Raw genomic sequence first — 115343 nt, forward strand, 5'->3', positions numbered from 1 at the left:
TGGTGGGCGCTGACGGGATCGAACCGCCGACATTCTGCTTGTAAGGCAGACGCTCTACCAACTGAGCTAAGCGCCCTTAACGTCTTCATCGTTTGTGAGGTGCATTATAGAGAATCTTCACAGCCTGTCAAACGCTTTTCATGCTCTTTTCGGAAAAAACCGTGTGAATGATTAAAAAATAGGTCATTCTTGATAAAACACAGGATTTTCGTATTTTATTTAGGCACTTATTTACAATCTGGCTGCTTATTTTCCAATGTCTGTTCTGAAATATAGACCAGTGCATGTTCAGGAACAAGCCCGAAAAGCTCGATAATTTCATCATTCTTCATTCGGATACAGCCATGAGACATCGGAATGCCCATCGGTTCCGTATCAGGTGTCCCATGGATGTAGATATATCGTTTAAAGGTATCACAACCCTCCCCCTGATTAAAACCAGCCTCCAAACCATCCAGCCACAAAATTCGCGATAAAATCCAGTCCCTTTGTGGAAACTGTTGTGCAAGCTGTTGATTGTAAATTTCGCCTGTAGGCTGGCGCGCAATAAAGACTGAATATTTTGCAGCGTCATGACCGATCTTTTGGGCAACACGATGCCAGCCTCTTGGGGTTTTACCACTGTTTTCCTGTTCACCAATTCCATTCTTGCCAGAGGAAATCAGATAAAACTTGTTATGTTTCGGCAATCGTAAAGTTTGTTGCGCCAAATCAATCAATATGTCTGCCTGTTCCAATGTATAGGACATTTTCTATCTCTAAATATTTCGGTCTTGCTGATTTATTTGAACATAAAAATGCTGTGCTTTGTGTAATTTTGATTTTTAGAACTTATAGGAGGCTGACCCAATGATTTAGGAAAATGGTGTTCTTTTTGAATCTGCTTTATATATACAAAATATATTCTGCAAGAGCTTCGCTTTTTTAACTTGCCACTCGCAGCATAACTGCTCGCCTTGTTGCGGAGCTTTAATCGCCCCTCAGGGCAAAGCGCTGCTTGGCTTACCCCGCCACTCAAGCGTAGCTCTCGTCTTGCGCCGCTAAAAAAGCTTTGCTTTTTTTAACTTGCCACTTGCAGCATAGCTGCTCGTCTTCTTGCGGAGCTTTAATCGCCCCTCAGGGCAAAGCGATGCTTTGCTTATCCTCGCCACTTGAGCGTAGCTCTCGTCTTGCGCAGCTAAAAAGCTTCGCTTTTTTTAACGCTGCTCAGGTTCAGGACGTAGCCATAACCAGATCGCCACAATCAACATGGTAACATCAGTAAATATCTTGACCCAGAACGGCGCATTGGTAAACAGCATTAAAATCCCACTGAACAGCATCATGATACTGGCAATCCACTTGGCCTTGCGTGGTACAGTCCCATTTTCACGCCAGTTACGCAGTGTGGGACCATATTTGGGATGGTTCAGTAACCATGCATCCATTTGCGGCCAGCCTTTTGATGCCGCCCATGCTGCCAGAATCAGGAAAACTGTTGTTGGCATACCAGGTAGAATTGCTCCAATAATTCCCAATGTGATAAAAATCACCACCAAGCTACGCCAGAACAATGTTTTCATTTAGTAATTAACCGACACGTCAATACAACCGTGCTAGTATAAAGTGTTTTTATTGTTGTTTATCAAACTGAACTTATTATTTCTCGATGATGGGTGACTATGCCTGAGAAGATTGATTCACCCAGCTTTTTTGAACCGTGGTTACAGTTTAAGCAGCCTATTGTTCGGCAGTTGGCCTTTTGCATTGCCAGTCCCAATATCCTGACCAAAATACCCGATGATTTAAAAATTGAAAATTATTTTGAACTTCATTCCAATACCGTTTGGCAAGAGCACTATCAAGCTTATGAGGTGCGGTTGCAACAGTTGGATCAGCAACCTCAACCCTTAATTGAATTTATGGCACGCCTGAAAAGTACCCGTTTAGGTTTGCGTTTTGAATATCTGCTCTGGTTCTGGCTACAGGATGATGATTATCACCCCTACCAGTTATTAGGCCACAGCATCCAGAAAATTGCGGGGGCAGTCACCCTGGGTGAGCTTGATTTCCTGTTACTCAACAAACAGACCCAGGAAATCGAGCATTGGGAAGTCGCATTGAAATATTATTTGGGTGAGAACGAACTCAATTTATCTGAATGGTTCGGTCTAAATCGGCAAGATACCCTACAGCGAAAACTACGGCACTTTACCCAACGCCAGTTTCAGTTTTCCGAGACCAGCCAGTACACAATTCAGCGTAAATTTGCAGTCATGAAAGGACAACTGTATTTACCAGAACATCATTACGCATCATCTATTCCAGAATGGATCAACACATCCAGACGTTTAGGTCAATGGGGAACGATAATCCCTGTACTACCCTACTATCGCCTACAACGGCATGAATGGATTTGCCCTGATCAACATCCATCTACACAAACTGCTGAATGGTGGACCAATGGACTTTATCACAATGCAGACACTGAACCCATGTTTTATATGTTTCGTCAATCCGCCCTGTTATTTAGCTCAACCGCAAGTAAATAACATTTTATAACAGATCTACAATCAAACCATCATGTTCATTTTCCATTTATTTTTTTAGACTCTAATGACATCATAATTAAATTCACACGGAGAAGATGATGAAAAAAATTTTAGTTGCTTCTATCATGGCCGCTTTTGTATTAACTGGTTGTAACACCTTTAAGGGTTTTGGGCAGGATGTTTCCAAAGCAGGCGACAAAGTGACCCAAACTGCTGAAAAAACCCAGAATAAACTGTAGTTCCATAGAACAACGCTCACAAAACCTTATCTACAAACTAGATAAGGTTTATTTTTACATACCTTTCTCAGCAATATTCCCCTATTATATCGGTTCAGATTTCACCAGATTTAGCCACATCTCGCATGAACCATTCCGATACACTTGAACTCAGTTTACAACTCCTACGCCAACCCTCAGTCACGCCTATTGATCATGACTGCCAGAACATCATGGCTGAACGATTGGCCAAGGTGGGTTTTAAGATCGAAAACATGCGTTTTGAAGATGTTGATAATTTATGGGCCCGTCGTGGTACAGAAAGCCCTGTGTTCTGTTTTGCGGGGCATACTGATGTTGTTCCGACTGGACAATTGGATGCATGGAATTCAGACCCGTTTTTGCCTAGCATCCGTGATGGTAAATTATATGGCCGTGGTTCTGCCGACATGAAGACCGCCCTGGCCGCAATGGTGGTCGCCTCGGAGCGTTTTGTCACCAAGCATCCTAACCATAAGGGTTCGATTGCCTTTTTGATTACTTCCGATGAGGAAGGTCCATCCATCAATGGCACGGTTAAAGTTGTTGAAACCCTGGAAGAACGTAATGAGAAAATGACATGGTGTCTGGTTGGCGAGCCTTCAAGTACCCATCAACTTGGTGATATTGTCAAAAATGGCCGCCGTGGCTCTTTAAATGGGGTATTGACCGTACAAGGCAAGCAAGGCCATGTCGCCTACCCTCATCTTGCACAGAATCCAATTCATTTGGCAACCAAAGCACTGGATGAACTGTGTGCAACCACATGGGACAATGGTAACGAATATTTCCCCGCAACCTCATTCCAGATTTCAAATATCCATGCGGGAACAGGTGCAACCAATGTCATTCCAGGCACACTGGAGGTGACCTTTAATTTCCGTTACTCCACTGAAGTAACGGCCGAAATTCTCAAACAACGCGTCATTGAAACACTGGATAAACATCAACTGAATTACAGCATTGACTGGACATTGTCAGGTTTACCATTCCTCACCCCAGTGGGCGAATTGGTGAATGCGGCAAGAACAGCGATTAAAAATGTGACAGGCGTTGAAACTGAACTTTCAACCAGTGGTGGTACCTCTGATGGACGCTTCATTGCACCTACAGGCGCCCAGGTTCTGGAACTTGGGGTGTTAAATGCCACCATCCACCAAATCAATGAGCATGTCAATGTTGATGATCTGGAGCCTCTGGCTGAAATTTATGAACAAATTCTGGAAGAGCTTTTGACTTAATAAATTTTATAGTCATAAAAAAAGGAACTCTGATGAGTTCCTTTTTTATTAGAGACCAAGCTGGGTCTGGATATTTTGCAAATGGGGAACAAAAAATTGCTTTTCGCCCATCTTCACATACTTAAAGACCTTATTGTCATCCACGTCTCGCTCTTCATCTACAATTTCCGAAATACGTACACGGATGGATTCAGGCATTTCATTACAGACCAAGGCAAACCGCTCGGAGACATCATCACCCTCAATAACCAAGGCCACGCCCTGCTTCTCGTTCGGGTCATTCACCGCATAAACGGGAAGCTTTAGGTCATGCCATTCGATGTGGTCAACGTTGGTTTGGGTATCCATTGCTGACAACACGATATTTTGTGGCAACAGCATGGGAACCTTTTGATGGCACTGAATAATATAGGCATCAATGAATCCTGTTGATACCGTAATTAAGTGTTGTAACTCTTGCTGATCAATTTGCCCCAATGCCGAGTTTTCGCCTTTTTTAACCATTATTCATTACCCCTTAGCGCACTGTAAGTAAACTTTCAATATTTTCCAGAAGCGTTTCTTCCTGGAATGGTTTACCCATATATTGATTTACCCCCAGTGACAATGCACGTTCACGGTGCTTCTCGCCTGTACGTGATGTAATCATGATGATTGGCAAGTCGCGATGTATTTCATGGTGTCGAACAAGGTTGGTCACTTCGAAACCATCCATTCGTGGCATCTCAATATCAAGCAGCATCAAGTCTGGCTTGACTGTATCAAGCTGCTCAATTGCATCGACACCATCTTTGGCTGTCACCACATCATAGCCTTGACGTTCCAACAGACGTGACGTCACCTTACGTACAGTCACCGAGTCATCCACAATCATGATCAGGCGGCGCTCATCATAACGCTGTTTGGTATAGGTCTCATCCGCCTGCTTGCTACGTGCTGTTGACTGTGCCTGACGGGCAATATTCTGGCCATCCAGAATCAGACAGACCTGACCATCACCAAGGATGGTAGCACCCGCAATCACACCAATACTTGAGAATTGCTGACCAATCGGTTTTACCACAATCTGGCCACGCGAACCAATCAACTGGTCGACCAGTAATGCAGTGGTCTGCCCTTGAGCACCCTTAATCAGCAACACAGGTAAAGAGTGAACCACACCATTCAAACGTGGAATTGGTTGCCTCGCAACAAACTCGGACAGGTAACGCAGGCGATAGCGTTCCTGATCAATCTTGAAGTAGTCTTCCTGACTGTCAAAGTATTGCTCCAACGCCATTGGCGAGATACGCACAATACGGTCAATCTGTGCAAGTGGGAATGCGAATTGCTGATCACCCGCTTTCACCATCAAGGCGTCACTTACCGCCACGGTTGTTGGTACGCGGATGGTAAATGTGGTTCCCTTACCCAGAACGGAGCTGACACTCACGTGACCACCCAAGGCCTTGATATCGCTCTGTACAACGTCCAGACCGACACCACGGCCAGAAATCTGGGTCACCTGTGCAGCGGTACTGAAACCTGGATGGAAGATAAACTGTAAAACTTCTTCCTGATCAAGTTTTTGATCCGTGGTCATCAAACCTGTCTGAATCGCCTTGTCCTTGATTCGGTTGACATCAATCCCTTTACCATCATCACTGAATGTGACCACGATATCGGTACCCTGACGGCCAATGTCCAGAACAATATGCCCTGTTTCTGGTTTTTTAGCCTGTAAACGCTGCTCACGGTCTTCAATACCGTGGTCAATCGCGTTACGCAGCATGTGTTCAAATGGTGCAACCAGCCTTTCAAGAATACTGCGGTCCAATTCACCTTCGGTATTGTTCACCACCAATTGAGTTGGACGGTTCAGGGTGGAAGCCGTTTGGCGAACAATACGTTGTAAACGTGGTAACAAGCGTGAGAATGGCACCAGACGGGTACGCATCAGGCTTTCCTGAATTTCTGCCTGAATACGCGACTGCTGCAACAGTAGACCTTCAGTATCACGAATCTTCTCAGAAAGTGTGGTTTTAAAGTCAACCAAGTCCGAAGCGGATTCTGCAAGCGATTTTGACAACTGGTTCAACGATGAGTACTGGTCCATCTCCAACGGGTCAAAATCGGCATAACGGGAATTTTCTCCGCCATGTCGTGCAATGATCTGACTTTCCAGCTCACCTTCCATTCGGCGTAGCTGATCAGCCAGACGCTTGATTGCAAGTTCCATTTCCGTCAACGTACCACCCAGCTGGCCCAGGTCCATTTCAATACGTGAACGGTTGATCGCATTTTCCCCTGACAAGTCAATCATCTTCTCGATAACGTCAGCAGAAACACGAATCATTTCATTGTTCTGTTCAATGCGCTCTGTGGTTTCCCACTCACCCAACATGGATGGTGGTTCAGTACCATCACCCTGAACAAACTCCATAGTATATTCAGGCGTAAAGATGTCTGTTGCAGAGAATTTTTGAGGAAGCTGTGCCGCAACATCCACAAATTCCATCTTCTCCAGACTTTGTTTTAAACCATCAAAGTTGGCATATTGACGCTTAAAGATCGCATCATTGAGCCATGCCAGCGCAGTATTAAGCAGATTGTCATAAACGTTTGAGCTGAAATGATGCACACCAAACTGTTCAAAGGCGTTTTCCAGATGGTAGGCAATGATTGCAATCGCATCCATTTCCACCATGCGTGCGCCACCTTTCAAGCTGTGGGCATTACGCTGGAGCTGTAACAGCAAACTACGGTTACCGCGCTGGTCAAACCACTGTTTCAACAAGCCCTGAGCCTGTTCAAGCAGTTCTTCAGCTTCCTCAAGGAATGTCTGTTCCACTAGTGAACGAACATCATCTTCGAGAGAGTGTTCAGAATTTTCCACAGTTTGAAGAGAGGAGGTATCTTCAACCTGTTCTTCTATATCATTGCCACTCAGCTCATCTGCCGCAAGACTTGGTTCTTCAGAAACTTCTTCTTCAACAAGTTGCAACACTTCCAGTCCACTGCTCTCATCTTGATCAGAAAGTGCGGTGATTTCAGTTGCAGGCTCGCTTACAACCAGATCAGCCGAGTGATCCGCTTGTTGAAGTAGCTGTACCACATGCGTTGATGGATAATCGATTTGCTGGTCGCGAATGGTTTGAATACGATCCGCAATATCATCCTGTACCAGACGAATCAAGGCAATCAGCTGTGGTGTTACCTGAATCTGCTGGTTAATCAGCTTCTCGTAAATTGTTTCCAGCTCATGTGCAATCAGGCCGATATGACGCGCCTGAATCATATTTGAACCACCTTTTAGGGTGTGCAAATAACGCATCAGGTTTTTCAGGGCACCCACATTCTGATAGTCTGCTGCCCAAGTACTGAGGTCAGCATCAATTCCCACCAGCAACTCATCTGCCTCTTCAAGGAAGATATCCAACAGGTCAGGATCAAAGTCACTGTTTGATTCGGCTGACTGCAATTGCTTCTTATCGAGTCCAAGCTGGGCTGCCAATACCGTAACATCAACTGCGGTATGTGGAGATTCTGTCTGAACAGGGAGATTAGAAACAGCTTTCTCTTCTTCCACACCAACTGAATCAATCTCTTCATCTGTCTCTTCAAGCTGTTTAACCGCCACAGGTTTGGCTTCGAATGTACCCGTCATCTGATCAAGGTTTGCCAGAACCTGCAAGACATGAGCCGATGGGTAGTCAACCTGCTGGTCGCGAATCGTTTGAATACGATCTGCAATATCATCCTGAACTGAACGAATCACGGTGATAAGCTGTGGTGTTGCCTGTATCTGCTGGTTAATCAGCTTCTCGTAAATTGTTTCCAGCTCATGTGCAATCAGGCCGATATGACGCGCCTGAATCATATTTGAACCACCTTTTAGGGTGTGCAAATAACGCATCAGGTTTTTCAGGGCACCCACATTCTGATAGTCTGCTGCCCAAGTACTGAGGTCAGCATCAATTCCCACCAGTAACTCATCTGCCTCTTCAAGGAAGATATCCAACAGGTCAGGATCGAAGTCACTATTTGCCTCATCTGACTGTAACTGTTGCTTGTCCAGCGCAAACTGTGCTGACAGGTCTGCAATATCAAGACCAGACGCAGAATCTTGGACTGTTTCAGGTACAGTATCCATAACGTCTGTGGATGTTTGTTCCAAGAAGTCAATATTCTGCTGGGTAAATAAACTTAATTCATTCAGGACACTTTCATGTGTCTTGGTTAAGGTGACACGCTGTCCAGCAGCCAAGGTATCGAACAACTGAATAAACTGTTGATGCACCTGATGATACAGCTCAAACGCATAATCAAGATTCAACAGACTCGGTTTAAAAATCAGGTCCTGATAGCTTGAACGCAATAGGCTGGTATATTGATACATCCCAATCGTGGCATGATGATGCGTATGCTGTAACAGAATTTCCGCCTGATGACTTAACAGCTGGATATATTGAGGAAATTCATTTCGGGCACGTTTTTCAAAATCAAATTCCACATCCAGTAAATCATTAATATTTAATTCTAGTAATTCAGAAACCAGCCCCTGTGGTCGTATTGCCTCACCATGTTTTTCTTCTAGCTGGAAGTCATAGCTATCCCATGCCACATTGAATGTGTCATAAATCTCATCCAGTTTCTGTTTCGCGCCCTGCTGCCTTAAGGTATGCAGGTAATCGCGGACAAACTGGGCGTAATGGGTGAGCAATGCGGTTTCATCAGAACTGGAATCCAGTTCATCCTGCAACAAGGTCTTAAACAGGTTTTCAACTTTAGCACTTGCTTCAAATACCTGATCCACATGCGCCATTGAGGAACTACCACGAAGGGTATGTAAAGCCCTGATCAAGGTATTGTAGTGATCATTATTTGGACGTTCGTTCAACAGGAACTGATCAATGGCCCTAAGATGATCTTCTGACTCCTCCAGGAAGATGGCCAAGGTTTCCTTGGCAAGCACTTCATCCTGCTCAGTTTCAATAGTCGCCAAGACAGGCTCAATATCCTGTTGCACCTGATCAGCCGCAATTGTGTCATCAATGGCATCCTCAACACCATCAATCAGCTCAAGACCCGTCTGAACATCATCATGTGTTAAAGTATTTGCAAGGTTTAATAGCTCATAAAGTGCAGGCTCTGGGCTTTGCTGTTGTTGTAATTGCTGCCCCAATAAAACCAGTGGTTTTAGATCAATCAAATGTTTTTGAACCACTTTAAAATCATGTACAAGCCTAAAACGGTAAATATTGAAAACCGCCTGAACATAGCGTTGAATTTCCGTGTTCAGGGAAACCGTTCCTGAAATAACACGGTTTAAAGTGTCTTCAACCGTCCAGGCCAACTCACCAGAGGATTTCGCACCCACCATTCTCCCTGAACCCTTGAGGGTATGGAAGTGGCGGCGCACATCTGTAAGTACATCCTGTTGATGAGGTTGTTCCATCCATTTAACCAATAAAGGTTCTAATTCAGCAAAGATTTCATCCAATTCTTCAATAAAAATCTCAAGAATCTCGGCATCTTGTTCAAGATAGCTATCTTCAGGAAGCGTCATCGTTTCAACTAACGTTTTTAATATTTGTTTCATAGCTGCTTCTTTCGTTTTTATCCACCAGTTGTGGGTAAAAATTACGTGTATCTATCACACAAGATGTCGTTGCATTCCACCACCACCTTGTTGAGATATTCTACATCTCTAAATAGGAAAGACAGCGCCCCACTCTGTCTTTCCTATGCTGCTTACTCAGGTAACTTAAAGTCAGTTACTGATTCACGTAATGATTCAGCCATGTTCGCCAGTTCAGAAACCGAACGTGCTGCATCAAACGTTGCTGTGGTGGTTTGTGAGGTAATTTCCTGTACAACATTCATCGTGGTTGCAATATGACTTGCTGATGCAGACTGAAGTTTCGCTGCATCAGAAATGCTCGCAATCAGTTTTGCCAAGTCACCTGATACCGTTTGAATCTCATCCAGTGCAATACCCGCATCTTTTGCCAGGTTGGCACCACGCACGACCTCGGAAGTCGTTTGTTCCATTGAAATAACGGCTTCGTTGGTATCAGTTTGAATGGTTTTTACCAGTCCTTCAATCTGTTTGGTCGCTGACGCTGAACGTTCCGCTAGACGCTGTACCTCATCGGCTACAACCGCGAAACCACGGCCCGCTTCACCAGCCATAGATGCCTGAATTGCAGCGTTTAAAGCCAGAATGTTCGTCTGGTCGGCAATATCGTTGATCAGAGAAACGATGTTACCAATTTCCTGAGAAGACTCACCCAAACGTTTAATACGTTTTGATGTTTCCTGAATCTGCTCACGAATGTGGTCCATCCCCTCAATCGAACGGTTTACAACTTCCGCACCATTTGATGCAATTTGTACAGAACGCTGTGCCACCTCAGCAGACTCAGATGCGTTTGCAGATACCTGATCAATGGACAATGCCATTTCATTCATCGCCGCTGACGCACCTGCAATTTCTTGCGCCTGATGTTCAGATGCTTCTGCCAACTGGTTAGTAATATCCTGGGTCTTCTGGGTATAGCGTGCAACCTCCTGTGAAGTATCCGTGATTCGGGATACAAGGTCACGCAACTGGTCAATCGCGAAGTTAATCGAATCCGCAATTGCGCCTGTGAAGTCTTCCGATACCGTTGCATAAGAACGCAAGTCACCGTCCGCCAAATCGGCGATTTCATCCAGTAAACGTAAAATCGCGTTTTGGTTACGGTCATATTCATCTTGCAGACGCATTACACGCTCTTTATCCGTATTACTACGTAGAGCAAGTAATTGCAGTGCAGAGAACACCAGTAAGCCCAATGCGGCAATTAACACGATACCTGCAATAACATTACCCCAGCCACTCTCAGCTTTTTTCGACAAGTCATTCAATGAAGTCAATAAGGCATCAGATTGAGAGAAGATTTGTGAAGATGCCTGACGTACACGAACAATCTGGTTCGCGTTTTGTAGAACCGTTGCCGCCGCTGATTTCAAGACAGCGTCATAGTCAGACTTAATACTTTCTAGAGACTCACGTAGATCTGGTGAGGTGATACGGTCAACGCCCAGCTCAGAGCTACCATTGAGCTGTGCATTGAGGTAAACACCAAAGGTTTCAATATCCGCCCCAAAGTCATTCGCAGAAACATTCGAATTATCTGTACCCACCAATACCGAGTTGATTGAGCGTAAAATACGCTCTGCGATGAACACCTGGTTTTTCGTGATAATTACCTGGCTACTTGGCATGTTTTCACGAACCATCTGGTCAACCATCAGGTTATATTCAGCCTGAATTTCGGGAATCGTTTCACTGATCGAGATGTTAGTATCATAAAGCTGGTTAATGATTTTTTGTTGAGATGCGATTAGATCAATGTTCTTGGAAACATTCTCCCAAAGCTCGTTAACCTTTTTATACTCATCAGAACCTTTACCATAGACACTTTCAACGGTTTCAAGGTTTTCAGCAAACTGCTTCTTCGACTCAACCAGACTTTTCATCGCTTCTGGTGTACCAGATGCGGTTGCTTCCGTTGCCTGACGCGAGATCATTTGCGACAACAGACGCAATTCACCCAGACTACGAGTCAATTGGTTGGAACGTGGTACGCTCACAAATAGGTAAATTAAGAGGATGACTGCAAGGGCCAAAGCAATTAAAGCACGATAGATAATCGGTTTGGATTTTTCTGTTTCACCGAACAAACGGGAAAATTGATCCAGTTGCGTTCGGATATTTTCCAGAAACGCTCCGCCTTTCTTCAAACCAGCGCTATCGCCACCATTTTTCTTTTTGAGTTTAAAGCCCATATCAGCTTCTCCCCTGAATACGCGTTTATCTTCCGTAGCGTACAAATTAGTTTATAAATTTTATTGATGCATTCATGTATTGAGGATTTTTCAACAACCGACTCAGTAAAAACACATGCCACTGCTGATTATGCTGGTGAAAGTAACCCTGACAGTAGTCTTTTAACTTACTGTCGAGTTCAGCATTTTGAGAAAAGAAACTTTTCTTGTTAAAGTGCTGAATCCCCAGAACCTGGTCAACAACCAGTCCTACATAATGATCTTGATGGCTAATACATATCACTTTTTGTGTTGGTGAAAACTGACTCCGTTGTCCTGAAATAAACTGACTTAAATCAGAAACTGAAAGCAATCGCCCACGAATATTTGCCAAGCCACGTACCCATGCCTGAGTATTTGGAACAGGGGTATATTTCGGTGGATAGATCACCTCCGAAATTTCCCCCAATGGTGCAACAAAATATTGCCCTAACATCTCAAAAGCGATACCAGACCATCGGCTGACTTCATTCTGAGTTGAAGCATATTGTTTATTGCCCCGCTTGGATAAGCGAAGCAATTCGATAAATCCATTTGCTGCCATACCCTATCCCGTATTGAGTAATGAAAAGGCTCGTATTGGTTAACTTAACAGTTGTTTAATCACATCGATAAGTTGCTGTTCATCAATCGGCTTGGTCAAATAGTCGCAAGCCCCCTGACGTTTACCCCATACGCGGTCTGTCGCCTGGTCTTTCGTACTTACGATCACAACAGGGATATGCTGTGTATCTTTACCCTTGCTAATCTGGCGTGTTGCCTGAAATCCATTCATTCCAGGCATCACCACATCCATAAGGACCAAATCTGGCAACTCTGCCTGCGCCATGGTAACACCATCCGCCCCATTGGTCGCTTCTAAAACTTCATAACCGTGCTTAGTTAAAATTTCTCTAAAACGAAATGTTTCAGTAGGTGAATCATCTACTATAAGAATACGAGCCATTTTTTCCTCAATCTAATTTTATGCGCTAACGTGGTTACGAATCGCAGTTAACAGCTCATCTTTACTGAATGGCTTAGTTAAATATTCATCCGACCCCACAACACGCCCTTTAGCCTGATCAAACAAACCGTCTTTGCTTGACAACATAATCACTGGAATATTTTGGTAGTTTAAAGAGTTCTTAATCAATGCACAGGTCTGATAACCATCCAGGCGTGGCATCATGATATCAACGAAAATGATATCTGGATTTGCTTCCGCAATTTTTGATAATGCTTCAAAACCATCTACCGCCGTAATGACCTCACAGCCTTCACGTTGCAACAAAGTCTCCGCTGTACGGCGAATCGTTTTTGAATCGTCAATCACCATTACTTTCAAATTTTGAAATTTATCTTCCATATAATTGTCCTGCCCCATCACTCAATACAAATTATGTTTGGTTTAATTTGTTTTATACAGATTATTTGATATTTTTAACATATCTTTACTTGCATTATCAACGAAGCTTTTTGAACCAACTTATCAGTTTTCCCTAATAATAACAAATAGCGCACACTTTTGAACAAATTCCTAAATTTTTTGTATACTAACTATTTTTAATTGTATAAATAGCTACTAATATACAAGTGATTATTATTTAAGAATAAGTGATTTAATTAACTTTTTACGGGGAATGTAATGACTGGTTCGTTAAAGTGCGGTTTCCGCATTGGTCACTTTACAACGATAACTCGTAATTGCATTTGTGCATTGGTTTTAATGTTTCTTTTTTATGGCTCAAGTTTTGCGGCCACAGAGCAACCTCGGGCAGTCTGGTATCGCTACTATGACAAGAATGGCATTGCCAATGTAAGCAGCTCGGTCACTCCAGAACATATCCGTTATGGCTATGAGGCGCTTGACCGCAACATGCAGGTGATCAAGCGCAACCAGCCCTATAATGCCACCCAGGATATTCAACAGTCCACACGCCGCGAATCATTGGCACGTCAGCGCGAACAGGACTTAAAACTTAAACGCGCTTATGGCAACAGCAAGATCGCGACTGCAAAAAGGGACCTGATTCTGGCCAACCTGAAGAAACAGTTGAATTATCAACAACAGCAATTGCAACAACTACAACAGGACAAGATCAGCTTTAAACGTCAGGAAATGGAATATTACCGTAAAGGTGAACCCCTCCCCCCCCAGCTCAAAAACAATTTAGAAAATAACATTAAGAATATTGAGCGCGTGAAAAAAACGGTGGAAAGCTTAAGGAATGCCTACAGCAGAACAGAGATAGAATATGCTGACATTATTAATCGCCTTAGTAAATTTGAACAGAATAACCCCTCCAATATCCCATAACCCCCCTATTCAGCACTTTTTTATTTTCAGATCCTTAATTTTCTTTTTATCATCCTGATCGAATTGCCTCACTTTACTTTTCCCGAAATTCCATGATTCATGGCATAATGCCAAAACTTACAAGTGGAGAGATCTTTTCCGCCACTGTTGCAGCTTTTTCCAATCACACTTAACTTTAGGATTGTTTCCATGCGCGCAAGCCGCTTTTTATTTGCAACGTTAAGAGAAACCCCAAATGATGCTGAAGTCATTTCACACCAGCTCATGTTACGTGCGGGGATGATTCGTAAACTCGCTTCTGGCTTATACTCTTGGTTGCCCATGGGAACGCGTGTTTTAAAGAAAGTGGATGCTATTGTCCGTGAGGAAATGAATCGTTCGGGCGCTTTAGAAGTGTTTATGCCAGTGACCCAGCCTGCGGCGTTGTGGGAGGAGTCTGGACGCTTTGAACAGTATGGCCCAGAACTGTTACGCTTTAAAGATCGTCATGACAATCCTTTTGTACTGGGTCCAACGCACGAAGAAGTCATTACCGATTTGGCACGCAATGAGCTAAAAAGCTATAAGCAGTTGCCTGTCAATTTTTATCAGATTCAAACCAAGTTCCGTGATGAAATTCGCCCACGTTTTGGTGTGATGCGTTCCCGTGAATTCATCATGAAAGATGCTTATTCATTCCATGCAGATCAAGCTTCATTACAACAAACCTATGACGTGATGTACGACACTTACTGCCGTATCTTTACTCGTCTTGGTCTGGATTTCCGCCCTGTTGAAGCGGATACAGGCTCAATTGGCGGTTCAAGTTCGCATGAATTTCATGTACTGGCTTCAAGCGGTGAAGATGATGTGATCTTCTCAACTGAATCTGACTATGCAGCGAACATGGAAAAAGCCGAAGCCATTCTGGTCGGCGAACGTGCGGCACCAGCTCAAGCACTGGCGATTGTTGACACACCAAACCAGAAAACCATTGCAGAGGTTTGCCAGTTCCTGAACGCTGATGCCAAACAATCGGTTAAGGCTTTACTGGTTCAGGGTCAGGTTGATGAACATGGCAACACTCCTGTGATTGCCCTATTCCTGAGAGGCGATCATGAACTGAATGAAATTAAGGCCGAGAAACATCCACTCATTGCTGCTCCACTTAGCTTTGCCACTGAAGAGCAAATCAGTGCACTGGGATTGAAGACTGGTTTTATTGGTCCTCAAGGTTTACTGAAAAAAGGTTTAACCGTAATTGTGGATCGTGCGGCATCGGTATTGTCTGACTTTATTGCAGGTGCAAATGAAGCTGACAAACATGCCACAGGTGTCAACTGGCAACGCGATGCACATTTTACTGAAGTCTATGATCTGCGTAATGTGGTTGAGGGTGATCCATCCCCAGATGGTAAAGGTACACTACTCATCAAACGTGGTATTGAAGTGGGTCATATCTTCCAGTTAGGCACCAAATATTCTGAAGCGCTGGGCTGTAAGGTTCTGGGTGAAGATGGCAAGCCATTTACAGTCACCATGGGTTGTTATGGTATTGGTGTGACCCGTGTGGTTGCTGCTGCCATTGAACAGAACTATGATGACAAAGGCATTATCTGGCCACAGGCCATTGCACCTTTTGAAGTTGCAATTGTGCCAATGAATGCACATAAATCACCACGCACTCTGGAAGCTGCCGAGGCACTTTATGCAGAGTTGCAGGCACAGGGTTATGATGTGCTATTCGATGACCGTAATGAACGTCCAGGCGTGAAATTCTCTGACCTTGAACTGATGGGAATTCCTCACCGTATTGTCATCGGTGAGAAAGGTTTGGATGCAGGCACTTTTGAATACAAGGGTCGCCGTGATACGGAAGCCAGCAACCTCAGCAAAGATGAATTGCTTGCAAAATTAGCAGGTTGATAAAACATCATCCTAATAGGAAAGAGCATTTTGATGCTCTTTCCTAAACCAATTGCATTAAGCTTTTTTGACAAACTCAGATTTCAGTTTCATGGCACCAATGCCATCAATCTTACAGTCAATATTATGACCATCACTCGCATCAGTAATCAAACGGATGGTCTTTACTTTCGTACCAACTTTCACTACTGATGAGGAACCTTTAATTTTCAGGTCTTTAACCACTATGACACTGTCACCATCCGCCAACACATTACCATTGGCATCTTTAATAATTTCCTGTTGCTCTGATGCCTGCCCCTCACCCTGTTTCCACTCATGTGAACATTCAGGACAGATGAATAATTCTCCATCTTGATAAGTATATTCTGATTGGCATTGTGGGCAATTTGGAAAAGACATAAAAAATCTCAAAAGCATTATTATGCGAGATAGAATGCTTTTTGCAAAATTTTAGTTTTTATTATTTTTCATCACTCCAGAAAATTTATGTCACTAAAACGTTTATCAATCATTCATTTTATTCATCAGGAATTTCAGCTTCCACCAACAAGCCCAATAAATATAAGGATTCCTGCCATCCATTTCGCCAATGCATCTGGAACCAGGAAAGCTTTAAAGACACGCTCTGCTGGGGCCTTGAATACTCGATGTAATTTAACTGTACCTGTCATTTTTATTTTCCATCATTGTTGATCACTATTGTTATATTTGTCATCACCATGAATCAATCGTTGCGATAGCTTTGGTTGCCCATTCTGTCATAAATAAATAAGCAGAATCTAAAGCTGTTTTTTTGTGAAAAATAGCGCAAAATAAGCCCTTATATTGTAATGAACAGAACTTTGCTTTGGGATTGATTTATGAGTCAGCTTGCTTTTACTGCTTTTAGCTTAAATGGTGTAGATGCACAAAAATTCCTACAAGGTCAGGTGACTGTACATGTTGAGCGTCTGCCAGAGAATGAAAGTCGCTACACCGCTATTTGTGATTTAAAAGGGCGTATTCATTTTGGTGTGTGGATCAAAAGATTAAATCCAGAAAGTTTTGAACTGGTGACAACTCAGGATCAGGCAGAAGAGTTTTCCAGACATATTAAAAAGTTTGGTGCTTTCTCAAAAATGAAACTGGAAGAGGTTGGTCAAGTTTTTCCAGGTTTTATAGGCAACCATACCGAGTTTTCTTCAACAGAAACAGATATAAATGCATGGCAAATACAAGCCATTCAATCTGGACAGGCTTGGATTACCCAAGCAACTGAACATCTGTTCCAGCCCCAGGAACTGCGTCTGCATCAACGAGAGGGTGTGCATTTTGATAAAGGTTGTTATCTAGGACAGGAAATTGTGGCACGCCTATGGTTTAAGGCAAAACCTAAACACTGGTTGCATTTGATTCAAGGGAATGATGCTGTACCCGCTCCTGCAACCCAACTCAGTAAAGATGTAGAAGTCGTTAATAGTATCGCTTTTGAAGATGGTTATTTAGCTTTGGTGATTGCCAAACCGACCGCACTGGAAGAACTTCATTTAACCGTTTTAGATTTACCAGAAGCTTTAAATGGTGACGTGGCGAGGCCTCAATAATTTTTATGCGATAGGATTGCCCAAGATTCAAATGGGCGCTATTGTTCCATCATACTATCTGTTTATTGGTCAACTGGTCGATCCAAAAAACCAAAAAAATTTAACCGAAAAACGTTTAATTGAGTTCAATAAAATTGATGTTAAACAACTGCCATTAGAGCAAGCTATTCGATATGTTAAAGGTGATGGTAAACGTACACTCCATATATTTACAGATCCCGACTGCCCTTATTGTCAGAAACTGGAACAGTATATGACCGCCATTGATAATGTGACAGTCTATTTATTTCCGTTCCCATTAAAAACTCTCCATCCTCAGGCAGAAGAAATTGCCAACAAAATCTGGTGTGCTAAAAACCAGTATGAAGCTTGGGAAGATTATATGCTACATCGCAAAACTCCAAAAAATTCAGGACAATGTTCCACCCCAATTCAAAAGAATTTGATCTTGGGACAAAAACTACAAATTAACGGAACACCCACCCTATTTTTGAAAAATGGTGTCCGTATCGCTGGTATGCCACAAAATGCAGAACAGATTGAACAATTACTAAACTCAGGCAAGCAATCTAAATAAATGAATAAATTAACAGTAGACTGACTATTTCTACATGATGTATTCACATTTTTCTTTATCAGTATTTTGAAATAATTTATATATTTCAAAATACTACAAAGCTAGAATATATTTAGCCATAAATATTGACATACAAAATTTACATTTACATTTTATGCGAAAATCTTAAACTTATTTGGGTCACAACATTGTTTTCTGCCAACAACAAAGGATTGCGGCAGATTTACATGAAAGGAAAGGAAAGATGAAAAAGTTGCTCATTGCCAACCTAATCATGGTTGCAAGCCATTCGGTATTTGCAGCAGACAATAAAACCTCAGCAGCTCCAGATGTCTTTGCAAAAGCCACTCAACTTTATGAAGCAAAGAATTATCATGAAGCATTTCAGGAAATGCAGCGGCTAGCAAATACAGGCAATGCCCAGGCAATTTATAATGTGGGTTATATGACCCAAATCGGGCAAGGCACAGTGAAAGATGAAAAAAAAGCTTTGCAATATTATCAGGATGCCTCCAACAAAGGATTTGGTAAGGCCAGCTTTATCTTGGCACAAGCCTATCATAAAGGGAATTTAGGCCTCCCTAAAGATGCTCAAAAATACAAGGAATATTTAGATAAAGCATCTGTACAAGGTTCTGAGGAAGCCTCAGTTGAATTTGCAGATTTGTTGTTTAAACAGGGTAAACCTGAATATGACCAAATTGCAATTCAACGCTTACTGCCTTTGCTACGCAAGGATTATTACCCAGCACAAAATCTTAAAGCAATTTATGATCTTGGTATTGGTGTAAAAAATAAAAATCCAATTATGCAACAACAAGCGGTTGAGAGCCTAAAGGAGCTAGCGAAGAAAGGTTATGCACCATCACTGATGATATTAGGAAATATGTTGGCAAATGGTGGAATTCTTGATCAAAACCTCGAAGAAGCCAGAAATATTTTTGCACGCCTTGCTCAGGCAAATTATCCAAATGCCAAAGAATCATTAGCTCAGGTTGAAGAAGCGATTGCTGCCAAAAAAGCCGCTCCAGCTCAGCCACCTAAAAAATAAATAACCGAGCAGTATCTTATTTCAGGTACTGCTCGTTCTGCTAAAATTGCTTACTTACTCTCATCCCTACACTGAGCTTACGCCCATCAGCAGGTTCAAAAAATGGGCTATTCCCCTCATTAACGATGACTGAACCGATATAATTTTTATTAAACAGGTTATCTACCCGAGAAAAACCATGAATGTTGGTGTTTCAAAGCCTTTGGCATAACTTGCATAGATCAATGCCTGTGGCATGAATTGCCAACTTAAAGCAACGGATGGCAAGATTTCTTCATAAGTTGTTTTACCGCTATTATCACCATTTAGACCAACAATATAATGATCTTTGGATTTGTAATGTACGTTACTGTATCGTATCCCCGTATCTAAACGCATTTTGGGTAGAAATGACCATGATGCTTGTAGATAAGGATCAATATTCCATAAATTATTTCGCTCATCTCGGCGCAAAGCACCCACAATCCCTTTATCACCCTGATCATTAAAATTTTGGAAACCCTGCCGATCTTCATTCATGGCATCTATAGAAACACCAGCAGTAAATTGGGTTTTAGGACATAAATTCTTACCCGTCCATCGAAAATCAGTTCCATAGTAGCCACGTTTAAAATCAATCACCCCACCCGCCTGATAAGGTGTATTGGGATTTTTTTGAACTATATCAGGAATAGACTGATATTGAATGACTTGCCGCTGTCCGATATAAGCCATGGCATAAAATTCATGTTGATCATTGATTGGCTTTGACCATGTTACACCAGTCTGGATCTGATCAATTTTTTTACGCGCCTGATAATCCAGGACATTTTTGCAACTTGTTTGGGATTGTTCTCCCACTCTGCTCGAGTTAGTCCACCTGGATCAGCAGCATCAATATTGACGTAATTAGTGACCCAGTTAATCTTGCTGCCATCATCCAGATTCCATGTCAGTTTGGCATTATTTAAGGTTTTATTGGCACCGCTATGGTCACGGAAACCATCAGTATCAAAATAAGATGAACTAATGATATAACTCGGCTCATTTTGCTTGTCCGTCCCTCCTTGTAATATCAAACCCGCACGATTTTTATGATGACTTCCTCCAGCATAACTCATTTCAATAGAATCTTTACCTTGCCCTTCTTTGGTCGTTGCCAGAATTGCGCCACCCGATGAGTTTCCGTACAGGGAAGAAAATGGCCCAGTTAGAACTTCAAGATGATCCAAGCTACTCAAGTCAATATTAGAGGTCTGCCCCTGCCCATCAGGCATGGTTGCAGGAATACCATCAGTATATAAACGGATTCCCCTTACCTCAAAAGTAGAACGGGCACCAAAACCACGCATCGAAAGCTGTAAATCCTGCGCGTAGCTCTCTCGGTTGCGTAGCTGGATGCTCGGAATCCCTTTAACCAGTTCAGTCAGGTTGACCTGGGCAGATTGATCTGCTTTAGGGCTTTCAATACGGAAAATTGAAAGCTGGTGTTTCCATATAGGTGGTATTGGTACGGGTTGCCTCGACTTTAATTGGGATAAGTTGCTGTATTGGCTGTGTCTCTATATCAACTTTAGCAGCCCATACCAAGGAGCTATTCAACCCCATACTTACCGCAACACAACCGTATAAAAAATTCAGTTTAATTAAAGGCATAGAAATTCCTTATGGACCTGAAATATAAGAAAGCAATTTTCAAAGACAAGCATGAGTTATTTTAATATTGATCTTATCTCATTGGGATTCACTAAAATGATCAAAAACTAGTATTTATCAACCTTAGCAAATAAAATTAAAGGTCGATATTATTGTAAGTAAAACATTTGCCCTCATTGTATTGTTGTTGAAACAACTTGAGCTCACTATGCCCGAACTTCCAGAAGTTGAAACCACAAAAACCAGTTTACTGCCGCTTTTAGAGCAACGTGTACAAGCTATAAGAGTACACAATCCTAGTTTGCGCTGGCCTATCCCTGATGATCTTGAAAAATTAATTGGTCAACGTTTAATTCAACTCAAACGTCGTTCCAAATATATTTTGGCTGAATTCGAACAAGATCAAATGCTTTGGCATTTAGGCATGTCAGGTAGTTTTCGCTTGTGCCAACCCAGTGACGAATTGCGGAAACATGATCATTTAATTATTGATTTTGAAGATATTCAACTGCGCTATCATGATCCACGTCGTTTTGGCTGTATTCTTTGGCTAGATCAGGACAATCAGTCCAAGCTTATTGACACACTTGGTCCAGAACCTTTAAGTGAAGATTTTAATGCGACTTATTTGTTAGAAAAGCTAAATAAGAAGAATGTCGGTATTAAAATTGCACTTATGGATAATCATGTGGTGGTAGGTGTTGGTAATATTTACGCAACTGAAAGTTTATTCAACATTGGGGTTCATCCTGCGCAACCTTCTTTAACTTTAACTCAAGCACAAGTTGAAAAGTTGGTGATTGAGGTCAAGCGCATCCTAAAACAAGCGATTGATCTTGGCGGTTCAACTTTACGTGACTATAGTAATGCGATGGGGGAAAATGGTTATTTCCAACAAACGCTGCTTGCTTATGGTCGCGCAGGTGAAATGTGTGTCAACTGCGAAACCAAGCTGGAGAATTTAAAGTTGGGACAACGCGCCAGTGTGTTCTGCCCACAGTGTCAACCCTTAAATAAGAAAGCTTAGTTATTTCAATGTTTTCTCAAGGAGAGTGATTTATGCAGACTGCAATTGTTCGGCATATTCTGGTCAAGGATAAAGACTTGGCAGAACAACTGAAAAAGCGGATTCATTCTGGCGCGGACTTTGCGAAAATTGCCAAGCAATATTCAACATGCAACTCAGCAAAACGTGGTGGTGAACTCGGTGAAGTGAAGAAAGGGCAGCTCGTTCCTGTGATCGACAAACTGGTTTTTACTGCCGCGGAGAGAGTCTTACACGGTCCAATTAAAAGCCAGTTTGGTTTTCATCTGGTTGAAATTAAATTTCGTATGGAGGGATTGAGATGACCCCAATTAAACTTGAGCCTATAAACTACTCATCACTCAATGCAAAAGCTCAAGAAACGTATAACTTTCATAAAATGGCAGCAATACTCGCTGATTATGGCTATAACTGCTTATGGCTCAATGATGATTGGAACGGTGCAGATTGCATTGCTGTACATATAAGCGGTCTTTCAGATGCCAAAATCCAACTTAAAGGCTGTATTTCATTTGCACAAAAATATCGAGGAAAAAACCTTTATATTGCTTTCTTTGAATTAGGCGATTTATACATTTACCCACACGATCTAGTATTAGACCAAGTAGAAAGTTTTATTGCCGACCAAATATGGTTAGCGAAAGGTACTTATTTTCAAACCAAAATTACCAAAAGATTTGCACAAATAATCGCACCTTATAAAGTTCCTAAAATGAAATAGCCTATCTTTACATTTCCTTCATCACATAAGTCCATGCCTGTACAATCTCACCAGTATCCAGAATAGTTTTTACTTGCACTCTTGTATATTGCACACCCTCAAAATCATCCAGCATTTGCCAATTTTCTGCCAATTTTTCAGTGCTAAACAGATAACCTTCTACCAATGCGTCTTTTTCATTTAAAATAATGGCTGGTAAACCCTTATCTGGTCCCCAATCTAAAATATGAATTGTTCCATGTATAGAAGCTTTTTCCCAGTCACCACCTATTCCAGCAAGAATATGGGCATTCTCCCGATTTGGGCAAAGTGTGCCGTAGACAAACAAGCGATTCATAGATTTATCCCACTTTAATATTTTTCAGCATGTTAAAGTGAAATAATTAAACTTTCCATGTTTAGTATCTCCAATTATTCAAATAACTTTTACCAATTATTTTTCAATCAGGCATAAAAAATGGCATATCGAGATGCCATTTTATTTTCAGGAATTTTTAACCCTGTTTTTTCAATTCATCACGGATTTCACGTAACAACTGAATATCTTCTGGTGTTGCTGCTGGTTCAGGAGCGACTTCCTGTTGTTTACGAATACGGTTCATCACTTTCACCATAAGAAACACAACCCATGCCAAAATAATGAAATTAAGAAAGATGGTTAAGAAATTACCATAGGTCAAAACATTGACACCTGCTTTTGTTAATTGATCTAAAGACTGTAAATTATTTGGATTGTCTCCGAGCACAATAAACTTCTGGGTAAAATCAACACCTCCACCTGTAATAACTGAAATAAGTGGCATGATGATATCTTTCACCAATGAATCAATAATTTTACCAAATGCACCACCAATAATGACACCAATGGCAAGATCCATCATATTACCTTTGATAGCAAACTCTTTAAATTCTTGAATAATACTCATCTATAACTCTCCAGAGTTGAACTTAATCGCAACCCATTTTTACATTGTTTATTACACAGGTGCGGCTATGGCATGATGTTGATAATTTAATATTTTTATCAAAAAAGAAAGCTATTTCACACTTTAACAACACTTTTTATTTTAATAAAAATATGTGCTTAAGCATCTCTCGGCCATTAAGTCTACGCAATGAAAAAACCGCTAAATAGAATTAGCGGTTTTTTCTTTTTCAGTTAAGAAAAATTATTTATCACGATTACGTTTACGTTCGTTTTCAGTCAAGTAACGCTTACGAATACGAATTGATTTTGGTGTTACTTCAACTAGCTCATCATCTTCAATGAATTCAAGCGCTTGTTCAAGCGTATATTCCAGTGCAGGTGTTAAAGTCAATGCTTCATCAGTACCAGATGCACGGACGTTGGTGAGCTGTTTCGCTTTAGTTGGGTTAACAACCATATCGTCTGAACGGGAGTTAATACCGATGATCATGCCTTCATATACTTCAAGCTGTGGTTTAGCAAATAAACGACCACGGTCTTGAAGTGTAAATAATGCATAGCCCAGGCAAGTACCTTGAACCATAGAGATCAACACACCGTTTTGACGCTTTGCCACAGTACCTGCTTTTGCTGGACCGTAATGTGAGAAGCTTGATGTCATAATCCCTGTACCAGAGGTCATGGTCAGGAACTCTGAACGGAAACCAATCAAACCACGTGAAGGTACAGTCGCTTCAATACGGATACGACCTTTACCATCAACTTCCATATTGGTCATTTCACCTTTACGGAAGCCCATTTGTTCCATAACTGAACCTTGATGCTGTTCTTCAACATCAAACGTTACATTTTCGTATGGCTCTTGTTTTTCACCATCGATTTCTTTCATGATGACTTGTGGACGAGAAACACCCATCTCGAAGCCTTCACGACGCATGTTTTCAATCAATACTGAAAGGTGAAGTTCACCACGACCAGAAACCTTGAAACGGTCTGGACTATCCGTATCTTCAACACGTAATGCCACATTGTGAATCAATTCGCGGTCAAGACGTTCACGAATATTACGTGAAGTCACGAATTTACCTTCTTTACCCGCAAATGGTGAGTTGTTCACCTGGAACGTCATCGAAACTGTAGGTTCATCTACAGACAATGGCGGTAACGCTTCAACATTTTTCGGATCACAAATCGTGTCAGAAATGTTTAATGCATCAATACCTGTAATACAGATGATATCGCCTGCTGATGCAGATTCAACATCAACACGCTCTAAACCGTGGTAACCCATAATTTTAAGGATACGACCGTTACGTGTCTTACCTTCTTTATCAATTACAGTCACTTGGGTGTTTAACTTTACAGAACCACGTTGAATACGACCAACGCCGATCACACCTACGAAACTGTTATAGTCAAGTGAAGAAATCTGCATCTGGAATGGACCATCAACATCAACGGCTGGTGGTTCAACGATATCAACGATGGTTTGGAACAATGGTGTCATATCATCAGCAAGTTCCTCTGGTGATGGACCTGCAACACCACGAAGACCTGAAGCATAAACGATTGGGAAATCCAATTGCTCATCAGTTGCACCCAAGTTATCAAATAAATCAAATACCTGATCAATAACCCAATCACAACGAGCACTTGGCTTGTCAACTTTGTTAATAATTACGATTGGCTTCAAACCACGTGCGAACGCTTTTTGCGTTACGAAACGAGTTTGTGGCATTGGACCTTCCTGAGAGTCAACCAGAAGCAATACGCAGTCAACCATCGACATTACACGTTCAACTTCACCACCGAAGTCGGCGTGTCCTGGGGTGTCAACGATGTTGATGCGATATTCAGTGTTGGTACGTGCATCTAACCATTTGATTGCAGTGTTTTTTGCAAGAATGGTAATACCACGTTCAGACTCAAGCGCGTTAGAATCCATAACACGTTCAATCTCGCCTGCGCGATCACCAAGAGCACCTGATTGTTGTAAAAGTTTGTCTACAAGAGTCGTTTTACCATGATCGACGTGCGCAATAATGGCAATGTTACGGAGAGTTTTAATATCTGACATGTAAAATTCGATACGCTTTAAATTTGAGGGCAAATTATACAGAAGAATCCTAAACTTTAGTAGTGACAGTTTATTGACAGAGTACTTTTTTTCTGACGAAACGTTACAGAATCGTTGGTAAAGTAGGCCAACTCTATTAGAATATTCCACTAATGCTTATCGCTTTTTTATACTCCCATGCCAAATTCCCAACCTCAACAACAGCTTGATCTGGTCTATGGACTCAATGATCAACCGAAACCTTTTGTTGCATTTTTAGCCGCGTTACAGCATCTTTTGGCAATCCTAGTGCCTATCGTAACCCCTGGGTTATTGATCTGTCTGGCACTTGGCGTGTCCCGCGAAGACACCAACATGATCCTGTCCATGTCATTGATTATTTCAGGGATTGCGACCTTTTTACAGTGCAAAAAAGTTGGACCATTTGGTGCAGGATTGCTGATTGTGCAAGGGACCAGCTTCAATTTTATTGGCCCCATCATTGGGATTGGCAGTGCCATGGTTGCAGCAGGGACATCCGTTGAACAGGTGATGGCAGCCATTTTTGGGGTGGTAATTGCGGGTTCATTCATCGAAATGGGTGTCTCCAGAATTCTACCCTGGGTTAAAAAGCTGATTACTCCACTTGTGACAGGCATTGTGGTTTTGCTGATTGGCTTAACCTTGATTAAAGAAGGTTTGATCAGCATGGGCGGTGGTTATACTGCGATGCAGGACAATACCTTTGCCAATGCAGATAACCTGATCATGTCCTGTACTGTGCTGGGAATTATTATTTTACTGAATCGTATCCGTATAATTTGGGTGAAAAGTTCAGCAATTTTAATTGCTTTGGTCATTGGTTATATCCTTGCTGGATTTATGGGACATTTAAACTTTTCTGTGTTGCAGGATGCGCCACTGATCCAGATTCCCATCCCAATGCACTTTGGATTAAGCTTTTCATGGAGCCTGTTTATTCCAATGGCATTTATCTATTTGGTCACTTCACTGGAAGCGATTGGTGATGTGACCGCCACCAGTAAAATTTCCAATCAGCCTGTTGATGGTCCAATCTGGATGCAACGAATTAAGGGTGGTGTATTGGTCAATGGTGCGAACTCATTTCTGGCGGGTATTTTCAATACATTCCCAAGTTCTGTGTTTGCTCAAAACAATGGTGTCATTCAACTGACAGGGGTCGCAAGCCGTTATGTCGGGATCTGGATTGCCATGCTGCTAATTATTTTGGGACTATTCCCTGCTGTTGCAGCGGTCATTCAGGCTGTACCCCAAGCTGTGCTCGGTGGTGCGGTAATGGTGATGTTCGGTGCTGTTGCTGCGTCTGGAATCAATATCCTTGCCAGCATCCAGTTAGACCGCCGCGCTTTGCTGATTATTGCGATTTCACTTGCATTAGGTTTAGGTGTAGCACAAGTTCCACAAATCCTTGAACATCTTCCTGAATTATTCAAAAACATTTTCAGCTCAGGTGTTGCAACGGGTGGTATTGCCGCGTTGATTTTAAATATTGTTTTACCTGAAACTCAAAAATAGTCTTTTAACCATCGTAATTGCCCAGTTTCACCACTGGGCTTTGTTTTTGATGAGAGATCAAAATGGATCCACGTAGTGAAGTCGTTTTACGACAACAAGATTATTTAAATGGGCAAGTTTTACTGATTAATGCGCCCAACGACCAACTCGCCAAAAATTTACCTAGTCAAGTACAAGCGTCTGTCTGGACTTGGAATTATGCTGATCATCAAGGTTTTCAAAGCGGTGGTATAAATTCATATTTTTCAGTTGAGTTTCCACAAGCAAGTTTTGATCAGGTTGTTATTTTCGTTCCAAAATCTAAAGAGTTATTGAATTATATTCTTCATGTCGTGGTTAGCCAGTTAACACTCGGTCAAAGCGTATTTTTAGTAGGTGAAAAAAAAGGCGGTGTTGAACGTGCTGCAAAACAGCTGTTGCAGTATGGCAAAGCTTTCAAACTTGACAGCGCACGTCATTGTCAACTTTGGCACATGAAAATTGAAAAGACTGAAATACACAAACCACTTGACCATTGGTTAAAAAACTATATTGTGCAAGTCAATCAAGAACAGCTCGAAATCTGTGCTTTACCGGGTGTATTTAGTCAAGACCATTTAGATGTCGGTACAGCCGTACTATTGCCTTACCTGAATCAAATAAAATCAGGCAAGATTGCCGACTTTGGTTGCGGTGCTGGAATTATTAGTGCTTATTTAGCCAAACTTAATCCAAACCAGCACATTTTTGCACTTGATGTTGATGCATTTGCATTACGCTCCACTGAACTGACCTTTCAACGAAACGGTTTAAATTTAACACAGCTACATCTACAGCCTGTCACAGGTTTTGTTGATGCACCTAAAGATCTAGATGCCATCGTCAGTAATCCACCTTTTCATCAAGGTATTCATACCAATTACGATGCAAGTAAAGAACTCTGCCAATTGGCGAAAAAGCATCTGAAAAGCTCAGGTGAACTATGGATCGTGGCTAATCGTTTTCTAAATTATCCACCTCTGATTGAGCAGAGCTTTGGTCAATGTCTTGTGAAAGCAGATCAACAGGGATTCAAGGTGTTATATGCCTGTGCAAACAGGGTCAGCTGATACTTTATCTATGGTTGCGGCAGAGAATATTTTTTAGGCGGTATAAGGCATGGGTGATGAAATTTAGTGATTCTAAATGAATCAGCCATAACGCTATAGCGGCAAAAAATATTCCTGCCCCGAAGGGTTATGGTTGAAATTCCCTCACTCTTCGTTATGAAACTTAGTAATAGAGTCGCTATTACTTTCGTTTCATGCCTTGATTGATGAAATTTCAGCCTATAACGCAACCCATATATAAAGTGTCAACAGACCCTTATACAGTTTAAGGAATTTTTATGAGCGATACATCTGCTCCCCAGCATCTCCAGCGTAAGCTTGGGGCACGCCACCTAAATATGATTGCCATTGGCGGTTCAATTGGCACAGGCTTATTCCTTGCTTCGGGTTCTACCATTGCCACCGCAGGTCCAGGTGGTGCGTTATTGGCATATGCTTTAATTGGTATCATGATTTATTTTCTGATGACCAGTCTAGGGGAACTCGCCACCCATAACCCAAGCTCTGGTGCATTCTTTACCTATGGCAGCCGCTATGTTGAAGAGGGTTTTGGCTTCGCACTGGGTTGGAACTACTGGTATAACTGGGCAATTACTGTTGCTTTTGAATTGGTTGCGGTACAGTTCATTATGAAATTCTGGTTTCCTGAGATTGCAGGTTTTTACTGGAGTGCCATTTTCCTTGCCGTGATTTTTGGCATTAATGCCATGACCGTCAAAGGCTTTGGTGAAAGCGAATTCTGGTTTTCCATGATTAAAGTGGTTGCGATTATCGTCTTTATCATCATTGGGATTGCCATGATTGTAAAAATCATGCTTACACCTGATGTATCGGTATGGAGCAACTGGACCAAGGGGGATGCGCCTTTTGTGGGGGGGGCTGCAAGCCCTGGTCGGGGTCGCCATGATTGCGGGATTCTCTTTTCAGGGCACTGAAATGGTGGGCGTTGCCGCAGGTGAATCCAAAGACCCAAAGAAAACCATTCCATTGGCGATTAAACAGATTTTCTGGCGGATTTTGCTGTTCTATATCCTGTGTATTTTTATCATTGGTACATTGGTCAGCTATGATAATCCACTGTTATTACATGCAGCCGAAAGTGAAAATATTGCCCTGTCACCCTTTACCTTACTGTACGAAAAAGCGGGCTTGGCCTTTGCCGCAGGCTTAATGAATGCGGTGATTCTGAGTGCGATTTTATCTGCGGGTAACTCTGGGATGTACTCCTCTACCCGCATGCTGTTTGATATGGCAAAAGAGGGGCGTGCGCCAAAATGGTTTTCCAAACTGGATACTCGTGGCGTTCCCATGAATGCCTTGTATGCAACCACAGCCGTTGCGGCGCTCTGTTTCCTGACCACTTTTATTGGCGAGCAACAGGTTTTTAACTGGTTGTTGAATATGTCAGGCATGTGCGGATTTATCGTCTGGCTCGGCATTGCCATTTCACACTACCGTTTCCGCAAAGGCTATACAGCACAGGGCTATAAAATCATAGACCTTGCCTACCGTGCCAAGTTCTTCCCATTCGCACCTTGGTTTGCATTTATTCTTTGTTCAGTCATTATTTTAGGTCAAAATTATCAGGCAGTTCTGGGTGGCAAAATTGACTGGTTAGGCTTACTTTCAACCTATATCAGCATTCCATTATTCCTGATCATTTGGTTAGGCTATAAATGGAAACATAAAACCAAACTGATTGCCTACAAAGACATGAATGTGAAAGAGGGCGAATAAAAAACCATTTTTTACTTGACCATTATGAAAATTTGAGTAAAATTCACGCTCATATTTTCAACGGCACTATTTTATAGGAGGACAACATCATGCCATTACTACAAGGAATAACTTACTAAGGTTTGGCACGTTGTCGTCTCACGGACAAGTGACAAATCTGCTGATCACTTGTCCGAATGCTTTATTAGACCTGGCATTCGCTAGGTTTTTTTACGCCTATTCGGACAGAAAAATTAAAATGACCGAGATAAGAAAATGGGCATACAAAAAATTCTCAATGCAGAAGCGCATTATGGCGTTCCAGTGAAAATATTCACCAACGACATTGATAGCGACAGTATTGAACAACTCAAGAAAATGGCCCAACTGCAATTTATTTATTCACATATTGCTGTCATGCCAGACGTGCATGTGGGTAAGGGTGCAACCGTTGGCAGCGTGATTCCAACCAAAAACGCGATTATTCCTGCGGCGGTAGGTGTGGATATTGGTTGTGGCATGAATGCAGTTCGACTCAACCTCAAGGCATCCCAATTACCAGACAATCTTGCACCGTTACGGCATGCAATTGAACGCAAGGTGCCTGTCGGCTTTGAATTGCACAAGCAAATCAAAGCCAAGGCTTCCAGCATTATTCCATTGGAAAAACGCTTGCAGCCGATCATTCAAAAACATCCAGGCTTGGTTCGGATGTTGCGAAAGTTTGATGCAACCTGGCAAAAACAACTCGGTACTTTAGGTGGTGGCAACCATTTTATTGAGCTATGTCTGGATGAAAATCAGGATGTCTGGATCATGCTGCATTCAGGTAGTCGCGGCTTGGGTAATGTGATTGGCACCTATTTTATCGAACTGGCAAAGAAAGAAGCACAGCACCGTTTTGGTCATGTCCCTGACAAGGATTTAAGCTACTTTGCTGAGGGTTCAGCCAGTTTCAATGACTATGTGGAAGCAGTGGAATGGGCACAAAACTATGCTTTTGAGAATCGTCGGGAAATGATGCGACTAATTCTGGAAGCCATTCGCCCACTTCTCCCCCCCTTTCAAATGACTAAAGAAGCGATTAATTGCCACCATAACTATGTCAGTCGGGAGAATCATTTTGGCGAAGATTTATTAATTACCCGTAAAGGCGCTATTCGGGCAGGTCAGGATGAACTCGGTATCATCCCAGGTTCAATGGGTGCTCGCTCTTATATTGTTAAGGGCAAGGCAAATCCTGAATCATTCTGTTCATGCTCACATGGTGCGGGACGGAAAATGAGTCGCAACAAGGCAAAACTCTTGTTTAGTCAAGATGATTTGATTCAACAAACCCAAGGGATTGAATGCCGTAAAGATGCAGGGGTGATTGATGAAATTCCAAGTGCATACAAAGACATTGATCAGGTCATGGCAAACCAGTCTGACTTGATTGAAATTGTACATACACTCAAACAAATTTTATGTATTAAAGGCTAAGACGATGAAACTTAAAGATATGCCAAAAATTAAGGCTCGCAATCCTGTTGCACTCTCTCCCTTACTTCACAAGGGAGGCATTCATGAAAGCGAAAAACCGAAATCCCAACATCGTAAGGAACGTAAAGATACCAAAAAGTTTCTGAACAAAACTGCTTGGCTCTAGTAAAAAAGCGGCTCAATTGAGCCGCCCTTTCATATCATCAAGACTCAATTACTGAGCTTGTTGACCTGGTTGTACAACAACAGTACGGCTACCAGTGATCGCAGCGAATACGCGACGGTTCATAGCACGACCTTCTTTAGTCTTGTTGTCTGCAATCGGTTGATCCCAAGCGAAGCCCTGAGTTGTCAAGCGAGTTGCGTTAACATTGTATTCATTCACAAGTGCAGACTTAACAGAGTTGGCACGAGCCAAAGATAAACGTTCGTTCAACTTACGTGGACCCGTGTTGTCTGTGTGACCTTCAATGCGAGCAGTCGCATTCGGATACTCAGACAATTTCTCTGCCACTTTCGCAATTTCAGACTTGTACTGCGGCTTGATGTCTGACTTGTTGGTATCAAAGAAGACACGAAGTTCCATGTTAAGGTCTTCAGTCATCTCTTGTGGCTGCGGCTGAACTGGTACTGGTACTGGTACTGGTACTGGAACAACTTCAACTACTGGTGCAGCTGGCTTCAAGTGACCACCAAGAACAACGTTTAAACCAGCAAGTGCGGTGTAGTTCCAGAAGTCTTCGTCGATATTATAAGTACCACGAGCTTCAGTACGAAGAGATAAAGCATCGTTTAAGCGCCAGAAAGCACCGATACCAGCATTACCTAGAGTACCTTCTTCTTTCAAACCACGACCAACACGACCTAACTCTGCTTCATTAGCATCAGTAAAAGAGTATTTGTAATGACCAGCACCTAACAATACATATGGCTTGATTTTGCTGTCATAGTTTTTAGTGATCAAATCAGAAGTAACATAGAAGTTACCGTTGATTTGTTGTTGCTTATATTCAGAGTTAGCAGCAAGGCTGTCAACATCACCTTTAACTTGGTTATATTCAACTTCGAAACCTAACCAAGGTGTTAATTCAACACCAATAGCAGCACCAACGAATAAATCGTCTTGTAGTTCGCCACCGTTAGTTAAGTGCTTATCACCATTGTTGTGTTTAGTGTCTTGGAATGTGTAACCAAGCAATAATGGAGTGATTGTTACGCCCGCGTTAGCAGCAGCTAAAGGAGCAGCAACAAGCATAGCAAGTGCAATACGACTCAATTTCATGGATATCCTCCAAAGATAAAAATTATTTAAGCTTGCTCTAGTAATTTTTTGAACACTGATGACTTATTCTATCTGTCTCAGTCATTCATTTCACGTTGAATCATACAAACACTTGAGAAATTTTCCAAGCATTTAGCAATATTTAGCCCTCGACTCTCGAAAGATATTATCCCCCACTCAAGATAGCAGCTAAGTAAATTTTCATGCAACGTTGTTCTAGCGCATGAAGTCTATCATTTTTTAATCAAAAATCAAAAACTTTTCAATAAGACTAAACAATTCCAACATTTCTTTCAAATATAGAACAAGACTTTTTCTGCTCGTTTTATTAATGATTCACTTATGTAACGTGAATTCGGTTTAAGCAGATTTTAATTCAATCGGTTTTTTAAAATCTGCTGAATCCCAGACTTATATCCATTTACAAACATCAAAGCATATAATGTTAAAGCAGCAAATATTGTAGTCAGTAGCCCTATTTTTGATCTGTGGCGAGTATGTTCAAGATCAAACTGGCTTTTCATCAGATGAGAGCTTCAATCATTCCTCGTTTTCTTAATACTGCACTATCAAAAGCATCCAGGGATTGGGGTTTCATATTTCTTTTTACTCGTGTGAGGAGTTGAACACCGACTTCCGCAAGACGAGATCTCCAATTCTTACCCACATAGCCACGATCACCAAACAATTTACCTGTGAGTTGTGAATGTTCAATTAGATCGGGCAATACTTTACGATCATCTACGTTACCCGTTGTAATACAATAAGAAATTAAGCGTCCGATATGATCACAAATCAAATGAATCTTAAAACCATAAAACCAGCCGACAGAAGTTTTCCCCCGAGTTGCACTATCGGCAAATACACGATTAATCTTGCCACAAGTGAGCATGTATTGCTCAACCTGCTCTGAAATATCAGTGCAGAAATCATCAATTAGGCAGAAAAGTGTTGTAAGCGGTGTGTCGATAGGCATTTTGAGATCATTGTTTTTTGTCATGGTTAAATTTTGACTTAAATGCCTATCCTTTTACAACTTCCTTATCCCGAATTCACGTTTTTTTAGAAAGTGTGTTGAAGAAACTGGTCCGCTTCAACCACAAAAGTTAATCGACGACTCACTTCAGATTTCAGTATCTAAGCAAGCTAAGCTGCTGAAAGTCTCCCGTGGTTGTTATTACTATCGCCCAAAACCTGCGAGTGCATCAGATCTGAAGCTGATGCGCTGTATGGATGAATTACATATGCAATATCCTTTTGCAGGTAGCCGTATGATGCGTGATTGGTTGAATCGTCAAGGACATCCTATAGGACGACGTCATACACGTACTTTAATGAAGAAAATGGGCATTAATGCGTTATATCGTAAACCAAATCCAAGTCAGGCCAATCAAGCTCAGCGTAAATATCCACATCTGCTCAAAGGATTGAGTATTCAGCGGAGTAATCAAGTGTGGTCTACGGATATAACGTATATCCCTATGGCAAAAGGTTTTGTTTATTTATGTGCTGTGATTGATTGGCATAGCCGCAAGGTACTTGCGCATAGGGTATCGATTAGTATGGAGGTGGATTTTTGTATTTCGGCTTTAAATGAAGCGATTAAAAAATATGGCCGACCTGAAATCTTTAATACAGACCAAGGCAGTCAGTTCACCAGTGATGCATTTATTGATGTATTGAAATCAAATGACATTCAAATCAGCATGGATGGTAAACTTGCGCAGTATACTGCTCATGGATTGATAATGTGATGGTTGAACGGTTATGGAGAAGCGTTAAATATGAGCAGGTGTATCTCAAAGCCTACAGCAATGTTTTGGATGCGAAGAAGCAATTAAACGCATATTTTGAATTTTATAATTTGAAACGACCTTATTCGAGTCTGGACAAAATGACTCCAGATGAGTTTTACTATGACCAGCTACCACAACAAAATAAGCTAGCTTAACTAGAGCAGAATATCACTTATAAATAAGCTTTTAGTTGTTCAAACATGTGGGACCACCTCTGTCTGGTTATTTGTAGTCATAAATTTAAGTCCCCACTTGTTTTTAAGTGGGGACTAAATTAAGGCTTAAAGGCTTATAGGACGAATTCATAAGGTGTGTTCATCGGACGCTTACTTTTATGTGCTCAATTTGAGTGTATTTCGAACAGAATTTACAAGAATATTTTGTTTTGAGACACACTCTTTGGAGCTTTAACCCTGATCTGATAACAGGGCCACTTGCTGTACATAGTTGACAAACTTGCGTTTAGAGGCTTCAAGCTCCTCCTCACTGACCTGCTGCTTGATATCCCGATGAATACGCAGTACATGCTGGCGTAGGGTATGACGTTCAGAGGCGTTAAACACCTTGCTGAACTCGTTAATAATTGGATCACCCTGGTCAATCATACGGTCTACCCAACGCATCAGTTGCATTTGTTTCTTCGCGCCCTGCTGCGGCGTTAAATAGGATAAAATGGTGCTTTCATCCTCATTGCGAAGCAACTTGCCCACACGCTGGAACTGGCGACGACGTGCCTCAAATGAGCTGATCTTCTGCACTTCAAGCAATGCGTCAATTAGGCGCTCATCGACAGGAAGTTTTTGAATCTGCTTGGGATTGAGTTGAGCCAGTTGCTCACCCAAGGCTGCCATACGCTGAACCGCCTTTTTTTGCTCGGTTCGACTCGCACGCCCTTCTAATGACTCAAAATCTTCATCGGTATAACGCTGGGGTCCACGTGCCACTATTACTCTGCCTCGTAAAATTTTGCTGCGAACAGCGTTTGAATTTCTTCCAGTGCCTTGTCTTCATCGGCACCGTCAATCACCAGTCTCAGTGTGGTGCCCTTACCCGCACCCAGCATCAACAATGACATAATATTCTTTGCATCAACCAGCTTGTCGCCCTTGCCAATTTGTATGGAGGAACGAAACCTAGTGGTCACCTCGATCAGTTTACCAGATGCACGTGCGTGTAAGCCGAGTTTATTAATTACATCAATTGTTGTGTCTATCATGACCAGTGCTTCATTTCTCTATGTAAGATTTGGACAGTCCATTTTGCCTCAAGGGCCTGCTTGAGTCTATCCACAATATAAACCGAACGGTGCTGCCCACCCGTACATCCCACTGAAATGGTCATGTAATGGCGATGCCCCTCTGCGAAAGCGGGCAACCACTTTTCCAGAAAGCGATAGATATCTTCAAACATCTCGTTGGTTTGCTGACTACCCTCTAAAAAGCGGCGCACAGGTTCATCCAAACCTGAAAAACGGCGCAGTTCCAGATCCCAGTGTGGATTAGGCAGATGACGTACATCAAACACATAATCCGCATCCAGCGGAATGCCATGCTTATAGCCAAATGATTGCAGTATCACGATCAACTTGTCCGACTGACCCAGTTTGGACAGCAGGATATGCTTTAAATCATGGACACTTTTATCTGTGGTATCAATATGCACGGTGGAACGGAACTGGATCGGAATCAGAAGCTGTTTTTCTTCCTGTATGCACTGCAACAGGCTGTTAAAACGGTTTGCCAGCGGATGCGGCCTACGTGAGGCGCTAAAGCGGGAAACCAGATCCTGATCCTGGGTAGTCAGGTAAATGATATCGACCGTACCGTGTTTTTGCAATTGTTCAAAAACATGGTCAAACTCCTGCATATCGGCACGGGTGCTACGGACATCAACGCCCAGAGCCAACTGCTCAAGATTATTCTCGTAATCCAGTTTTGACACAATTTCAGGCAACAACGCCAAAGGCAGGTTATCTATACAGTAATAGCCCAAGTCTTCAAGCACCTGTAATGCAGAGGATTTTCCTGAGCCTGATTGTCCTGTCACGATAAGAATACGCTTCATGACGTTTACCCTTTTTATTTTCTAGTTTTAAGTTTTAAAGTCGACCTGTAGGTTATCAATCAAACGTGTTGTACCCAGTTTTGCCGCAACAAATAAAACCACATTTCGATCAAACTGCGCAATTGGCTGTAAATTTGTTTGACGGGCCTCCACATAATCGACAACAAAGCCTGCCTGTGTCAATTGGTTAGAGATACTTTCCAGTACCTGCGCAAGTGCCTGCCCCTCATGCAGTTGCTGTTCGGCTTGCTTGAGCAGTTGGTAAATCGTGGGTGCAATCGCGCGTTGCTGTTCAGATAAATAACCATTACGGGAACTTAAAGCCAAGCCATCTTCTGCGCGGACAATAGGCACACCAATTACTTCCAGTGGCATGTTCAGGTCCTGCACCAACTGGCGAATGACCGCCAGCTGCTGGTAATCCTTCTGCCCAAAGAACGCGAAATTAGGCTGTACGATGTTAAACAGTTTGGTCACCACAACCGCCACACCGTCAAAATGGCCAGGACGTGACTTACCACACAAGTCATCGGTAATTTGACCGACACTGATATTGGTCAAGCGTGGCTGTGTGCCATACATCTGCTCTACAGAGGGTGCAAAAATAATGTCGCAATCCACATCCGCCAGTAAACGGCTATCCTGCTCCAAAGTACGTGGATAACTGTCGAAGTCTTCACCAGCGCCAAACTGGATCGGATTGACAAAAATGCTGACCACCACCACATCACAGATTTTCTTTGCGGCACGCACCAAGGTCAGGTGACCTTCATGCAGGTTGCCCATGGTTGGTACAAAACCAATCAGTTTTTTTGTGCTGCGTGCAGGAGCAAGTGATGCAGTCAAGCCTTGTATGGTGGTTTCTGTTTTCATGGATTACAGCTCAACTTGAAAAGTATGTTCTTTTGCAGGGAAAGACTGGTCCTGAACAGCGGCATGATAGGCCTGAAAGGCATCCAGAATTGCGGTTTCACCAGACTGTTCTTTCATGAAGTTACGCACAAAGCGTGCAACACGTCCAAAGGTTAAACCCAGCATATCCTGTACCACCAATACCTGACCATCGGTTTCATTGCCCGCGCCAATCCCAATCACAGGGGTATTTGGAAATAGTTCAGCGATTTCCTTGCCTAACTGAGCTGGAACACACTCTAATAATAATACCGCAGCACCTGCATCAACCACCGCTTGGCAATCCGCAATTAATTGATCTGCTGCTTCACGCGTTCGTGCTTGAAGTTTATAGCCACCAAATACGTGTACTGATTGTGGTGTTAAACCCAAATGCACGCAGACAGGAATACCATTACGTGTCAAAACTTGGACTAATTCACTTAACCAAGCACCGCCTTCAATCTTGACCATTTGTGCGCCTACTTGCATCACGGCTTTAGCATTTTTTAAACCATCTTCAAGCGTTGCATAACTCATAAATGGTAGATCAGTCATAATTAAAGCGTGCGAATTACCACGACGTACGGCTGCTGTATGATAAGCCATATCTTCAACTGTCACAGGAAGTGTGGAGTCTCGGCCCTGAATCGCCATTCCTAGAGAATCACCAATTAAAATTGTATCAATTTCAGCCAATTCCATCGCTTTAGCCATACTTGCATCGTAACAAGTAAGACATGAGAACTTACGTCCATCAGCTTTAAACTTTCTTAAGTCACTTAGACTAATCATGATGATATCCTCTGCAGGCATTTCCAGAACGAAACAGTCTTAAGCGTTTGCCCAAGACTGGTCTGCGATTACAGTCAAGCTTGCTTGCTGCACCAGTTCTAAATCTTTTAATGGATGGCCATTTAACTGTAAATGGGTATCGAGATCCAACAGGGGAACGACCACAAAATCACGTTCTAAAATTCCAATATGCGGTACGGTTAAACGCTCATTTTGAATCTGCTGCTGACCATAGATCAGTAAATCCAGGTCAAGGGTGCGTTCGCCCCAGCGTCGCAAACGGACTCGCCCCGCCTCTTGCTCAAACTGCTGCAATTGATCCAGTAAAGCTAAAGGCTCAAGTGCTGTATCCAGTTGCACAACCGCATTTAAATAATTGGGTTGATCCTGTGGACCCATCGGTGGGCTTTGATAAAGTCGGGAAACCTGAACTGGTCCCAAACCTGCCAACCTGGCAACTGCTTCACGCAAAATCTGCTGCGAATCACCCAGGTTACTTCCCAACCCAATATAGGTACGAATGGTCATTGCGTTGGCCCAAAAACCACTTGGCTTAAATCACGTTTTACCCGTTTGCGCTTGAGAATTGGATGATCAGCACCAACCTGGCTGGAATCACCTGAAGCCTTTTCCATAAAACGGGGGGTGGACTCATCCGACCTGACACGTTCTTTTCTGCCACGACGACTTTTCGGCTCAGGCACATTGACCAAAGGCTCAATTTCTGTCACTTTAGGCTCATCAACTTCAACTGTCTTACGGCGTGTTTTACTACGTTGACGGTTGTATTGACGAATTGCGACTTCTTTTTGATCGATTGACATTTCTTGGTAAGCTTCCCACCACATGCCCATGCCTTCGGTACTGCTATCACCCGATTTTTCACGCAGCAGCAGGAAGTCAAAGCCTGCACGGAAACGCGCATGTCCAGCCAAGGCTTCGATCTGCTGTGGTTTTGGATTAAGCAAACGGGTTTGCATTTCCCATACTTCACGAATAAAGGTTTCAGCAAACCGCGGAATGATGGTACGGGTTGCCTGACGTTTCAACACATCAAGCCCAGCCTGTGCACGGGCCTCCGCTGGCACCACACCTTTATTTAGATAAAAATCGCAGCGCTCTAAAAATGGCTTCCATAGCAACACCGCATAGAAAAAAGCAGGGTTGATGGTCTTACCAATTTGAATTCGTTGATCAGTATTTTTAGCTGCACGTTCGATGAAAGCTGTTAGATTTGGTGGAATTTCAGCAAACAACTGTTTCCAAACACCAAACTCAATCAGCATTGGTAAAACCTGGGTCAGGTGTCCCATGGTAAATAATTTTTGTGACTCGTCATATAAACGGTGCGGTGAAACATCCCGCAGCAACTGCGTCATCTCAACACTGAAAGCATCAAGAATGGATTGATCAATCTGGAAATTCAGTTTTGCGGCAAAACGCAAGGCCCGCAGCATGCGTACAGGGTCTTCCTCAAAGCGCTGGGCAGGCTCCCCCAGAAAACGCAGGGTACGGGTTTTAATATCATCAACCGCATGGCAAAAATCGAGTACGATGCCTTTACGGGGCTGATAATACAGGGTATTGATCGAAAAATCTCGACGAGCAAAATCCTGCTCAATCGTTCCCCAATTATTGTCACGAAGAATCATTCCAGATGCACTGGTCACCGCTTTTTTCGGAGGTGCACGGAAAGTCGCCACCTCAATCAGCTCACGGCCTGAGTAGACATGCGCCAACTCAAAACGCCGTCCAATAATTCGGCAACGTCGCCCAAAAACTTCTTTCACCTGAGCTGGGGTAGCATTGGTGACTGCGTCAAAATCCTTTGGATTAAGACCTAACATCATATCGCGAACACCGCCACCCACAATATATGCCTCATAGCCAGCTTTGTTCAGGCTATCAATCACATCGAGAATTGAGGGAGGAAGTTGAGCTGTGGACAGACCACATTTTGACGCGCGCAAGGTTTGCAAAAGACAGTGTCTCCTACGTCAGGACGTAAATAACAATTTGTCGCTAATCATAGCTCCAACCCACACAAAGGGCAATTTATTCTGTTGAAGTTTCAACAGATCATGCCTCTTTATTAGCGACACCATTTCAGAATTTCCCTTAAAGCATCAGCCGTGCCTTGTTTTTTTCCAGCAACTTTGGCCCAATCCCTTTCACATTCACCAGTTCATCAACTGTTTTAAATCCGCCATTCTTTTGGCGATATTCCACAATGGCCTGAGCCTTTTTCTCGCCTACACCATTCAGGGTCTGTAACTGCTGTACATTCGCCTGATTGAGGCTAATTTTATCACCCTGCTGATTTACAGAAGATGAAACAGGCTTTGAGCTGGTTTGCTGTGTTGGACGTGATAGATAATAATTGTTGTTAGGCTGTTTCGCCAATTGCTGATCCCGTGCCTGCTGCTGGGCTTTCCATTGGCCATAAGACTGGTCAAACTGCTGCGCATGCAGATGAGAAAGGCACCCCACACATAAAAGAATCAATAAAACAGCGTTATATTTGCTGCACGGATGTGGCAAGGTCATTGGTTTTTTCCTCAGGTTTTAATTGTCGTTTTGCTTGCTCCCAGAGTTCATCCATTTCTGCCAAACTCATTTCCTGCAAGTCTTTGTGTTGTCGTTGTGCCTGTTGCTCGATAAAAGCAAAGCGGCTTCTAAATTTATGAATTGTCGCCAACAAGGCCGTTTCACTCGACAGCCCAAGTTTACGTCCTACATTAATTAAAGAAAATAGACAGTCGCCAAATTCTTCTTGTATTTTATCGACTTCCTGCGTTGCAATTACCTCCTGTAATTCTTCCAGTTCTTCATCCAGCTTTGCATAGGCATCTTTTACCGTTTCAAAATCGAATCCAAGCTGGGCTGCTTTGTTCTGAATCTCATGTGCCTGTACCAAGGCGGGTGCATGCTTGACTTCATCCAGACGTGACTGTGGTTTACCCTGCTTTTCCTGCTGCTTGATCTGTTTCCATAATTCGCTGACCTGCTCAGGGTTTAGGTTTTGATCGTGTTCCGACTGAAACACGTGCGGATGACGGCGGATCAGTTTTTCACTAATCGCATCGACCACATCATGAAAATTAAATGCACCCTGCTCAGTGTACATTTGCGACTGGAACACCACCTGTAGCAATAGGTCACCCAGCTCATTGCGGATTTGATCTACATCGCCCTCCCGAATGGCCGCCTCTACCTCATAGGCTTCCTCAATCGCATAACGGGTCAGGCTTTCAGGTGTTTGCTGCTGATCCCATGGACATTTTTGTCTTAACTCCTGCATGATTGCCAATAACTTTTCCATGATGATCTCCAAACTAGGTACAGCGAAATTGTTGCAGCAGCAAACTGCTTATGCGTAATATACACGGATTCAAAAAATATCAAGATAAAGTAAGGGAAAGCAATGCAACAGAGTGTGTTTATTAGTGGGGCTGCACAGGGAATTGGCGCTGAAATCGCGCGTTTATTTCACAACCACGGCTATAAAGTGGGCATATACGATATTAATGAGGTACAGGCACACGCTCTGGCCAAAGAACTGGGCGAAAATGCCAAAGCGGGCTATCTAAACGTCAGCAATTATCGCCAGTGGCAAATGGCACTACAGGAATTTAAAAACTGGGCGGGTGAACTGAATATTTTAGTGAATAATGCGGGAATTCTATATTCTGGTGCATTTGAAAACACCCCCATTCAATCCCATCACAATACCATCGACATTAATGTCAAAGGGGTTTTAAATGGCTGTCATGCTGCATTAAACCATCTACAGAAATCCAGTTTTGCCCGAGTGATTAACCTCTCATCAGCCTCGGCAATATATGGGCAGGCCGATTTAGCCTCCTACTCCGCCAGTAAGTTTGCGGTTCGTGGTTTAACCGAGGCACTAGATGTAGAATGGCAAAAATATAATATCCGTGTACTTGATGTCATGCCGTTATTTGTACAGACCAATATGGTGAAGAATATGGATGCGGGCAGCATCCAGAACATTGGGGTGGACCTAACCCCTGCCGATGTAGCAAAACAGGTGCTGCACTTGGCTCAGCAAAAGGATCACGCCCTGATTCCAACCCATACGCCAGTAGGGATAAAAACCAAAATCATGTATCAGCTTTCCAGCATTAGTCCGCAGTTTGTGAATCGACTGACAAATATTTTCCTATCTAAACGCCAATAAAAAAGGGCTTCAACCCTGGTTAAAGCCCCTTGCCACTCTTTGATACCGAATTCATCAAATACATGATATGTCTGCTGATCAACCTCCATCACCGCATCTAAATATCACCCTGTGGTTGATATTAACTTTGCGCGAGGTATATCACAGATCATCCCGTCATGAATCTGCCGAAATTAGTTGCCTTGAACCAAACGTCTGGCACTGATAATGCCTGGCTGCTGCTCCAAACGCGCCAACAAACGGGACAATTGCGCCAAACCTTTGACTTCAATCAGCAGTTTCATGTTGGCAATGCCATCCGCTTCAGAAATGGTATTGACCTGACGGATATTGATCTGATCTGAGAAAATCACCTGGGTTAGATCCTTGAGCAAGCCACGACGATCATAGGCCTCCACCACGATCTGCACACTCTGACCACGGGTTGGCTGCATTTCCCAGTCCGCCTCAACCGCACGCTCAAGTTCCTGTGTGGTCATACGGATATAATCAGGACAGGCAATCTTGTGGATACTCACCCCACGGTTCAAGGTGATGTAACCACCAATTGACTCACCATGTACAGGCTGGCAACACTGTGCAATATGCAGCTCCACATTGTCCAGACCATCAATCAGGATGCCATGTGCAGACAAGGTATGGCTGGCACGTGGATTCAGGGCAGGTTTCAACACCAGCTCAGGCTCATCCTGATCCAGATGCATCTGACGATTCACTTGATTCATCAAGGCATGCAAACTGATATCACCACTGACTAAAGCAACTAAAATATCATCACCCGCTTTCAGGTTGAAATGAGATGAATAGTCTTTAAGATCGATACTTTTAGGGTGAATTGCTAAGCGTGCTAACTCTTTATTGAGTAACTCACGCCCCACCTCAACATTCTTACTACGATCTTGTTGTCTAAACCAATGCCGCAATTTGTCACGCGCACGAGCAGTTTTAATATAACCTAAAGAGTTCACCAACCAATCACGGTTCGGTTCACGATCTTTTTTGGTTAAAATCTCAACCTGTTCACCCGTTTTCAGCGTATAAGTTAATGGCACATAACGTTGATTGACACGTGCCGCATAACACTTATTACCTACCTCAGTATGTACATGGTAAGCAAAATCTAAAACCGTTGAACCTCGTGGTAATTCCTTAATATCACCATCACGACTAAATACATAAATCTTTTCAAAATTTTCAAAATCTTGAATTTGATCTATGTCATTTGACTCTTCATCTTCGCCATGTGGCGTTGTTTCAGTACGCTCTTGATAATGTTCCAATACCGCACGTAAAGAATGTAGACGATGATTAAATGAATGATCGGTATTTTTTGCACCTTCTTTATAATTAAAATGCGAACAAACGCCCAGTTCAGCTTCGTTATGCATTTCAAAGGTACGAATTTGTACTTCTAAAGATTTATTTTCAGCAATCACTGCTGTGTGTAATGAACGATAACCGTTGGCTTTTGGATTGGTGACATAGTCATCAAACTGGTTCGGGATATGACGCCACAACTGATGCACAATACCTAAAGCGTGATAACAGTCTGGTACACCTTTTACCAATACACGCACTGCACGAATATCATAAAGCTGATCAAAACTCAGATTTTTACTTTTCATTTTTCGATAAATCGAATAAATGTGCTTCACTCGTCCAGTGATTTCGGCCTGAATATGATGCATACCCAGTTCAGTCTTTAGCTTATCAATCACAAACTGAATATATTGCTCTCGCTCTAAACGCTTTTCATTCAGCAACGACGCAATTTCTTTATAACGCTCAGGCGCCAAGTAACGGAAAGCGAGATCTTCTAATTCCCATTTTAACTGTGCAATACCTAATCGATGTGCAAGCGGTGAATAGATCGTTAAAATCTCGCGTGCAACGCGTTCTTGACGTTCTTTACTTGCAGTGGCTAATTCACGTAAAGCATAAGTACGTTCAGCCAATTTGATCAAAACGACGCGTACATCTTCTGTCACTGAGATCAGCATTTTATAAATGCCGTTTAAGTGCTCACGCTGATTGTTATTAAAATGATCTTCTAAACGCTTATTTTTTTCAATCAATTCAGAGAGCTTACCCATCGCAAGCGTGCCTTGTACAAGACCAAGCACCTGTTCGCCAAATTGTTGTTGAATATCTTCTAAAGTAATTAAACCTTCGCGCACACTTCGATACAACACTGCCGCTGACAATGTATCTTCATCAACATGTAAATGCGCCAAAATATCAGCCATACCAATACCTGTACTAAAAGTATTGGTACGATGATGAACCGTGGTTTCTAATTCTTTTGCCAAGGTCAGCTCTGCAACTTTTTGAAGTTGCTTTAGCTCTGCCCCATCCAAAATATCACGCACTCGATCTAGCCAAGAGACCAGACCACTTTGCGCTTCAGCGGCATGTTCTACAGTCGTTTCCTCTGACAACTCATGGAGTCGTCCAGGTAACTGCTCACGTACTGTGACCATACCATTCTCCTCTGGATATGTAACTCATTCTCTAATCGTTTATTTCTTGGGTCTTTTCAAATTGCTCAATTTTTTCAAACAAGGCAATTGATTCAACATGCTCAGTATGGGTAAACATATCCATTACTGCCGCTTTTTTAAGTTGATAACCATATTGTGCCAGTACACCTGCATCCCTTGCCAGTGTTGATGGATTACAGGAAACATAAACGATTCTTTTTGCTCCAAAATTAGGTACATATTGCATAACCTCAAATGCACCTGATCGCGGAGGATCAATTAATAATGCATCAAATCCCTGTTTTGCCCAAGAATGATGCGAAAAGTCTTTTGTTAAATCTTGTGAAAAAAACAGCGCCTGAGACAATTGATTTGCTTTCGCATTTTCAGTTGCCCGTTGTACCATCTCATCACTTGCTTCAACACCAACGACCTGACCTGTCTCACCAACACAACATGCTAAAGGTAAGGAAAAATTACCCAATCCACAAAATAGGTCGAGCACTCTCTCTCCTTTCTGTAAATCTAGCAATTCACATGCCAAGAGAATCATCTTTGCATTTACACCGCTATTCACCTGAGTAAAGTCTAAAGGTGAAAATGCAAATTTAACCGCAAACTCATCCAGACTGTAGTGCAAACGCATAGGTGCTTGAGCATCATCAACACGATGTAAACTATCTGCGCCTTTAGGTTGCAAATACAACTGCCAATCCTTCAGTAACGCAAATTGACGTAATTGGTTGACATCCGAAATATTTAATTCATCTAAATGACGAATCAGCAATGCAACCTCGCTATCTCCCATCGCCAATTCTATATGACCAATATGGGCCTTGCCTGTTAGACTTTCGAGTAGTTTTCTCAACTCTACTAAACTTTCGGACAAATGCTGATCAAGAACATGACACTGCTGAATCGGTGTTAAATGATTACTGTGATGCTCACGAAAGCCCATCACCAAACGATTTTGTTTAGCAATATAGCGAACGCCGACTCGAGCACGACGACGATAATCTATTTTTTCAGAGCGGATTGGATCTAACCATTGCTCTGGTTGTAAACCAGCAAAATGTTGTAAATGTGACTTTAATACATTCTGTTTTAATAAAATCTGTTCATCTGGATGAATATGTTGCAAGCTACAGCCACCACACACCCCAAAATGTGGACAAATCGGATCGACTCGTCCCACAGCCGCATCACTTTCTAGCTTAACCATATCCGCTTCTTCTAAACGCGAAGTTTGATTGCTAATCTTGGCTTGTACTGTTTCACCCACGAGAGCATAACGAATAAAAACCTTCTTACCGTGCTTTTCTTTTGGATGATCAGGATGCGTGCCATAATGCGCAATCCCTCGCCCCTCATGAGAAAAAGCTTCGATTTGAAAGGTATATGTTGGATATTGAGCTGGGCGCTGTTTCGCTTTATGTTTCAAAAGATCAACCTAGTTTTTTGGCGCAAACGTATTTGCGGTGAATACAGTATATTGCGATGTCTGCCGCCATACCTGTAAAAATTCTGTTTGTTGTGTCTGTGTCTGTAAATAATCGGCTGTCGCCTGAATCCATTGCTGGTGCTCCTGTAGATTCAATTGACCCTTTAGTAATAGCCAGCGCAGATAGACCAGCCATGTGTTGAGCACATCACCTTCACAATAACTGGTCAGTTTTAACCATTGTTCAGTATGTACATACTCTGGCACATGATAACCCGTTTCACCACGCTTTCCAGGGAATCCCAACAGACAGGCAATGTCATCCAGCTTCTGGAAATTACGCCCATTAAACATCGCCATCACATCCATCAGATCAACATGGCGATGATGGTAACGGTTCTGGTAATTGTTAAAGCGCTTCTGGTTATCAATTTCACCCTGATCAAACAGGCTTGGCGCAGAAAGTCCATGATACATGGCACGGAACAGAATCACGGGCAGGTCAAACTGCGAGCCATTCCAGCTCACCAGCGTCGGCTGCTTCTTGTCAAAAATGGACAGGAATTTTGTCAGCATTTCAGCTTCTGAACTTTGCTCCTGACTAAATGAAAACAGGCGAAAGCCCTTTTCATCAAGCCATAAACCTGAAATACAGACAATTTCATGCAAGGGCAAACGCTGAAAATCGCTGCCTGATTCCTGACGGCGGATTTTGGTCAATGCCTGTTCCACATCGGTTTCAGGCAAATCAAGATGATAAAGATGAGCACCAGCCTTTAAGTCAGTCAGTGTTTCAATATCAAAAACTAAAATTGGAAAACGCAAGCTCATCATTCAATGTAATCAGTTAGGTCTAATCTTCATCTTGAACTGAAAACAGCCCTGTTGACAAGTAACGATCACCACGGTCACAGATAATGCACACAATCACGGCATCAGGTGTTTCCTCAGCAATTTTGAGTGATGCCCACACTGCCCCACCAGAAGAGGTGCCCGCACTGATGCCTTCCGTACGTGCCAGTTTACGCATGGTCTGTTCCGCTGCAAGCTGTGGAATATCAATGATACGGTCCACACGGCTACGGTCAAAAATGGTCGGCAGATATGCTTCAGGCCAACGGCGAATTCCCGCAATGCTCGCCCCATCTTCGGGTTGTAAACCGACAATCTGAATGTCTGGATTTTGTTCTTTTAAATATTTTGAAACACCCATGATGGTGCCTGTGGTGCCCATTGAGCTGACAAAATGGGTGATTTTTCCAGCTGTCTGTTTCCAGATTTCAGGGCCTGTGGTGAGGTAATGCGCCTCAACATTATCTGGATTGTCAAACTGGTTCAGGACAAAGCCCTTGCCATCCGCCTGCATTTGCGTGGCAAGGTCACGCGCACCTTCCATACCCTGCTGCTGCGTCACCTCAATCAGTTCAGCACCATAGGCCAGCATGGCATCCTTACGTTCCTGACTCATGTTATTTGGCATGATCAGCTTCATTTTATAACCACGCATGGCTGCAACCATGGCTAAAGCAATGCCAGTGTTACCGCTAGTGGCTTCAATTAAAGTATCACCAGGTTGAATTTGTCCACGCTTCTCTGCTTGGACAATCATGTTATAAGCAGGGCGATCTTTGACTGAGCCAGCAGGATTATTACCTTCTAATTTCGCTAATACGGTAGCTTGAGTATGACTTGCTAAACGTTGCAAACGCACTAAAGGGGTTTTACCAACATAATAGTCTAGTAAAAATTCATCTGCTAAAAAATCAGTTTGCGTATTCGTCATGATCGACACCGATATTAAGGTGGCGCCTATTGTATGAAAAAAATGGAACTACTGCACCTTTTCACTATTCTTTTTATTGGCTAGCCCGTACCTCTGTTTGCCACAAAGCATGCTAAGATATTGCACAGAATGATAAATCTGACCGCATTATGTCAAATTTCAATAAAACCCTGTCAAAACGCTTACGGCTCAATCATGCTTATGGACAACTGATTGCCCTCATTCTGGTGCCAATCGCAATTTTGACAGGGGTGGGAATTTTCTGGGTTTTATCTGAAACGACCAATGCGGCCAAACAGCAGCAACGCTCCGATGCCTCCGCCATTCTGGCACGCTACCACCAGACCGCAAATGATCTACTGCAACTGGTACAGCAACATCCTGACCAATATGACCGCGCCCAGAACATCATGCAGAAGATGTTTGATGAACGAAACCTGCAACGGGCGGCCCTGATTGACAACGAGGGGCAGACCTACTTAAGCGTGGGCTACCAGAACAATCGCTTCTGGCCAACTTTCCCTGACAACAGTAATTTCTTTGGCCCGATTCCACACAACCACAACAGTATTTATGGTGCCAAACTGAATAGCAGCAAGCCCGATTCAGTCTGGTTAGTGATTGAACTGGACAATCAACCACTGGAACTGACCCGTTATAAAATCCTGCTTTCACTGGTAGCGACAGGGCTGATCACCCTGATGATTTTACTATTTTGCCTGAATGTTTTTTCACGGCGCTGGCTGGCACCACTGTATGAAATCCGTATGCAGATGCAGCGCCTGAATGCCGATACACTGGATCAGCATATTGTGGTGAACAGTACAGGCGAGTTACGCCTGCTCCAGCGAGACATTGCCAATGTGGTTAAACGTCTGCATTTTAGTTTTCTGGAACTTAAAGAACATACCGAACAAACTGAGGAAGACTTACGCCGCACACTGGATACGCTGGAAGTTCAGAACATTACCTATCGTCAAGCACGTGACCAAGCGATTTCATCGAATCAATCTAAATCAGTCTTTTTAGCGAATATCAGCCATGAACTTAGAACACCTCTCAACAGTATTGACGGTTTTATTCACCTCTTACTTCGTCAGCAAAACTTAACTAATGAACAGAACCTGTATCTTCAAACTATTCGTAAATCTTCAGCTCATCTTTTAGCACTCATTAATGATGTCCTCGATTTTTCTAAAATTGATGCGGGCAAATTAGAGCTTGAAACAGCGCCATTTGATTTGGAAGAAGCTATTTTTGATGTGATGGACATGCTTTCGCCCTTGGCCGCACAAAAGCATATCAATATGGCGTTTTATTATGCCGAGAACATCCCACAGCATGTGGTTGGTGATGCGCTACGTTTCAAGCAAATTCTGACCAACCTGATTTCCAACGCCATCAAGTTTACCCCTGATGGTGAGATCATTGTCCGTGTCCGCATGGAAGATGAGGACATTGGACAATGCCTACTGCATTTTAGTGTGCAGGACAGTGGTATTGGTCTCAGTGGTACCGACCGTAAAAAACTATTTGAATCATTTTCCCAGGGTGATGCCTCAGTTACACGCCAGTTTGGTGGAACGGGACTGGGCCTGGCAATTTCCAAGCAGCTTGTTCATTTGATGCATGGTCAAATTGGCTTTGAGGATAATCAGGAACGTGCACCAACCGAAAAAGGTTCAACTTTCTGGTTTACCGCCTTATTCAAGCTTGAGCAAGCAGATGAAACAGTGGAGCATCCTCATTTCGACCAATTGAAAGTAGTGTCTTATCTGGCCCATCCTGCAACCGCGAGTGTGCTGCGCTCATATCTGGAAAACTACCATGTGGCGCATATTGAAACACAGTCAATTTTGGATTTATTCAGTCGTCTGAACCATTTAAATCAGCAAGAGAATACATGGCTCATTGTCGATCACAGTGGTGACACAGAAGCACTACTCAAAGAAATTCGTCAGCGTTACCAAGGAAACTTAGCCGTTTACGGTTATCAAATGAGCCTTGAGCCAAACATGCTGAATGAATACCGTGCCCGTCCACTGTATCAGCCCTTAAGCCGCCGTGAACTGGTGCAGTTGCTGGGCAATCAGCCTGTGTTTGAACAGGAATCTGAGGATTTCAATGGTCAGGGTTTACACGTATTGGCGGTTGACGACCATCTTCCCAATCTGATTGTGCTTGAAGCACTGTTGGGTGAACTGAATGTCACCACCACCAAGGCATTAAGTGGCCAGAAAGCGATTGACATGATTCAGCAGCGGATTGAACAAAAGCTGCCACCCTTTGACCTTGTGTTTATGGATATCCAGATGCCTGTCATGTCTGGAATTGATACCACCCGAGCCATTCGCTCGCTTGAGTCAACGCTGGATATAGGCATGCAACTTCCGATTATTGCACTGACCGCACATGCACTGGCCGATGAAAAACAGAAATTGCTAAAAGTGGGTATGAATGATTATGTGACCAAGCCAATCCAGATGGAACAGATCATTCAAATCCTGACCCATTGGACCAAAAATAACTTCTCTTCTCAGCCTGTCAATACTGAGCAGAAGCACCCGACAGAATCAATTGATCCACAGATTTTAAACTGGCAGCAAAGCATTCAACTCGCTGCGAATAAAGAAGAATTGGCACAAGACTTATTAAATATGTTGGTGGATAGTTTTGATACTGAACTCACCGAAATGCAGCAACTGATTGAACTGGAGGATTTTCCCCAGCTTGAGCATGTGCTACACCGTCTGTATGGTGCAACACGTTACGTTGGCACCCCAGCGTTACAAAAGGTTTCAGGGGAATTTGAGCAATTTGTTTCAACCCTGCGTAAAGAGCGCCGCAAAGCAGATGATGCCTTTATACGGGAAACCAACCATCGTTTTAATGAGTTGAACTTTGCGATTGATCAGGTGAGACAGGCCGCCAGCCTGATTTTACATTCCCACGATACCTAGGGTCTGCTGGCATCTACAAGATGCTGGTCATCACCGCTATTTGTGACTGTGGTGTCATGTTTTAGCTAAAAGACTCATGTTATGCTGCCCATCATTGAACACAATAAGAGTAAGGCAAATGGCACTGTTACGAGTTGAAAAGAACCATGGAATTGCAACGGTTTACCTTAACCGTCCAGAAAAACGCAACGCCATGAGTTTTGCGTTATTAAAAGAGCTGGTGGCAACTGCAAAGAAAATTGAAAAAGACCGTTCGATTCGTTGCGTCATTTTAACGGGTGAGGCACAGGTATTTAGTGCGGGTATTGACCTATCTGACCTGAACAACCCTAAAAATACCGCATTTGCCGCATGGGAACTGATCAAGCCAGGTCAAAGCCTGTTTCAGAAAGCATTCCTGATTTGGCAAAACCTGCCAATTCCAGTGATTGCGGCCATTGAGGGCTATTGCTTTGGGGCGGGCATGCAGCTTGCACTTGCTGCGGATATCCGTATTGCAACGCCAACCACCCAAATGTCAATTATGGAAAGCCGCTGGGGACTGGTTCCAGATATGGGCTTGACTCGCTCGCTCAAAGGTTTAATTGGTGTTGATTTAGCAAAAGAACTGACCTTGACCGCACGTGTCTTTGATGCAGAATACGCCAAAGAAATTGGTTTGGTCACACATCTGGACAACAATCCGTTGGCAAAGGCCAATGTGATTGCACAGGAAATCCTACAACGTTCACCAGATGCCATTATGGCAGCCAAACGCGTTTTAGATGCTATGGAACATCAACCTGAAAAGTCGCTCCGTTTAGAAAAACTTTGGCAGCTTAAGCTGTTATTAGGTAAAAATAGTAGCCTTGCACGCAAGAAAGACAAGAATCCTGAGATTCAGTTCTTACCGCGTCAGTATAAGTAATTACAGTTTGGATAAATTCACATGCGTGTTGATCAACAAACACCCATCGCTTTTTTAGGTATGGGGTTAATGGGAAGTCGAATGACAACCCGATTATTACAGGCGGGTTATACGGTGGCGGTTTGGAACCGTAGCCCTCATGCATGTGAGCCACTTATTCAACAGGGCGCGGTAACTTTAGCTTTGGAAAATATTGGAAATTATCCCGTTATCCTCACCTGTCTGGCTGATGATCAGGCTGTTCAAAGCGTTTTTGCCCAAATCCAGCCTTATTTACAAGCCAGGCAAGTCATTGTTGATTTCTCCAGTTTATCCGTTTCAGCAACTCAGCAACTGGCCCAATCTGCCCAGCAGCAAGGTGTCATCTGGATTGACTCACCTGTCTCTGGTGGAACAATGGGGGCAGAACAAGGCACATTGGTTATTTTTGCAGGTGGAGATGCGCACGTCATCCAAGCACTCGAGCCTATTTATAAGGTCTTATGCCAACGTGTGACCCGTATGGGTGAAACAGGGACTGGACAAGCCACCAAAATTTGTAATCAATTAATTGTTGCAGCAAATAGCACGTTGATCGCAGAAGCGGTTGCATTAGCGAGCCAAGCAGGTGTAGATACTAACTTGCTTGCCCCTGCTCTCGCGGGCGGTTTTGCAGATTCTAAACCATTTCAAATTTTAGCTCCTCGTATGGCAACCCATACTTTCGAGCCTGTGCAATGGAAAGTACAGACCTTATCCAAAGACCTTAACAATGCATTAAAACTTGCACATAGTTTTAACTTAAATATACCTGTTGCACAAAAAGCTCTACTACAGTTACAAGCCCACCAAGAAAACGGCTTTGCTGATAATGATTTAGCGACTATTATTCAATATATAGAGCAATAATAATTGATTGAAGGAGATTGAATATGAGCCATCTTGCAGTCAATTTGTCTATGATTTTTAAGGAAGTCCCTTTGATTGAGCGTTTTGCTTTAGCTCATACACATGGCTTCCAACATATCGAAATTCAGTTTCCATATGAATTAGAAATTTTTGATATTCAAACTCAGCTTGAACAATACGATCTCTCACTTTGCCTCATTAATGTGCCTGCTGGCGATTTAATGCAGGGCGGTAATGGCCTAGCAGGTATTCCTGGAAAAGAAATTGAATTTCATCATGCCCTTATGCTTGCAATTCGTTATGCAAAGGCCTTGAATGTTCCTCGAGTCAATATTCTAGCTGGTAAACAGCCTCAAGATGCTGACCTCTTACCCTGTTTAAATACCTTAGCAAGCAATCTCAAACTGGCCTGCCACATGCTGACAGAGCAAGGGATTGAACCTGTTTTTGAAATGATCAACGGCACCGACATGCCACGCTTTTTGGTGCAGAATATTGCACAGGCACAGGAAATGCTGGAGGCTATCAACCATCCCGCACTGAAAATGCAATACGACTGCTACCATATGGCCATGATGGGTGAAGATGTTTTGACTGGTTTGCAAGAAAATTTGCATCAAATTGGTCATATTCAATTTGCTGATTGTCCAAGCCGACACGAACCTGACACAGGAAATATTCCCTATAAGCAAATTTTTGACTGGTTACGTCAAAGTGACTATCGAGGTTATATTGGTGCAGAATACCGACCAAAAACTCAATCAGATCAATCTTTTGCATGGAAAGAAAAGTACTTTTCCAATGACGTGAATACATAAACTGTTACTGCTGAAATTTGAATTTTATAGAGAAAAACGGTATATTTGACGATGAGCAATTGTCAGGAAAATATACCCTCTATGAATTTAGAACCATCGCCCAGCGCTTCTAATTCTCACGACCTAAAAACCAAAACAGCAAACAAAGATGTACATGCTTGTTTAAAAGTTGTACATGAAGCCCTTACTGATGTAAAAGCCAAAGATATTCTAGAACTTGATGTAAGTTCTATTAGTAATATTGCCGATGCAATTGTGATTGCAAGTGGCACCTCAACCCGTCATGTTAAAGCCCTTGCGGACAATGTTGCTGATGAAGCACGTAAAGCAGGTTTTCGCCCAATTGGTGTTGAGGGTGAAAGAGACGCTGAATGGATCCTCATTGACCTTGGTTTCGTTGTGGTACACGTGATGTTGCCAACAGCCCGTAAATTCTATGACCTTGAAAGTTTATGGCGCGCACCTGAATCCGTTGCCTAAAGCTTAAGAAAAGCGACCAATAAGGTCGCTTTTTTCATTCCTACAACAACTGGCTTAAGTCGACTGCTGGATAATGCTGTTTTATTTCATGCTTAATCTGTGCATACAGTTGATCCGCCTTGCCTGGACCATAAAAACTACAGTAGATCGCATACAGCGTTGTAATCATAACCGCATAAGCCTCTTTCGGCATTTGCATCAAGCACTGCTTCTCTGAACCTGCAATATACCAATATCCAGCAAGTAAACGATGTTTCTTCATTTTGCCCTGAATTTCTGCCACAAAATCCAGATAATCAGGTTGACTGACACCTTTTAACACGCCCATCACAAAGTCATGGAACGCCTGAAACAGGTCCAGTGTTCCAGGGCTTGCCTCGACAGCCACAACCTCTTTATCCGTTTTTACCTTGAGGCGTTCCTGTTTCTCAACCACCGAAATTTCATGCAATACCTGCCGCAACATCTCCTTGCGTTGCAAGCGCAGGTCATCACTGGTACAAATTTCACTGAGAAAACGATTTAATACAAAGGATGGCTGGTGACCATATTCACTTTCCCAGTACTGTAAAACACGTTGCAAAACGGTATCTGGCAAGAACTGTGCAAGCCCCTTTTCCACTGCCAGCCTTTTTTGTTCAATGCTTAATTCAGCCATAACAATCACCTCCCTTAATGGCGATGAGTGATATTTTCAGTTTCAAAAGTGACATCCCTCTGAAACTCTGGGTATGACAATTCAGCATGTTCAGTATAATCCAGCCCCCGTTGTTCATGTTGCGGGGAAACCCTTAAGCCACCAAGAACCTTGTCGAGCACCTTAAACATGATAAACGCAGCACCAAAGCCCCAGACAAATGCGGCCCCCACACCCAAAGTCTGAACTGAGATCACATCAAGGTTAAACGGTTTCTCCAGAAAGAAGATACCTGCGGCAATGGTTCCCCATGCTCCACACACCCCATGTACTGCAACAGCATCCACCACATCATCCAGCCGCATCTTTTCAATCAACAAAGGTACAAAAGTCATCAGCAAACCTGCTATAGCGCCTGTGATAACCGCAAATACGGGGGACATGGTGGCACAACCCGCCGTGATTGAAACCAGACCGCCCAGTGATGCGTTAATAGTATTGCGCATGAGCACCGCCTTGGATTGAAGCAAGGCCAGAACCATATACGTTGCAGCCGCAGCACAGGCAGCCAAATGCGTGTTGAGGGCAATACGTCCAATGCTCACACTTGCAGCAACCGTGGATGCCGCATTAAACCCAAACCACGCAAACCATAGCACAAAGCCACCCAATGCCACCAAGGGCAGATTATGTCCTGCCAAAAAATGACTTTGCCCTTTACGACCAAAGCGTCCCAAACGTGGTCCCAACACAATAATGCCTGCGAGTGCCACCCATCCACCAATTGAATGCACCACAGTTGAACCAGCAAAATCAATAAACCCCAAAGCTTTCAGCCAGCCATCACCACCGAACAGGCCGCCCCATGCCCAGCTACCAAATACAGGGTAAATGATGCCACTTACAAAAACCGCACTGACCACATAAGCCACAAAATGTATTCGCTCTGCCATGGCACCGCTGGCAATCGTGGTGGCTGTCGCCGCAAACATCATCTGAAAGAACAACAGGTTCCAGTGCCAGTCATCCAGTTGATCTGGCATGAAATGACTGAGTCCGATCCACCCTGTTTGATTCAGGCCAAACATCAGGCCAAAGCCAAACAGCCAAAAAATAAGTCCTCCAATACAGGTATCCATATAGTTCTTCATGAGTACATTCACGGTATTCTTACTACGAACAGATCCGCTTTCGATTAAAGCAAATCCTGCTTGCATAAAGAAAACTAAAATTCCTCCAACGACCACCCACACGCTATCCAGAGAAATACGGATTTCCTGAATATTTGTCGTGGTTTCAGCAGATGCATGGGAGGTGAGAGATAGTAAAAACAGCAATACTAAAATTATACTTTTCATAGAATTCCCCTAAAAAATCATCTAATCCAATGCAAAAAAAATGCCAAAATAAATTATTTTTTCCTTTTAATAATTCATCGATTTATATTTATTCATCATAAAAAAATGATCTAAACTAAATACTTAATATCCAAACCTTTATACACCTTTTATCAACAACAATCTCTTCTTCCATTTCAAATTTGACATGACAAGTTGTCAAAATTAACGCACTATAGGACCTGCTTTAAAATTCATCAAATAAAAAGCATTATTGGAGTAGATGAAGTGAAAATTCTAATTACAGGTGCAAATACAGGTATTGGTTTTGCCACAGCGGAAGAGTTGGTAAAGCAGGGACAACATGTCATTCTTGCCTGCCGTAATCCGCAAAAAGCGCAAATTGCACAAGATAAATTGCGTGCATTGGGTCAGGGGCAGGTTGATTTGGTTTCCCTCGATTTAAACAGCCTTGAATCAACCCGAAAAGCAGCGGATGAAATTGCAGACCGCTACGGTAGTCTTGATGTCCTGATTAACAACGCAGGACTATTTGCCAAGACCAAGCAGCTGACGCAAGATGGTTTTGAACAACAGTTTGGTGTGAATTATCTAGGCCATTTTCTACTGACACATAAGCTGATTCCTGTCTTGGAACAGGCACCAAAAGCTCGCATCATCCACCTTGCTTCAATTGCACATTGGGCAGGTTCAATCAAACCGAATAAGTTCCGTGCTGAGGGTTTTTATAATCCCCTGTTCTATTATGGTCAATCTAAGTTAGCGAATCTTTTATTCAGTAATGCTTTAGCTGAACGTATGGCGAATAGCACCATTACCAACAACTCACTACATCCAGGGGGTGTTGCCTCTGATATTTATCGCGAACTGCCAAAACCTGTTTATGAAGTGATGAAAATTGGTTTAGTGCCGACCTCAGTTCCTGCAAAGTTGATTACGCAAATGGCGACTGGAGATGATTGGGCAAAGCGTAATGGAGAATATGTCAGTGCACACATGCCAGACTGGAAATCACCACATGCTAAAAACCAGCAACTTGCCCGTGATCTTTATACACAATCCATGAATCTTGTAGAAAAATACCTTTAATAAATATGCGCTAACAAAAAAGCCACCTAACGGTGGCTTCTTCAATCCTGATGAGGTCAGATTAGTGACCACCACCATTGATTGCTTTTGTCATATCTTCAACAACTTTCTTCGCATCACCGAAGATCATCATGGTTTTTTCATTGTAGAACAAATCATTGTCTAAGCCAGCATAACCTGTTGCCATAGAACGCTTGATCACCATAATGGTACGAGCTTTGTGAGCTTCAAGAATCGGCATACCATAGATTGGTGAACTTGGATCATCTTTCGCCGCTGGGTTAACAACGTCATTCGCACCGATTACCAGTACCACGTCAGTTGCTGGGAAGTCAGAGTTGATCTCATCCATTTCCAAGATGTCTTCATACGCGACATCAGCTTCAGCTAACAATACGTTCATGTGACCAGGCATACGACCCGCAACTGGGTGAATCGCAAAGCGAACTTTTACGCCCTGTTCTTTTAAGATTTCACATAATTCTTTAACTGCATTCTGTGCACGACCTTGCGCCATACCATAACCTGGTACAATCACAACACTGTCTGCATTTGACATCAAGAAACCTGCGTCATCTGCTGAACCAGAACGATAGTTACGTTGAACTTGTTCGCCTTTGTCCGCTGTAGCAACTGCTGCACCACCCATTGCACCACCAAACAATACGTTGATGATTGAACGGTTCATCGCCTTACACATAATGTAAGAAAGAATCGCACCAGAAGAACCTACAAGTGAACCCGCAACGATTAACATATTGTTTTCTAGTGTGAAACCAATACCAGCTGCAGCCCAACCAGAGAATGAGTTAAGAAGCGATACCACAACTGGCATATCACCGCCACCAACTGGCGCAATCCAAACCCAACCAAATGCAAGTGCAAGTGCTGTCATCGCCCAGAAAGCAGTCATGTTATTCGTCAAGAAGAACATAATGCCTGCCGCAAGCATTGCAGCAAAGATAAGCGCTTGAACAGGTTTAACCCATGCACCAGAAATCGTTTTTGCCCATTTTTTAGCAGCTAATTTACCGTAAGCAAATACTGATGCTGTAAATGTAATCGCACCAACGAAGCAACCTACAAACAATTCAAATAAATGAACTTTGCTCATATGAGCATGCTGTACGCCAGCAGCAGTCAAAGCAGCTTCATTTTCAGCAAACAATGCTGTTAATTGGTTGTTGTGTAAAATCGCTGCAATCGCAATTAATACCGCAGCCAAACCAACTAATGAGTGCATTAAAGCCACTGTTTCAGGCATTTGTGTCATCGGAACAGTTCGCGCACGAGCGATACCAACCACACCACCCAGCACCATCGCACCGCCAATCATCCAAACTACTGGATGCTCAGCAACAAAGAAGGTTGTCACTACAGCAATCGCCATAGCGATCATGCCGTAACGGTTACCTGCAATTGCAGTTTTAGGACCTGACAAACCACGCAAAGTTAAGATAAAAAGGACGGCACCAATCAGGTAGAACCAATCCGCATAGTCTCGAATAAATTCCATCTATTAGCCCTCTTTTTTCTTTTGCTTCGGCTTGAACATTTCAAGCATACGAGCAGTTACAGCGAAGCCACCAAAAATGTTGATACTTGCCAAGAACACAGCAATTGCACCCAAGATGCTCACAACGTTTACGCTTTGGAAAGCTACATTTGCTTCAACACCAATCACAGGCATACCCACGGTTTGGATCATTGCCCCAACGATAATGATTGAAGACAATGCGTTCGTTACCGCCATAAGTGGTGTATGTAACGCAGGTGTTACTCCCCAAACTACGTAGTAACCTACGAAGATGGCAAGGACGAAAATTGTAATCGTTTCAACCATGAGAACTCTCCTTAACCGCGCTTGAGCAGTACTTGACCGCCATGAGTCACGAGTAACGCTTTTTGGATTTCATCTTCTTGATTGATCGCAAAGTTTTTGTCTTTGTCGAATAATGTTTCAAGGAAGTTGAAAACGTTACGTGCATACAATGCAGATGCTTCTGTTGCAACTGTGCCTGGAATATTTGGGATACCCAAAATTTTCACGCCATTTTCAGTAACAACAGTCTCGCCTTCTTTAGAACCTTCAACGTTACCACCAGTTTCAACAGCCATATCCAAAATAACAGAACCTGGTTTCATCTTGGCAACAGTTTCAGCCTTGATTAGACGTGGAGCATTACGACCTGGAATCAATGCAGTTGTGATTACGATGTCAGCATTTGATACCGCTTTATCTACAATCGCAGCTTGATCCTTGATGTATTGCTCACCTGGCTGCCAGCCATAACCGCTTTTCGCAGCTTCAGCAGCACGTTGCTTTTCTTCATCTGACATTGGTACGTCTAACCATTTACCGCCTAAAGACTCAACTTGTTCTTTAGCCGTTGGACGTAAGTCAGTTGCTTCTACAACTGCACCTAAACGTTTTGCAGTCGCAATCGCTTGAAGACCAGCAACACCAACACCCATGATCACGACACGCGCAGGTTTTACAGTACCCGCAGCCGTCATTAACATTGGGAACATACGTTGATATTCAGCCGCAGCTAACAATACAGATTTATAACCAGCCAGGTTTGCCTGAGAAGAAAGTACATCCATGTTTTGTGCGCGTGAAAGCGTACGAGGAAGTAACTCTAAAGCAAAAGCAGACACTTGCTGAGCAGCAAACTGGTCCAGTTCTGGATTGCGGTAAGGGTCAAACATTGCAACCACAGTCGTATTCGCCGCAAGCTTTTGAATTTCGTCACCCTTAGGGGCACGTACCTTCAAAATAATTTGGCTACCTGTATATGCATCGTCTGTAATGGTTGCGCCAACTTGTTCATAAGCACTGTCAATATACGCAGCTTTAACACCAGCACCACGTTCAATGACAACGCTATGACCTGCGTTAATCAACTTCTTTACTGTCTCAGGTGTAGCAGCTACACGACTTTCACCGACGACAGTTTCGGTTGGGATTCCGATCTGCATGAGCGTTCCTCAAGCTAGTTTTTCTTAAGTAAACATCGCGGATAGCAATGTTTCCCCCAGGAGTATTCTTTGTAGAATTTTGGATTCTAATGGAACTTTTTTAAAATTCCACCCACTATTTATTTAATAAATACCCATATTCTGAACTGATGATTCATATTGATATTGAAACCTTGTATGCTCATGATGTTAAGCTTTTGATAAAGCCAAGCTATTTCACCATGCATATACAATATAAAAATTTCATTCTCTCAGTATCTATCCGTTCATTTATATGCCTTGTGCGTTGTTTTCATTCAATGCCAAAGCGGTATAGATTAAATAACCCCATGTTTTATCGAGCATCATAGATAGAATACACAGCAACTCTTTAAACATTGTTCATATTCAGGCTTGGCTAAAACGGGTCTATGGACTGAAACCGCATCATAATCGTGCAGCTCTGTAGAGAAATTGGCTTACATAAACTTTTATTGGTTTTTTCGGCGACTATTTATTTCGCAAAGTACAAGGCCTATTTCAAGACATCAAAGTAGGTGTTATCAATAAATCTGAATTGTATGAATGTCATCCCTCAGAAAAACTAAAAAGAAATGTAAAAACTTGAATCGGCATTTTTTCAAGTGATATTTATGTAATTTTGTCTGATCAAAATAGATTTATTGCACAATATTGGTGCAAAAATTATTCTATTTTATTCATCATTTTATTTTTCTGATTCAGCAACAGTAAAATTTCCTGAAAATACGCCCCCCATTGATCGTTCTGCCAGACAATCATCAGGATTTCTCAGTGGACATTGTTCCATTGATAGGCAACCACAGTCAATGGTTATAGCCATGTTGTTATTGTGGAACTCAATATGCGTATCATCCATATTGCAGGTCAGAAAGAAGAAAACAAAAATGGTGAACTTTCCATTTTTTGACCAACAGGTACAACAACTCTTTTATAATATTCAACATGCTTTAATCGCCCCTCAGGCACAACTTTCAGATATAGCCGTTTTGCGTATGCTGATTGTTGACCATGATTCTGAAAAACTTCAGGTATTGGCAGGCATCATGCAAAGTTTGTGGAAAAATCATGCATTTCCTGTATGCACATTGATTCCTGTTTCTAGATTGGCATGAGCAGGAATGCTCGTTGAAATTAAAGCAACCGCATATACTGCATAAACCCGTGATAGAGAAAATTATGTCAGCCCCTCAAGATATTAGTCAAAATAAGGCCTTACTCTGGTTTATGGCTGCGGCGTGCGGTCTATGTGCAGGTGCCAACTATTATAGCCAGCCACTGATCCACTCCATTCAGCAGTATTTTGCCGTAACAGAAAGCCAGGCTGCCCTGACCGTCACTTTTGCACAGGTTTCCTATGCCTTGGGTTTGCTATTTATTGTACCAATGGGCGATGTGGTCAATAAGACCAAGTTTATTCCCCTACTCATGACTTTATGCGCTATGGGTCTGTTCCTGAGTGCATTCTCAATGAACCTGCCAATGTTATGGGTTGGAACACTACTGGTTGGGTTATTTTCCGTTTCGGCCCAAGTGCTGATTCCCCTCGCCACCATGACAGTACAGCCTGAAAAAACAGGCGAAGTTGTTGGCTTTCTCATGAGTGGTTTATTGGTGGGTATCTTGCTTTCGACCAGTCTAGCAGGATTGTTCTCCAACCTGTTTCACTGGAAAGTCATTTATGTGGTCAGTGGAGTCTTGATGCTGATATTGGCTTATGCGCTTAAAAGCCGCTTGCCTTACGTCATGCGCATGAAAATGAATTATGGGCAAATCTTTGTTTCGATGGCCCAACTCTTGAAGCAGGAAAAGCGCCTATTATTACGGGCACTTGCAGGTGGATTTGCCTTTGCGGCGGTCAGTATCCTGTATTCCACCATCGCGCTTCTGCTAAGCTCGGCCCATCATTTACCTGACCTAGTGATTGGGATGGTGAGTCTGGTGGGTATTTTTGGTGCCTTATCCACCCAGTATATTGGCCGATATGCTGATCAGGGCTACACCAGGCAACTGACCTGGATGGGCTGTGCCTTATTCATTATCAGCTGGATTTGCTTCTATTACGGGCAAACATTCCTCATCAGCTATATTGTTGGCTTTGCCCTGATCCAGTTGGCTTTGGCATTGGTACACACCAGCAACCAGAGCATTATTTTCCGCTTACGACCTGATGCAAAGTCACGTATCAATGCGATCTATATGACCGCTTATTTTATTGGAGGTGCCTGTGGTTCCGCACTTGGCATTTTTGCATGGAATCATGGCGGTTGGACCATGACCTGTTTGGCAGGCCTATGTCTGGTTCTTGCGTGTATGCTGTTTAGTTTACTGGATAACCTCTGAGAACTCGTGGTTTTCCGCCTGCTGTTACTGATGCAGAAATCATCACTATGCAAATAGTAGGTGAATTTCTTGGTTTAGATACAGACAAAAATATTTGGATGTATTTCAAAAACAATTGGTTAGAGTGGTTTCAAAAATTAGGATCTTATTCACCAGACTTCACTAATTCCTGATAGCGATAAAATGTATCTCTTGACACACCCATCACTTTGCATGCTCTAGATACATTCTGAAGCTCTTCAGCTAAATTGAGCAGACCTACTTTGTGTTTAATAATTTGATTGTTAGTATGCAACATAAGAAAGTTACCTTTGTTTGATTAAGATTTCGACACCTTTATCAAAACGGGTAACTTTCTCTTTTTCAAGAAGAATGTACGATCAAGTCTGAACTAATACAAAACTTTCTTTAATCCTCTTTCCCTCTGAACTCCAATTCAAGTAATGATCATTGGTGAATTAACCTCAAAACTCGTATAATGCTGCCCTTTGCTTGCCTATCCAGATCCGAGAGCCTTTTATGCAATCACTTGAGTCATTAAAGCCACGCATTTCCGTTGCCCCGATGATGGATTGGACAACAAGATAAAATAATCCATTAATTTACAGCAACTTAAAATAAAAAAAATAAGTTAAGGTGTAAATTTGGAGTAAACTTTATTTTTATGTATCAAAACATAAATCTTCAATATTTTCACTCCCCAATAGATTATTCACAGTTACAAGAGCTGTATCAGATAGTGTTTGAGTAGCTAACACAGCTAGCCTCGTCATTGGGCAAGAAATGGAAACATAAAAAAGATTACGTGCTCTATAAAAAACCTTTCGTATTTGCTTTAGTCAATTTTTTAGTCTCAAGTAACTCTAAAAGCTGTGGCCACTTATAGTGATTCCAGCCACCACCTAAGACCACTAATACATTCTCAAACTCAGCCCCCTTTACACTATGCTGCGTTGCAAAAGGAGTCTGTTTTTCAATAAACTTTGTAACCTCGATAACTTCCTTATATTCGATTTCTCTTAATTTATTATAACGTTGTAGTGTTGAAGACCATTCCTCTTTAGGTGTATCTATAAATGAAAGAAGCTCCTCCTCCCTTCTAATTATTCGATCTGGTGGTAATGGCCGTTTTGTAGTCTTTAAATGATCTATCACTTGACCAATAGTTCCTTCAGTCCTTAACTTTAGTAATTGATCCTAGCCAAATAAGCAGCTATTTGATCTACAGTTGCTCTTGCTGTTCTAGAAACCCCAATGAGTGTTGCGGATGCCATGCCTGTCCATTCCCCATAGCCAACCAACCAAAGGTTATTTATTTTTACTGAGCGCCCATCATTCACAGTAACTGTCTGATCAGGCTCTACCACATCAAGACTTCTTAAGTGAGTCAATGAAGCTTTGAACCCTGTACACCAAATCACAGCATCTACTGCTTGTCTTGTACCATCAGCCCAAACAACGGAATGCTCCTCAAATGAGGTAAAAGGCTCTCTACTATGTAGTACGCCACGTTCGCGGGCCTCTTTGACACTGTCTATCATGACAATATCACCCAGACCACCAACGGGTTGATCAATCACACGACCTTCCTGTTGGGCTTTTAAACGTTCAGTTGCCCGAAGAAATAAAACACGCCCATCAACATCATCCGATAAAAATTGAGGTGGTGTTACTGTGACCCAAGTGGTATCTGCAACTTTTGAGACTTCGGCAAGAATTTGTGCCCCTGAGTTACCACCACCAACTACAATCACTTTCTTGTTGATAAAAGGCTCTGGATTTACATAATGTGCTGAATGCGTTTGTAATCCTTCAAATCGTTCATATCCTTCATAATGGGGAATATAAGGCTGACTCCATGTCCCAGTAGCACTGACCACCGCTTTAGCTCGCCAATATTGATCGCCAGCATACACATCTAAATAGCCATCTTTTTGTTCTATATGGTCGACATGAATTGGTCGAATAATTGGAAATTGATATCGTTGCTCGTATGCTGACAAGTAGCCAATCACTTCATTTCGCGTTGGGTAAGTCTGCTCAGTTGTGGGCATCATCCAACCTGACAATGAACTCCAAGTATTTGGAGAAAAAAGACGAAGAGATTCCCAAGCATGTGACCATGCACCACCTGCCTGAGATTGGTCATCTAAAATAATAAATGGAATTTTCTTACGTTTGAGGAAATAAGCTGTGGCAAGGGCTGCCTGACCACCACCAATAATGATTACATCGACTTCAGTTTGTAATTGAGTCAAAGCTTCTCTCCTATTATTTATAGTCATAATCAAAATAACGCCCAGTCTACTCAACAGACTGGGCGTATTTTATAAAATTTTCAAGCGTTTAAATGAGCCTTTCAATTGCTCAATTGATCAAGATACTTTTCTGCATCCAAAGCTGCCATACAGCCTGAGCCTGCCGAAGTGATTGCTTGGCGATAAATGCTGTCAGCAACGTCACCCGCAGCAAATACTCCTGCCACAGAAGTTGCTGTTGCATTGCCTGAAGTACCACTTTGTACTTGAATGTAGCCTTCACGTAGGTTGAGTTGACCGTCAAACATACCTGTATTCGGTTTGTGACCAATAGCAACAAATAAGCCCTGTACTTCAACATCTTGTATAGTTTGGTCCAAAGTTGATTTCAAGCGAACTGATGTGACACCAGTATTATCACCTATGACCTCATCAACTTGATTGTTCCAAAGAATGCTAATTTTGCCATCTTTTTCTTTGGCAAAAAGATGATCCTGTAGAATTTTCTCTGAACGTAAACTGTCTCTACGGTGAACTAAGGTGACATGCTCAGCAATATTAGAAAGATAAAGTGCTTCTTCAACTGCTGTGTTACCACCACCCACGACCATGACTTTTTGGTTCTTATAGAAGAAACCATCACAAGTTGCACATGCACTGACACCTTGACCCATGAATTTAGCTTCAGATTCAAGACCCAAGTATTGTGCTGTCGCACCTGTTGCAATAATCAGTGCATCACAAGTAAATTCTTCCATGTCGCCTTTTAGCACAAATGGACGGACGCTTAAATCAACTTCATTGATGTGGTCATACACAATCTCTGTACCAAAGCGTTCAGCATGGGCTTGCATTCTTTCCATAAGTGCAGGACCAGTTAAACCTTCTGGGTCGCCCGGCCAGTTATCTACCTCAGTGGTCGTTGTTAATTGACCACCAAGTTGTATACCCGCTATCAATGTAGGTTTTAAGTTTGCACGTGCTGCATACACAGCAGCGCTATAACCCGCAGGCCCTGAACCTAAGATCACTAATTTAGAATGTCTCTTTTGCATTTCTGATCACCTAAAGTTTATAAGCTACGTTGATTGACCCGCTTAGATAATTCTTCTGCCGACTCTTTTCGCTCTGAATAACGATCTGTGAGGTACTGACTTTGTCCACGAGTGAGCAAGGTGAACTTATATAGTTCTTCCATTACATCGACAATTCGATCATAGAAGGATGAAGGTTTCATCCGTCCATCTTCTTCAAACTCTAAAAAAGCTTTTGGAATAGATGATTGATTTGGAATGGTGATCATGCGCATCCAACGGCCTAAAATACGCATCTGGTTTAAGCTGTTAAAGGACTGCGAACCGCCACTAACCTGCATCAATGCCAAAGTTTTTCCTTGCGTTGCTCGAATTGCACCGCCTGCCAATGGTATCCAGTCAATTTGTGATTTGAAAATTGAACTCATGGAGCCATGACGTTCAGGTGAGCACCACACCATTCCTTCAGCCCAAGCGAGTAAATCATGCAACTCTTTCACCTTTGGATGTTCTGTGTCTGCATCTTCGGGTAAGGGTAGGCCTTTTGGATGAAAGATTTTTACTTCAGCGCCAAACTGCTCCAAAATACGTCCTGCTTCCATCACCGCCAATCGGCTGTATGAGCGCTCACGGTTTGAACCATACAGCAGCAAAATACGCGGTGGATGATCCAGCTCTTTAGCTTGTACTTTTTCTAAAGTCGGTTGATCGAGAAGATTCATATCTACATTTGGGAGAGTCATAGAAATTACACCTCTGCTTTAAAAAACTTTTTTCTGAGCCACAAAGACACACTGACTAAAGCAATCAACACTGGTACTTCAACCAGTGGACCAATTACAGTAGTAAACGCCACAGGTGAAGCTAAACCAAAAGTTGCAATCGCTACAGCCAACGCCAATTCAAAGTTATTCCCCGCAGCAGTAAAGGAAATTGCTGTAGTTTTAGGGTAATCATTGCCCATCCATTTGCTCATAAAGAAGCTGATGAAGAACATCACAATAAAGTAAATGGTCAATGGAATGGCAATACGTAAAACATCCAGTGGTAAACTCACCACATCATTTCCTTTGAGGCTAAACATCGCCACAATCGTGAACAACAAAGCAAGCAAACTCAGTGGGCTAATTTTTGGTAAGAAGACATTTTGATACCAATCCAAACCTTTCGCTCGAACCAGAATAAATCGTGTCATAAAGCCAAGGAAGAACGGAATCCCTAAATACACGAATACCGCATGAGTAATCGTCCAGAAATCCACATTGATCACTTGCCCTGCAACACCAAAATAAGGTGGTAAGAAGGTCAAGAACAACCAAGCATAGGTACTGAAAAATAAAATTTGGAAGATACTGTTAAAAGCCACCAATGCAGCAACATATTGGTTATCCCCACAGGCCAAACCGTTCCACACCAAGACCATCGCAATACAACGAGCCAGTCCTATCAGGATTAAGCCTGTCATATACTCTGGATAGCTATGTAGAAAAACAATGGCTAAGGCAAACATCAATACTGGTGCTATCACCCAGTTCTGTACTAAGGACAAAGTTAAGGTTTTTTTGTCTTTAAACACTTGTGGTAGCGCTGCATAATCCACTTTAGCTAATGGTGGATACATCATCAGAATCAAACCAATCGCAATTGGAATATTGACGGAATCCACACTCATTTTATCCAATGCCACTGAGGCTTGTGGAAAGAACACACCGATCGCTATTCCCAACCCCATTGCAATGAAAATCCATAGCGTGAGATTACGATCTAAAAAGGATAATCTTTGTTGAGCCATAATTTTCTCATTCAATATCTGAGATGTGATTGATTGCAGCAATCAATTCAGGACGAGACATATGTGCTGTATTCAATGCAAATAAAGCATCTAAACGACGATTGATATGGTCTACAGTCACTTGGAATGCCTGTAATTTTTCTTCTTTAGGTAAGTCTAAGTGTGATGGATCAGCCAAACCCCAATGTGCCTTGATCGCTCCGCCTAAATAAAGCGGACACGCTTCTTGTGCTGCTGAATCACAAACCGTAATCACCACGTCAGGTTGATATTGTTCACAATCATCAATGGTTTTACTCCACAAACCATCTGTTGAAAGACCAAGATTTTCTAAAGTTTCTATGGTCAATGGATGTACTTGCCCTGATGGCTTACTACCTGCACTGTATGCTTTCCAACCCTCAGGGGCACGACTATTAAAAAGCACTTCGGACAAAATGCTACGGCAACTATTTCCAGTACACAAAAAAAGGAATTTCATATTGTTCTACTCGCAATAACTATTAATTTGTTGAAATGATGGAGCAACTTTTGGCTGTAAATCAGCATTTTTAAGGGTGTTAAGTATGTCTAGGCACCAAATGGGTAAATTAGGATTGAGACTGTAATAGACCCATTGCCCTTGACGTCGATCTTGTAAGAGCCCCGAAGAACGCAGTAAGGCTAAATGCCGTGAAATCTTAGGTTGGCTCAGCTGTAATTTTTCAGTCAAATCACAGACACACTGTTCATTATTCCCAAGAACCAACATGACAATGTTGAATCGAGTTTCATCAGCCAAACATTTAAAGAAATTGATTTGATCCATATTTTTACCCACTCAAACATATGGATATATCAATATTCACATATATCCATGAAATTTTTATTTCAATCGCTGCCCATTTGCATCCAGCACTTGTTCACCATCTTCTTTAGTGAAAGCACCCTTTTGTGGGAGTGGCAGAATTTCTAAAACCAGTTCTGACGGGCGACTTAAACGAGTTCCTAGTTCAGTCACCACGAATGGGCGGTTAATCAAAATTGGATACTGAAGCATAAAGTTAAGCAGTTTCTCATCCCTCCAAACCTCAAGGTCTAACTCTAGATCACGATAAGGATCAACATTCTTACGGATGGCCTCTCTCACAGTTAAACCTGCATCCGCAATCAGCTGAATGAGCTCACTTTTAGATGGAGGATTTTTAAGATATTCGATCACTTCAGGTTCAATGTTGGCATTACGAATTAACGCCAACGTATTGCGTGATGTACCACATTCAGGGTTGTGATAAATCTTAACTTTTGGAATAGCAGTCATTTGCTCAAACTCAATTGAATCTTTATATATACTTATATACGAATAAACATATATATGCAACTCCGTATATTTTTATATAAGGGCTAAAAAAATTAGCCCCCCTAGAAAGTCTAAAAATATAAATTTACTTCAAAGCTTGATCCAAATTTTCTAAATTCAAAACTATCGAACTCACTACGCTTCTATCGAACTCTACTCGATCCTGCTCTTCATGAACTCCCTTATTAAGATATCTCCATTCTCGACACTCCCCGCTAATCCCTAACAAAGCTTCTAATGGTTTAAAAACACTTTCTTTTTGAGCATGAACAAAATCTTTTTTTTCAATTCTAGTTTTCAATTGTTCAGTAAGATTTCTTAACTCTATTGAAGAGGTAGCAGATCGTAATTTTAAACTCAAATTTCCATCACCATGCTTACTTACATACTTCCAAACTTTCCCTTTAGTTATTGCTTCTAAAGCTTGTCTTGACTTTGTTAAAGCATCACGAATTTCATTTTGATTAATGTGCTCTCTAGCAGCAACAATATAATTACGAGGTGCACAATTAAAATTAATATTGATATGCGGCTCACCCAATCTTGGTAGAAAACTAAATGATTTTGTTAACTTCACTCGTTCCACTGAAAGTAGATTGTGAATATCTTTGAAGAATTCTTCCCCATGGCAAGTTAATAATATTTGCTTATTAGCAAAGAACTTATCTTCAAAGAGTGTTTTTCGGATTGCTTCACGATGTTCATCATCTATGGCATTAACAGGGTCATCAAAAATCAATAATGGTGACTCTTCTTTAAGATTTTTTGCCAATAAAATTGCTAGTCCTAAACATCGAATATGCCCCTCACTAAGTATATGCAGCGCATCAAAAAAAACTTCTGGATTGCTTTTAAATGCAATTTCCATTCTCTGATTCTGGTTTATTGGTAGTCTTACTTCTGCTAGCAATTCACTATCCGTATCGTTTCGATTAAAAGCATTGTAAAGATCAATAATCACTCCTCCTAAATCTTTAACTAAACGCAGAGGTAATTCATTGCAGTATGTTTCCAACTTTTTAACAAAGTCAGCATAAGCGTTGGATATAATCTTATTTCGACTAACTATTAATTTTTCAGTTTCAACATCTGTAATAAGCTGCTCATTTTGTTCTTCAAATGTACTAATCATGGACTGAGCGATACTTATAGCCTGAGTCGCTGATTGTCTACGTGTTTGAAGTATAGTTATTTCTTTTACAAAATCACGACACATCAAAAGCTCTTTAGCCTTAATTACTCTCACCTCTTCTTCTTGTTTTATTTTTAGATCACATGCCTCAAGAGCTTGAACTTGCACCTCAATATTCATCCAAATGGTTGTACCATCAGGTAGCATTTCTGTTAAGTACCCCCACCACTCAGAAGATGTTTTTTCGCTTGTAAATGATCTATATGCCTCCAAGCAATTTTCTTTTTGATAAAAAGATAAACAAGTTTGGATAATCTGAGAAAGAGCTGTTAAGGAATCTTGGATTTGCTTTTGTAAAAATTGAATTTTATTCTGTATACCTGCCAACTCTTGCAACTTCAACAACTCATCTCTAGCATAAATATAAGGATTAACAGTAGTCTGACCTAGGGGTGTTTGACAAGCTGGACACTGATTTGGATTACCATCCTGTAATTCAATAATTGCATTATAAAGTTGTTTAAATGAGACCTGATAACTTGCTTGTGCTAGTTTCCCCTCTTCAATTATTAAAGCTGAATGCAACTCAGTTATTTTCTGCTTTAATGCATTTAATACACTTTGAGAAAGGTTACTTTTAGTACCTAAAGGCGACTGAAGATATGTTTCAAGTATTTGTACACGCCCTGAGACAGCTTCATTACCATTTAGCTCAATTACCATTTGATCAAAACTTATATTCTCTTTATATCGAGTAGCTAAATTTATCTCCTCTGATTGAATGTCGCTTAGCAGTTGCGTGTGTATTTTAATCTGTTGTTCACTACCTAATAATTGTGAACGCTTTTCACCAAGCTCTTTAGACTTTTCTCCAATAATATCAATATATCTACCATCCATATCAGGAGTAAAATTTTTGACAAACTCCGTGAAAGACTCTAATCCAAATAACGTAGAAATTAGTTCTGTTTGTTTAGATGGAACTTGGGCTGCAATACGTGAAAAATTATCTATACGATTCTTTTCAACAAAACAGAATCTATATATTTGCTCATCAGGCTGAACACTTAAGATGTTATTTTGGCTATCTTCAGCCTGAAGAATAGGTGCTAAGAATCGATTAACATGAGCATTCTTTAGATACTCAACTTGGTTACGGAAACGTTTATTTTCAGCATCTTCGACATTACCTAATAAGCAGTATTCTAAAGCCTCACAAAAACTTGATTTTCCTGTTCCATTAGGACCATATATCAATACTAAGTTACTATCTAAATCAAAATGCTCTGGTTTAGAAAATCCTCGAAATGGGCCTACAGTCATACTTTTAATTTTTGCAATTTTCGCTTTCGGCTCTCCCAATGTCGCAGGTAAAGGACTGATTTCTGAACCAACACGTTCCCATTTTAACTGAGCAAACGATACTATTTTTTTTATCCGTTGCCCCTGAGCAGTCTTTAATGGAATTAACTCATCCAAATTTTCTAAAACAAGGTTTGCTATCTTACGTATCTCTACAGAGTCAGTATTATTCAAAGTCTGTAAAAAATTTAAATATTCCACCCGAACCATAAAACCCCCATCTAAATAAATTATAATATTCAAAATGTTAAATCTTTTTTAGAATATCTTTTAACGTACATAAGCTTAATCTTACATTTATAGATTAAGAAAATTTAAAATACAAGGCATCAACAGATGCCTCCTACTTTAGTTCAAAGCTTGTACCGATTGCTGTAGGCCTTTCTGAATATCTTGCATCTGAAGAAAGTCTGGAACTTGTTGCTGTGATTTATTTTCTTCTGGGTAAAACTCTTCAATTTTATCCAATCCCTCCTCTACATCTACTTCAAACCGTGTATTGCCATAGCCTTGCCGTGCCATCTGATCTAAAGCTGCCTGATTAAATCCACACAGCTTACTTTTCTGATCAATCTCTTTCGCCGTTTGAATCGCCTCTTGTAAATGAACACCCTCACGTAACGTCAAATCCACGTAATAGACTGGGGTTCGATAGCTTTGTGTGGTGGACTTTCCTCGAAGTGTTAACTGTAAAGGCAGACATGACAATAAACCATTCGATGCTGCATGGTAATAACTCAGTCTCGCTGCCAAGGTTCGAATGCTGTTAAAGCCTGTTGTTCTAAAAACGAAAGTCCCAAACTCATCCGATTCATCAAGATTCACATACAGACGACCATAGGGCTTACACAATCTACCTTGTGCCAATGGACATAGATCAGGTGAAGGACAGGGGTGATGTTCAACCCCTTGATTGGTTAAGCGCTGACAAGTTTCACCATTGCCTATACACACGGGGCGCCCTGTTTGTCGATCAAATAGACTGTACTCTGCCCTTAGATTCAGTTCAGGATCATTGAAGATCATCCGGACGGGTATGCTTCGCAGTTTTTGATTGGGTGCTTTGGCCCGCAGCTGTTCATCCAGTGGGTGCTTCACCCAACCACTGTCCTTATTTTGGATTTGGCTGGTAATGGTAAATTGATCATCCTTTTCAGGCAGACGTTTGCCGTTCTTTTCCACAACTTTGCCGATACTGATTCTGCCAAGTATTGGCGGTGTGATTGCTAGACCTTTAATCATGGTCCTTTCCTCTTATCTTTAAATAAATTGCTGTATTGATTAAAAATGAAATGGGCATAAAAAATCCCATGTGCTGAGGCATGGGATTTCTAGGCTGGTTGGATATTTTGCTTAGGCTAAATTACTTTCAACCATCATTGGTATAGATGTTAAAACGCCGTGAACCTGTTTTACTTTGCGGGAATTGGCTGAGGTATTCAGGGTGTGATTTCAGCAAAGCCTTGGCATCTAAGCTGATTGAATCCTTAGCCTTTTTCCACGTCACTGAGCCTGCTTTAAAAGTGGCACGCTCCGCCTGCTGCATCTTGGCTTGCAGCTGGTGCTTCAGCAGATCAAACTGCTCCTGATGCTTGTCGATTTGATTACGTGCCTGAATCAGCTGTTCAAACTGCTGGTTGGCCTGCTCATCCCCAGATAAGTCTGCAGTGCTCAATGGCACATGTTCGGGATACAGCTGCTGTAAAGCCTTGGCTGCCGATGCGCTGGCATCTGCATCAGGCGGTGTATCCTTCTCGACACATTCCCAGAAGTAACGTTCTGCATTCACAATATGCTGAATGACCGATTCACTGCGGGTCACTTTAAAAATCTGCGTTTCATGTCCGCAGAGCAGTACACAGATATGCGCTGCTTTCTTTCCCGTTACGGCCAATTGATGCTGTACCTGACACAGCACATATAACGGCACACCATCCCACCACAGCTTGGCGCCATGTTCACCAGCAGTTTTGCATTCCAGAATCTGCACATCTGCATCACCCACTACGGAATAATCTAAGTTAGCTAACATGAAATGCTTGTCTGGGTCAGGATGCTGCAGCACAGCATTCACGCGGCGGACTTTATAGTTGGTATGCATGCTGTAGTATTCAGCAACAAGCGGTTCAAGTCGCTTGCCCCAATATAAAGGCGCATGGCCTTCGCTTTCATCTTCGATGGATTGCTTGATCCTACCTGTTTTGATCATCCACAGTTCCAGCATCGACATATAAGGATTGAGTCCGCAAGCTGCAGCACAGTCACTGCTGCCGATACCTTGCCTGCGTACTTCCAGCCATTCGGCTTGGCTCATATTTTTGGTTTCTACAAAGCGTTTGGCGGTAATAAGTTTAGGTGACCTGAATCCTATAGGTTGTTTAGATGCTGCAGATGGATTTGATAAATTATTCATTGTGAATTCCTCAATTTTAAATTTTTGGCATAAAAAAACCACATCCGAAGATATGGTCTGATATTTCTAAATGAATCTATTTTAAAATGAGACGACTGCTAAATGGCGCTTTAGGTTTTCTTCAGAAACGCCAGCTATTACAATTTCTAAAATGTCTGCATTTAATTGAAGACCTTGATTAAAGGAATAGCCAAAATTACCTTTTATCGTTTCTACTAAAACATCGAAAGATTTCTTATCTTTCATTTTTAATAAAAAACTTTCATCCCCTAATTTCTTAATTGAAATGATACTCACTGTACTCTCCGTTTTACTATTTATCTTGCAAATAGTTAGTGGAGCTTAGAAATCAGAATTTCAATAAGAAGTGTTCAAATAATTGTAAATACACAGATTAGGACAACATCAGTAGCGCCTGTTCCAGTCCACGTTGTTTTAAGCCTGCCCCTGCTCCAAACCATGCTGAATCCAGCCGGTGATCCTGACTCATGGCTCGACGTTCATGATCTGCAAATTCCGTGATACTGCACAGCAACCCATAAGCCGTATCTTTGGCTGAGCTGAGTTCTGCCCCTCGGCCATGCCCGTTAAACATAGTCATGACTTTCGACATGGCTCGGCCATTCGGTTCAACCTTGTCTTTGCTTTGTGATTTACTGGCTACATTGCGGTAGAACTGGATAATGCCTTCATCCTGCTGCATTGGACTGAGGCTGGTATTGTTAAATACCGCGTCAAAATAAGCAGCCGCTTCTTGTTGAGTGACTTTACGTTGACTGAGTTGCTTCATTTCATACATGTGTTCATCCCATTGCCGTACTGAGATTCCCAACTGCTGTTTGATCTTATCTGCATCAAAACGGGTACTGTGTGGGACTTTGACCACGCCTGCACTGCTGTTCTGTCCTTTTAGGGCAATGGCTAAAGTGTTGTTGCACACTACGCGGATTGAAGTAAATTGCGCTGTGGTCGCCAGCGTTCCGTCACAGCCCGTTGCCAACAATATATAGCCATTACTAACATCTTTACCTTTGAGTGCCGCGCTTTGTCCTGTTCTGGCTAAAGCCCAGAATTTCTTTCCGCCTTTCAATACGCCTGCGGTTTCCAGTTCAAAGCCTGATTGCTCTGTTAAATCTCGGTAGAACTCCAACACCTCTGCAGGCTGCACTTCCTGATAACGCTGACTGACCACCGATAGAGGTGCATGGGTATCCGAGCGATAAAGTACGCGCTGTTCTTCATAAGGCATGATGATGTTTTGCCCGCGTTCATTTTGCGCCATATAGCTGACATCAGAAGATTCAATGCGCCAGTCCATGCCGGCCTGCTGTGCCCATACTTCAATCGGCTGATTATGCGTAAGCTGGTTGCCGAGGCCATGCCAAGGGGTGTCACCGACATAAGCCATTTGTTCAATCTGATGCGCCATGTTTATATTTCCTATAAATGTATGTTGAAATTCATGTTGTTGATTAAATGTGTTTAAGGTTTGTGGCTTGAGCTTTATGATTTTTTGACCCAAACAAAATGCTGCTGACAGTCCTGACAAATATATTGATCTTCATTGCGATAATATTTTTCGTAGCAGAATTGGCTGACAACCACCAGCACACCGCCAATCACTACACCTACAGCAGCACCTGCCGCAGGTGAAAAGCCGACCTTCTTAGCAAGTCTTGCTCCCAGCACAGCCATTTGTGCAGGTGAGATATTGCGCTGAAGCTGTTCAAAGTAATTTGCGTTTGATTTGCCAGATGCGGTTTGTCTGACATTGCCCGACTTGCAGTAGGGACATTGAATGATGGACACGGTATATTCCTTGTCAGATGTACCCTGACAAAAGCTAAAGTGAAGGCATAAAAAAACCGCATCCCTTTAGGACACGGTTTAGTCAGTTCTAGATTAATGTTTAGATTAAATACGCTTAGTTAAAGCTGTAGCTCGCTGTTCCCTGCTGTGTTTCAACATCAACACGCACAACATTATCGTAACCGCAGCCGGTTAATTTCAGCCTTAAACGCAAGCCCATTTTAAAATGCTGCGGGTATTCCAGTGATCTGCGGTAGCCTTCATAACTGCATTCACCATTGTTGATTAAAACGTTGGTGACATCGATGGGATCTGGGCTGTTGGAACGAATGGTGATGACATGCGCCACTTGGTTTTGTGCATACCAGTTGCTGGTATCTTCTACATTCATTTCAACACTAAAAGTATTGGGATCAAGGCTGGAGTCGCACCCGTACAGCATCATGCCTGCAGCAGCCGTTACTGCCAGCAGGATCGATTTAAAATATTTATTCATAGCAATCATCCTCAGCAGTAGTTGTAGCTGACGCCGTAATCACCGGTCTCTAAATCAATACTGATCAGATGAATTTCACAATCTGTACCATTATCAAATTTATAAACGTAGTAACGGTTGCCCGCCTGCTCTGACTCTAATGCGCCGTGTTCCTGCAAGCTAAAGCCGCTCACGGGTTTACCCGTATCTTTCGCAGCTTTGGCAAAAACCAGCTGCTGATACTTGTCTATATTTTTTTGCTCAAATTCAGGCAGGTCTGCATAAGGAAGCATGGACAGCAAGGTATCTGCAGCTTTCAAATTTTGATCAAACTCAAAGCTCAGCAATTCAGGTTCATGCTGCGCCGAACTTGAGCCCTTGCTGCCAGCAGTCAATTCCTCTACATCAATGCCATCAACTTCCGCAGCAGGAATGCCTTCCGAAGCAGCAGCTTCTGACGCTGGAATATCACTCGTGCCAGCTGCAGCTGTTTGCACAGGTTTCTGAACGCTGGAATTGGCACTGAAAAAATAGAATCCGGATACGATAATAAGCGTCAAAGCCAGAATAGCTGCCAAACCCAAAATGGTTTTTTGGTTCATCTCAAATCTCCTGTACTTTAGTTCGGTACAGAGACTTGGCCATTATTGGCGTTATAGTGGACAACGCGCGGACAGCCGCCCTGAAAGTTCACCGTGAAATTACGCCAGCCGCGGTTGCCCGGATTGGTTTTATACATGCACTGATACACGCCTCCACCTAAATTTCGAGCCTGCACAAAATAGGATTCACTGGCTTGCGCAAACCAGCCTGCCTGCGCCCATGACGCGCCTGCAAGAAGTGATGAAATCAGGGCAGTTTTTAGGAAAGTTTTTAACATAGTCATTTTCTCTTTTTACAGGCATCACCGGTCTTCAGCAGATCCGGTGTCCCCCATGCAATCTTTGTTGGAATGAATATCTAAGTTTTTGAATTTTTTATAGACGATAAAGCGTACAGATCTACTTAGCTCAAAACAGCATTAGAGATTCATCTTCATATCGGTAATATGTATTTGAAAAAGTTTTATTCTTAAAAAGCTATAAACACAGCTATGCACAGCACGCGGGCCTAATGACCCATCGGCACAAATACTGAAAAAGAGAAAAATAAGGGATGATATTGATGTAAGCGCATGGCGTACTCCTTTGTTTTAAAAGAATTCTGCCAATTCACTGCTAATATGATGGTGGCAGAACGAAGAAGGGTTAGCAGACTGGTAACAAAGAAACCAGCACGCGCAAGCGCGTCCCCCCTCCGCCCTACCGCAAAGAAAGGGGGACGAACGGGTCCACAACATGCAAAATCAGATTTCGCATATTGTCTTTGTTAATGGGTCTGCTAAAACCCGCTGACGATGTAGGTCAGCAGGCTAAGGATAATCTGCACGGTGTAGAGCGTCAAGCAAGTGCTGGAATGCAATATGAATTTTCAGCGCCGTACTGGGGCTCCATCAAACCATTTAAATCCTTTCGGGTAGATGCAGATTCTACTCGGAAGCCCAAACTGACCCGTTTGATTCTCCGGCATGCTATTTAATGCACCCAAAGGACAGCCCGCTTCTTCTTGCATGATCCGGTCAATCCGCAGCGCGTTTTGTGCATCAGCATCGGAAAGCTGATGATGCATTTCTGGATAAACGCATGTGCCCAAATATCCAGTCGCTCTCATCCAGTGCTCTCTGATCTCATTGCAATATCCCAAAGGGTCAGAATAGAGTGATCGGTTAAAGCTCAGATAAAAGTGAATCACATAGCGCTGCTGAACATCATCACGCACAATCCGATAAAAACGATAGACCACCTGCGTTCGATACCAAAATACTGTGGGTAAACTATTTTGGAAATTTGATAAAAATCGCTCTAACTGTCGCAAATCGATAATTTCATTTCCACCGTCATTTAGACTTAGTTCCAGTTTTAAATCCGCTGCATCAGGATAGATCTGGTTTGTATTACGGTAGGATTCTCTCAACTTTTCAGTCCGCTTCTCGTAGCGCTCAGCGCGCACAACAGACACAATCCAAGACACTGTTTTCAATAAATTTCATCAATTCTTGTTCTACATTTACCGTAAAAACTACCGCAAAATAGATCTGTACAATACCCGAAAATTTCTTAGATTCAGTGATTGAAAGGGATGATCCTTACGTATATCAGCAAACAATATATCAGATTCCCTGAATAACTAATTAAGTATAAAAATTATCACGTCAAATTTATTTGTTATAAAATATACAAAATTTGTAGAGTTTATAACATGAATATAAGCATCCTCATTTCTAGCCTTTCCACACAAAACTCTTCTGCTCGAATGAGAATTTGGCGTTCCATCAAAAGCTGTGGCGCAGAAACTCTGCGTGATGGTGTCTATGTGCTACCTAATGAACAAAAGCAGCGCTTTGACCCCATTATTGACGAGCATCAAAGTGCCGATGGCATTGCCTATCTATTCGATTCCGTTAGCAACAATAATTTAGACTTAATTCAACTATTTAATAGAAAAAGTGAATACTCTGAATTTTTGCTACAACTGAATGAAATAGAGAGTTCACTGAATGTTGAGCAAAAAAATGAACATTTAAAAAGCATTAGAAAATTAAGAAAGCAACTTTCATCTCTCATCGATATTGATTTCTTTCCTAATGAATTACAAAACACAGCCTTAAACGCGATATCAAAACTCGAACTTAAAATTCATCACCTAGGGGAATCAAATGAGCCCTCTTCTATAAATAGTGATCTACCTTCTCTTAATCTTCATGACTTCCAATCTAAAACTTGGGCTACGCGAAAACGACCTTGGGTGGATCGTTTAGCTTGTACGTGGCTCATTCAAAAATTTATTGATAAAGACCCTACTTTTATTTGGCTACAAGATATTAAAGATTGTCCAGCAGATGCTTATGGTTTTGATTTTGACGGTGCAACGTTTACCCATGTTGGTGAGCTTGTGTCATTCGAAGTACTTTTACACAGCTTTAATTTAGCCGATAAATCACTTCTGAAAATCGCTGAAATTGTCCATTACCTAGATATTGGCGGAAATGAGCCACCAGAAGCACTTGGGCTAGAAAAAATATTACAAGGACTAAGAAGCAGTATTCATGCTGATCAACAGTTGGTGGAATTATCCAATCACATTTTTGATGGTCTATATACCAATTTTAAAGGCGAGAATTCATGAATCAATTGCAAGAAAACGATTTCGAGCCCAATCCAGAGGTTAGCTTTAAAGAGGCCATACTGTTTTGGTTAAAACTCGGATTTATCAGCTTTGGCGGGCCTGCAGGCCAAATCTCTGTCATGCACCAAGAATTGGTAGAACAAAAAAAATGGATCTCTGAAAAGCGATTTATGCATGCGCTCAATTACTGCATGTTGCTTCCGGGGCCTGAAGCACAACAATTAGCAACCTATATTGGCTGGCTAATGCACAAAACAAAAGGCGGTATCATAGCCGGACTATTTTTCATTTTACCTTCCCTTTTTATTCTCATCGGTCTTTCATGGGTCTATGCAAAATTTGGAAATGTACCTGTCATTGCAGGGCTTTTTTATGGCATTAAACCTGCTGTCACCGCTATCGTCTTTCATGCAACCTATCGTATTGGCAGTAAGTCACTGAAGAATAAATATATGTATGCTATTGCATGTGCCGCATTTATTCTCATTTTTGCCTTTAATGTTCCGTTCCCCCTTATTGTGCTGCTGGCTGCTTTAAGTGGTTATCTCTTAAGTAAATTTGACCCAAAATTATTCACTAGCAATGTTCACGCATCAAGTCTCAAAGACTACGGGAAAGCAATTATTGATGATGATACGCCCACACCTGAACATGCCATTTTCAAATGGTCTCGCTTGATTAAATTGCTGGTTGTTGCAATTATTTTGTGGTGTCTCCCTATAGCATTACTGACAGTAGCTTATGGCTGGTCTCACGCTTATACACAAATGGCTTGGTTTTTCACTAAAGCAGCCTTAATGACATTTGGTGGAGCTTATGCGGTTTTACCTTATGTATATCAAGGTGCTGTTAACTTCTATGAGTGGCTTAAACCAACCCAAATGATCGATGGTTTAGCGTTGGGTGAAAGCACACCCGGCCCACTCATTATGGTCGTTGCTTTCGTTGGGTTTATGGGCGGGTACAACCTTGACCTATTAGGGCCTGAACATAAGTTTTTAGCTGGTGCTTTTGGAGCAACAATTGTTACTTGGTTCACCTTCCTATTTTCGTTTGTGTTTATTCTCGGTGGAGCACCCGTAATCGAATCCACTCACAATCAAATCAAATTTACTGCACCACTGACAGCAATTACCGCAGCCGTTGTCGGCGTAATTCTTAATTTGGCCCTCTTCTTTGCTTACCATGTACTATGGCCAAAAGGGTTTGAGGGGCAATTTGACTACATAGCTGCAGTAATAACCATACTCGCTTGTATTGCTCTCTTTAAATTCAATCAAAGTGTATTAAGAGTCATCGGTGCTGCTGCAATTTTAGGGCTTATCATTAAACTAAGCATATAAAAAAAGAGCAGCTCAAATGAGCTGCTCCTTTTTATCTATTTTTATACTGCAGCTTGGAGTCTAGAACTTGTATTAATTTCTACTGAAACGTGCACAATTTCCTCATGAATAGATAAGGCTTTTCTGACTTCATCTGCCGTGATATTTAAACTGCTTACATCTAGTGACAAGATACAAGAAAACTTACCTTTACCTACCTTCCATACATGAATATCAGTAATTACGATTCGGCTATCTAAGTCATCAATGACTTCCTGAATTTCTTGAACAACTGGATGTTCCATTTCAGCATCCAGTAAAGTTTTGCCTGTCTCGCGAATAAGCCCCCAAGACCAATGTGCGACTAGAAATGCACCTACAATACCCAAAACTGCATCTAAGAAATCCCAGCCAAAAAATTTACCTGCAAATAATGCAATGATCGCTAATACAGAAGTCACAGCATCTGCAACGACATGTAAGAAAGCCGCTTTCTGGTTTAAATCATGTTCATGATGCCCATCTTCATCATGGTGATGGTGTCCATGATCATGATGGTGATCATGTTCGTGGTGATGATGCCCACTATCGTGTAGTAACCAAGCACAAATAAAGTTCACAGCAAGACCAATCACTGCAATTGATATTGCTTCGTTATAGTGAATATTGACGGGATTAAATAGGCGCTCCACCGATTGTATTCCCATAAACAATGCCACAACCATGAGTAAGATCGCACTAGAGTATCCAGCTAAAATTTCTATCTTCCATGTACCAAAACAGAATCGCTGATCTTGTGAATATTTACGTGCCATTCGGTATGCAAAATATGCTAAGCCCAATGCCAGCATATGTGAACTCATGTGCCAGCCATCTGCAAGTAAAGCCATCGAATTAAAGAACCAACCTCCAAAAATTTCAAAGACCATCATGACGCCCGTCAGGATTGTCGCAATTAAAATTTTCTTCTGCGCTAGCGGATTTCCTTCATCGAATTGATGCGTATGGTTGCTTTTAACATTACTTAGATATTGCATTTTTTTATGCCATCAATAATACTCCCCTACAGTATATTTAGTTTGGACAGAAATGCTATGTCTCATTTGCATCAAGACAAAAAAATTTTAAATCGGGTTAAGCGTATTCAAGGACAAATCAACGCCGTTGAGCAGAGTTTGGCCGACCCTAACAAATCATGCATAGAAGTACTGCAACAGGTCGCTGCAGTCCGTGGTGCTGTGAATGGATTAATGAATCAATTGATTGAAGCACATCTAAAAGAGCATGTAATCAAAGATAAAGATGCGATTAATAAAGAAGAGTTAAAAGAGTTTTTAGCATTACTCAGCCGCTATCAATAAAATGACATGATAAAAAATCTCTTTTCAATTTTTATAGACTTGATATGATGAGTACATCTTTATTGCTTAATAGTTTATATGCGACCCCGAATACGTAAGTTTTTAACTTCTCTTTATTCAACTCCAGATTCAAAAGCGCTCGAAATAAAGTTCAATTTAAGTCATCACTGTGACTTTGAACTTTTTAAAAGGTTTAAAAAAACCAACTGCCAAAGCATAAAAAATGCGATTCACAGTATCCTTTATGAGCGAGGCTATACAACTGCCGAAATCTCCGTATTAACAAACTAATTTTTAAAGTTAGCCTCATACTTTGTATGGGGCTTTTGCATTAATGATTACATTACTATTTTATTTCAACTCATAAAAAAGAGGTCTTTTGACCTCTTGTAGACTTTAATGACAGTGGTAATCACCTGTTTTGCTGTTAGTATGGCAACCTTGTTTATTTGTACCACCCGAATGCGCATTTGTATAAGTTACAAACATTCCCAGCACACAAACTAAAACTATTTTTTTCATTTTTGTATCTTCCCCGAGTTGAATAAAACTTTTAGATTATAGAATAACCAAGTTCCTTTTTTTTATTAGAATATATTTCAAGCAACCTCTAAATAGATCATGTAAACAACGATATATCTTAAAAATTTAGCCGTGAAAACCAAAATTATAAATGTAGTAAATTTTTCCTTTAAAACTCCACTGACTAACGTAATTGGATCACCAATCACAGGCACCCAACTGAGTAATAACATGGGTGAACCATACTTTGCATATAAGATTTGAGCCTTTAATAAATGCTTCTCTGATACTGGAAACCAACGCTTGTCTTTATAGACTTCTAGCTTGATACCCAACCACCAGTTCACACAAGAACCAAGTACATTCCCAACTGTTGCTACAAGTATGAGCAACAGCTCAGAATGCCGACCTAACAGAAAAAAGCCTGCTAACACTGTCTCAGATTGCAGGGGCAATAGTGTTGCTGCACCAAAGGCACTTAAAAATAATAAAACATAGGCCATCATTTATTTCGGCCATCTTTGATGGTTTTCATCTATCACATAGTCATGTGAATGCTTTCCATCATGGTTGTGACTGAGTAGATGTTCATGATCCACAGGTAAATCATCATGTGAATGTACGATTACGGATTCATCTTGTTTTGGCCAAATCATAAAGGCAATACTCATTGCTACTAGAGCAATGACCGCCATAGGCACAAATGTAAAGAGTGTTCCAAAATTGGTACTCAGCCAACCCACTAAAGGGTAAGCTATCAACCAGCATGCGTGTGAAAAAGCGAACTGCGCGGCAAATAATGAAGTTCTATTTTCACTAGATGCAGATTTACGAATTAACCGACCTGTAGGTGTTTGAGATACTGAGTAACCTATTCCCAAGACAAACCATAAAACTAATAGTCCGTTGTATGAGTTAATAAAAAACCCACAGAATAAGCCAACGACTAATACAGCTGTGCCGCTCAGCATCACAGCTCGATCGTTAAATTTATCCAGAACATTAGGCAATATAAATGCCGAGAGCATAGACCCTAAGCCAAACAAGCCAAAGGCCCAAGTGGAGGCATGTTCATTTAGCTTAAAGGTTGATTGAACGAGTACAACCGTATTTACAATCACTACAGCACTGGCTGACGCAATCGCAAGGTTTAACGCTAGGAGTGCCTTTAAACGCGGAGTATTAAAATAAATTTTTGTCCCCTGCTTTATTCTGTAATACACCCCTTTAAATACAGGTACTTTAGCAGCAGGCAATTTTGCACTGACAACAAAAAGTGCTGAACCAATAAAGCCAATGACTGTGCCTAAAAATAGATTGTGATAGCTTATAAATCCAAGTAAAAATCCTGCCAACATTGGGCTAATAATATTCTCTAAATCATAAGCCAAACGAGAAAGAGACAAGGCATTGGTATAATCTTTTTCTTCAGGCAATACATCAGGAATCATGGCCTGAAAAGTAGGTGTGAATGCAGCTGATGCAGATTGCAGAATAAAAATTAGAATATAGATTTGCCAAATTTGGGTCACAAAAGGCAGGCATAAAGCAGTTAAAGCACGGATGATATCCAACCCCACTAAAACTTTTTTACGTGGCAGCCTTTCTGCAAAGGCTGAAGCAATAGGTGCTACCCCAATATAAGCAATCATCTTTATCGCCAATGCTATGCCTAAGACCTGAGCAGCCTCCCCTTTAGCAATATCATACGCCTGTAAAGCCAAAGCAATCGTAATCAGCCCAGTTCCAATAAGCGCAATGACTTGAGCTAAGAACAAATGCCTATACGTTGTATTTTTTAAAACTTCTAGCATTTTTGGGCCCCCTTTTAGAACCTATTTTTTATTTCAAAAATCAATGCCAATTAAAATCTCCTTGGATTTTATTCCAAGGAGATTTTTTTAAAGCTTAAAAGACTTTCTTCATATCACTGAATTGGCCTTCAACTTCCAATGTCACTGAAACAGGACTTTCAGTTCTATTACGCCAGAACCAGCCGTGTTTACCATCAAAAGCTGCTGTTAATGTACCTGTTTGCTGAGTTTCATTACGTCCTTTGCCATAACCATGGTAAAAGCCCTTAGGAGCGCTCACTGGATCACCATGCGTGTCATAATTTAGACCACCGCCTGATGTTGTCCATTTAAAATTCACGCTAGCACTTTCCGGCATCGCCAACTTAATTTCAGTGGCTTGTCCGGGCTTCAACTCAACTGTCATCTGTTGCTTTTGAATTGCAGGCATTAGCATTTTTTCTGCTTCACCAATTGGCATAGATGATTGAATATTAGGGTCACTTGCAGCTTCACTCGATATCGTGTTTGAAACTGCCTCTCCCATACCATTTTCAGACTCTTGAGCCAAAGATTGCTTAATTTCACCCATCGTTGTTAAGCCTAGAACTTTACCAACCCCAGTAGGATCAATATTGTATTCAGCTGGCATAACAACTGTAACTAAGACAACTGCAGCACTCACTGCAGCGATAATGGTTGATTTAACAAGTTTCTTTGCAGAAGGTAATTCAACATCTTGTGGAATTTGAGCGTTGTACATATTTGAAAATCCTTATTGAGTAACGAAGCCAGTAAGCTGAAAGCCCACAAGTAAAAAGCCAAGGAACATTAAAAAAACGTTGCTTTGATAAGCTGTTTTGAAGAAATACGGCGTTTTTCGCCACATTGTCATCAACAGCAAAATCATCGCTAAAGCCATAAATTGACCAAGCTCTACCCCGACATTAAATGCAATGAGGTTTGCCAATAGACCATCTGCCGAAACTTCATACTCTTGAATTTTTACCGCTAAACCGAAGCCATGAATCAGACCAAAAATTAACGTCGCTGCTTTAGTGTTGGGCTGGAAACCAAACCAACGCTGATATGCACCTAAATTATCCAAAGCTTTATAAACAATAGAAAAACCAATAATTGCATCAATAATGTATGCATTCATGGAAATGTTGTAATACACCCCAATCAGCATTGTCACAGAGTGACCAATCGCAAAAAGGCTGACATATAAGCCAATATCTTTCATGCGATATAAGAAAAAGATAATCCCGACGAGGAACAGCAAATGGTCATAACCTGTAACCATGTGCTTTGCACCAAGGTAAATAAAGGGAATGATGTGTACCCCATAAATTTCTTGAATATAGCCTTTGTCACCTTCTGCCACGCCATGGGCAAAAAGTGCAGGACTCATCAAAACAGCACTTAAAGTAATCAATAACTTTAAAAATGCCTTGAGTCTCACCCATTGTGGAAAAATAAATTGCATGTAAATCAAACTCCAAAGTTAACTAAAAAGAAAAGTTTCTAGCGATGTTTTGGGAGGTTTGAAAATACGACTGATCATGAGATAGAGATAATTTTTCACTCTATCCAGGATCAAAATAAAGGCTAAAGTAAATAACAAAGTCATCGATTGACCAGACTGATATTCACCAAAATGCTCATGAAAATTATCATGATGAATATGGTTTTGCTTTTGATGCACATCATGAAAATGTACACTTTCAAACTCATAAACCGCATGTTCTTGGTATGCAGTCTCTGCATTGTGCGTATTAAAATGCAGGCATAGTGCAAGACTGATGATGCAGACGAACCACATCATCAAATTTCTAAACTTTCTATCTCTCACTATGCCTATCATTGTTTCACCTAGGCTTCTTGCTGCTCAGAAAAATCATCTGATTGCTTTTTACGTCCTTGGTTAAACCAAACGTATAGCGTAGGCAAAATAATCAACGTCAATAAGGTCGAAGATAAGATTCCGCCAATCACAACAGTCGCAATTGGTCGTTGCACTTCAGAGCCAATCCCAACATTCAATGCCATAGGGATGAAACCTAAAGATGCCACTAAAGCCGTAATTAATACTGGGCGAAGTCGTTCCAATGCACCGTGTCTAACAGCTTCGAGTAGTCCTTCACCTTGATCTCTAAATCTCTGGATTGCAGACACTAGAACTAAGCCATTCAGTACAGCTACACCCGACAGTGCAATAAAACCAACGGCTGCAGAGATAGAGAATGGGATATCACGTAAGGCTAAGGCAATCACACCGCCCGTTAAGGCAAATGGCACACCCGTAAAGACCAGCACGCTATTTCTGACATTTCCTAATGCCATATAGATCATGGCAAAAATTAAGATCAAAGCGAGAGGTACAACAATCATTAGACGATTTGAAGCTGATTCCATTTGTTCAAATGTACCGCCCCATGTCAGCCAATAGCCTTCAGGTAATTTAAAGTCAGCATTCAACTTAGTCTGTGCTTCTTCGATATAGCTACCAATATCTGTACCACGGACGTTCGCTGTAATCACAATTCGGCGTTTACCGTTTTCACGTGAAATTTGGTTTGGACCCTGAACATTTTTCAATTCGATCAGTTCAGATAAAAGTACGCTTGAACCATCAGGCAAATTCACTGGAACTTGATAAAGCTTTTCTAAATCCGTAACAGAGTTTTGGTCCATTCGAACCACAATATCGAACTTACGATCTCCCTCAAAAACCTTACCTGCTGTTTGCCCCGTAATCAGACTGGATACTTGCTTTTGTACATCTTCAGCATCAAGACCGTAGTTGGCGATCATGTCTTTTTTAAGTTCAACAGAGACCATTGGAAGCCCACTCATCTGTTCAACTTTTAAGTCGGCTGTTCCATTCACACCTTCTAAAATTTTCGCTGCAGCATTTGCAGATTCAAGCAACTGATCTAAATCATCACCATAAATCTTCACTGCAACATCTGTACGGACACCTGAAATCAGTTCGTTAAAACGCATTTGAATCGGCTGAGTGAACTCATAGTTGTTGCCATAAACGCCTTTTGCCACACGTTCAATATCGGCAACGATAGCTGATTTTTCCTTGTCAGGATTCGGCCATTCGCTACGTGGTTTCAATATCACAAAATTATCAGCGACGTTTGGTGGAACTGGGTCAGTCGCAATTTCAGCTGTCCCCACTTTGGCAAACATGGTTTTCACTTCAGGAATTTTGACGATTTCTTTTTCAAGCGCATACTGCATTTCAACAGCTTGAGTTAAAGAAGTTCCAGGAATTCGAAGTGCATGTAATGCCACATCACCTTCATCTAATGAGGGAATAAATTCGGAACCTAAACGAGTTGAAAGACTCGCACTGAATACAAAGAAAATTGCTACGAACGCGATCAGCTTATAACGATGACTCAAAGACCAATCTAAAATTGGGCTATAAACTTTCTTAATGAAATGAACAATCTTCGATTCCTCTTCCTTAATTTCGCCTGTCGTGACCAAAGCCACCATTGCAGGAACAAAAGTAATCGAAAGAACCATTGCAGCCACGAGAGCCATAACAACTGTAGCTGCCATCGGTGTAAACATCTTGCCTTCAACACCAGTAAGCGTCATGACAGGCAGATACACTAAGATAATGATCAATTGACCATAAAGAATCGCTTTTCGAGATTCTCTAGTTGCTTCAAATACGGTAATAAAACGTTCTTTACGCGTCAGAATCCGACCCAACTCTTTTTGCTTCATCGCTAATTTTGCAAGTGAAGCTTCAACAATAACGACAGCACCATCGACAATGATCCCGAAATCTAGCGCCCCTAAACTCATTAAGTTTGCACTTATTCGTTGATTCACCATGCCAGTAATGGTCATGAGCATAGATAAAGGAATCACCATCGCAGTGATGAGCGCTGCACGGAAATGTCCAAGGAATAAGAAGAGAACAACAATAACGAGGATTGCACCTTCAAGAAGGTTTTTCTTTACTGTGTCTATCGTTGCATCAACCAAAGTTGTACGGTTATAAACGGCTTTCGCCTCAACACCGTCTGGCAATGACTCTTGGACTTTTTGTAACTTTTGATCTACTGCGTGAGCAACATTTCGCGAGTTTTCAGCAATCAGCATAAATGCAGTACCTAGGACAATTTCTTGCCCATCTTTAGTTGCTGCACCTGTACGTAGCTCGTGACCAATTGATATTTTTGCCACATCCTTCAATCGAAGAATGTAACCGCTACTTGCCGTAATCGGGATATTTTGAATTTGCTCAATTGAGTTAATTTGAGAATCCGAGCGAATCAAATACTGCTCACCATTCTTCTCAATATAACCAGACCCTTTGTTCATGCTATTTTTAGAAATAGCATCCAAGATATCCTGCTGATCTAAGCCAATGCTGCGTAAATATGCATAATCCGGCTGTACCACGAATTGTTTTAAATAACCGCCAATGGTATTGATTTCATTCACACCTTCAACATTTCGAAGCTGTGGTTTAATCACCCAATCTTGCAAGGTTCTTAATTCAGTCGGTGATAATGGGTTTGGATTATCTTTTGCGTTCTCAACGGTGTACATAAAGATTTCGCCAAGCCCTGTTGAAACAGGTCCCATTGAAGTCGATATGCCACCCGGAAGTGTTGATGTGACTCCTTGCAACTTTTCATTCACAAGTTGTCGAGCAAAATAGATATCCGTGCCTTCCTTGAAAATCGCCGTAACCTGAGATAAACCATATCTCGATACAGAACGTGTGTATTCCAGATTAGGAATACCAGCCAAAGCCGTTTCAATTGGATAGGTCACTTGTGACTCCATCTCCATTGGAGATAAGCCTTGCGCTTCACTATTGATTTGGACTTGTACATTGGTAATGTCAGGTACAGCATCAATCGGCAGTTTAAAATAGTTATAAACGCCAAATGCACCGATAAACAGAAAGACAATCAGTACAAGCCATCGATTCTTGATCGAGAGCTTAACAATTTGATCAAACATAGTCGCTACCCCTTAGTGATCATGAGTAGCGCCAGATTTACCCAGCTCTGCTTTTAATAAATAGGAATTGCCTGCTGCATACACCTGACCTGCTTTAAGACCAGATTTCACCTCAACAAAACCGTTATATTTATCGCCTAGTTCTAAAGGACGTGCTTCAAAGTCATTTCCTACACGGATAAATACCACATCCCAATCACGGAAGTTTTGTAATGCATCTTCACGCACAACCATGGCTTTCGTGCTTTGATTTTCAAATATTTGTGCGGTAACAAGCTGACCAGAACGCCATTTAAACTGGTTCGCAATTTCAATAAAGACTTGAGCAGTACGTGTTTTCGGATCAATCACATCACTAATGTATTTAATCTTACCCAGTGCTTCCTCCGTACTTTCCTGTACTTGAGGTTTAACGGTTACTTTTGCATTTGGATTAATTGCATTCAGCTTATCAGCCGGCACATTGACCACTGCAAGCAACTGTGAGGTATTGGCAATTTTAAAGAGTGGTGAAGCTGGTGTTACATTTGAACCAACCGCAGCAAGCACTTGTAAAACTGTGCCCGACATTGCTGCTCTTACCTCAATCGTTCCATTACCTGAACCACCGTAAGAGCTGATTAAGCTATTCAGCTCATTAGCACGAGTCTGTGCATCATCGTATTCACGTTTTGCATTGATATAGTCAATTTCAGGCGATACACGTTTTTGAAATAATGCGCGTTCCTGTTCCATTTTTTTGCGAGAAAACTGCAAATTATCCAAAGCAATAGATCGCTCAGCATTTAAACGGATCAGATCTTGGCTTTGAACAGTCGCTAACAGATCACCTTGGCTGACTTTATCACCAATCGTTCGATAAGTTTTGATTAGTGTTCCGCTTGCTTTAGGTGTAATAAAACTTTCAAAATTATCGGGAAATTTAAGCTCGCCTTTGAGCTCAAGCGCATTCTCAAAAGTCATAGGTTCAACTTTAAGAAGTTCTAAACCGCTGCTTTTGATACTGCTATCCAGCATCGTTACACGGCCTTCTTTGGTATCCCATTTCCAGCTGTGTTTCTTGCCTTGATAATCAACATTTATCACCATCAAGAACGAATGCGGTTCATAAACAATTTCATCGCCAATCAAGTAATCACTTTCAGGTTTGAAGCGAATGGTTTGCTCAGCATCTAAACGCTTAATAAAAATATTCGCGTTAATCTCACTCGGCTTTAAAGGCTGATCTTTGTAGTAGCCATAGACACGTAAATGCGGCTCTACACCTTCTTCAAAAATTTTTACCTCTGCCGAAAAGTCTCCATCACGATATAAGCGACCACCATGTGGACCTTTTTCATCACCTGCGACAGCAGCTTTTTCTTCGATAGCTTCACCATGTGCTGAAGACGTCTGTGATTTGTTTCCTGTTTTATACCAAGCCAGAGCACACAACATGACAAGTAAAGCTATAACGCCTGTAGCAATTACTGTATTCTTTGGTTTATTCATATTCTCTGCCCTTATTCTTGATCTAAATTCGTTACATAATTTCGTTCAACTTCTGCAATCTGATTTTGCAAAGCCAACCACAGATCAAATCGAGCGAGATGTTTGTCTAACCAAACTTGTTTAATGCTATTAAATTCCAATAATGAAATTTTTCCTGCCTGATAACCCATTTCTGCAATGCGTAAACTTTCTTTTGTTGCAGGTAAAACAGATTGGTCATATTGCTTGATTGCATCAATCAAACTGGATACCTCAATAGATTTGTTATCCAATTCAATCTTTGAATTTCGATTGATTAATTCTGAACGAGTTTCAGCATTGGTTTGCTGTGCTTGAGCGAGTGCAATATTTCCACTGTTGCGATTGAATATCGAAAGCGGAATAGAAGTGGAAACCAAAAAAACTTTGTCATCTGTTTCTTGATAATTACGTACACCAACGCCAAGCGTGATATCAGGAACCGCTTCTTTTCTTGCTAATTCAAATTGAGTTTTTGCCTGCTGCTTTTTTAGTAAAGCCTGCTTTTCAGATAAGCTAACCTTGTCAGTGAAGTTAATCGTTAAAGGAACATCTATAGCATTGGCTGGCAAATCAAAAGCAAATTTTGAACAGAGATTTTTCTGAAACTGAACCTTTTTCAGCTCATTTTGATAACGTAACTTGGACTCAGCAGATAAAGCTGAATTAAGCTGAACATCAGATGGAATCACACGTCCATACTTTAGCTTTTCATTTAGAACTGTTGCTTGTCTTGCACTCAGCTTGCTCTCTGCAGCATAAATTTCTGCTCGCTGAGCAGCTGCATACCAATTAGACATACAGATTCGAAAATCAGCTTTTAACTCTGCTTGTCGTTGAGTAATCTCAAATTGGTTATTATTTCCTTGCAAACCTGCCAATTGCTTACGCAAAGCGAGTTTATTATTCAACGGAATTTCTTGGGACAAACCCATGAATGCAGTTGGGCCATCCAAATCTTTCAGCTTAGAATTACCCAAATTATCCAATTCGACATTGAAAGTTGGATTGTTCATCCGACCAGCATATTTTTGATTTACATCATAAGCTTGCTGAGATTGCTGCAAACTTTTTAGAACTGAATCATTTGCAATAGCTTGCTGCTGTAACTGTGCATAATTTGTTCCTGCTAATAACTGAGGAGCAATGATGACTAAGCCACAGGCGAAAATTACCTGACTTTTTTTAGACATGACTATACCTATACAAAAAATGAAAAATATTTTTGTATAGTTAAATCAATTCCTTAGAACAATGAGAGTTTTGGTAAATGCGTAGGTATTACAAAGAAAGGGAATCCTTTTCCTAAGCTTAAAAGAACGAATTGGGCGTTCAAATAAACCTAAAAATAAGAGGATTAAAGGTAAAGCAAAACTAAGGAAAAAGACTGGATCAATTGAGAAATGATCATCAGCTTGAATTGGTTTTACTGAATGATGAAATGCGGGTTCATCATAACTTGTCCAGTTATGATTTTTTTTATCTTGATCTGCTGTATTCAGAACTTCATCATGATGAACTAATGACCATTGGCTAGAATCTTCTGTTTCTACAGAAATACTCAGTTCATGATGATGATCTAGATTTTTTGCTATTACAGGCGCCCACGTATAAATCCCCGTCGTTGTTATAGCAAACAAAAACAGGACTGATACGAGAATAAGCTTAAAAAACTTATTAGCCAACATAGCAAGTCAGATCAAAATGAAACGTGAAAAGAATACTGAATAGCTTCTAGGAAGTAAATCCTATATGAAAATATATCTCAAATTTACAAGCTATCTCTTTATCAATGGATAGCTTATGGGAAATGAAGCTTTATTTAGTTATTTTCTGGAACTGTACTAAAAGGATTTAAGCTGTACCTAGTTTGAGCTAGTACAAAGTAAGCTTACTTATCTTAGAGGTGGTGGCAATTGAACTCATCCAAAATCTCCAATGAAATCTAGTCATTAAATGTGTGATTCATAGACATCATTTCAATATAATTGGTGTCTATGAACAGAGAAATTCAACAAAGACTCGTATGGGTTAAATTATTTGAAGAGACCAATGATGCTGGCCTAGTCTGTCGGAGATGTGGCATTTCTAGACCAACATTACGCAAGTGGTGGAAACGATATTCTGAGCAAGGTATTGATGGATTAAGTAGTCAGAGTAAACGCCCATTAAAATCTCCAAATACTAAAATCAATGCTGAGCTAGAGGCCTTAATATTGGAAATGCGCTCGGCTAAAATCTGGGTGCTCGACGTTTGCAAACAGAATTGATGAGAAGGATAATCTGGGCAATGTAGAGCATCAAGCAAGTGGAGGACTCTGATATAAATTTTCAGCGTCGTACAGGTGCTCCATCAAACCATTTAAAACCTTTGGGGTAGATGCAGATTCTATTCGCAAGTCCATGCCTTCCTGTTTGATTTTCAGGCATGCTATTTAATGCACTCAGCGGACATTGGACGTCTTCTTGAATAATTCGATCAATCCGAAACATCTGTTCAGCATCAACCACACTATTTTGATCTGTCAGACTAAGGCAACTGCAGGTACCCATATAATTCGTGACCTGGGCCCAGCAACGCTCTATGACACTGCAATAAAATAATGGATCAGCATAGAGTGATCGGTTAAAGCTCAGATAAAAGTGGATCACATACCGCTGCTGAACATCATCCCGTACAATTTGATAAAAGCGGTAAATGGCTTGTGTTCTATACCAATACTCAGCTGCTAGACTTTTTTGGAAATTTGATAAAAATCGCTCTAACTGTCGCAAATCGATAATTTCATTTCCACCGTCATTTAGACTTAGTTCCAGTTTTAAATCCGCTGCATCAGGATAGATCTGGCTTGTATTACGGTAGGATTCTCTCAACTTTTCAGTCCGCTTTTCGTAGCACTCATTCAGCTTATGCATTTCTTCAGTTAAGCTGGTGCTTTCAAACAGCACTCTCAGCCGCTTTACGATCTTATCGATATAAAAACCAGCGCTTCTTTGCGCCGTGACCTCAAAGAACCGAATCTGCTCTTCCTGTAATACACTGCAGTAAGCCTGAAAGAACTTGTCTGCCCAAAAGGAAAAAGACAAATGCTCATGAATGCCAACAGCCATCATCCTGCGCCATGCTGAAAAATAACCAGACAGTTTCCGCTTGAACTCCTGATCTATATTTTTTTGATGAGCATCGTAATCAGTACCTTCTGGAATTGGAGCAAAGCGAATCGTTTGGTAATGCTCTAAAACGTCTTGTTCTAATCGGGGTGCTGTAACAAACTCTAACTCTGAATGGCTCATGTATTGTCCTATGAATCAATTGATTTCATAGAACTGGCATGTTCATAATTTTTTAAACCAAATCTCCTCTTCCAGCTTTGCTAAAGCGGTCTGCGCATCCCATTCTTTGATTCTTCTATTTTCTTCTGTATCAGGTATTGGGCGACCATGATGCTGATAATCCCCCTTATAAAACGTTTTACGCCCTCGTGGTTTAACCAATAACGACTGCTCGTATTTATCAGGGTCACTGAGATAAGCAACTGCACCCAAAGCATTGTTGCCTTGTTCGGGTGTCGTTCGACGAATATCTCCAATACCTAAACGACCTTGCTTCTCGTAGTTCTCTTTATTCGCTGTCGTGTTGATGTTCCGCCCAAAACCCTTATCGAATGTGATTTCCTTCCACTTATCGATCACTCCCTCAGCAATTTTATAATCACTCTTATGCTTCGATCTATTAATCACCAATGTTAAATGAGCATGAAAGCCTTTGGTTATACCCTGCTCCAGTGCGATCGCATAGGTCAAAAGTGCATCAAAATATCCATTCTTATCAGTGATCAAATCACGTAGTTTTCCGATATGCTGATAGAAGTCATTTACAGTAATTTCACTCATGCTGTCCTTGCTATAGCTCAAATCCACTCTGATCACTAGAACCGAATAATACCCCTTAATTGCACCTTCGAACTCCTCAAGTAATGCCACTCGATTCAATTCTTTCCGCCTCGCAAAGCTTTTGATCTCATCACGTATCAGCCCTCGATGCGCATGTAATATCCGTCTTAATGCCTTAATTTCCCCTATTGAAAGCCCTGTCAGATATTCAGCAAAGCTAAGCATGCCACGTTGGCTATTGACGTATTCAGTGACTGCAATAAATGCCCGAATCGATGCTGCATACTCAAGCCCTTCTTGTTTAAACGCTTCAAATGCACACCATAAGCGTTCGAGATTGAAAATGAACGCTTCATTCGGCATATCAAAATTAAGACATACATCCACAAAGGCATGAATGGCATACATCACCCCTGCCTGATGATCTAAATCGGATTGCAACACGTTGAACTTCCTTAACTATGATTAACGTCATAGTTAAGCAATCGACTTATTTTTTTAAATAGTGTTTTTATCTAGAGTAAGAACAAGTCATCCACTATTCGCATATATCGAATAGTGCTCTCATCCTGCATGGCTATACTCAATAGCATCGTCCACATTGGGATATCTATTCAGCTTGTATGACATATCAAACTGTTCTTATAGGTATGAGTAATAGTGATTGTATTGATATATCGAGTATTTATAGTTCTATACGCTACAGTCATTAATCTATTATTAGTATTAATCTATATATTAATAATAGATAAAACCGTCTTAGCGTAAAAGCAATAACCATAGCCCAGCCGATCAGTAGGATTTCTAGACCTTCGGCTAAGCTCGGCTTTTTATATATTTTAGCGTTACGATAGTTAAGTCAGAAAAATGGTTTTTCAAAAAAAACTTAGCGCAAAAAACTATTCGAATAATGACAAACAGTGATGATGCAGCAGTCCGTAATCTTTAAGTTCTGCCAGTGTTGGTGAAGTTTCTGTTATTTGCTGTGTAGGAAAATCAAAGCGAGTTCCATCCTGAAAGGGTTCTTGAAACGCCAATTCACTTAAGAAATACCTGTTAGTTTCCGCATGCTGATCAGGGACAAAGCAACAGCTGTATGTATTCTGTATAAATGACCGAGGTAAAATCCTAAAAGGCGTCACTATTTCAGTTGCATTTACCAACACCCTTTCCAAACTACTTTTAGTTGCACTGAGTTTTTGGTCAATATCAGAATGTTTCCGCATACATTGCTGAAAAAAATAAATTTGGTTATATGCAATTAGATCCATAAGGGCCATTAAAAACTGATGAATTCTGGACTGCTCAGCATTTAACTTGAAGGTGATCATTGATTCAATTTTATCAGACTCATTTTTTAGCGTCATATCCTCTTTGATTGTTTTGATTTGAGTCGCTTGCAATGAATACGGATAGAGAAAGTCTGTGCACCCTAAACGCTCAAAGCTTTCATCATCGATTACTACTGGGTTAGCTTCTTTCAGCATTTTAAAAAGCGATTTATTCTGACTGTATATCTGGCAGCACCACTGTTCAAGCAAGCTTTGAAAAAGACCTAAGCGGTTGTTCATCCCGCTGAGTTTAGTATGCTGGATAGATGCTAAATGACCCAAAACCGCCTCATCCTTCAAAATATATTCATGCGGCTTTAAATAAAACGTCGCTGATAATGGGTTCTCTGGATGTAACCGCTTTAGCTCGACATAATGATCATATAACTTCATTATTTCCTGCTGTTGTAACACAACATAATTTGCATAACCTACAGCATCACGAGACCGAAGAATAAACGGTTTCATCCAGCACAAAGGATCATGTAACAGATAATAGTTTTTGCAATTCAACACCTTCGAGCCAGCATCTGAATCTTCACTTTTAGTGTTTGACAACAAGTCGCTCTTTGGATTCAGCATGGTAAAAATAGAGGCCACTTTCTGAACTTCAAAAACATGCGGCTGGGGGTACTTCAAAATATAAAATTTGCCGAAGATCGCAGCATCCCCCCAAAACCTATGCGAAAGGGTTAAAGCGTATATTGGAGACTCTGTTTGAATAAAACTATTTCGAATTGCGCCATCCGCTTGGCAGCGGATAAATCCGTTTTTTTTAAGCTGCTGTATAGCACGATAAATAGATTGCTTGTTTAAACCCGTGGCTCGCTCAATTTCACCAATTCCACACCCTATAACAATCCCAAACGAGTCTGCACCGTAAAGCAACCGTAATAAAACAAGATAACTTCGATAATCAAGATAGCAGTCGATCTCTATTTTTTTAGGTGAATTGCTAATACTTATGCCATCACTCTTTATAAATAAAGTCTGAATTAATTTTAATAAAGGGATCTGCCTAACCATACGCTTATTACTATTTTCTAACCATTCAATAGACGTGGCTGAATCAAGCCTTATATAAGTAAGATTAAGTTGTAAATGACGAACTCTAGACCTTTTTCCAGTTTCAGGAAAATCTATTTTTAATATTCCCTGTTGTTCCAACTCATTCAATACACCCCGTAATTTTTTAACCTGTATGCCGATCACTTTTGATAATTCACCGAGTGGCAATGATGTACTTCCGACTCCAAAATTTCTGATAAACGTGATTAATGCCCAAAAAGCATAGGCTGAAATTTGCCCCTCCACCCTTTGATAGAAAGCCATAAATAGCGCCAAAAAGCGCTGTTCAGAATCGTGGATACTCATGCTAAAAAATCCCACTCATCAAGTTCTTATTTGTGTATAAGTATTTTACAGTAATACTGATAGGCACGAAATGATAATTAAAATTTAATTTTTTAACAGTTACTATATAATTAATATTTACTTAATATTTAATTACTGATATATAAATGTTAATTAAATATTTATGAATTTTAAAATGGTACGACCACATTTAACCTTAGATAAATGGTTATCGACTGATACGGACTTAAAAAAAATTTCTTGGATCAAGAGAGCTACATGAAGGAAAGTCTATTAACTAGGCTTGATAAACCTGGCCAAAAGATTGTTTACACATCTACAAATCACCCCCAACCTAGATCAAATGAGAATTTAATATCAGATTCTCTAGAAAATCTGGCTAGGCCATCCCACATAAACGAAATATTTACAAACCCTCTCATATGTGAGACAACAAATTTTATTATTGAAACTAATGATGAACATTTTTCAATTTTAAAAAAGAAATTCCTTTTATTTAAATACCACTCTGAGAAAAAGAAAGCCAACCGTATCACCAAACAAATCACAATGGACGAAAATATATTAAAACAACTTGAGAAAATTAAAAAAAATTGTAAGTTTAAAAGTCTAGATAACTGCTTAGAATTTTTAATTGATGCACATAATTTTAAATTAAGTGAAAAAGATAAAATAATATCAAGACTCAAAAAAGAACAGAATTCAAATCATGATTCTAATTTAAAGCAAGAATTGAAATTAAAGGATGAAAAAATTACAGAACTCGAAAAAGAACTCGTGCACCAAAAAAATATCATCCACGTAAACATGAGCAAATCTGCAAAAGAATTTGAGGAATACCTAATTCAATTGGCTACAAATCAAACCATTGAATTAGAGAAAATTAAAGCTTTTTTAGGCGAGATTAACGAAGCAGATCAACAAAGCATTAACCAAACTCTTGCACCCGAAGCACTTAGCGAAATTGAAGCTCAATTGAGAAATGAATGCGCAAAACAAAAGCAATTTTTAACAATCAAAAATCAACCAAATACCAATTATGCTTTAGGGTTTGATCAGCATCATCAATATGGCAATACCGTACAAAATGACGATGAAGTTGTACCAGCTCAAACCTGAGCTAACAGTTACTCTTTTCTAGGAGCAAGCAGCAATAGTACACCTCATCCACTTGCTGCCTAAGAACGAGCCCCCTCATCAGCTTAATGATATTCATAATTGAACTTGGATAATCTCTTTCAATAAATCAGGACGACGCCTTAAGTGATTGACCAGCACTTCATCGCAATATGCTGTATTAAATGGGAGTTGCTTTTGCTGTGGAAAATACCGCTCTGGATGCTGTAGAAACTGTTCCCATTTTTTATTTTCATTCTGTAATTCCCTGATCTGGTTTAGATAGGTTCTATCCTGAATTTTAAATGACACACCAAAATCATCATCTTCACAGGTGTCTTTATTTTCGTTATTTTTTCTGGCTTCTGTTAAATCTAAAATTTTCTGTTTATTTGTCTCTAATCTGCTTTGAACCCATTGCAAATCAAACTCTCTAAACTTGATTTGCAGCGTGGGTAAAATCAGTTGTACTGCCTGCGAAACATTTTTAAATCTGCCATTTTTTTGAGCATAACCAGTTAATTCTGAATAAAATATTTCAAGCTTTTTATGCAACAGCGGCGCATATCGTTTTCTTATATTCAAAATTCCATTGATTCTACGCTTCAAACTCGGGTTACAGGTGTAGACTCTACCGCCTTCATCAACAACCAACTCAATATATTTATTTAATATTTCAGAATATTTCTCATTAATCTGCTGCTGTCTATAATCACGAATCCCCTCTATTACCGTATTAATTTGACCAAGCAAATTCAGCAAGTCCTGTACCGAATACGTTTCACCAAAGAACTGCTTTTGGCTATGCTCTACCATCAGTTCAACCAAAAATTCGCGTTCTGACGCTTCAAACTCAGTCTTTGGGTCAGGATCGCTTATTATTTTATGTTCTCTTAAAAAACGTCCAGCATGATCCAAAAAGCAATTCAGAATTTCATCCTGCAATTGCTCAAAATCAAGAAGTATGCAATTTTTCATTTATGAATCTAAATAATAGTTTTCAATATGTTATACCACAACTCTAGTAAAATATTATTTCTAATTATTAGTATTACATAAAGACCTACATCAAAAAAATAAGATTAAGACATAGGGATGGTCAGCCTTACTTCAAAGGTGACCCATTCAAATTAAAAAAGTTTTATGTATGGAATACCACTTCATGAATTGCTTTCAAATTAATACTACCGAACTACTTTTTATAAAGTATCGTTCTATGACCGTTGAACTAATGACAGTAGTTTCTGACTATTACCCCCACCTCAGCAAAGCCGAAGCACTGAGAAAAGCGAATAATCAACAATTCCCTTTCTCAGTATTCAAAATAGATAAAAGTAAACGTGCTCCATTTTTGGTACACATTAAGGATCTTGCTGCTGTCTTGGATAAGCAATATTCAGAGGCATCCAAAGATTTTGCTACGTTTCATCGATGAGGCGTAGCACCTCCTCCAACTGTAATATATTTCTTCTCGCTTTCACTGATACATAACGCTGTAAACTCCCCCAAGAATCGTGCAAACTTACTTTCTGAATTTCAGGAATAGTAAAACTCTGTTCAGCTAATCGAGTACAGCCTTCATGTCTCAAGTCATGAAATCGTAAATCTTTAATCCCCAAAATTTTACAAGCTTCTCTAAACTCTTTACCCAAACTTTTGGGATTCAAAGGCAATAACAAATTTTCATTATGTCCAAGCTTTAGCATCCGTTCTCGAACTTCTGAATATTTCAGTCTTTTGATCAGCTCCTTACAAGGATCAAGTACATCAAATGACTTATGATTACCTTTAGAACCATTAGGATTCTTTAAATCATGCACTTTCCACGTTGAATGATGTGGGTCATAATCTCGAAGATACAATCGTGTTAATTCAGCTTCACGTCTGCATGAGAAAATTGCAAACCACATAATCAAATGCATTGGGTATTTAGAGCCATAACGATTTAGCTTCCATCGTTCTGCAAAATACTTCGTCAATGCAATCAATTCATCTCTCGAAGGCAGTCGGTCTCTTTTTTGACTGGAGGATATTTGACGTGTTTTTCTTAACTGAGCAGTAGCCTTATCAAAGCTATTTAAATCAATACCCATTTCCCACATAACAGCAGCATGAGAAAGAACACCTCTGATATGTAAAAGCTCATGTTGCAGTGTACTAGTCGCAATAGGTTCAAGATCGAGGTACGGAATTCCACCCTTCCTTAAAGCCACATGCTCGGCCAAATGTACTGATTTTATTTTTGTGATAATATTGCGCGCAATTGGTAGCTTCTTAATTAAGAGCAGAGAATAGCGTTTCGTCCTTCCGTACTCGCTCCCGACTTCATCCAAATATTTATCTATGGCATCTGATAAGGTCAGATCAATCAACTTTTCTTTGCCAAGCAAAATATCAGGATTTTCTTGAATTTCGACTTCTCGTTTCTTAATCCAGTTTTCAGCTAATTTCTTTGAGTGAAATGTTTTACTTTCAGAAAAAGCAGGAAAGCCCTTTCGAGTGATTCGAATCGCAGCACGATAGTTAACTTTACCATCTGCACCTTTCCTTGCTGTAATTGACCCCATAATTTACACCAAAAGCTATTTTTTCTATTATGGTGTAAAATTTGGTGTAAATGCAAACGGATTCACCCACCTAAACACAGGTTCAAACAAATTCTCGCAGGTTGCAGAATATAGATTAAAGGTATGATTTTTAATGACTATTAACAAAAACATTGAAAACACTCAATCTCCGAGAATCAGCGTAGCCCCGATGATGGATTGGACAACCAAAGACTACCGTTTTTTTGCCCGCCTATTTAATCCAAATGTCGTTTTATATACCGAGATGGTCACTACAGGTGCGATCATTTATGGTGGCGCCAACCGCCATTTGGACTTCAACAAGGAAGAGCATCCCATTGTGTTGCAGCTCGGTGGCTCAAATCCACAAGAGCTAGCTACCTGTACCAAAATGGCTGAAGACTGGGGTTATAACGAAGTTAATCTGAATGTCGGATGCCCAAGTGACCGTGTCCAGAACAATAAGATTGGTGCATGTTTAATGGCTGAACCAGACTTGGTGGCTGAATGTATTCATAGTATGCAAAAAGCAGTGTCGATTCCTGTCACCGTGAAACATAGGATCGGAATTGATGACATGCAGTCTTATGAAGAAATGCTGCATTTTGTTGACACTGTTGCGGCAACGGGCTGTACTCACTTTATCGTGCATGCGCGGATTGCCATTTTGCAGGGCCTGTCTCCAAAAGAGAACCGTGAAGTACCGCCCTTACGTTATGAAGATGTCTATCGTCTCAAGCAGGAACGTCCCCACCTGACCATTGAAATCAATGGTGGCATCAAAACCTTTACAGAAACGCAGCAACATTTACAGCATGTCGATGGGGTGATGATTGGCCGTGAAGCCTACCACAATCCTTATTTATTAGCTGAACTGGGTCAATTGTGGAATTTGGAAGCACCAAATCGTTTTGACATCATGCAGCAGATGATGCCGTATATTCACCAGCGTGTCGCTGAGGGCGCACCACTTTCAATTATCACACGTCATATTCTGGGATTATTCCAGAACTTGCCAGGTGCACGTAAATGGCGTCAGGCACTGAGTGGTGGCAATGCAAAAACCATTACCGATATTGAAAATGCCATTCAGAATATTCAGGCAGCCATGCAACGTACTGAAGACTACATAAAAGAACATCAATACTGATTGATGTTCCACAAAAATGTGACACAAGTCACACCAAGAAATATCATTTTACAAATCTTAAGATTCAAATTGATGAAAATATAAGCTATTTAAAATTAAGAAAATCTTTAAAAAGTTTTCTTAAATAATTTATTATAAAAACCCCAAATTGTTATATTATTACATTACATTTTAGTTTTTTTAAAATTTATTGCTTACTATGTGCCGCGTACGGATTCTGGCACACGTTCAGTTTTTTTGAAAATGCGGTAGAGATTTACAATGATTTATGATGTACCTTCAGTTGACCACAGCATGATATATCCACCAGCACAACAGCTGGTTATTCCTTATCGGGAGATGCCAAGGCTGCCATCAACGCCAACCATTGATGTAAGCAAGTTTTCTGAAAAGTTAACCACGCGTGCGTCCTATCGTAGCTCATCCCAGTGCGCCAAATTCGTTAGGATCGCCCTGCAATCTGCGGGCGCCAATATTGTTCAGCATCCTGTCGCCGCATCAGACTGGGGCCGTACCTTGCAGCAGATTGGTTATCAAAAAATCACACCTGAGTTTAATAATCCACAACCAGGTGACATTTATATTATTCATCGCACCAAAAAACATCGTTATGGACATATTGCAGGTTTTACAGGTTCGCAATGGGTTTCTGATTTTAAACAAACCAGCTATGACGTGTACAAAGATCCCAATGTCACCTACAGCTATTACCGCCTGGCACCACAATATCCGCAGGCTTAATTTATTGGGCTGTTTAAGCCCTGATTTTATCCAGCTTCTTCATGACTTCAGCCACCGCAACCATTGCAAAGCTTGAAGTCACCACCACCGCCGATCCATAGCCACCACAGCGCAAACCTACAGTTGCACAAACATCAGCGCTTGAAAATGGATTGTCGATGGAGTAAATGCAGGTAATTCCAAACTTGTCTTTCGGCTTTTTACAAATGCCTTTGGAACGTAGTTGTGTGCGTAGTTTGGCAAGCATTGGGTCCTGTTCTGTTTTGGATAAGTCCGCCACTCGAATCTTGAGGGGATCGAGCTTTCCACCTGCACCGCCTGACACAATCAACGGGATTTTGTTAAAACGGCAGTGCAGCATCAAAGCCAACTTAGCTTTGACATCATCAATACAGTCTAAAACGATGGTTGGGACAGGATCCAGAATCTCTTTGACATTCTCAGGTGTGAGATAGTCATCAATCACATTGACTTTCATTCGTGGATTGATTTGACGGCAACGTTCCGCCATCACCTCAATTTTTTCCTGTCCAAGTGTCGAGCTCATTGCAGGCAGTTGACGGTTGATGTTGGATGCGGCAATCACATCCATATCCACCAGCGTCAGCTCACCAATGCCTGTACGTGCCAGTGCCTCAACCGCCCAGCTTCCCACACCGCCAATACCAATCACCATGACATGGCTTTGCTCATAGTGTGCAAATGCATTTTCTCCATAAATTTTGGCTACGCCAGCAAAACGGCGGTCATATTCATCATTTTGGAGATCGGTCATGTGCTCATCTAACTTCAAAAAATCATGGTTATTTTACCTGAATCGTGATCTGGATTAAATCGCATCAAGGCGCACTGAATCATGAAAGATTAAAACCCTCTAAAGTACAGGTCTTTAGCCTCCCAGTTTGGCGATTTCATTTGTTTGTTATGAAGTGCTTTATTCACTCTAAGCCAGTTTAAGAAATGAGGTGTTCCCTTTTAGTTATCTTATTTTTAATGGGATTATTGTTATTATTGTAAACGCAAGGCTGCCAATGAGTTTTGCCATAATTGCTCGGCAAGCTGGTCTTGTGAATGCCCAAGGGTTTGCGCCAAACTGTCTAAAACATAAGGCAGATTCACAGGCGTATTTCTCGTACGGTGCTCAGTTGAGGTTTGGCAACATAAAGGTGTCATATCAGGACAATCGGTTTCAATCACCAGATACTCAGCGCCAATCGCCTGTACCACCTGATGTAACTTTTTGGCATTTGGATTGGTGATTTGCCCCGTCACACCGATTTTAAAACCCAGTTTGATTAAAGCTTTAGCTTCCTCCACACCACCACTAAAGGCATGCGCAATACCACCAAGCTTGAATTTCTGAGCCTTTAAAATGGCAAGCGCTTCCGCATGTGCTTTACGGATATGCAGCAATACAGGTTTTTGATAATGCGTTGCCAATTCAAGTTGAGCATTAAAATAATGCTGCTGTTTGGCAAAAAGCTCAGGCTGTTTATGTTGCTTTAAAAAGGTATCCAACCCAATCTCGCCCAAGGCGACACAATCATGCTGCTTTAACACCTGCTCCAGTCGTTGTAGATGTGCCTGTTGATGTTGCTCAATATAAAAAGGATGTAAACCAGGTGCAAGATAGGATTGCGGGACATTTTCCCAGTGTTGTAACTGTTGGTGGGTCTGAATGAGTTCATCAAAGCGGGATTCAATAAAACCGATGAGAACCAAAGCCTCTACCCCAACCTGTTTCGCCTGTACAGCCAAATGTTGCCGATCATGGTCAAAATCGGCAACATCAAAATGGGTATGGGTATCAAATAGTTGCATCATTTTATTAAAAATCCCACTTTATAAAAGAGGGATTTAAGGAGATTTATTTGCCACAGGCGTAGATGCTGCTGGTGCTTCCACCTTTGGCAAATATTCAGGTTTTAACACCCCCTGTAATTTGTCAAATGGAATCACCAGACGTGGCAGACCGACCACATAAGGACCAATTTCATATTCAGCATATTGCAGAATTAAGCCCTGCTCTCCCAACAGGAAGTTGTCAGTGACCTTAAACGGCCATGCCTGCTCATATTCATCAGGGTTATTGGCAAGTTTGGTGTCTACAATCCAGACCTTGAATGCATCATGCGCCAGCTTGTCCAACGTTGCCTTTTGTTTTGGCAAGAGCAGGTCGTTCAATTGCACCTGTTTTTGATTGGTCAGGTCAAAGTTATAGTAGCGTTGCGAGGTTGAACCATGTGCGCCACCCAAATAACTGCTGCTATTCAACACAACCGTTGCCAGTGTGCCCTTAGACTGTAAAATCTTTGGTTTAATCATCAAACTGATTTGATGACTGCTGCTCAATGCTTTCAGTTCTTCATCAATCTTGATAAATAAATTGGCATACAACTGGGCCTGCGCGTCCAGATTTTGCTTTTGCTCAGCGGTCTGTACGCTAGAGGCGGCGGTATCCTGATCGACAATTTCAAGCATCTTGCCGAGTTGACTCAGTATTTCCTGATCAAGTAACTGGTCAATAAACGGAAAGTTACTCTGCAAGCGTTCAACGCTAAAATCTGGACAGGTATTGCCCTTACACTCAGGCAAACTTACCTGCACCTTGACCGTTTCACCACGCAAGGTCGGCTCAGTCTGTGTCTGTACAACAGGCTGCTCTTGTTGCTTGTCCTCTGGCTGCTTAGGTTCTGATTTTGGCTGGCATGCGGCAAGTAGAATTGCACACGCCAGAACGCTAGATTTATAAAATGTTTTCATCGAAGAACCTGCAAGCATTGTGATGACACAAGATTTTTAAATGCTAGCGGACTTCACCGCAAACCGCTAGTGATACATGCAATTCCTATACGCTTGTTACAAAGATTAGAACATTTGTTGATAAATATCAGGCTGTAGCATCTGTTTACTCTGTTCGGTGCTTAAATAAATATCCAGTTGTGGTGCATCCTTACTAATTTCATTGGCACGGTAATGCACGCCAATGCCCTCACCATCGAAGAACCAGTCAGCCTGTCCCCAATACAGCTTTTTCGGCACCTGTTTTTTGACTTCTGGGGATTGTTTATCAATCCATTGTTGATAGTGTGCCTGAATAATGTCATTCAGTGCATTTTGCTGATTCTTCTGAATCACATCCAACACGCTGAGGCTTTTTTGTAGTTTACGGTCTGCAACAAAGAAATAGAAACGGTCCTTGACCGCAATATCTTCTTGCTGGGCATTTACCCCCACTTGCAGCAACACATACTGATTTCGCTGTGATGCAATACGAGTATTCAAATGCAGCTCGTAGGCCTTGTTTTTTGAATATTTATCCTGCCATTCATCTGACTTTTTCACATAGGCGTTGATGGCCTGTTGCAAGGTCAGGTTTTTATTCTGTTCAATCTGTTGCTGGATTACGTTGGCCTGATTTTTTGCAATCCATGTATTCAGCCATTGATCCTGAGTTTTAATGGTTTGAATGTCGACATCAATACAGTTTTTCTTTTCACAAAATGGCAAGGCATAATCCGCCTTGGCCTCCTGCATATTGAGATAGGGTAAAACCTCAGCTTTCTCACCTGCTGCAGTATGCTGTTCAGTTGCCTGTGCTGAATCAGTTTCATTTTTCTTTGGATGATCACATGCCGTTAAAGCCATCATTCCAATCATTAAACTAACAGCAAAAAGTGGTTTTAAAGTATTCATCTCATCATGCCTTATTTTTAGTTCGTGCAATTAAAAACAGCCTCTAATTAGAAGCTGTTTTTATATATTTTAGTGTTCCCGTGTGTTACGGAACTGAATATCTGGCCAGCGTTCCTGCATCAACTGCAAGTTGACACGGCTTGGCGCCAAATAAGTAAGGTGCCCACCACCATCAACCGAGAGTTGATCATGGGCTTTTTTCTTAAATTCATTCAGAATCTTTTCATCATCACAATGAATCCATCGCACGGTATGTACATTTACAGGCTCATAAATACAGTCCACCTTATATTCTTCTTTTAGACGATACGCAACCACATCAAACTGTAACACACCCACCGCACCCACAATCAGGTCATTGTTGATTTGTGGCATAAACACCTGTGTCGCGCCCTCTTCCGACAGCTCTTTCAGGCCTTTCTGCAATTGCTTGGACTTTAACGGATCACGTAAACGCACACGGCGGAACATTTCAGGGGCGAAGTGTGGAATCCCCGTAAAATGCAGGTTTTCACCACTGGTAAAGGTATCGCCAATCTGGATGGTGCCGTGGTTATGTAGACCAATAATGTCCCCAGGCCAGGCTTCTTCCAAATGCTCACGCTCACCCGCCAGGAATGTCAGGGCATCACTGATACGGACGTCTTTACCGATACGCACATGATTCATTTTCAAGCCTTTTTCATATTTACCTGAGCAAATACGCATAAAGGCAATACGGTCACGGTGTTTCGGGTCCATGTTGGCCTGAATTTTAAACACGAAGCCTGTAAAACCCTCTTCATTGGCATCGACAGTACGTTCCTGAGTTGGATGCGCCTTAGGTTCTGGTGCCCAGTTGATAAAGGCATCCAGCACATGGTCAACCGCAAAGTTACCCAATGCCGTACCGAACAGCACAGGGGTTTGCTTGCCTTGCAGAAACAGCTCGCGATCTAATGGTTCATTTGCCATCTGTACCAGCTCAAGTGACTCCTCAAAAGAGGCCCAGGCCAATTCGCCGACTTTTTCACGAATATCCGCATGGTCATAACCATCACGCACTTCAATATCAGTAATGGTTGAACCAAAACCTGCTTTATACACATAAAACTTTTCTTCGATCAGGTTAAACACCCCAGCGAAGTCACGACCTGTACCAAGCGGCCAAGTGATCGGCACACATTTGATTTTGAGAACGTTTTCAATTTCATCCAACAGCTCTAAAGGCTCACGGATTTCACGGTCCATTTTGTTGACGAATGAAATGATGGGTGTGTCACGCATGCGACACACTTCCATCAGTTTAATGGTACGTTCCTCAACGCCTTTTGCACCATCAATCACCATTAAGGCAGAATCCACGGCAGTTAAGGTACGGTAGGTATCTTCCGAGAAGTCTTCGTGTCCTGGGGTATCCAGCAGGTTGATGGTGTGCTTTTTATAGGGAAACTGCATCACCGAGGTGGTAATCGAAATACCACGTTCCTTTTCCATTTCCATCCAGTCGGATGTTGCGGAACGGTCAGACTTACGGCTTTTCACCATTCCCGCAACCTGAATGGCCTTACCCCATAACAGCAGTTTCTCGGTCATGGTGGTCTTACCCGCATCGGGGTGGGAAATGATCGCAAAGGTGCGTCGCTGGGCAACCTGTGCCGCTAGTTCATCTTTAAAACTCATGAGAAAAATCTACAATATGTACACAGTTATGTACACATTTCTAAATATGTACTAAAACTGAAAAAGTGGGAATTCAAAATTGGCGTAATTGTAGCAGATTTAGAGTTATATAGGCATAGTGGGTCATCCAGTCGCTCATATGGGTTTGAGCCATCTAGTTTCATACACTCAATCTATATCTTTGCTTTGGACTTTTTGGTTTGTCTGAAATTGTACGTTCAACCAGTCCTGCCCCTATTGCTGGATTAAGGTAATCCTGTTGGATAGTGGGATAAGCCCAGTAAAGACATTACTTCTATCAAACTATACTCTTCTTGCCCCATAACTGAAACAAAGCATTGAACATGATCGCCATCTTGTACGGTAGCTTGATCGGTATCATGTACGGTGACTTGATCGGTTGCTGATGAATTCTAAAATGACATCAAAAATTATTTTTCAATCCAAGCCCTTAATAAGGAGCAGAACAACCTACTCCTTAACCTTATATCAACTTGTCCAAGCATTCGATAACATTTCAGCCTGCTTCATAACTAACTCAATAGCCTCTGCCGCTTTGTCAGGTGGATACTTCCAACGCTGTAAAGTACGTCGTACCAAGATTTTAAGCTGAGCACGTACACTATCTCGAACTTGCCAATCCACAGTTGTCGATTTACGCAATTTCTCAGTGATTTCACGAGCAATTTGTTTCAACGTATCATCACCTAATTCACGCACCGCACTTTCATTATTTGCTAAAGCATCATAGAAAGCGATTTCATCAGGGTTCAAACCTAGCGACGCTTCACGTTCCATTTCAGCTTGAAAGTCTTTCGCCATTTGTATCAGTTCTTCAATGACTTGAGAGGTTTCAATCGCACGGTTATTATATTTCCTTAGAGTTTCCTGCAAACGATCTGAAAAACGTTTTTCTTGTACGAGATTATTCCGCGTTTTTGCCTTGATACCATCATTCAATAATTTTTCTAATAATTCGACTGCCAAGTTACGATATGGCATTTGTCGAACATCTTCTAAAAATTCATCTGACAGTAAACCAATATTTGGTTTATCTAAACCACAAAGTGCAAATACATCTGCTACACCATCAGCAAGGACAGCATTATCCAAAATTTGTTTAAGCGTACTATCCTTTTCAGCTTGCGATAATTTACGATCCACAGAAGTATGTTTACTGATCACGGCCTTAATGGCTGAATAAAATGCAATTTCCTTATGTAATGTCTTGGCTTCATCCAAGGTACCGCACAATGAAAAGGCTTTATTAATTGTAAGTACTAAATCTAAAAAGCGTTTTTTGCCATCTTTCAAACTCAACACATAGTTGGCTGCTGGGATAATTAGTCGATGTGCTTGTGTTTCATAACTGCTTAAATCCAACCCAGCTTGGTCATTGGTCTTGGCAAACATCCCACGAATGGCATCCATTTTCTCAGCAAGCACGGCATAGGCTTCTTCAGCACGTAATGTTGGCTCACCTTTCCCTTTGGCATCGGTATAGGTTTTTAATGCCTGCTTTAACTCATTGGCAATCCCAATATAGTCAACGACCAAACCACCTTGCTTGTCTTTAAAGACACGGTTGACTCGTGCAATGGCCTGCATGAGGTTATGACCTTTCATTGGTTTGTCGATATACATGGTATGGGTACACGGTGCATCAAAACCTGTCAGCCACATATCCCGTACAATCACCAACTGTAACGGGTCATTCACATCTTTAAAGCGTTTCTCAAAGCGTTTTTTAGTTTGCTTATTATAGATATGGGGTTGCAATAACGGTTTATCCGATGCTGAACCTGTCATCACAATTTTGATTTTGCCTTTTTTCGGGTCATCATCATGCCAATCTGGGCGCAGAGCAATAATTTCATTATACAAATGCACGCAGATTTCACGACTCATGGTCACAATCATGCCTTTGCCTGCTGTGGCTTCAGTACGGGCTTCAAAATGTGTTACCAAATCCGCAGCAATCTGTTTCAGGCGTGGGGTCGCACCCACTAATTTTTCTAAGCGACTCCATTCACCCTTGGTCTTCTCACGACTACCGACATCTTCTTCATCTTCCACCACCTCATCAACTTGATCAGAGAGTTCCTCAATTTCAGCCTTATTAATATCCAATTTTGCCAAGCGGGATTCATAATAGATTGGTACAGTTGCACCGTCCTCGACCGCATCTTGAATATCGTAAATCGAAACATAATCGCCAAAGACAGCTCGGGTGTCTTTGTCTTCACTGGAAATTGGCGTACCCGTAAAACCAATAAAAGCTGCATTCTTTAAAGCATCACGCATGTGCTTGGCATAGCCAAATTTATAAGTCCCATCATTAGACAGTTTGGCTTTGAGTCCATATTGGCTACGGTGGGCTTCATCAGACATCACCACAATATTGTGCCGACCATTCAGCAATGGATGTTCAGTTTCTCCATCAAGCAAAGCAAACTTTTGTACCGTGGTAAAAATAATTCCGCCTGATTCACGTTCAGCAAGGAGTTGTCTTAGCTCATCACGATTATTGGCTTGTACTGGCGTTTGTTTTAATAATTCCTGTGCCTGACTAAAGGTTTCAAAGAGTTGTCCATCTAGGTCATTACGATCAGTCACAATCAATAAGGTAGGATTCTGCATTGCAGGTTGTTGAAGCAGCTTCCCAGCATAGCAACACATCGAGATACTTTTGCCTGAACCTTGGGTATGCCAAACCACCCCTGCTTTTTTATCCCCTGTAGGATTCGATGCGGCAATAGTCGACTGAACAGCTTCACGCACTGCATGGAACTGGTGATAACCCGCAATTTTTTTAATGGTAGCGCCTGCGGCTTGTTGAGAGCCACCATCAATTTCAAATAAAATAAAGAAACGGATGTAATCGAGGAATAACCCACGATCAAAAAAGCCTCGAATAACGGTTTCAAGCTCCCACTCCAACTGCGGCTTATCATCTTCATTTTTAATGGTACGCCACGGCAAGAAACGTTCTTGACTTGCTGTTAATGAACCGACCCGAGCTGTAATCCCATCACTTACCACCAATGCTTCATTAAATACAAACAGATCAGAAACTTCTTCTTTATAGGTTTGTAGTTGATTAAACGCATCCCAAATATCTGCATTTTCATCGGTGGGGCTTTTTAGCTCAAGTACAGCAAATGGTATACCATTAATAAAGCAGATAATGTCAGGTCGTCTTGGTTGCTTTGTACCTTGGATGGTAAATTGATTAATGGCAACAAAGCGATTTTGGTAAATATGATTAAAATCGACCAAAAATGCATGGTCATTCACCCAGTCATCTTCTTTTTTATAACTGACGGGTACACCTTCCAGTAACATGTGGTGAAAAGCACGGTTATTGGTGATTAAATCCAGACTTTCAGGCTTAGTGAGTTTTTGTAAAACCTGCTCAAAACAGCTCACTGGCAAATGTGGATTTAAGCGTTCAAAAGCAGTTTGTAAATCTGCTTCAATCAGAACTTGTTTATAGTCTTTGCGTAAAGGGTTGCTGCTGTCAGGGGCAATATCGACACCATGAACGACTTCCCAGCCATTTTCAGCGAACCAGTCCAAGCAGAGGTTTTCAAGTTGGGTTTCGTTCATAAAAATTCCGTTCCACAAGATGTTCCACTTGACATAGTTGTGCACTATACATTACTATTCTAACCAATATGACCGATGCCCCTGCTTATGTACGCATCGGTTTTCATTTTCTAATCTGCCATAATTCCCATTCTTGCCAATCTTCTTGAGCTATCCCAAAGTCTCCTAAAGTAATCATACCATTGCCTATCTGTGGAAACTCTGCCAATAACTGCTTAAAACGTTCTGACCAAGTCGAGTTTGGACAAATCCTCTTTAAAAGATGTTGAATAATGCAAAAATAAAAAAATGGGCGAGCATTATTCATAGGTTGCCAATTATCAACCTGTGGTGATAATTCTAAAATGTTAATATTCCATAATCGACTATGATGGGCTGCAACATTACGTACAAAGTTTAGACTTCTCAGCCATTTTGCAAATATTTCACCGCTTTTTATATTATACTTTTCAGCAATACATTGTTGATCTTGGTATTTAAGCCCTGAATACATACGAGATAATAAACCAAAATCCCAAATTTCGATTGCAACCCATACAGGAACACATCCCTCATAATGCTTTTTGTGATGTTCAATAAAAGGTTCTCGGCGTGCTTGGTAAAGTAGGGCATTATATTTTTCTAACCAAACTGCATGTTCTGTTTTACCTGCATTTTTACCGTTCTTTATTAATTTTTTAGTAAAATTACCATGTAAGCAGTCCGCAATCTGATGAGCATTACTATCTCTTTTCCCCAATAAATGAGCAACATCTACCCGAACTGCCAGCTCAATACGTTCAAGAGCATCTAAAGCAAGAAGACGCAACTTTTTATCAAAAATATATAAATCGACAATATTTTCAAAATTACTTTGTTGAACAAATTCATTTTTTCGAATGGGTTTATTTTGTGCTTTAGATGCCTGTACATCTATCTGACGAAAAGGATACCAGTAACCACTTAAACGATAATAGCCCACACGCTCTAGATAATTTAAAGCCTTAGCATTATCTGTGACAATCATACCCCGACTTTCTAAAAGCTGTAATTGTTGGGTATAAGATTTCCATTGCTTTAATGGTTTAGCCATCTATCCCCTCACCCTGCAAACCTGACACATCCAACTCACCCGATAACAACTTTGGTAATAAAGCATCTCTAAGATTTATCAAAATCTGATTTTCGATTTTTATACTATTTTGTTTTGAATAAAATTTCCTTACTTTTTCTGAATATAGCTTCCTTAAAGCTACTGAAGAGGTAACAATCTGAAAATCCATAATTGCTTTTTTATCACCTCTAGGCATTTTTGAACCTTTAGATGAAGCCATCATTCTGTCAAAAAAACTGTCTTGGTAAATTAAATTATATAAATATTCTTCCGTACCTTTTTCTAAGACATCAAAGTTCAATACATCATTAGAATGCCCACCATCGAAAAAAGAAAACCAAATTTTCTTAAAATAAGGTCGGATATTGGAAACCAAAATATTCCCTTGCCTAAACGCTGGAACACTATTTGCCTTTGGTAATGAACTTGCTTTTTCGATCCCCTTTTTTTCAGGTAACATATTTTCTGTAGAGATATAATTTTCAAGATTTAGGTCATTTAATAAAATCTTATTAGAGCTATATTTGGCAATATCTTTAAGTTGCTGTAATTCCCATCCCCTCGGCACTTCCCCCAATTCACTTTCGACCAACTCATCAGGAAATAGCGCAGCAGTCGCTTGTAATTCCGCAAAATCTTCCTTTGTCAATTGATCAAGCTCAGCTTCACTTTTACCACTAATCGCACACATCGCAGCAAGCTCAGGATCGCTCCCTTCTTGTTTTGCTGCAATTTTGGCACGTACAGGTTCAAAGTCGATAAACCAACTTTTAAAAATGGCTTGAGCAATGGATTCTAGGGTTTGGTTAATTTGATTGTTAAGATGGATTTTGTCGTCTAAGTCAGAAAGAATTTTAGCTATTCTTTCTTGAATCACAATGCTTGGCTTCGGAACTATAAGTTTTGCTAAATCTGAGCCTCTTATACCTGCGGCACCTGCTCCTTGTTCGACAATTGTATTAATTATTTTTTTTCCTAAACAACTAGAGAAAAAATAAAAATAAAAAGTAGGATTAGCAATATCTTGCTTTAATCTACATCTAATCAAATGTGATTCGAAACAGACTTCTTCTTGGTCATTTAAGAATATTGAACATTGACCAGCGCCCTCTCTAACCAAAGATTGGCGGGCAAACAAGAGGTCACCTGTCTTTAGTAAAGAGCTTTCTTTTTCTTTTTCATTTAATGGGGCTCTATCCATCACCAAATTGTTAATTCTTGGGTAAGCAAAAAGCTCCCCCATATTAACCATTTTGTATCCTTCCCCTCTAATTCTTTTCGGTTTAGTTAATCCATTCCGCAAGGGAATTTCAAATAACTCTTCAAAAACAATGAAACTCACACAACACCCCTAAATTTTTTCTTAATCGCCCAATAGCCACGAGTACCACCGACACGCTCAAGCCAGCCAGCATCTTTTAAATGATTCAGATGCTTTTTAATAGCTGACTCATTAATACCAATCTGTACTGCCATTTCACGATAGGAGACTTTAGGATTCTGCTGAACTAAATTTAAAATCTGTGTTTGTCGCTCTGTCAGTAATTCTTGCTCGATTGAGCCACCGATTGAGCCACCGATTGAGCCACCCTCCAACTCAATCATAGGACGATATAACTTCACATCAAAAAAATCATTGGTTTCTAAAAATTCAGGCGTTGCCAGTTTTTCAGCTTCACACATCTGCTTGATCCGTTGCAGACCACTGCCCCAATGCTCAATATAACCAAGCTCTCGAAACACACGAGCCAATACCCGATTACGAATTTCCGAGCGTCCCTGCAACAAATCTGCTTCGGTTAAACCATTGGGTAAACCGCCTGGGGAGACAATATTGACCAAATCATCATATATAGCGACTTTGATATTGCGCCCAAAGTTACTGTAATCCCGATGTACATAGGCATTGACTAAGGCTTCACGGATAGCATTTTCTGGAATTTCCAAATAGTCATAACGCTTTAAGCCACGAATTTCAGCACGTAAAGACAAATGATTTTTAATAAAAATTTCTG

At 41.3% G+C, this 115343-nt stretch carries 101 protein-coding genes, 1 tRNA gene and 15 pseudogenes (1 of these 117 running past the window's edge); 35 read left to right on the plus strand and 82 right to left on the minus strand.

Annotated elements, in window-relative coordinates:
- The 3 genes from F988_RS05555 to F988_RS05565 form a co-directional block, all read right to left on the minus strand.
- A tRNA-Val gene (locus tag F988_RS05555) sits at positions 1-76 on the minus strand.
- Between the two features lie 151 nt (positions 77-227).
- Entirely contained in the window at positions 228-749 is a 522-nt protein-coding gene (elsL, locus tag F988_RS05560) for a cell wall-recycling L,D-carboxypeptidase ElsL (protein ID WP_004681644.1), read from the minus strand.
- A 447-nt stretch (positions 750-1196) separates the two neighbouring features.
- Positions 1197-1562, minus strand: a complete 366-nt coding sequence (locus F988_RS05565; RefSeq protein WP_004681645.1) for a YbaN family protein — start codon at positions 1560-1562, stop codon at positions 1197-1199.
- Between the two features lie 99 nt (positions 1563-1661).
- On the opposite strand from F988_RS05565, the gene F988_RS05570 reads away from it, so the two are divergent.
- The 3 genes from F988_RS05570 (at position 1662) to dapE (ending at position 4029) form a co-directional block, all read left to right on the plus strand.
- Positions 1662-2531: a DUF1853 family protein gene (locus F988_RS05570; protein ID WP_004681648.1), complete on the plus strand. Its 870-nt coding sequence runs from the start codon at positions 1662-1664 to the stop codon at positions 2529-2531.
- Between the two features lie 95 nt (positions 2532-2626).
- Positions 2627-2770 carry an entericidin A/B family lipoprotein gene (locus tag F988_RS05575; protein WP_026040097.1) on the plus strand — a complete coding sequence of 48 codons (144 nt, stop codon included), beginning with the start codon at positions 2627-2629 and terminating at the stop codon, positions 2768-2770.
- A gap of 125 nt (positions 2771-2895) precedes the next feature.
- Complete coding sequence (gene dapE / locus F988_RS05580) at positions 2896-4029, plus strand: succinyl-diaminopimelate desuccinylase (protein ID WP_004681650.1); 1134 nt, start codon at positions 2896-2898, stop codon at positions 4027-4029.
- A 48-nt stretch (positions 4030-4077) separates the two neighbouring features.
- Here the strand turns inward: dapE and F988_RS05585 are convergent, their stop codons facing one another.
- The 7 genes and pseudogenes from F988_RS05585 to pilG form a co-directional block, all read right to left on the minus strand.
- Positions 4078-4533: a hypothetical protein gene (locus F988_RS05585; protein WP_004681653.1), complete on the minus strand. Its 456-nt coding sequence runs from the start codon at positions 4531-4533 to the stop codon at positions 4078-4080.
- Between the two features lie 13 nt (positions 4534-4546).
- Positions 4547-9037: an Hpt domain-containing protein gene (locus tag F988_RS05590; protein WP_416201949.1), complete on the minus strand. Its 4491-nt coding sequence runs from the start codon at positions 9035-9037 to the stop codon at positions 4547-4549.
- A gap of 3 nt (positions 9038-9040) precedes the next feature.
- Positions 9041-9610, minus strand: a pseudogene (locus F988_RS15700) (Hpt domain-containing protein); the annotation flags it as partial.
- Positions 9611-9762: 152 nt separating this feature from the next.
- Positions 9763-11844 (minus strand): methyl-accepting chemotaxis protein, encoded by a 2082-nt coding sequence (locus F988_RS05595; protein WP_004681656.1) that lies wholly within the window; start codon positions 11842-11844, stop codon positions 9763-9765.
- Positions 11845-11890: 46 nt separating this feature from the next.
- Positions 11891-12427, minus strand: a complete 537-nt coding sequence (locus F988_RS05600; protein WP_004681658.1) for a chemotaxis protein CheW — start codon at positions 12425-12427, stop codon at positions 11891-11893.
- 39 nt (positions 12428-12466) lie between these two features.
- Positions 12467-12829 (minus strand): response regulator, encoded by a 363-nt coding sequence (locus F988_RS05605; protein WP_004664659.1) that lies wholly within the window; start codon positions 12827-12829, stop codon positions 12467-12469.
- An 18-nt stretch (positions 12830-12847) separates the two neighbouring features.
- The gene (pilG, locus tag F988_RS05610) at positions 12848-13231 is read right to left on the minus strand and encodes a twitching motility response regulator PilG (protein WP_004678261.1); all 384 of its coding nucleotides are present in this window, start codon (positions 13229-13231) and stop codon (positions 12848-12850) included.
- Between the two features lie 279 nt (positions 13232-13510).
- Here pilG and F988_RS05615 point away from each other — a divergent pair, with 279 nt between their 5' ends.
- Both F988_RS05615 and F988_RS05620 read left to right on the plus strand, forming a co-directional pair.
- Complete coding sequence (locus tag F988_RS05615; RefSeq protein ID WP_004681661.1) at positions 13511-14182, plus strand: hypothetical protein; 672 nt, start codon at positions 13511-13513, stop codon at positions 14180-14182.
- Positions 14183-14371: 189 nt separating this feature from the next.
- Positions 14372-16087, plus strand: coding sequence for a proline--tRNA ligase (locus F988_RS05620; RefSeq protein ID WP_004681662.1), 1716 nt, complete (start codon positions 14372-14374; stop codon positions 16085-16087).
- A gap of 57 nt (positions 16088-16144) precedes the next feature.
- On the opposite strand, the gene F988_RS05625 is transcribed toward F988_RS05620, so the two are convergent.
- Together F988_RS05625 and F988_RS15200 are read right to left on the minus strand one after the other, a co-directional pair.
- Positions 16145-16489 (minus strand): zinc ribbon domain-containing protein YjdM, encoded by a 345-nt coding sequence (locus tag F988_RS05625; protein ID WP_004681663.1) that lies wholly within the window; start codon positions 16487-16489, stop codon positions 16145-16147.
- A gap of 173 nt (positions 16490-16662) precedes the next feature.
- Positions 16663-16761 (minus strand): annotated as a pseudogene (locus F988_RS15200) (hypothetical protein); the annotation flags it as partial.
- 189 nt (positions 16762-16950) lie between these two features.
- Here F988_RS15200 and ygfZ point away from each other — a divergent pair.
- The 3 genes and pseudogenes from ygfZ to F988_RS05640 all read left to right on the plus strand — a co-directional run bounded on the left by ygfZ (position 16951) and on the right by F988_RS05640 (position 19301).
- A complete protein-coding gene (gene ygfZ / locus F988_RS05630) occupies positions 16951-17673 on the plus strand; it encodes a CAF17-like 4Fe-4S cluster assembly/insertion protein YgfZ (protein WP_004681666.1) in 723 nt (240 codons plus the stop codon).
- Positions 17674-17728: 55 nt separating this feature from the next.
- A pseudogene (locus F988_RS05635) lies at positions 17729-18250 on the plus strand (DsbC family protein); the annotation flags it as partial.
- A gap of 244 nt (positions 18251-18494) precedes the next feature.
- A complete protein-coding gene (locus F988_RS05640) occupies positions 18495-19301 on the plus strand; it encodes a tetratricopeptide repeat protein (protein ID WP_004681669.1) in 807 nt (268 codons plus the stop codon).
- A 180-nt stretch (positions 19302-19481) separates the two neighbouring features.
- Here the strand turns inward: F988_RS05640 and F988_RS14440 are convergent.
- Positions 19482-20936 (minus strand): annotated as a pseudogene (locus F988_RS14440) (TonB-dependent receptor domain-containing protein); the annotation flags it as partial.
- A gap of 208 nt (positions 20937-21144) precedes the next feature.
- Here F988_RS14440 and mutM point away from each other — a divergent pair.
- Genes mutM through F988_RS05670 form a run of 3 tightly spaced genes read left to right on the plus strand, consistent with a single transcriptional unit; the run spans position 21145 to position 22702 of the window.
- The gene (gene mutM, locus F988_RS05660) at positions 21145-21963 is read left to right on the plus strand and encodes a bifunctional DNA-formamidopyrimidine glycosylase/DNA-(apurinic or apyrimidinic site) lyase (protein ID WP_004681674.1); all 819 of its coding nucleotides are present in this window, start codon (positions 21145-21147) and stop codon (positions 21961-21963) included.
- Positions 21964-21995: 32 nt separating this feature from the next.
- Positions 21996-22286, plus strand: coding sequence for a peptidylprolyl isomerase (locus F988_RS05665; protein WP_004681675.1), 291 nt, complete (start codon positions 21996-21998; stop codon positions 22284-22286).
- Entirely contained in the window at positions 22283-22702 is a 420-nt protein-coding gene (locus F988_RS05670) for a hypothetical protein (RefSeq protein WP_004681677.1), read from the plus strand. Before F988_RS05665 ends, F988_RS05670 begins: the two co-directional genes overlap by 4 nt.
- 7 nt (positions 22703-22709) lie before the next feature.
- On the opposite strand, the gene F988_RS05675 is transcribed toward F988_RS05670, so the two are convergent.
- The 3 genes from F988_RS05675 to typA form a co-directional block, all read right to left on the minus strand.
- Complete coding sequence (locus tag F988_RS05675; protein ID WP_004681678.1) at positions 22710-23039, minus strand: gamma-glutamylcyclotransferase family protein; 330 nt, start codon at positions 23037-23039, stop codon at positions 22710-22712.
- Between the two features lie 157 nt (positions 23040-23196).
- On the minus strand, positions 23197-23628 hold the full coding sequence (mscL, locus tag F988_RS05680) for a large conductance mechanosensitive channel protein MscL (RefSeq protein WP_004678293.1): 432 nt from the start codon (positions 23626-23628) through the stop codon (positions 23197-23199).
- A 243-nt stretch (positions 23629-23871) separates the two neighbouring features.
- Positions 23872-25707, minus strand: coding sequence for a translational GTPase TypA (gene typA, locus F988_RS05685; protein ID WP_004681681.1), 1836 nt, complete (start codon positions 25705-25707; stop codon positions 23872-23874).
- Between the two features lie 177 nt (positions 25708-25884).
- Between typA and F988_RS05690 the strand changes: the two genes are divergently transcribed.
- The 5 genes and pseudogenes from F988_RS05690 (at position 25885) to F988_RS15205 (ending at position 31695) form a co-directional block, all read left to right on the plus strand.
- A complete protein-coding gene (locus tag F988_RS05690) occupies positions 25885-27243 on the plus strand; it encodes a uracil-xanthine permease family protein (protein ID WP_004681682.1) in 1359 nt (452 codons plus the stop codon).
- Between the two features lie 62 nt (positions 27244-27305).
- Entirely contained in the window at positions 27306-28331 is a 1026-nt protein-coding gene (locus tag F988_RS05695) for a methyltransferase (protein ID WP_004681683.1), read from the plus strand.
- Positions 28332-28609: 278 nt separating this feature from the next.
- Positions 28610-30068, plus strand: a pseudogene (locus tag F988_RS15055) (amino acid permease).
- Positions 30069-30323: 255 nt separating this feature from the next.
- Entirely contained in the window at positions 30324-31529 is a 1206-nt protein-coding gene (locus F988_RS05705) for an RtcB family protein (protein ID WP_004681688.1), read from the plus strand.
- A 4-nt stretch (positions 31530-31533) separates the two neighbouring features.
- Positions 31534-31695 carry a hypothetical protein gene (locus tag F988_RS15205; RefSeq protein WP_004681689.1) on the plus strand — a complete coding sequence of 54 codons (162 nt, stop codon included), beginning with the start codon at positions 31534-31536 and terminating at the stop codon, positions 31693-31695.
- A gap of 48 nt (positions 31696-31743) precedes the next feature.
- Here F988_RS15205 and omp38 read toward each other — a convergent pair whose 3' ends face one another.
- Both omp38 and F988_RS05715 read right to left on the minus strand, forming a co-directional pair.
- A complete protein-coding gene (gene omp38, locus F988_RS05710; RefSeq protein ID WP_004681691.1) occupies positions 31744-32811 on the minus strand; it encodes an outer membrane protein Omp38 in 1068 nt (355 codons plus the stop codon).
- A gap of 360 nt (positions 32812-33171) precedes the next feature.
- Positions 33172-33787 (minus strand): annotated as a pseudogene (locus tag F988_RS05715) (IS982 family transposase).
- A gap of 82 nt (positions 33788-33869) precedes the next feature.
- Here F988_RS05715 and F988_RS15060 point away from each other — a divergent pair.
- Positions 33870-34762, plus strand: a pseudogene (locus F988_RS15060) (IS3 family transposase); the annotation flags it as partial.
- Positions 34763-35014: 252 nt separating this feature from the next.
- Here F988_RS15060 and yjgA read toward each other — a convergent pair.
- The 9 genes from yjgA to mazG all read right to left on the minus strand — a co-directional run bounded on the left by yjgA (position 35015) and on the right by mazG (position 41679).
- Positions 35015-35551, minus strand: a complete 537-nt coding sequence (gene yjgA, locus F988_RS05725; protein WP_004681698.1) for a ribosome biogenesis factor YjgA — start codon at positions 35549-35551, stop codon at positions 35015-35017.
- A 2-nt stretch (positions 35552-35553) separates the two neighbouring features.
- Positions 35554-35823, minus strand: coding sequence for an HPr family phosphocarrier protein (locus tag F988_RS05730; protein ID WP_004678316.1), 270 nt, complete (start codon positions 35821-35823; stop codon positions 35554-35556).
- The gene (gene rapZ / locus F988_RS05735) at positions 35820-36671 is read right to left on the minus strand and encodes an RNase adapter RapZ (protein ID WP_004681700.1); all 852 of its coding nucleotides are present in this window, start codon (positions 36669-36671) and stop codon (positions 35820-35822) included. Before rapZ ends, F988_RS05730 begins: the two co-directional genes overlap by 4 nt.
- Before the next feature lie 27 nt (positions 36672-36698).
- Positions 36699-37544, minus strand: a complete 846-nt coding sequence (gene panC, locus F988_RS05740; protein ID WP_004681701.1) for a pantoate--beta-alanine ligase — start codon at positions 37542-37544, stop codon at positions 36699-36701.
- A 3-nt stretch (positions 37545-37547) separates the two neighbouring features.
- Positions 37548-38357, minus strand: coding sequence for a 3-methyl-2-oxobutanoate hydroxymethyltransferase (gene panB / locus F988_RS05745; protein ID WP_004681703.1), 810 nt, complete (start codon positions 38355-38357; stop codon positions 37548-37550).
- A 39-nt stretch (positions 38358-38396) separates the two neighbouring features.
- Positions 38397-38885 (minus strand): 2-amino-4-hydroxy-6-hydroxymethyldihydropteridine diphosphokinase, encoded by a 489-nt coding sequence (gene folK, locus F988_RS05750; protein WP_004681704.1) that lies wholly within the window; start codon positions 38883-38885, stop codon positions 38397-38399.
- Positions 38882-40336 (minus strand): polynucleotide adenylyltransferase PcnB, encoded by a 1455-nt coding sequence (gene pcnB / locus F988_RS05755; RefSeq protein ID WP_004681706.1) that lies wholly within the window; start codon positions 40334-40336, stop codon positions 38882-38884. The genes folK and pcnB overlap by 4 nt, the downstream gene beginning before the upstream one ends.
- Positions 40337-40475: 139 nt before the next feature.
- Positions 40476-40904: a ComEA family DNA-binding protein gene (locus tag F988_RS05760; RefSeq protein ID WP_004681707.1), complete on the minus strand. Its 429-nt coding sequence runs from the start codon at positions 40902-40904 to the stop codon at positions 40476-40478.
- The gene (gene mazG / locus F988_RS05765; RefSeq protein ID WP_004681708.1) at positions 40873-41679 is read right to left on the minus strand and encodes a nucleoside triphosphate pyrophosphohydrolase; all 807 of its coding nucleotides are present in this window, start codon (positions 41677-41679) and stop codon (positions 40873-40875) included. The genes F988_RS05760 and mazG overlap by 32 nt, the downstream gene beginning before the upstream one ends.
- Positions 41680-41781: 102 nt before the next feature.
- On the opposite strand from mazG, the gene F988_RS05770 reads away from it, so the two are divergent.
- Positions 41782-42558, plus strand: coding sequence for an SDR family oxidoreductase (locus F988_RS05770; RefSeq protein ID WP_004681710.1), 777 nt, complete (start codon positions 41782-41784; stop codon positions 42556-42558).
- 173 nt (positions 42559-42731) lie between these two features.
- Here F988_RS05770 and F988_RS05775 read toward each other — a convergent pair whose 3' ends face one another.
- Genes F988_RS05775 through cysM form a run of 4 tightly spaced genes read right to left on the minus strand, consistent with a single transcriptional unit; the run spans position 42732 to position 48262 of the window.
- The gene (locus F988_RS05775) at positions 42732-45038 is read right to left on the minus strand and encodes a RelA/SpoT family protein (protein ID WP_004681711.1); all 2307 of its coding nucleotides are present in this window, start codon (positions 45036-45038) and stop codon (positions 42732-42734) included.
- 31 nt (positions 45039-45069) lie between these two features.
- Complete coding sequence (gene rlmD / locus F988_RS05780; RefSeq protein ID WP_004681712.1) at positions 45070-46479, minus strand: 23S rRNA (uracil(1939)-C(5))-methyltransferase RlmD; 1410 nt, start codon at positions 46477-46479, stop codon at positions 45070-45072.
- Positions 46480-46488: 9 nt separating this feature from the next.
- Complete coding sequence (locus tag F988_RS05785; RefSeq protein WP_026040022.1) at positions 46489-47304, minus strand: 3'-5' exonuclease; 816 nt, start codon at positions 47302-47304, stop codon at positions 46489-46491.
- Between the two features lie 28 nt (positions 47305-47332).
- Positions 47333-48262 carry a cysteine synthase CysM gene (gene cysM / locus F988_RS05790; RefSeq protein ID WP_004681715.1) on the minus strand — a complete coding sequence of 310 codons (930 nt, stop codon included), beginning with the start codon at positions 48260-48262 and terminating at the stop codon, positions 47333-47335.
- A 149-nt stretch (positions 48263-48411) separates the two neighbouring features.
- On the opposite strand from cysM, the gene F988_RS05795 reads away from it, so the two are divergent.
- The 5 genes from F988_RS05795 to rsfS all read left to right on the plus strand — a co-directional run bounded on the left by F988_RS05795 (position 48412) and on the right by rsfS (position 54315).
- Positions 48412-51222, plus strand: coding sequence for a GacS-like sensor histidine kinase (locus F988_RS05795; protein WP_004681716.1), 2811 nt, complete (start codon positions 48412-48414; stop codon positions 51220-51222).
- Positions 51223-51340: 118 nt separating this feature from the next.
- Complete coding sequence (locus F988_RS05800) at positions 51341-52129, plus strand: crotonase/enoyl-CoA hydratase family protein (protein WP_004681718.1); 789 nt, start codon at positions 51341-51343, stop codon at positions 52127-52129.
- 21 nt (positions 52130-52150) lie between these two features.
- On the plus strand, positions 52151-53017 hold the full coding sequence (locus tag F988_RS05805) for an NAD(P)-dependent oxidoreductase (protein ID WP_004681719.1): 867 nt from the start codon (positions 52151-52153) through the stop codon (positions 53015-53017).
- 23 nt (positions 53018-53040) lie between these two features.
- Positions 53041-53835, plus strand: coding sequence for a hydroxypyruvate isomerase family protein (locus F988_RS05810; protein WP_004681721.1), 795 nt, complete (start codon positions 53041-53043; stop codon positions 53833-53835).
- 81 nt (positions 53836-53916) lie between these two features.
- Positions 53917-54315, plus strand: coding sequence for a ribosome silencing factor (gene rsfS / locus F988_RS05815; RefSeq protein WP_004681722.1), 399 nt, complete (start codon positions 53917-53919; stop codon positions 54313-54315).
- A 40-nt stretch (positions 54316-54355) separates the two neighbouring features.
- Here the strand turns inward: rsfS and F988_RS05820 are convergent, their stop codons facing one another.
- Entirely contained in the window at positions 54356-54973 is a 618-nt protein-coding gene (locus F988_RS05820) for a hypothetical protein (RefSeq protein WP_004681723.1), read from the minus strand.
- Positions 54974-54987: 14 nt separating this feature from the next.
- Complete coding sequence (locus tag F988_RS05825; RefSeq protein ID WP_004681725.1) at positions 54988-56310, minus strand: ammonium transporter; 1323 nt, start codon at positions 56308-56310, stop codon at positions 54988-54990.
- A 267-nt stretch (positions 56311-56577) separates the two neighbouring features.
- On the opposite strand from F988_RS05825, the gene F988_RS05830 reads away from it, so the two are divergent.
- Entirely contained in the window at positions 56578-57399 is an 822-nt protein-coding gene (locus F988_RS05830; protein ID WP_004681726.1) for an SDR family NAD(P)-dependent oxidoreductase, read from the plus strand.
- Positions 57400-57460: 61 nt separating this feature from the next.
- Here F988_RS05830 and F988_RS05835 read toward each other — a convergent pair whose 3' ends face one another.
- The 4 genes and pseudogenes from F988_RS05835 to F988_RS15410 form a co-directional block, all read right to left on the minus strand.
- The gene (locus tag F988_RS05835; RefSeq protein ID WP_004681728.1) at positions 57461-58915 is read right to left on the minus strand and encodes an NAD(P)(+) transhydrogenase (Re/Si-specific) subunit beta; all 1455 of its coding nucleotides are present in this window, start codon (positions 58913-58915) and stop codon (positions 57461-57463) included.
- A gap of 3 nt (positions 58916-58918) precedes the next feature.
- Positions 58919-59242: a proton-translocating transhydrogenase family protein gene (locus F988_RS05840; protein ID WP_004681730.1), complete on the minus strand. Its 324-nt coding sequence runs from the start codon at positions 59240-59242 to the stop codon at positions 58919-58921.
- 11 nt (positions 59243-59253) lie between these two features.
- Positions 59254-60381, minus strand: coding sequence for a Re/Si-specific NAD(P)(+) transhydrogenase subunit alpha (locus F988_RS05845; protein WP_004681732.1), 1128 nt, complete (start codon positions 60379-60381; stop codon positions 59254-59256).
- Positions 60382-61065: 684 nt separating this feature from the next.
- Positions 61066-61210, minus strand: a pseudogene (locus tag F988_RS15410) (redox-sensitive transcriptional activator SoxR); the annotation flags it as partial.
- Here F988_RS15410 and F988_RS05850 point away from each other — a divergent pair.
- The 3 genes and pseudogenes from F988_RS05850 to F988_RS14465 form a co-directional block, all read left to right on the plus strand.
- Positions 61208-61514 (plus strand): annotated as a pseudogene (locus F988_RS05850) (Rid family hydrolase); the annotation flags it as partial. The pseudogenes F988_RS15410 and F988_RS05850 sit on opposite strands and share 3 nt — an antisense overlap.
- A gap of 64 nt (positions 61515-61578) precedes the next feature.
- Positions 61579-62742 carry an MFS transporter gene (locus tag F988_RS05855; RefSeq protein ID WP_004681734.1) on the plus strand — a complete coding sequence of 388 codons (1164 nt, stop codon included), beginning with the start codon at positions 61579-61581 and terminating at the stop codon, positions 62740-62742.
- Positions 62736-62903 (plus strand): annotated as a pseudogene (locus tag F988_RS14465) (IS982 family transposase); the annotation flags it as partial. The gene F988_RS05855 and the pseudogene F988_RS14465, both read left to right, overlap by 7 nt.
- Here F988_RS14465 and F988_RS05860 read toward each other — a convergent pair.
- The 19 genes and pseudogenes from F988_RS05860 to F988_RS05950 form a co-directional block, all read right to left on the minus strand.
- A pseudogene (locus tag F988_RS05860) lies at positions 62894-63040 on the minus strand (helix-turn-helix domain-containing protein); the annotation flags it as partial. The pseudogenes F988_RS14465 and F988_RS05860 sit on opposite strands and share 10 nt — an antisense overlap.
- A gap of 512 nt (positions 63041-63552) precedes the next feature.
- Positions 63553-63897, minus strand: a complete 345-nt coding sequence (locus F988_RS15415; RefSeq protein WP_004644574.1) for a restriction endonuclease subunit S domain-containing protein — start codon at positions 63895-63897, stop codon at positions 63553-63555.
- Between the two features lie 29 nt (positions 63898-63926).
- Positions 63927-65000, minus strand: a complete 1074-nt coding sequence (locus F988_RS05870) for an ArsO family NAD(P)H-dependent flavin-containing monooxygenase (RefSeq protein WP_004644575.1) — start codon at positions 64998-65000, stop codon at positions 63927-63929.
- 101 nt (positions 65001-65101) lie between these two features.
- Complete coding sequence (trxB, locus tag F988_RS05875) at positions 65102-66055, minus strand: thioredoxin-disulfide reductase (protein ID WP_004681738.1); 954 nt, start codon at positions 66053-66055, stop codon at positions 65102-65104.
- A 17-nt stretch (positions 66056-66072) separates the two neighbouring features.
- A complete protein-coding gene (gene arsH, locus F988_RS05880; protein ID WP_000174605.1) occupies positions 66073-66777 on the minus strand; it encodes an arsenical resistance protein ArsH in 705 nt (234 codons plus the stop codon).
- Between the two features lie 5 nt (positions 66778-66782).
- Positions 66783-67826: an ACR3 family arsenite efflux transporter gene (gene arsB / locus F988_RS05885; protein ID WP_004644578.1), complete on the minus strand. Its 1044-nt coding sequence runs from the start codon at positions 67824-67826 to the stop codon at positions 66783-66785.
- Between the two features lie 7 nt (positions 67827-67833).
- The gene (locus tag F988_RS05890) at positions 67834-68307 is read right to left on the minus strand and encodes an arsenate reductase ArsC (protein WP_004644579.1); all 474 of its coding nucleotides are present in this window, start codon (positions 68305-68307) and stop codon (positions 67834-67836) included.
- Positions 68308-68313: 6 nt separating this feature from the next.
- A complete protein-coding gene (locus F988_RS05895; protein ID WP_004644580.1) occupies positions 68314-68634 on the minus strand; it encodes a metalloregulator ArsR/SmtB family transcription factor in 321 nt (106 codons plus the stop codon).
- Positions 68635-68691: 57 nt separating this feature from the next.
- A complete protein-coding gene (arsC, locus tag F988_RS05900) occupies positions 68692-69126 on the minus strand; it encodes an arsenate reductase (glutaredoxin) (protein ID WP_004644582.1) in 435 nt (144 codons plus the stop codon).
- 124 nt (positions 69127-69250) lie between these two features.
- Positions 69251-71902: an AAA family ATPase gene (locus F988_RS05905; protein WP_228127717.1), complete on the minus strand. Its 2652-nt coding sequence runs from the start codon at positions 71900-71902 to the stop codon at positions 69251-69253.
- Positions 71903-72007: 105 nt separating this feature from the next.
- A complete protein-coding gene (locus F988_RS05910; protein ID WP_004644584.1) occupies positions 72008-72901 on the minus strand; it encodes a recombination directionality factor in 894 nt (297 codons plus the stop codon).
- A gap of 127 nt (positions 72902-73028) precedes the next feature.
- Positions 73029-74072 carry a YqaJ viral recombinase family nuclease gene (locus F988_RS05915; protein ID WP_004644585.1) on the minus strand — a complete coding sequence of 348 codons (1044 nt, stop codon included), beginning with the start codon at positions 74070-74072 and terminating at the stop codon, positions 73029-73031.
- Between the two features lie 81 nt (positions 74073-74153).
- Complete coding sequence (locus F988_RS05920; protein ID WP_004644586.1) at positions 74154-74369, minus strand: hypothetical protein; 216 nt, start codon at positions 74367-74369, stop codon at positions 74154-74156.
- A 97-nt stretch (positions 74370-74466) separates the two neighbouring features.
- Complete coding sequence (locus F988_RS05925) at positions 74467-75501, minus strand: DUF932 domain-containing protein (protein ID WP_004644587.1); 1035 nt, start codon at positions 75499-75501, stop codon at positions 74467-74469.
- A gap of 74 nt (positions 75502-75575) precedes the next feature.
- The gene (locus F988_RS05930; protein ID WP_004644588.1) at positions 75576-75881 is read right to left on the minus strand and encodes a hypothetical protein; all 306 of its coding nucleotides are present in this window, start codon (positions 75879-75881) and stop codon (positions 75576-75578) included.
- 115 nt (positions 75882-75996) lie between these two features.
- Positions 75997-76377 (minus strand): hypothetical protein, encoded by a 381-nt coding sequence (locus F988_RS05935; protein ID WP_004644589.1) that lies wholly within the window; start codon positions 76375-76377, stop codon positions 75997-75999.
- 11 nt (positions 76378-76388) lie between these two features.
- Positions 76389-76958 carry a hypothetical protein gene (locus tag F988_RS05940; RefSeq protein ID WP_004644590.1) on the minus strand — a complete coding sequence of 190 codons (570 nt, stop codon included), beginning with the start codon at positions 76956-76958 and terminating at the stop codon, positions 76389-76391.
- 17 nt (positions 76959-76975) lie between these two features.
- Positions 76976-77236, minus strand: coding sequence for a hypothetical protein (locus F988_RS05945; RefSeq protein WP_004644591.1), 261 nt, complete (start codon positions 77234-77236; stop codon positions 76976-76978).
- A gap of 590 nt (positions 77237-77826) precedes the next feature.
- A pseudogene (locus tag F988_RS05950) lies at positions 77827-78396 on the minus strand (hypothetical protein); the annotation flags it as partial.
- 258 nt (positions 78397-78654) lie between these two features.
- Here F988_RS05950 and F988_RS05955 point away from each other — a divergent pair.
- Both F988_RS05955 and chrA read left to right on the plus strand, forming a co-directional pair.
- A complete protein-coding gene (locus tag F988_RS05955) occupies positions 78655-79581 on the plus strand; it encodes a chromate resistance protein ChrB domain-containing protein (RefSeq protein ID WP_004644594.1) in 927 nt (308 codons plus the stop codon).
- Positions 79578-80924, plus strand: coding sequence for a chromate efflux transporter (gene chrA / locus F988_RS05960; RefSeq protein WP_002123392.1), 1347 nt, complete (start codon positions 79578-79580; stop codon positions 80922-80924). The genes F988_RS05955 and chrA overlap by 4 nt, the downstream gene beginning before the upstream one ends.
- A 41-nt stretch (positions 80925-80965) precedes the next feature.
- On the opposite strand, the gene dmeF is transcribed toward chrA, so the two are convergent.
- A complete protein-coding gene (gene dmeF / locus F988_RS05965) occupies positions 80966-81940 on the minus strand; it encodes a CDF family Co(II)/Ni(II) efflux transporter DmeF (protein ID WP_004644595.1) in 975 nt (324 codons plus the stop codon).
- A gap of 57 nt (positions 81941-81997) precedes the next feature.
- Here dmeF and F988_RS05970 point away from each other — a divergent pair, with 57 nt between their 5' ends.
- Positions 81998-82264 (plus strand): metal/formaldehyde-sensitive transcriptional repressor, encoded by a 267-nt coding sequence (locus F988_RS05970; RefSeq protein WP_004644596.1) that lies wholly within the window; start codon positions 81998-82000, stop codon positions 82262-82264.
- 396 nt (positions 82265-82660) lie between these two features.
- Here the strand turns inward: F988_RS05970 and F988_RS15065 are convergent, their stop codons facing one another.
- The 10 genes from F988_RS15065 to F988_RS06015 form a co-directional block, all read right to left on the minus strand.
- The gene (locus tag F988_RS15065; protein WP_004644597.1) at positions 82661-82786 is read right to left on the minus strand and encodes a YHYH domain-containing protein; all 126 of its coding nucleotides are present in this window, start codon (positions 82784-82786) and stop codon (positions 82661-82663) included.
- 77 nt (positions 82787-82863) lie between these two features.
- Positions 82864-83292: a YqaA family protein gene (locus tag F988_RS05975; RefSeq protein WP_004681744.1), complete on the minus strand. Its 429-nt coding sequence runs from the start codon at positions 83290-83292 to the stop codon at positions 82864-82866.
- Positions 83293-84600 (minus strand): MFS transporter, encoded by a 1308-nt coding sequence (locus tag F988_RS05980; protein WP_004644600.1) that lies wholly within the window; start codon positions 84598-84600, stop codon positions 83293-83295.
- Between the two features lie 94 nt (positions 84601-84694).
- Positions 84695-85342 carry a hypothetical protein gene (locus F988_RS05985; RefSeq protein WP_002123386.1) on the minus strand — a complete coding sequence of 216 codons (648 nt, stop codon included), beginning with the start codon at positions 85340-85342 and terminating at the stop codon, positions 84695-84697.
- Positions 85343-85354: 12 nt separating this feature from the next.
- The gene (locus F988_RS05990; RefSeq protein ID WP_004644601.1) at positions 85355-86068 is read right to left on the minus strand and encodes a HupE/UreJ family protein; all 714 of its coding nucleotides are present in this window, start codon (positions 86066-86068) and stop codon (positions 85355-85357) included.
- Positions 86069-86086: 18 nt separating this feature from the next.
- A complete protein-coding gene (locus F988_RS05995) occupies positions 86087-86446 on the minus strand; it encodes a hypothetical protein (protein WP_004644602.1) in 360 nt (119 codons plus the stop codon).
- Positions 86447-86454: 8 nt separating this feature from the next.
- Positions 86455-89586, minus strand: a complete 3132-nt coding sequence (locus tag F988_RS06000; protein WP_004644604.1) for an efflux RND transporter permease subunit — start codon at positions 89584-89586, stop codon at positions 86455-86457.
- 12 nt (positions 89587-89598) lie between these two features.
- Positions 89599-91077, minus strand: a complete 1479-nt coding sequence (locus F988_RS06005; protein ID WP_002124879.1) for an efflux RND transporter periplasmic adaptor subunit — start codon at positions 91075-91077, stop codon at positions 89599-89601.
- Positions 91078-91088: 11 nt separating this feature from the next.
- The gene (locus tag F988_RS06010; RefSeq protein ID WP_004644605.1) at positions 91089-92288 is read right to left on the minus strand and encodes a TolC family protein; all 1200 of its coding nucleotides are present in this window, start codon (positions 92286-92288) and stop codon (positions 91089-91091) included.
- A gap of 45 nt (positions 92289-92333) precedes the next feature.
- The gene (locus F988_RS06015) at positions 92334-92783 is read right to left on the minus strand and encodes a hypothetical protein (protein ID WP_002116830.1); all 450 of its coding nucleotides are present in this window, start codon (positions 92781-92783) and stop codon (positions 92334-92336) included.
- Between the two features lie 309 nt (positions 92784-93092).
- On the opposite strand from F988_RS06015, the pseudogene F988_RS06020 reads away from it, so the two are divergent.
- Positions 93093-93370 (plus strand): annotated as a pseudogene (locus F988_RS06020) (helix-turn-helix domain-containing protein); the annotation flags it as partial.
- Positions 93371-93426: 56 nt separating this feature from the next.
- On the opposite strand, the gene F988_RS06025 reads toward F988_RS06020, so the two are convergent.
- The 3 genes from F988_RS06025 to F988_RS06035 all read right to left on the minus strand — a co-directional run bounded on the left by F988_RS06025 (position 93427) and on the right by F988_RS06035 (position 97694).
- A complete protein-coding gene (locus tag F988_RS06025) occupies positions 93427-94389 on the minus strand; it encodes a hypothetical protein (RefSeq protein ID WP_004644607.1) in 963 nt (320 codons plus the stop codon).
- Between the two features lie 42 nt (positions 94390-94431).
- Positions 94432-95433 carry a YagK/YfjJ domain-containing protein gene (locus tag F988_RS06030; RefSeq protein ID WP_004681747.1) on the minus strand — a complete coding sequence of 334 codons (1002 nt, stop codon included), beginning with the start codon at positions 95431-95433 and terminating at the stop codon, positions 94432-94434.
- Positions 95434-95888: 455 nt separating this feature from the next.
- Positions 95889-97694: a helix-turn-helix domain-containing protein gene (locus F988_RS06035; RefSeq protein WP_004644611.1), complete on the minus strand. Its 1806-nt coding sequence runs from the start codon at positions 97692-97694 to the stop codon at positions 95889-95891.
- 175 nt (positions 97695-97869) lie between these two features.
- Here F988_RS06035 and F988_RS06040 point away from each other — a divergent pair.
- Positions 97870-98813, plus strand: a pseudogene (locus tag F988_RS06040) (hypothetical protein).
- Positions 98814-98906: 93 nt separating this feature from the next.
- Here F988_RS06040 and F988_RS06045 read toward each other — a convergent pair.
- Positions 98907-99788, minus strand: a complete 882-nt coding sequence (locus tag F988_RS06045; protein WP_004644613.1) for a hypothetical protein — start codon at positions 99786-99788, stop codon at positions 98907-98909.
- A gap of 184 nt (positions 99789-99972) precedes the next feature.
- Here F988_RS06045 and F988_RS06050 point away from each other — a divergent pair, with 184 nt between their 5' ends.
- On the plus strand, positions 99973-100245 hold the full coding sequence (locus F988_RS06050) for a pyocin activator PrtN family protein (protein ID WP_004644614.1): 273 nt from the start codon (positions 99973-99975) through the stop codon (positions 100243-100245).
- Here the strand turns inward: F988_RS06050 and F988_RS06055 are convergent.
- The gene (locus F988_RS06055) at positions 100229-101377 is read right to left on the minus strand and encodes a site-specific integrase (protein WP_004644615.1); all 1149 of its coding nucleotides are present in this window, start codon (positions 101375-101377) and stop codon (positions 100229-100231) included. The two genes, F988_RS06050 and F988_RS06055, sit on opposite strands and share 17 nt — an antisense overlap.
- A gap of 133 nt (positions 101378-101510) precedes the next feature.
- Between F988_RS06055 and dusA the strand changes: the two genes are divergently transcribed.
- On the plus strand, positions 101511-102527 hold the full coding sequence (gene dusA, locus F988_RS06060) for a tRNA dihydrouridine(20/20a) synthase DusA (protein WP_004681751.1): 1017 nt from the start codon (positions 101511-101513) through the stop codon (positions 102525-102527).
- Between the two features lie 261 nt (positions 102528-102788).
- Complete coding sequence (locus F988_RS06065; protein WP_004681753.1) at positions 102789-103268, plus strand: CHAP domain-containing protein; 480 nt, start codon at positions 102789-102791, stop codon at positions 103266-103268.
- 13 nt (positions 103269-103281) lie between these two features.
- On the opposite strand, the gene F988_RS06070 is transcribed toward F988_RS06065, so the two are convergent.
- From F988_RS06070 to F988_RS06110, 10 genes and pseudogenes are all read right to left on the minus strand, one after another.
- Positions 103282-104043, minus strand: a complete 762-nt coding sequence (locus F988_RS06070; protein ID WP_004681754.1) for a tRNA threonylcarbamoyladenosine dehydratase — start codon at positions 104041-104043, stop codon at positions 103282-103284.
- 233 nt (positions 104044-104276) lie between these two features.
- Entirely contained in the window at positions 104277-105089 is an 813-nt protein-coding gene (locus F988_RS06075) for a TatD family hydrolase (RefSeq protein WP_010589192.1), read from the minus strand.
- Positions 105090-105125: 36 nt separating this feature from the next.
- On the minus strand, positions 105126-106031 hold the full coding sequence (locus tag F988_RS06080; protein ID WP_004681758.1) for an RsiV family protein: 906 nt from the start codon (positions 106029-106031) through the stop codon (positions 105126-105128).
- Between the two features lie 105 nt (positions 106032-106136).
- Positions 106137-106964, minus strand: a complete 828-nt coding sequence (locus tag F988_RS06085; RefSeq protein WP_010589194.1) for a hypothetical protein — start codon at positions 106962-106964, stop codon at positions 106137-106139.
- Between the two features lie 69 nt (positions 106965-107033).
- Positions 107034-108626 (minus strand): peptide chain release factor 3, encoded by a 1593-nt coding sequence (locus tag F988_RS06090; protein ID WP_004681760.1) that lies wholly within the window; start codon positions 108624-108626, stop codon positions 107034-107036.
- A gap of 160 nt (positions 108627-108786) precedes the next feature.
- Positions 108787-109039, minus strand: a pseudogene (locus F988_RS15705) (Fic family protein); the annotation flags it as partial.
- Positions 109040-109115: 76 nt separating this feature from the next.
- Positions 109116-112235 carry a type I restriction endonuclease subunit R gene (locus F988_RS06095; RefSeq protein ID WP_004681761.1) on the minus strand — a complete coding sequence of 1040 codons (3120 nt, stop codon included), beginning with the start codon at positions 112233-112235 and terminating at the stop codon, positions 109116-109118.
- Between the two features lie 103 nt (positions 112236-112338).
- Positions 112339-113307, minus strand: coding sequence for an Abi family protein (locus F988_RS06100; protein WP_004681762.1), 969 nt, complete (start codon positions 113305-113307; stop codon positions 112339-112341).
- On the minus strand, positions 113300-114670 hold the full coding sequence (locus tag F988_RS06105) for a restriction endonuclease subunit S (protein WP_010589195.1): 1371 nt from the start codon (positions 114668-114670) through the stop codon (positions 113300-113302). The genes F988_RS06100 and F988_RS06105 overlap by 8 nt, the downstream gene beginning before the upstream one ends.
- Positions 114667-115343 carry the 3' portion of an AlbA family DNA-binding domain-containing protein gene (locus F988_RS06110; protein ID WP_004681764.1) on the minus strand. 727 nt of this gene lie beyond the right edge of the window, so 677 of the gene's 1404 nt are visible here — the last part of the coding sequence; its start codon lies beyond the right edge, outside the window — the gene reads right to left on this strand; it ends in the stop codon at positions 114667-114669. Before F988_RS06110 ends, F988_RS06105 begins: the two co-directional genes overlap by 4 nt.

It is taken from the genome of Acinetobacter parvus DSM 16617 = CIP 108168 (genome assembly GCF_000368025.1).
Taxonomy (GTDB): domain Bacteria; phylum Pseudomonadota; class Gammaproteobacteria; order Pseudomonadales; family Moraxellaceae; genus Acinetobacter; species Acinetobacter parvus.

Excerpts from the sequence above, each read along its gene's own strand:
- elsL (WP_004681644.1), bottom strand. The coding sequence starts at position 749 with ATGTCCTATACATTGGAACAGGCAGACATATTGATTGATTTGGCGCAA.
- F988_RS05565 (WP_004681645.1), bottom strand. The coding sequence starts at position 1,562 with ATGAAAACATTGTTCTGGCGTAGCTTGGTGGTGATTTTTATCACATTG.
- F988_RS05570 (WP_004681648.1), top strand. The coding sequence starts at position 1,662 with ATGCCTGAGAAGATTGATTCACCCAGCTTTTTTGAACCGTGGTTACAG.
- F988_RS05575 (WP_026040097.1), top strand. The coding sequence starts at position 2,627 with ATGATGAAAAAAATTTTAGTTGCTTCTATCATGGCCGCTTTTGTATTA.
- dapE (WP_004681650.1), top strand. The coding sequence starts at position 2,896 with ATGAACCATTCCGATACACTTGAACTCAGTTTACAACTCCTACGCCAA.
- F988_RS05585 (WP_004681653.1), bottom strand. The coding sequence starts at position 4,533 with ATGGTTAAAAAAGGCGAAAACTCGGCATTGGGGCAAATTGATCAGCAA.
- F988_RS05595 (WP_004681656.1), bottom strand. The coding sequence starts at position 11,844 with ATGGGCTTTAAACTCAAAAAGAAAAATGGTGGCGATAGCGCTGGTTTG.
- F988_RS05600 (WP_004681658.1), bottom strand. The coding sequence starts at position 12,427 with ATGGCAGCAAATGGATTTATCGAATTGCTTCGCTTATCCAAGCGGGGC.
- F988_RS05605 (WP_004664659.1), bottom strand. The coding sequence starts at position 12,829 with ATGGCTCGTATTCTTATAGTAGATGATTCACCTACTGAAACATTTCGT.
- pilG (WP_004678261.1), bottom strand. The coding sequence starts at position 13,231 with ATGGAAGATAAATTTCAAAATTTGAAAGTAATGGTGATTGACGATTCA.
- F988_RS05615 (WP_004681661.1), top strand. The coding sequence starts at position 13,511 with ATGACTGGTTCGTTAAAGTGCGGTTTCCGCATTGGTCACTTTACAACG.
- F988_RS05620 (WP_004681662.1), top strand. The coding sequence starts at position 14,372 with ATGCGCGCAAGCCGCTTTTTATTTGCAACGTTAAGAGAAACCCCAAAT.
- F988_RS05625 (WP_004681663.1), bottom strand. The coding sequence starts at position 16,489 with ATGTCTTTTCCAAATTGCCCACAATGCCAATCAGAATATACTTATCAA.
- ygfZ (WP_004681666.1), top strand. The coding sequence starts at position 16,951 with ATGAGTCAGCTTGCTTTTACTGCTTTTAGCTTAAATGGTGTAGATGCA.
- F988_RS05640 (WP_004681669.1), top strand. The coding sequence starts at position 18,495 with ATGAAAAAGTTGCTCATTGCCAACCTAATCATGGTTGCAAGCCATTCG.
- mutM (WP_004681674.1), top strand. The coding sequence starts at position 21,145 with ATGCCCGAACTTCCAGAAGTTGAAACCACAAAAACCAGTTTACTGCCG.
- F988_RS05665 (WP_004681675.1), top strand. The coding sequence starts at position 21,996 with ATGCAGACTGCAATTGTTCGGCATATTCTGGTCAAGGATAAAGACTTG.
- F988_RS05670 (WP_004681677.1), top strand. The coding sequence starts at position 22,283 with ATGACCCCAATTAAACTTGAGCCTATAAACTACTCATCACTCAATGCA.
- F988_RS05675 (WP_004681678.1), bottom strand. The coding sequence starts at position 23,039 with ATGAATCGCTTGTTTGTCTACGGCACACTTTGCCCAAATCGGGAGAAT.
- mscL (WP_004678293.1), bottom strand. The coding sequence starts at position 23,628 with ATGAGTATTATTCAAGAATTTAAAGAGTTTGCTATCAAAGGTAATATG.
- typA (WP_004681681.1), bottom strand. The coding sequence starts at position 25,707 with ATGTCAGATATTAAAACTCTCCGTAACATTGCCATTATTGCGCACGTC.
- F988_RS05690 (WP_004681682.1), top strand. The coding sequence starts at position 25,885 with ATGCCAAATTCCCAACCTCAACAACAGCTTGATCTGGTCTATGGACTC.
- F988_RS05695 (WP_004681683.1), top strand. The coding sequence starts at position 27,306 with ATGGATCCACGTAGTGAAGTCGTTTTACGACAACAAGATTATTTAAAT.
- F988_RS05705 (WP_004681688.1), top strand. The coding sequence starts at position 30,324 with ATGGGCATACAAAAAATTCTCAATGCAGAAGCGCATTATGGCGTTCCA.
- F988_RS15205 (WP_004681689.1), top strand. The coding sequence starts at position 31,534 with ATGAAACTTAAAGATATGCCAAAAATTAAGGCTCGCAATCCTGTTGCA.
- omp38 (WP_004681691.1), bottom strand. The coding sequence starts at position 32,811 with ATGAAATTGAGTCGTATTGCACTTGCTATGCTTGTTGCTGCTCCTTTA.
- F988_RS05730 (WP_004678316.1), bottom strand. The coding sequence starts at position 35,823 with ATGATAGACACAACAATTGATGTAATTAATAAACTCGGCTTACACGCA.
- rapZ (WP_004681700.1), bottom strand. The coding sequence starts at position 36,671 with ATGAAGCGTATTCTTATCGTGACAGGACAATCAGGCTCAGGAAAATCC.
- panC (WP_004681701.1), bottom strand. The coding sequence starts at position 37,544 with ATGAAAACAGAAACCACCATACAAGGCTTGACTGCATCACTTGCTCCT.
- panB (WP_004681703.1), bottom strand. The coding sequence starts at position 38,357 with ATGATTAGTCTAAGTGACTTAAGAAAGTTTAAAGCTGATGGACGTAAG.
- folK (WP_004681704.1), bottom strand. The coding sequence starts at position 38,885 with ATGACCATTCGTACCTATATTGGGTTGGGAAGTAACCTGGGTGATTCG.
- F988_RS05760 (WP_004681707.1), bottom strand. The coding sequence starts at position 40,904 with ATGACCTTGCCACATCCGTGCAGCAAATATAACGCTGTTTTATTGATT.
- mazG (WP_004681708.1), bottom strand. The coding sequence starts at position 41,679 with ATGGAAAAGTTATTGGCAATCATGCAGGAGTTAAGACAAAAATGTCCA.
- F988_RS05770 (WP_004681710.1), top strand. The coding sequence starts at position 41,782 with ATGCAACAGAGTGTGTTTATTAGTGGGGCTGCACAGGGAATTGGCGCT.
- F988_RS05775 (WP_004681711.1), bottom strand. The coding sequence starts at position 45,038 with ATGGTCACAGTACGTGAGCAGTTACCTGGACGACTCCATGAGTTGTCA.
- cysM (WP_004681715.1), bottom strand. The coding sequence starts at position 48,262 with ATGACGAATACGCAAACTGATTTTTTAGCAGATGAATTTTTACTAGAC.
- F988_RS05795 (WP_004681716.1), top strand. The coding sequence starts at position 48,412 with ATGTCAAATTTCAATAAAACCCTGTCAAAACGCTTACGGCTCAATCAT.
- F988_RS05800 (WP_004681718.1), top strand. The coding sequence starts at position 51,341 with ATGGCACTGTTACGAGTTGAAAAGAACCATGGAATTGCAACGGTTTAC.
- F988_RS05805 (WP_004681719.1), top strand. The coding sequence starts at position 52,151 with ATGCGTGTTGATCAACAAACACCCATCGCTTTTTTAGGTATGGGGTTA.
- F988_RS05810 (WP_004681721.1), top strand. The coding sequence starts at position 53,041 with ATGAGCCATCTTGCAGTCAATTTGTCTATGATTTTTAAGGAAGTCCCT.
- rsfS (WP_004681722.1), top strand. The coding sequence starts at position 53,917 with ATGAATTTAGAACCATCGCCCAGCGCTTCTAATTCTCACGACCTAAAA.
- F988_RS05820 (WP_004681723.1), bottom strand. The coding sequence starts at position 54,973 with ATGGCTGAATTAAGCATTGAACAAAAAAGGCTGGCAGTGGAAAAGGGG.
- F988_RS05825 (WP_004681725.1), bottom strand. The coding sequence starts at position 56,310 with ATGAAAAGTATAATTTTAGTATTGCTGTTTTTACTATCTCTCACCTCC.
- F988_RS05835 (WP_004681728.1), bottom strand. The coding sequence starts at position 58,915 with ATGGAATTTATTCGAGACTATGCGGATTGGTTCTACCTGATTGGTGCC.
- F988_RS05840 (WP_004681730.1), bottom strand. The coding sequence starts at position 59,242 with ATGGTTGAAACGATTACAATTTTCGTCCTTGCCATCTTCGTAGGTTAC.
- F988_RS05845 (WP_004681732.1), bottom strand. The coding sequence starts at position 60,381 with ATGCAGATCGGAATCCCAACCGAAACTGTCGTCGGTGAAAGTCGTGTA.
- F988_RS05855 (WP_004681734.1), top strand. The coding sequence starts at position 61,579 with ATGTCAGCCCCTCAAGATATTAGTCAAAATAAGGCCTTACTCTGGTTT.
- trxB (WP_004681738.1), bottom strand. The coding sequence starts at position 66,055 with ATGCAAAAGAGACATTCTAAATTAGTGATCTTAGGTTCAGGGCCTGCG.
- arsH (WP_000174605.1), bottom strand. The coding sequence starts at position 66,777 with ATGACTCTCCCAAATGTAGATATGAATCTTCTCGATCAACCGACTTTA.
- arsB (WP_004644578.1), bottom strand. The coding sequence starts at position 67,826 with ATGGCTCAACAAAGATTATCCTTTTTAGATCGTAATCTCACGCTATGG.
- F988_RS05890 (WP_004644579.1), bottom strand. The coding sequence starts at position 68,307 with ATGAAATTCCTTTTTTTGTGTACTGGAAATAGTTGCCGTAGCATTTTG.
- F988_RS05895 (WP_004644580.1), bottom strand. The coding sequence starts at position 68,634 with ATGGATCAAATCAATTTCTTTAAATGTTTGGCTGATGAAACTCGATTC.
- arsC (WP_004644582.1), bottom strand. The coding sequence starts at position 69,126 with ATGACTGCTATTCCAAAAGTTAAGATTTATCACAACCCTGAATGTGGT.
- F988_RS05910 (WP_004644584.1), bottom strand. The coding sequence starts at position 72,901 with ATGATTAAAGGTCTAGCAATCACACCGCCAATACTTGGCAGAATCAGT.
- F988_RS05915 (WP_004644585.1), bottom strand. The coding sequence starts at position 74,072 with ATGAATAATTTATCAAATCCATCTGCAGCATCTAAACAACCTATAGGA.
- F988_RS05925 (WP_004644587.1), bottom strand. The coding sequence starts at position 75,501 with ATGGCGCATCAGATTGAACAAATGGCTTATGTCGGTGACACCCCTTGG.
- F988_RS05935 (WP_004644589.1), bottom strand. The coding sequence starts at position 76,377 with ATGAATAAATATTTTAAATCGATCCTGCTGGCAGTAACGGCTGCTGCA.
- F988_RS05940 (WP_004644590.1), bottom strand. The coding sequence starts at position 76,958 with ATGAACCAAAAAACCATTTTGGGTTTGGCAGCTATTCTGGCTTTGACG.
- F988_RS05945 (WP_004644591.1), bottom strand. The coding sequence starts at position 77,236 with ATGTTAAAAACTTTCCTAAAAACTGCCCTGATTTCATCACTTCTTGCA.
- F988_RS05955 (WP_004644594.1), top strand. The coding sequence starts at position 78,655 with ATGAATATAAGCATCCTCATTTCTAGCCTTTCCACACAAAACTCTTCT.
- chrA (WP_002123392.1), top strand. The coding sequence starts at position 79,578 with ATGAATCAATTGCAAGAAAACGATTTCGAGCCCAATCCAGAGGTTAGC.
- dmeF (WP_004644595.1), bottom strand. The coding sequence starts at position 81,940 with ATGCAATATCTAAGTAATGTTAAAAGCAACCATACGCATCAATTCGAT.
- F988_RS05970 (WP_004644596.1), top strand. The coding sequence starts at position 81,998 with ATGTCTCATTTGCATCAAGACAAAAAAATTTTAAATCGGGTTAAGCGT.
- F988_RS15065 (WP_004644597.1), bottom strand. The coding sequence starts at position 82,786 with ATGAAAAAAATAGTTTTAGTTTGTGTGCTGGGAATGTTTGTAACTTAT.
- F988_RS05975 (WP_004681744.1), bottom strand. The coding sequence starts at position 83,292 with ATGATGGCCTATGTTTTATTATTTTTAAGTGCCTTTGGTGCAGCAACA.
- F988_RS05980 (WP_004644600.1), bottom strand. The coding sequence starts at position 84,600 with ATGCTAGAAGTTTTAAAAAATACAACGTATAGGCATTTGTTCTTAGCT.
- F988_RS05985 (WP_002123386.1), bottom strand. The coding sequence starts at position 85,342 with ATGTACAACGCTCAAATTCCACAAGATGTTGAATTACCTTCTGCAAAG.
- F988_RS05990 (WP_004644601.1), bottom strand. The coding sequence starts at position 86,068 with ATGCAATTTATTTTTCCACAATGGGTGAGACTCAAGGCATTTTTAAAG.
- F988_RS05995 (WP_004644602.1), bottom strand. The coding sequence starts at position 86,446 with ATGATAGGCATAGTGAGAGATAGAAAGTTTAGAAATTTGATGATGTGG.
- F988_RS06000 (WP_004644604.1), bottom strand. The coding sequence starts at position 89,586 with ATGTTTGATCAAATTGTTAAGCTCTCGATCAAGAATCGATGGCTTGTA.
- F988_RS06005 (WP_002124879.1), bottom strand. The coding sequence starts at position 91,077 with ATGAATAAACCAAAGAATACAGTAATTGCTACAGGCGTTATAGCTTTA.
- F988_RS06010 (WP_004644605.1), bottom strand. The coding sequence starts at position 92,288 with ATGTCTAAAAAAAGTCAGGTAATTTTCGCCTGTGGCTTAGTCATCATT.
- F988_RS06015 (WP_002116830.1), bottom strand. The coding sequence starts at position 92,783 with ATGTTGGCTAATAAGTTTTTTAAGCTTATTCTCGTATCAGTCCTGTTT.
- F988_RS06025 (WP_004644607.1), bottom strand. The coding sequence starts at position 94,389 with ATGAGCCATTCAGAGTTAGAGTTTGTTACAGCACCCCGATTAGAACAA.
- F988_RS06035 (WP_004644611.1), bottom strand. The coding sequence starts at position 97,694 with ATGAGTATCCACGATTCTGAACAGCGCTTTTTGGCGCTATTTATGGCT.
- F988_RS06045 (WP_004644613.1), bottom strand. The coding sequence starts at position 99,788 with ATGAAAAATTGCATACTTCTTGATTTTGAGCAATTGCAGGATGAAATT.
- F988_RS06050 (WP_004644614.1), top strand. The coding sequence starts at position 99,973 with ATGAATTGCTTTCAAATTAATACTACCGAACTACTTTTTATAAAGTAT.
- F988_RS06055 (WP_004644615.1), bottom strand. The coding sequence starts at position 101,377 with ATGGGGTCAATTACAGCAAGGAAAGGTGCAGATGGTAAAGTTAACTAT.
- dusA (WP_004681751.1), top strand. The coding sequence starts at position 101,511 with ATGACTATTAACAAAAACATTGAAAACACTCAATCTCCGAGAATCAGC.
- F988_RS06065 (WP_004681753.1), top strand. The coding sequence starts at position 102,789 with ATGATTTATGATGTACCTTCAGTTGACCACAGCATGATATATCCACCA.
- F988_RS06070 (WP_004681754.1), bottom strand. The coding sequence starts at position 104,043 with ATGACCGATCTCCAAAATGATGAATATGACCGCCGTTTTGCTGGCGTA.
- F988_RS06075 (WP_010589192.1), bottom strand. The coding sequence starts at position 105,089 with ATGCAACTATTTGATACCCATACCCATTTTGATGTTGCCGATTTTGAC.
- F988_RS06080 (WP_004681758.1), bottom strand. The coding sequence starts at position 106,031 with ATGAAAACATTTTATAAATCTAGCGTTCTGGCGTGTGCAATTCTACTT.
- F988_RS06085 (WP_010589194.1), bottom strand. The coding sequence starts at position 106,964 with ATGAATACTTTAAAACCACTTTTTGCTGTTAGTTTAATGATTGGAATG.
- F988_RS06090 (WP_004681760.1), bottom strand. The coding sequence starts at position 108,626 with ATGAGTTTTAAAGATGAACTAGCGGCACAGGTTGCCCAGCGACGCACC.
- F988_RS06095 (WP_004681761.1), bottom strand. The coding sequence starts at position 112,235 with ATGAACGAAACCCAACTTGAAAACCTCTGCTTGGACTGGTTCGCTGAA.
- F988_RS06100 (WP_004681762.1), bottom strand. The coding sequence starts at position 113,307 with ATGGCTAAACCATTAAAGCAATGGAAATCTTATACCCAACAATTACAG.